Source organism: Chitinophaga silvatica (assembly GCF_003419895.1).
Lineage (GTDB): Bacteria > Bacteroidota > Bacteroidia > Chitinophagales > Chitinophagaceae > Chitinophaga > Chitinophaga silvatica.
In genome coordinates, this window is sequence record NZ_QPMM01000002.1 from 749730 (window position 1) to 865072 (window position 115343).

A 115343-nucleotide genomic window follows, 5' to 3' on the forward strand; every position below is an offset into this window, starting at 1 on the left:
ATTAATCAATATCTCTTAAATATCCGCTTCGATCCTTAAAATATTTTATGTCTTAATACTAATCTTTGCCACTCTGCGAGAAACACCTACATTCTCTCTGGAACGCCTATACCAAGCAGCTTTAAGCTTTGTTTAAGCGTATTTGCTGTATGAGTGATCAGCTGAATACGTAGATATTTCTTGTCTTCACTTGCAGCACGCTTTACAGAATAAGTAGGAATGCCATCTACTTTTTCTGCATAGAAGGAGTTGAAGGTTTGTGCTAACTGGAACGCATAATTAGCGATAACAGAAGGACTTAATTCCTTATATGCATCAGCTACAACTGTGGAGAATTGTTCATTTAAAATTATCAACTCTTTTTCTAACGGTAATAGTGCTTCCTTAGCATCAAAAGCCGACAAATCAGGAACTTCTCCAAGTTCAGGATCTCTTAATATCGATTTTATACGTGCATAGGCGTATTGAACAAATGGTCCTGTAAACCCGTGCAGGTCAATTGATTCAGAAGGATCAAAAATCATCTTCTTCTTAGAATCTACTCTCAACAGGAAGAATTTCATAGAACCAATTCCCACTGTTTTATATAGCTCCCTCAATTCTTCTTCACTAAAGGAATCAAGATTTTTAGCTGATTCCTGCGTTTTTTGTTCTGCTGTGGAGATCATTTCATCGATCAGGTCATCTGCATCAACAACAGTACCTTCACGGCTCTTCATTCTACCTTCTGGTAATTCCACCATCCCGTAGCTCAGGTGTACAATACCATCGGCAGAAGGTTCTCCAAGCTTTTGAAGGATCAGTTGAAGTACCTTGAAGTGGTAATTCTGTTCGTCTGCCACTACATACATGCTCTTTTCCATCTGGTACTGATCGTATTTCAGACGGGCAGTTCCCAAGTCCTGGGTCATGTATACAGAAGTTCCGTCTCCTCTCAACAGCAGCTTCTGATCCAGACCATCTGCCGTTAAATCAATCCATACAGAATTATCTTCTTTTTTAAATAATACGCCCTTTCTAAGTCCTTCGGCAACCAGGTCTTTACCTAACAGGTAAGTTTCGCTTTCGAAGTACATTTGATCGAAATCAATTCCCAGGCGTTTGTAGGTTTCATCAAATCCTTCATACACCCAGCTATTCATGGTACCCCATAACTCTCTGACTTCAGGATTACCGGCTTCCCATTGTTGCAGCATGATTTTAGCCTGCTGCATGATTTCTGTTTTATTGCGCGACATTTCTTTAATGTCGCCCATAATTTTAGCGGTTTTTTCTTTGTCGGCCTTTACTTCAGGTTTATGAAGGGCAGTGACCAGCTTTTCGAGTTTTTGAGTTTCGGCTTCATCAAAATCCTGGAAATCGCTTTCCAATGCGCGGTCTATGATTATTTCTGCCTGTTCTTTTACCACTGTTTCAAACTTCACGTAATAATCTCCCACCAGGTGATCGCCTTTGATACCGGTTGATTTAGGAGTATCGCCATGGGCAAACATTTGCCAGGCCAGCATGGATTTACAGATGTGGATACCACGATCGTTTACCAGGTTAGCTTTGATCACTTCATATCCATTGGCTTTAATAATTTCTGCAATTGAAAAGCCCAGGAAATTATTTCTTAAATGCCCAAGATGCAGTGGTTTATTGGTATTGGGGGAAGAATATTCCACCATAATTTTTTTACCATTAGACGGCTGCATGCCGGGATTGGTGTTTTGAAATTGTTGCTGAAGGTAATTAAGCCAATAAGCATCATTGATGCTTAAATTCAGAAATCCCTTAACCACATTGAATTTGGAGATTAATTCAGGGTTATGGGCAACTAAGTATTCTCCTATGCGTTGAGCAGTTTCTTCTGGTTTTTGTCGGCTAAACTTGGTAAATGTGAAAACAACAATGGTGTATTCACCTTCGAACTCAGGTTTGGTGGTATTGATAGCAATGTCTGCTTCTGTCACCTGCTGATTATACAGTGAATTTACGGCTACGACTGCAGCTTGTCTGATTGATTGTACAACACTCATGCGGAAATTAATTAATGCGAGGAACAAAGATAGTCAATTACAACATGAGTATAAATGAAAACGGGCTGTCTTAAAAAAAAGACAACCCGTTAGAAGAAGTTTTCGTTGGCTACTAGAAAATATAGAATAAGTCGATCTGTGCTACAGAGTTTTTACCATTATTACCATTATCGTAAATATTGGTTAAGCCAAAGTTATATCTGGCACCAATTCCCAGACCCATATCCAGTTTATATCCTAAACCGAAGTTCAGTCCGAAATCTACAGTTTTCATCTGATCTTTTACATCCTGATTGATAGGACCAGCTTTTAATTTAGCACTTGTCATAAACCCAACCTGAGGACCTGCTTCCAGGAAGAATGATTCGATATGATATTGAGCCAGAACCGGAATATTGATATAATCTAATTTAAATGTTCCTTTTCCAAGAATAGTGTTTGCTTTAGAACCCTGTGTAGAATACTGTATCTCTGGTTGAACTGCCCAACTATCATTGAATTTATAATTCATAAGTCCTCCGGCATTGAATCCTGTTAATACTTTTGCATCATCAACATTAGTAAGTTTAGAGAGATTCAATCCACCTTTTACGCCAAATTTTACGTTTTGTGCCTGTACTGCCAGCAAACTTCCTATAGCTAAAAATCCTGTCAGAATAAATCTTTTCATGATATGTAAATTTTTGTATTTAGCTATTTTGCAAGAAGTATGCCGGATTAAATAACTGTTAAGTTTAAAGTGTTTTCAGCATCCAGTTATCACAACCGAAATGCCCTGTGTTTCCTAAGGGAGCGCTTAAGTATTCGAATCCAAATTGCTCATATACTTTTCTTGCTCTTGCCAGTTCAGGACTGGTTTCAAGATAACAATGCGTATATCCCTGTTCTTTAGCATATGCAAGGCACATATTAATCAGTTTTCCTGCCAGGCCTTTTCCTCTGGCCTGCGGTAACAAATACATTTTCTGTAATTCACAGATTTCTGCTGCACCACCATCCAATGGATGTATACCTGCACCACCAATTACCTGTCCGTCTATTTCCGCTACATAATAGATGGCTCTCGGCTTATCAAATAATTTAGACAGATGATCGGTAGTTGGGTCAGAATAGGCCGTTCCTGGCTTGTTCATACCAAATTCAGTAAGGGTAGTTCTAACTATGTTGGCAATAATTAAATCGTCGGCCTCTGTTATCTCTCTTATTATAGGTTCCATAGCTCGCAAGCTCGCTTTTTTCTCGCAGAGAAGCAAAGATTAATATTAAGAGGGAAAAGGATCGTAGCGAATCTTTGTAAGAACTTCTTACGGGTTACTTTTTTAAAATTCAATACGATCTTATTTTTCTTAATATTAATCTTTGCTTCTTTGCGAGAAACAGCGAGCCAGCGAGCTTTTAGAAGATATAGAATTCTACTCTTCTGTTTCTTTGTCGACCTGCCGCTGTATTGTTACTGGCAATAGGTTGACTCATGCCATAACCTACTGCTTCAATTTTAGTTGGATTGGCACCCTGACTAACAAGATAGGCTTTAACAGCTTCCGCACGTTCCCTGGAGAGTGCGAGATTTCTTTCTTTGTTACCTACATTGTCTGTATGCCCACTTAATTTCAGATTAAGGTGTTTGCGCTTGAGTAGGTCGGCCACTCTGTCTAAAGCCGGGTAGGAAGACGGTTTGATAGTAGCTTTTGCAAAATCGAATTCCAAATTTTGGATGGCTTCTTTTACAATTCGGTTGTCTTCTTCTGTGATTACGACTTTCTCTTCTATTTTCTCAGGAACTGGTAATGGGCAACCGGCTCCATCAACTTTTGTATTGGGAGGAGTGCCAGGGCATTTATCGAAATAGTCGGAAACTCCGTCACCGTCGCTATCTTTTGTCAGTTTATCTACTTCGGCCGTCAACCTGGCATTTATTTGTTGAGCAGAATCGAGGCTGGATGCCAATATCGCTTTTTGATACTGTACCTCTCTGTATAGCTGTTTGGCCGGATTATGCCATTGAAGTTGTCTTTTGCCCTTTTTGCCAATGGCAAACTCCAATCCTGCATATCCATATGAAAATTTGTCTTTATTTACTCCATGCGGATAACCGTCTAGGTTATCACCATCTGTATAGTACATGGTGTATCCCAGATCCAGGTTGATGTATTCTGAGAGTCTGAATTTCAGGCCTGCACCTACCGGGATTATTAGTTCCTGGATGCTTTTGTCATATTCCTTATAAGGAAACGTAGTTCCATCTTTCCGTGTGAGTTTAGGTTTATAACCGGCAATCCCACCGCCAACTGATGCATAGAGCTGTACGAAGTTCTGACGGAATAGCCAGTTGACAGTTGTGATGTTAAATACGGCGTTCAGGCTGGCTGTCCAGTTAAGATTGGTTTCAAAAGACTTGTACGGACTAACCGGTGGCATGCCATTGCCGAGGTTCTTGCTATTGTCTGCTCTGAGTTTTCCGCCAACATAATCGGCTCTTAAGGCGAAGCAGTGTAGAAGCTGGTACTTAACATAGGCGCCATATCCGCCGCTGGCTTTCCATTTGGTAAAATCATTGCTTCCTCCGGTAGCGGCAACGGGGGCCAATAAACCGCCATTTACGCCAACAGACCAGGTTTTATAGTCTTTAAGGCCATTGAACATTGGAGGAGGGGAATAAGTGGTACTCATTGTAGATGATGGCTGATTCTGGGCATGACTTAAAGCTGGGGCTGTTGTTAGCAGAGCACAGGCAGCTTTCCATAGAATGGTTCTGTTCATTGAATAAAGGTTAAAAGTGATCAACGGATAGGTCAGGAATGAAATAGCAGGTGAGAAGGCGTGGCTATGAACAATTTTGGCATTTATTTATTTAGTTATAGATAAGGAGTACCTGGCACGGTTAATCGGTGTAAAACAGGCTTATAAATAACTAATAATGAAACCGCTAACCCAAATATAATCTACCCGACTGACATAATTTCATATTTTTTTGCTTGGCATAATCATTGACAAACCAACGACAAACACATATATACTTACAACTAAAGGATAATCTTTTATACTATGGGAAAAATAATAGGCATTGACTTAGGAACTACCAATTCATGCGTTGCCGTTATGGAAGGTAACGAACCGGTAGTGATTGCCAATGATGAGGGAAGGAGAACAACCCCATCTGTAGTGGCTTTTTTAAAGAATGGAGAAAGAAAAGTAGGTGATCCAGCAAAACGGCAGGCTATTACGAACCCTGTTAATACGATCATGTCAGTGAAGCGTTTCATGGGCCGCCATTTTGACGAAGTAGCTAATGAGATCAGTCATATTACTTATAAAGTAGTTAGAGGAGATAATAATACTACCCGTATAGATATCGATGGTAGACTGTATACACCGCAGGAAATTTCAGCAATGATCCTGCAAAAAATGAAGAAAACAGCAGAAGATTATTTGGGCCAGGAAGTGAGCGAAGCAGTAATCACTGTTCCTGCTTACTTTAATGATGCTCAACGCCAGGCTACCAAAGAAGCCGGTGAAATCGCTGGTTTGACAGTTCGTCGTATCATCAATGAGCCTACCGCTGCTGCATTAGCTTACGGTATGGATAAAAAACACCAGGATAGCAAAATCGCTGTATTCGACCTTGGTGGCGGTACCTTCGATATCTCTATCCTCGAATTAGGAGACGGCGTATTTGAAGTGAAATCTACCAACGGTGATACCCACTTAGGGGGTGACGACTTCGATAAAGTGATCATGGACTGGTTGTCAGACGAATTCAAGAAAGACGAAGCTGTTGATCTGCACAAAGATCCAATGGCTTGGCAACGTCTGAAAGAAGCTGCCGAAAAAGCTAAGATCGAGTTATCTTCTTCTCAGGAAACAGAAATTAACTTACCATATATCACTGCGGTGGACGGAGCTCCTAAACACCTGGTGAAAAAACTGACCCGTGCTAAATTCGAACAACTGAGCGATAGCCTGGTTGAAAGAACATTGGAACCTTGCCGTAAAGCATTGAAAGATGCCGGTATGAATACTTCTGAAATTGATGAAGTAATCCTGGTAGGTGGTTCTACACGTATCCCTAAAATTCAGGAAGTAGTAGAGAAATTCTTCGGTAAAAAACCTAACAGAGGTGTAAACCCTGACGAAGTTGTTGCCGTAGGTGCCGCTATTCAGGGTGGTGTATTAACCGGTGAAGTTAAAGACGTATTGCTGCTCGACGTTACCCCGCTTTCTCTGGGTATCGAAACTATGGGTGGTGTAATGACCAAACTGATCGAAGCAAATACCACTATTCCTTCCAAAAAGTCTGAAACCTTCTCTACTGCGGCCGATAACCAACCTAGCGTGGAAATCAACGTATTACAAGGTGAAAGACCAATGGCTAATCAAAACAGATCATTAGGCCGATTCATCCTCAATGATATTCCTCCTGCTCCTCGTGGCGTTCCTAAGATTGAAGTTATCTTCGATATCGATGCTAACGGTATCTTACACGTTACCGCTAAAGATCAGGGTACCGGTAAATCTCAAAATATCCGTATCGAAGCTGGTAGCGGCTTAAGCAAAGAAGAAATCGAAAAGATGAAAGCTGAAGCTAAAGCCAACGAATCTGCCGATAAGGAACAACGCGAAAAAATCGAAATCCTTAACAAAGCAGATAGCCTTATCTTCCAAACTGAAAAGCAAATTAAAGAATACGGAGATAAATTACCTGCCGATAAGAAAGGTGCTATCGAAACAGCTTTAAACAAACTGAAAGAAGCTCAGAAATCTCAGGATGTTGCACAGGTTAACACTGCAATGCCTGAACTGGAAGCTGCATGGACTGCTGCATCTGAAGAAATGTACAAAGCTACTCAAGGTCAGGCAGATGGTGGTGCACAAGCTAATGCTGGTGCAGGCGCCGGTGCCGGTCAGACTTCTGCTGGTGGCGATGGCGTAACTGACGCTGAATTTGAAGAAGTGAAATAGTAAGTTTTCTCATCATCAATATAGTGAAAGCTGCAAGGGGTTTAAAACCCTTGCAGCTTTCGTTTTATAGTTTAAGCATATTTTATTACTTTGGCGTGGCTTTGAGCCGGAGACCAAATGAATTATAGAATACGTTTCTACTTACGTTATCATACCTTTTATGGGCAAAACCTTTATCTCACAGGTACGCTGCCCGAAAAGACATACCCTATGAAATGGCTAAACGATGATTGGTGGTATGCCGAGATCAACGTGCCTCCAAACACGATCCAATCTTTTAGTTATCAATATTTTCTACAGGAACGAGCAGAAACTACCTACGACGGTATAGTTCATCACTATAATCATCTCGATGCACAACAAGAATTAGTATTCATCGATTCCTGGATGGATGCCTCCGATCCCCGCCGTACCTGGATCTCAGCACCCTTTACCAGAGTGTTTTTTCAACGGCCACAAAATTCTCTTCAATTAAATAATACCACCCATATCTTCAAAGTTCAGGCTCCCCTGTTGCCCGTTCATCAGACCGTTTGTATCATGGGTAGCGATTTACCAACCGGTTACTGGAACACAGAGCAACCTCTTTTAATGCACTATGACAGCAATGGATGGTTTGCTGCAGCTATTAATCTGAATGGCAGAATGTCGCCCCTGGCTTATAAATACGGAATTTATGACACGGCAACACAGCAATTTATCAGATATGAGGAAGGAGCGAACAGAATTTTAAATACCATCGCTACAACTAACCGGCAGACAATTATGCACGATGGGTATTTAAGAGTACCTATTACTGAATGGAAAGGCGCCGGTGTTTCTGTTCCGGTATTTAGTCTGAGAAGTGATGAAGGATTTGGAACAGGAGAATTTGCCGATTTACCACTGTTTGCCAGATGGGTAAGCCAGCGTAACCTTCAACTGATTCAGCTCTTGCCAGTGAACGATACCATTCAGACTCATTCATGGCTCGATTCATATCCATATGCCGCTATATCTTCCTTTGCCTTACACCCAATGTATATCAGGTTGCAGGATGTAGGAAAACTTCCCGATAATCATCTGCTTGAAAAGCAATTCAACAGATTACGCAAATGGCTAAACGAGAAAGAAGAAGTGGATTATGAAACAGTGGTTTCCTATAAATTGGCCTATCTCAGAGCATTGCATGAACTTGAAAACGAGAAGTTACAAACACCTGCCTATTGGGATTGGTTTGATGTAAATGAACACTGGCTATTACCTTATGCAGTTTTTTGTGCATTGAGAAACAGATATCAGACAGCTAAATGGAAGGAATGGCCCGAATATCAACGATACGATGCAACTATTATTTATAACTTATTAACTGCCGATAAAGAACTGGGAGCAGAAGTGAATTTCTATTTTTATGTTCAGTTCCATCTGCACCTGCAATTAAAAAAAGCAGTTGAAGAAGTACATAAACAGGGTATTGCCTTAAAAGGAGATATTCCTATTGGTGTAGCCCGTTGGAGTGCTGATACCTGGAAGAATCCCGAGGCTTTTAATCTGGATATGCAGGCAGGCGCTCCTCCCGACCTGTTTGCAAAAGATGGCCAGAATTGGGGTTTTCCGACCTACAATTGGGAAGTAATGTTGCAGGATGATCTTACATGGTGGAAACAACGATTGCAGCATATGTCGGTTTATTTTGATGCTTTCAGATTAGATCATGTGCTGGGATTCTTTCGCATATGGCAGATTCCGGAAACTGCTATACATGGTATCCTTGGTTACTTTCATCCTGCTATCCCGATTAGCAAAGAAGAAATTTTGCAGCGAAATATAGCTTTTGAGGAAGATAGATTTTGCATGCCTTATATTACTGATAGGATTCTTGAAGAAGCATTTGGAAACTACGCCGGAATAATCAGGGATGAATTGATGGAACCTTTGACAGATGGACGTTACAGACTGGTAAAATATTCAACACAAAAAGACGTAGTAGCTTCAACGTTACCAGATGCCATTAAATCTGTGCTGCTGAACTTATTAACAGATGTACTATTTATCAAAGTTAAACATCAACATAAAAATCAATATCATCCCCGATATCAACTTTCTTCAACAAATTCATTCACAGCTTTAGATCTGCAAACACAACAACAATTAAAAAATTTATACAACGATTATTTTTATAACAGACAGGAAAGTATCTGGCAGAAATCAGCCAGTACTAAATTACCATTGATAAGAAGCGCTACGAATATGTTGATAAGCGGAGAAGATCTGGGAGTAGTACCCAACTGCCTGCCTGGTGTAATGAAGTCGCAAGGCTTATTGAGCATGATGGTAGAGCGTATGCCTAAAACAAGCAACACTGTGTTTTCAGATATTTCGCAGGCTTCCTATCTTACTGTACTTACTCCTTCTACTCACGATATGTCTACACTTCGTGGTTGGTGGGAAGAAGAAAAATATATCACCAGCAAATACTATAATGAAGTGCTGGAAAAAACTGATGAGGCGCCAGAAATATTAACTGCAGCCTTAATGCAGGAAATTATAGACAGGCATACAGAAGCACCGGCTATTTTAAGAATCTTTCAGCTGCAGGACTTGCTGGCTGCATCAGGAAGTTATACCTTGCAGGAACCTGAAAAGGAAAGAATTAATATACCTGCAAACCCAAATCATTATTGGCGTTACAGAATGCCGGTTGATATTACACGCTTATGAAACTTACGTTATATCCATTTGAACTAAAGTTTAAACATACCTTTACGATCTCCCGTAAATCAAAAGATGTGCAACCCTTGCTGGTAGTCAGATTAGCGCAGGATGGTAAGCATGGCCTGGGTGAAACAGCAGATAATGCATATTATAACATGACCGTTCCGTTATTAATGGCAGATATCGAAAAACACCGCTCCTTCATTGAAAACTACACTTTATCGACTCCCGAACAATACTGGGCAGACCTCTATCCTTTGCTGGGGCATAATCTATTTGCCTTATGTGCATTGGATATTGCAGCCTGGGATCTTTATGCCAAGCTGCAACAGAAGAAATTGTATGAGGTATGGGGGCTGGATATAACGCATAATCCGATGACGGATTATACCATTGGAATAGATACAATTCCAAATATGGTACAGAAATTAAAAGAATTCCCATGGCCAATTTATAAAATCAAACTAGGTACAAAAGAAGATATTGAAATAATTAAAGCCTTGAGAGCGCATACAGATGCCACTTTCAGAGTAGATGCAAATTGTGCCTGGGGAGTGGAAGAAACACTGAGAAATGCGCTTGAATTAAAGAAGCTGGGAGTGGAATTTATTGAACAGCCTATGCCTGCAAATGATAAGGAAGGAATGAAAATAATTTTTGAGCAATCTGCTCTTCCGGTAATTGCGGATGAAAGCTGTATTCTTGAAGCAGACGTAGCAGCATGCAAAGGCTTATTTCATGGTATCAATATAAAGCTCACTAAATGTGGTGGAATTACTCCGGCACTGAGAATGATCAGGGAAGCCAAAAGCTACGGTATGAAGGTAATGACGGGTAGTATGAATGAAAGTACAGTAGGAACATCGGCTGTTGCCCATTTATTACCGTTGCTCGACTATGTGGATATGGATGGACCATTATTGCTGGCATCGGATACCTCAACGGGTATCACGATGCAGGAAGGCCGTATTTTTTATGCAGATAGAACAGGAACGGGAGCTGAGTTATTAGCTTAGTCCATTTCTTTCCAGGTTTGTGCAAGAAAAACATAGTCTTCAATAATACCTGTGGCTATGATCATTTTACCGGCCATTGGCATTAAGTCGTTAGACATAAACGGATTGCCATTGGCTTGCCTGATCAGGAAATCGCCTTTATCAGTAACCAGAAAAACACCCAGGTGTTCACTTTTGCTGAATTGGCCAAAAGTACGTAAGACCAGGCGGCCTGTTAGTGTGATAGTTTTATCTGCTGACATACTCCCGATAACCTAAGATTTGATTGTTTTTTTCTTTTACCACTAATACTTTTCTGTGAGGTGTATCTCCCTGATCTGCTGATTCCGAAAATACGTGAAATTTAACAGAATGGGCTTGATGATGCGATCTCTTTTTTTTGTTGATGAAAACTTTTGGAACAGTTTTATCAATGAATTTCTTTTCTTCCAATAACTGGGTAAGAGCCGAATTCAGGTTAGAATCTACCTCCTGGGAATGATCTACAGGCTCTGGCACATGAATAAAGTCATCCAGCATTTTACCCCTGGCTTCCAGATTATCCCTTCTGTTTTGCAAAGTATTGATGAATAATTCGCTCTGTGTGGCGCTTGGATCTTTTTCATTGACCACAGGTTGCCAGGAAGGATCACCTAATAAATAGAACTGAGCCGCAGTTTTAAGTTCAAAAGGATCCAGGGTTGGCCCCATTTCATTTAAGAACTTCTGTCTGGCTTCCAGGAGAGCGCGGCCAGTGGAGGCCCCATTCAACACATTAATAACAAAATACTGAGTAAGCAAATCTGCCAAACCCTGACCAGTAGACGGCCCATAGGCAATATTTGAACTGCCAAGGAATGCCAGCGCATTATTTAACAGGTAACTGTTGGCAATACTCATCCTTTTAGCCCCATTTTTCTTAGGATCAAATAACTGACCACCATAACAACATTCGGCGGCTACAATGGTACCTTTACTAATCTTATCCTTCAAAATATCAGAGCGTAGTGCTAAAGGAAAATCGGTTAGCTTCTGGCCATAATAACCGGGATTATTAATAGCCCCATGGCAGTTAATAAAATGAGTTTTGGGTAATAATTCGGATGTCCAGTTAGTACCTGTCAGGTCTTCGTTTCCCGGGAAAACCACCATTTTATCATGGTTTCCGAAAATACTCAGCAGGCTATTTTGAGTAGAAGCCTGCCAATCGAAGGTACTGATAGAGAAATAAGGCAAATATTCGTTTAAAGCCCCGGGCACAGCATTGATGATGTTGGCTATCAGGGTACGCAGATAACTAACATCCGGAACCGCCGGAATATCCGGGAGCCGGCCAACCACCCTGGTAGGCGAAACAAAGACGCCAGGATCGGTATTGTAAGGAGTATCGCATGCATAAGGCAAGTCGCTGGGAATAAAGGCATCCGGATCATGATCACCTGGCAACAGGTTTTTCAGGCGCTGTAAAGGAACAATGTCCTGAGACCCTACAATCATGATATATCCGGGAGTGAAATACCTGTATAGTTCGTCTATGGCCTGCTTACATTGTGCCTCATTATTGGCGGTAGTAACAGCGGTAGCCTGATAAGACTGCATTTGATCTGCATCGTCGATCAGTACTATCTGAGTATCCAGATGTCTTTCATTGTCATCGGCCTTCAGGGCATTAAGGTCATCCAGGATAAGTTGAAAATCCGGGCCATACTTTTCCTTCAGGGCAGATTTATTGGTTATAATTAGTTTGGTAGTCAGCATATGTGTTATTGGGGTTGCCATTACGCTGGATTTGTCTGTCAAAAATATTAAATATTATTTAAGTTGCTTAGTGGAAAAGTAAACCGTATTTTTCAGGAAATCGTTCCACCGTTATGAAAAGATTTAGCCTGTTGCCAATTCTGTTACTTACGAGTATTTCTTCTTATGCACAATCGTTGGCCTACTTTACTGTTAAGGCAGGAAAAGTAAAACGTGATAACAGTATAGTATATACGACTATAGGTAACCTGCAAAAGGATTCATTACTGCTGGAGGAAGAAATCGATGGGAAGCGTCGGGAGGTTCCGTTTAGCATCCAGGGTACACAGCTTAGTTGGGTGCTGTCAGGAGAAACATTGGCGGGGAAGGAGAGAAAATATATATTAAGTAAAGGTCATGGGAATAAGGGAACACGGATGAACAGTGTAGTTTCCGGTGGTCATTTACTACTGGAAGAGGGAAAACAGCCTATTTTACAATATAACTTTCAAACAACACCGGCACCTGCGGGAGTAGATACGCTTTATAACAGAAATGCGTATATCCATCCACTTTGGGCACCTAATGGGGTAGTATTGACCAATATTTTTCCTAATGTGCCACATATGCATCACATGGGAATCTGGAATCCGTGGACTCACACCCTGTTTGAAGGGAGGGAAACAGATTTCTGGAATATTCAAAAAAAGGAAGGAAAAGTTAAATGGGCAGGAGAGTTAGAGGCTTTTTCCGGAAACGTATGGTGCGGATTTAGAGCCACACAGGATCATATTGCGTTTTTATCTGATGGCCGTGAAAAAACGGCTATACATGAAACCTGGATGGTAAAGGCATATCCGGTTACCCATAATGGAGAAAGAAGATTATGGGATTTCTCTACCACATTTACCCCTGCAACTCCAAGTGGCATTACTTTATTACAATATCGATATGGCGGCGGATTTGGTTTAAGGACTACTGCAGCATTTACAGCAAAAACAAGTCAGGTACTCACATCAGAGGGGAAAACACGAAAAGATGCAGATAGTACCAGGGCCAGATGGGTGAATATTTATGGCACTACACCGGATGGAAAGGCAGGAATGCTAATTATGAATTATCCTGATAACTTCGATTCTCCTGAACCGGTGCGTGTATGGCCGGAGGATATGGAAGGAGGAGAACTGATGTTTAACTTTTCTCCGACCAAAATGAAGAATTGGCAATTGTCGCCAGGTTCCCGCTACCAGCTTAAGTATCGTGTTCTGGTATACGGAGGGGAAATAACAGTAGAGGAGGCTGAAGCTGCCTGGCAGGATTACGTATACCCGGTAGAAGTAACAGTTGAATTTGCAAAACAAGGATAAGTGATATTTGTGAATTAATCCTTTTTGCTTTATTTTAGTAAAGTGAATGTTCGGGTTCGATCGGTTAACCTCGGCGTACCTAAAGTAATAACCATTTCCATTTTTATGAACGATAACCTCAATTTGCGTGGGCAGGATAATGATGATCCACCTTCCTGGGGAGGTGTGGTAGTAGGTTTGCTTCTGGGAATAGGTGGTGCATTTCTTTTATATTACAGATATAACCAATTTCAGCATATAAATAACGCGGCCGCAGAAATTACCAAAGTAGAAATGCTAATTTATAAGGTTGCCGGTAAAAGAGATATTGTTCTGTTAGTAATATATGCAATTGTTGCCCTGTCAGGGTTTTATCTGGCTATTAGCAATTTTATCAGATTAATAAAATTAAGATCTAAAAGAGATACTTGATGGATAATCTATTCGACCTGAAAACCAAACTATTTGAAGCTCACAGACAAGACAGTAAACAAACGGTTTATGCATTATTGTTAGTGGAGTTTTTTTCTCTGAGTATTTTCCTATTGGTAAGTTATGGGGTATTTGAAGGTAGGCACAGGAATATGCCTTTATCGATATTCTGGATGCTATTGATATTGCCAGCCGGCACTACAATTCCATTTCTTTTCAGATTCATTCAAATTTTACATAGAACAAATAAGATTTTGGATTTGGTAGAGGCTATTGAAAGTGGAGAAATCGTAACCAGAATCAGCACATTTACAGATTATAAAATATTCTTACAGCTAAGAATATTCGATATTCGTTTTTACTCAATTGAGTATGTAGAAATTTTATTGGAGAGTAATCATTCCTTGTTTAGATTACCCATATCAATTGAAAATGTTAAACCTTTAAGATCTTTATTGAGCCGCCCAATCACGCGTCGCTACGGCATTGGGGGAACGACTTCTCACTGGTCGGCAAACTAGTGATGATTAATTACTGAAAACATGAAAACCCTGGAAGAATTAAACACCTTCATAGATCATCAATTATTGGATGAACTGAAGAAGATGGAAGACAGACAGATTCTGATCCGCAATAGTATGAGATGGATGTGGATTACCTGTTTGTTTCCTTTTTGTATTTGGGGATTCTTTGTAATATCCCATTTTGCAATAGCAGAAGAGGAGTTGAATACTTATGAGCATCCTGAATACTGGAAATTATTCGGGATTGCCGGGATGATCCTTGTTGTTACAATAACCTGTTACTTGGTCAGATATTATATGCGCAACCGATTAGAAGAAGAGGATCTGGTAGAAACACCAGTTAATGTGAAGGAGGTTTTTGTTAAACCAATCGTAAGTTTTTTGAATTCTCATTATACTTATCAGCCCTGGAACCATATTTCAAGCGAAATGTTTCTTGAAAACCACTTGTTTGCAGATAAATCATATCGAATAACGGGTAGTAATCTGATCTATGGCATATCAGGAGAAGCTCAGTTTCAATATTGCAATCTAAAAGTGGGGTTAGACTCAATGCCAGACAATATTTTTGCAGGAAGCTATTTTATAGCTCAGTTCCCGGCAGTATTTCAATCTTCAGTTTATATTCTGTCAAAAGATGTAAAAATAACAGATCAGTTATTTGAGAATGAATATATAGATACCTGGAGTCTTGGTCGGAAAGTATTGCCTAATAATAAGCATTTCAACAGGTTATTTGTTGTATATACCAAAGATAGCATGGTAGCTTTAAATTTACTTTCTGATGATTTAATAGAATTGCTTTGCGTAATGCAACAACGAACGAAATATAGATTTTTACTGGCTTTTCATGAGAATAAGCTAAGTTTTGGAATAGATAATAATTGTAATCATTTTGAAATGTTGGAAGAAGAAAAAGTAAACGTAAGAGCGTTGCTGGAACAATTTTATGTTGAGTTTAATGAATTGTTACAATTCACAGCTGTGTTAAGTAAGAATGTAGATATCTGGTCTCGTGTTGAATTAGAAATTTAGTTAGGATTCGAAAATATTTTTTTTAGATATTGATCAGTTGTTGAAAAAATGATTTTATCTTTAGATTATTAAGTTTGTTAATCGATTTTTTTTGTTAACTCATTGCCTGTCTTTTGAGCAATCATAAATCCTTCATTTAATGAATGAAAATTTAGATATTGGTGGTATGGAATTAAGTCCATCTGCCAATGAAGCAATCATTGATATTTCACATAACCGTACTTTATTTGTAGAGAAACTAACTAATCAACTTCCACAGAAACCTGAAATTGTTAAAGGCTTATCTAACCTTGTACAGGTGTTTGATCATTTTAAACCATCTGTGAATATTGAGTTTACAGATGGCTGTGGCAGAAATATCCATGAGAAACTTGATTTTCATCAATTGGGAGATTTCGATATTAAAGGGATAGTAGCACAAAGTTCCTTCCTGAACGACCTATCCAGTGAAAAGACCCAGTTTTTAAGAATGATGATGCAGTTAAAAACTAATAAATTATTAGTAGCAGCATTGGAAGATAATGAGTCGAGGCAGGCTATATTGGAAAGCCTTGCGGCCATGCTGCGTGATTTAGAAAGATAATATTTGTTTGTTAACCAAATTGATAATAATGACTAAGTTAAGAACTACTACTGTATCCGAAACTGCTAAACTAAATACTCCGGCATTGGGGAAATCGTTGGAGATACTAAGCCGGTTTGGTGGGTTCGAACTATTGGAAAATACCATTGAAGGAATACAAAATCTAAATCCTGAAAGAAAGGCAAGACGAGATCTTTTTTTGTCTGAAAAGAGCAGAACAATAGAACGTGGAAACTTAAAGCAGCTGATCAGGCTATGGTACCAATTGATAACAGATACCAGCGATGTTACTGAAATGATCAGTTATTGTGAAGAAAAATCAACACTGGCAGAAATTTCTTTGGAAAAGAATTTACAGTTAGCCGTTTCTGGTAGTAGGGATCTTGAAAGATCATATCGGAATGTTGCACATTTTTTTAATAATACCAATCAGGATAAAGTAAAAAATGTAACATTTTTAAATGCCGGATTGGAACAAGTGAAAGATCTTGATAATCCTCAGTTTATTGATACTGTAAGTAACGAATTGGTGAAGCATTATGATCGATTGGATTTAAAGGAAAACTATAGTTTATTAATTGTTTCAGGTTATCTGGGTGCCAATAAAGTAGTTGAGCGATGGGCGCAAATTGCAAATAATAATAAAGTAATGTTGATTACAGATTATGCGCATTTAGATGCCCCCGACGATGTGATGGAACTGTTTGATGAATCCAATTTGACAGGAGGGGAAAAGTACAAATCCAGCGTCATTATGACTTGTAACTGGATTATGGGGAGAAGCAGGCATATGAATATTGAAGAAGAGGATGATCTCTATGTTCCGCCATCAGGAGCTTTAGCAGGTAGGATTTATCATACTTTGATGTCGCAGGTTTCGGCGGGTAAAAAATTTGGGGCATTAGTAGGAGTGGATTGTGTAAGATTTGAGTTGAAAAAAAGTGAGGTGGCAGTGTTAGACAGGTTGGGCCTGGTGCCATTAGTGAAGGAATATGGTAAAGTAATGGCCTTTAGTGCAAAAACCTTATTTAATGGTGATAATCTTGGATTGCAAACGTATTCGGTAGTCAGGGTATTTGATTTTGTAGCTAAAGTATTGATGGATTTTTTGAATCGCAGGGCTTTTGAAAATTTCAATGCCAATACAAGAAAGGAGTTAATGGGGCAGATTGTACGTTTTTTAGATGGAATTTCTGGCCCCGATAAGCTGATTGAAGACTTCAATATACAACGATTTGAGCAAGATCCACGACAGAAAGACAGAGTGTATCTTGATATCTTTCTAAAGCCATATTTTCCTGCCAAAAATTTTCTAATAAAAATGGACGGACAGAAAGGGGATAATGGCAATGAATGGGAAACCCATTATGAACAAGAGAATAAGAAATAAGCATTGAGTTATGAAGAAGTGTAAATACAGTTGCTTGATCTTATGCTTGTTGTTTCAAATTGAGTTGTTGGCTCAGAAAAACATTGATAGCATTTTCACAGCAAAAGGGGCTGTTACAGTACTTAATTGTAATAACCCTATATCAACAGTTCAATTGGGAGATGGTAAAAATCAGGATTATGATTACAGGATACTTGAAAATAATATAATCCTGATCAGATCACAAGGCACAAATCCTAAACCCACTAATTTAGTTATCAAAGCGGGTGACCTGGTACATTACCTGATATTATCACAAAAAGAAAGTTCCGGCTTAAATAATCTGAAATATACTTTACCTGCTAAAATTGAGCAGAACAGAAATGTAGCTAAGTCTTCATTCCTGTATTCTTCAGTAAGGAAAGAGGATATACTAAGATTGGATTCTATACTTTCGCTACTTCCAGCACAAGAAAATGTAACTGATACTAATACCATCTCAAAAATAGCCACGAATTTTGGGCTAAATTTACGACACAGAGCAAGACATAGAACTAATTATAGAAAGCTTAAAATAGGGTATGTAAAAGCTATGACATTGAATGGATATGATTATTTGTGTTTGAGAGTCAAATCAAAAGATGCTGCGATCGATGTTCAGAATATCAATCTGGTTAGAAAAGAGACTGGTTATCAGCATGGCTTATATAATGTTCCCATATTTTATCACAGAACAATAAAGGGGAAACGTACAGCAATTGAGCTGGTGGTAGTAACCTCTTCACATAAGTATCATAAGAAAGATAAATTAATAGTATTGTTGAGAGATATTAGAAGAACTCTAATATTGGGATTTTATTTATCTACGAAGGTGTTGCCGGGATCAATGAAGTAGTAAAATACTATTTATGTTTATAAGAACATTACTTCTTTTATTTAACACAGGTTTTCATATAATCATATTCAATCCCTCTATAAAAGCACAAACTATTGACTTTTGTGGAGAACCTATGCCTATAGAAGCTGAGTATATGAATAAATTTATGGATATATCTGAGCGGTATCTGCACACCAGAGAAATAGAACTCCTGAAAAGCAGGGCTATATTATATTTCCCTGTTATAGAAGCAATATTGAAAAAGTATAATATCCCTAATGATTTTAAATACTTACCCCTTGTAGAAAGCGGACTTAGAAATGTTACCTCTCCAAAACAAGCCAGAGGAGTTTGGCAAATTATGCCGAATACAGCTTTGGAGCTAGGGCTTACCATTAATAAGCAAAAAGATGAGAGAACTCAATTGTTAAGCTCAACTCGCGCAGCGGCTGAATTGATTAAAAGAATGCAACAAAAGTTGGGCTCGTGGTCTTTAACAGCAGCAGCATATAATGCAGGAATTGGTACAATAAAACAGGCACTGGCTGAGCAGGGGAAATCGAGATATTATGAATTGAAGCTAAATTCTGAGACTTCTACGTATTTATATAAAATAATCACCGTCAAATTATTATTTGAATCGGGCATTTTGAATGGCTCAGGTATTGATAATCCCTTAAATAACAGAGATAGGAATTTAGTTGATCCCATAAATAGGTGGAACAGGGATGAAGGTTCTCTCAATTGCTTCTAATGTTATATTTCCGGAATTTGGGATTGGTATTATTGACTTCTTAATAGCTATTAGTTTCTATAATTCTTATTACATAAGGAAACTGGTTACTTGATTTCTCTTTTAACTCAAAATGTAAATCGGCTTTCATATAATTAATTTGTTCTATGCTCAGATAGCCGGATTTGACGTAAATATCCAGGTTAATTGATCTGCAATAGCCATTATTACCGGGAAGTATGGTAGTTCCTTTGGAAACATTTACTTGATCAATACAACTACTAAATTTATATCTGCATAACGCCTCAATATCGGCTGTAGTAATTATGCGATCATGGGTAAGAAATTGGTAGCGGAAGGTTTCCATTTGTTCTTTTTCATTTTGTTTATTTCTGCCATTAGTTACATTTCTTACAAACCGGATGCTGGAGGTTAACAAGTTTGCATTGTTTAATTCCATTGCAAGAGTACCGGTTTTTATGGGATCTAATAACCCTTGAGTTGAATAAAAGCTAATATTCAGTGGGTAAGCCTTATAGTCAGGCTTAAAAATTAAATAAGTGGTGGAGTTATTATTAATATTCCTTGGCACGAGTTCTTCCAAATGTGTTATAGCTTGTTGCAAGGATGCTAATTGATTATTTATATGATCATTTTTAGCAGTTTGAAAAACTATGCACTCAGTTTGGATAATTCTAATTATCCACATTATCAAATCGCTTATACTTCTTTGGTCAAATCTGGAAACTCCATTGGTTCTGAGTAGGAACTCATAAGTATCCAGGAGTTTAGGATCTGTTTGTATAGCGGGTTTAAAGACCTGTCCTTCATCATTTGTAACAGATTTGATAGCATAGAAATTATCATTTGTTTCAATTGGAATAATATTTAGATATGGAATAGTTTTGATTGTATGGGTTTCCAATTTCTTATTAATGACCGGGAAACAGTTTATATTAAAGAATAAGTTTTCAATTAAGCTATATTCAATACCTGTTGGGAATATTATATCGAGCCAGAAGATATTTTCATCTTCATTCCTGCGAGGATTTAAGTCGCCGATCGACCGGTTATCGATTATAGTAATGAAATGCTTTTCCAATTGTTTATAAGTCCTATATTCATAAGAATGTTTTGTGAATACTAAATTGGTATTGGAACTATATGCTAATTTTTCGGGGGGTGAGGTAGGATTTAAACCATGCTTAGAAACAAGTTGTGAATTACCTATTAATACTTTTGTGAATGGTAATAATTGAAAGAAGTTACTGCTGTCTGAAGAATTTCTGATTTCGAAGTAGCAGGATAGCCCATATAGGGAAAGGTTAAAATTATCTGTTTTAATGCCAATTGAAATATGATTATAGTTTGAGAGATCATTGAGATTTGATTCTTGTAGTAACTCGTTGTAACAGCCGTCTCTTTGTTGGTAGATTTTATTGTGAGTTTGAATATATTTTACTTGTAAAGGAAAAAGAGAATGTTGGGTAAAGGTAGTCCAAATACTTTTTTTAGGTACTGATTGTATTGAGTTGTTACAACTAAATTGGTATTCAGAGGGCATTATAAATACTTCATTATTGGGTTGGGCGTGAAGAACACTACTGGCGGGCAAGGGGCCTACCATTGAATGAGGTAGGAGAAGTGTAGCAAGGTTTTCCAGCATTCGGGATTTTGACTCATCAGCAACCATAGAAATATTTTCTAATTCAAATGCACAGGCTTCCAATAGTAGAGTTACAATGGGATCTAGTTCGGTTGGTATGGTACTATCGGCATATCCCCAAATTTTAGCAGCTTTTTTTAAAATACTTTCTTTTATTTTTTCTTTCATCTGCAACTGATTTTTTATTTGTTTTATTATTTAATATTGGCAGAATGGGCTTATTAAGAAAACATACCTACACTTAAGAAATTGATTGTTGGAAGTAATTATTCCGGAAATATTCAATTCTACTTTTATTTTCCCGGGCTGATTTACTTCTGGTTGTAATATCGTTGCTGTAATTACGGCGTTATTAAGCCGTTTTTCATATATCTCTAAACTATGGCGTACAGATTCTTCCAGTTGTTCTTTTATTTCAAGTATGGTTTGTTTTAAGTTAAAATCATTTTCCCACCATTTACAACCATACAGTTTATCAAATTTGCATTCTCCATTTACTGTAGTTATTAATAATTGTATATTTTGCTCTATGCTATTTCGAATATTAATAGTTGATATTCCCTTGTTATTAAGTATATCAGAAAAGCTGACTGGTATCTTATATAATTTGGTCTGCATTTTTGTATTATTAGAATAATCCTAAAATTTTCTTTTTATTATAACTAATGTAAATTTCTTTGATGCAGCCATTTTCCTCCTTCAGGAAGGTTAATTGGTCTATCTGTAATTTCTTTTTTCCAATAATTCGTTCACAAAAATGATTGAAGCTATCTACTTCATTTCCGTTTATATTAACTTTGATCTGTGCATTACAGAGGTAGTACAACAGGTCTTTTATATTACATTGCTTGTTTGAAAATGTAGTTAACAGAAATTTAAATTCTTCTTCAGAAATTGGCTCGATGGCAGGCTTTATATTTTTGTCTGGAGCTTTCCTGTTGGTGGCAGGCTGTGTATCTGGTAGCTTGGAGTGTTTGGATTGTGGGATTATTAATGGAGGAGCAATAACAGTAATTCTTTTACTTACAAGATGATTGCTATCATTATTGATAATTAGTGATAAAAGCTTGTCGCCTTCGGTTGTAAAACGTAATTCGATATTAGCAGTTGAATAATAGGTGGTTGTATCCTGGTCTACCAGGCACCAGAACCAGGATTTGGCCTGGGGTGTATTATTGAAATATTTAGTAGGTTTACCTGCTAAGGTACTTGCAGGGCCTTCTATTGTTGGGAATATTGTTGCAGAATCTTTTGGTGGTTGGAGGAATGAGATGATTTTTATTTCTTTACTCCATCTACATTTGCCGGAAAGTAAACTAATTCTGAAGATACCCGCTTTATTATAGGAATGATAAACCTGTTGGCCTTTGGCTGCATAGTTATCTCCAAATTCCCATTGATATTCCGCCCCAGTTATATTTTTCCCATTAGCAATCAGGGTAATGACTTCTCCTACTAAATGAATATTATTTATTGCTGGGATTTTGATATCGGTATCGTAACAATTTTTCCTGTTGTAGTAGTAAATGCAAAAGATGGTTAGGACAATACTTATACATACAGCAAAGGTTCTGAGCACCATTTTGTCTAATGGTTGCTTATAGGTTAAACTAAAGGAAGATGTGAAAATTGGGGATTCCATGCTCACTTAATTTATTTGGCAATCTTACGCTAAAAATTGGATGAATTAATCAATCCTAACATTTAAAGATTTTAATGATTTTTCTCATCGATATTTCAACAATCGATTTGATTCTTCATTAAATTTGCTGCATTGTTTGTTAACACGCTGTATGTATGATTAGAGGTAATACGACCTTAAACCATTCCGGAAAATATGTTAAGCATTTATATCAATTTTCGGAAGAAATAAGACCAGAAGTAATTGTTGGGTTATTACTTGATGCAGGGATCTCCGAATCGGCTATTATAGTCAATAGAGTAGGAGGTTTTTGTAAACCTAATTTTCGGGATCTTTTGCAAATCTCTCTTCAGACTGATAATATTCATCAGTATAGAATAGCTTTGGTTTTATCCAGAGATAGTTTTTATGATTTACTTCCTCAGGTGCTTTTTCATAAGTATAATTCATATTCGGAGGCAGAAGGTATGACAATCAGAAATGCTATTAAACATTATAAAATACGTTTGTCTGAGGAGCAAGCGGCAAGAAAATTTTTCATGCCCTGGGAGAACGAATTCTTCTTTCAGCAAGTATTAATTGAGCAAAATGAGAAAAACTGGGTAAGAGAAGCCCAGATACTAGAAGGTTTGATAGGGATAGATATCAATATGAAATTACCGGCTCATCTTATGAAGAAGTTTACGGTTATGCTGCCATATGTTCATTTATTTTCTTTAAACAGTGTAAATGTTGAACAGATACTACAATGGATTTTTGATTTATCTATTACAATCAATCAAAAGATCACAGGTAAAACCATAGTTGTTGATACAGGGCCATTGATTGGAAACACCTGTTTAGGAATTGATATGGTTGCCGGGATATATTATCATAGCGATATGCCAATATGGGAAATTGTTATTAATGTATCCGACAGTATGGAATTTAGGCCATTTGGCGAAAACAGAAGAATGTTGGATCTCTGCTATAAATATCTAGTGCCGGCAGATATTCAGGAGGAAACTACATTCAGGTTTGAAAAACCCGAACCTGATTTCTTTTTGCAGCAAAAACACAGCAACTCCTTTATAGGATATAATATAAGGTTATAAGTATTTTAATTGTGGATGTAGATGAATAATTATTTGAAGCAGAACTTGGTATTGATTTTACTGTTCTCGGCAGCACTGTTGATATACTTTTTCTTTACGAAATCAGTCGTTCCTTTTAATCCAATCAAAAGAAAGATTTATATCTATTTATCACTAAATAGCATATTTTATCTGGTATTGTTTTGCTGTTCTTTTCTCGCGTATTCATCTGAGAATATGATATTACTGTATTGCTGGCATTTGTTTATATTTTTTACGGAAGGTTGTATCTATTGCTACTTCAGATTTTCTCAAACAATTAAGCTCGAAATTAATATGGTTTCTGAAATATTGTTTTTAGTATTACTGCTGTTGGTAGGACTTGTTTTTCTATTACTGACCTGCAAATTCTGGAATAATGAAATATTCTTTTATCCTTTGTTAACCAGTGGGTTTATTCTCCTGCTCCCAATATCATTTTATCATACCTTTCTAAAGGCTATTCTTATTCCGTTAGTTACTTATCAATACTGGAATTTTCCCTCGAGCGGGGATATACCTGCTGTAAGCGATCAGGAGTTGAAAGACCCGGTTATCATTGGATTTAAAATCCAGAAGTCGAATAGGGGAGGTGCATATACTTTATTTCGTGCTAAGGCTCCTATTAAAATGGACTTAGGAGATCTGTTTTATCATTTTGTTTCCGACTATAACGACAGGCATCCGGGTACGCCAATTGATTCGGTTACAATTGAAGGTACGCCCACACAATGGTTGTTTTATAGCAATGGGTATTACTTTAGTAAGCGGGTATTGGATCCCTGGAAAGCTGTATTTATGAATCAACTTAAAGAAAATAGCATAGTTATTTGTAAACGCATTCTGTAGTAAACCATGGTATTACTGTCTTTTGAATTATGATACAGTATCTATGTTTCTGAATAAGGAGTTAATTATTGAAAAATTAATTGAGCATGATAGAGCCATTACAATTTTTTCCAACCAACTGGATAGATGGAATGAAAATCATGAAGCAACATTTTGTTGACTCTGAAAATGCGTTTAGGGATGAGCTTAGAGACTGCCAGTCTATTCCCCTCACCAGTTATAACTATGGACTGATTGCGCCCTTAAGGGAAGAAGAGTCCTTGAAGTGTTGGTTTAGTACAGATAACCAATGTGAATGGAACCTAAAAGTTACCAATTGCAGAGCCGTTACTGCTGCAGGTGCAAGAATTGAAATAACTCAACATACCGCCAATAAGATAACAAATGCATCTGCTTTTGTGGAGGCAAAAATAAATGTGGAAACGTTTAAGGATGATGTACTATACCTGGTATTGATTTCTACTAATCCATTTGACCGTCAGGTAGCTGGTATTCCATTACTGGAAGAAATACCTCCCAGATATCCATTTACGCAATCTACAAATACATTGTCGGTATTACCGTCGGAGCAACTTCCTAAACTAAGAACAAGTGGATATGATTTAATTATTGGACAGATTTATCTGGTAGATGGGTTTCCAAGGTGGAACGACAATTATATTCCCCCATGCGCAACGGTTAACGCACATCCCAAATTACTCTCATTGTATGAGAGAGTAAATGTTTTTTTATCTCAGACAGAGCTATACCTGATTGCGATTATGCAGAAAATTCATTTAAAACAAGGCAATGAATTGGCTGAAGGGATCTGGGAAATTGCTAATCAGTTAATTCAATACCTAAATACAAAAATGGGCCTTTTCAAATTTTTGATTTCTGAAAGCCCGCCAGTTTTTATGCTGGATATTGTTGCTGGTCTTGCTAGAACATTCAAGAACGCAATGGATCAGAGAGCGAATGATGGAAAAACGGAAATACTTCAACATTTTTGGGAATGGTGTGGTCATACTCCTGCTGAAATAGAGAGCATTACAATTCAATGCGCTAATCTGAACTATCAACATAATAATATGAACAGTAGTATTGTTTCAACTGTCAGTTTTCTTGAATTATTTTCGAAGTTATTAGAAAGGTTATGGAAGCTGGATGTGATTGGAAAGAAATATGATGGGAATATTTTTGTGAAAGAAGAATCGCAGGCAGATGAAGAATACCTGAATAAACATAAAGTTAAGAACAGGTTCTTCACTGATTAAAATTGAGACTAGTAGAGTATGATTGTTATTATTATCAGTCTATAATCTAAAGAATATGGAAGCATTGAACAAAGAAGCAAGGATGGCGGCTTTTTGGACCTTTTTGCTATTTTTTGTAGTTACAGCTACATTATTAATCATTACAATATTTTTTAGCGTACAAGCACCAATTCAGGAAAATCTAATTCTTAGGAAGGAAATAGATGGTTATAAGAATGACTTCCTTTTTCAGGAATATTTTCATAAAAGGATAAATGAGGTCAAACGGAACCTGGATATTGTGAATGCTCCGGAACAGAACGCGTCATACATAGATCAGATAGTTGCCTCTGCTTTGGCAGATTTAAGAGGTAAAATTCCTCAACCTTCTTCCTATTTCCCTTTTTATGATAATATCATCCAGATATTTCTGGCGCTGCAACAAAATAAACAACAACTAAGAACCTTACTACATGCACAGGAGGAAATAATTTCGCTAAGAGAGAAAGCCGCAAGGTTAAATGAACAACTGGAAATGAAAAGTAGAGATCTTGATAATTGCAGACAAATGTTATTGCTGAATAGTAAAGTGAATTAGGAATATAACATTTTAAATGTCTGGTGGTCAACATTTGAATAGGAATGGATTGTAAAATATCTGGCGATTATATTACAAATTTGACGGATTGTTTTTATGTAGGAGAATCTATGAAGTATATAGTGGGCTTCTTCATTGTTAATGACCAATACTGAATATACTCAGCTTTGTTTTAAAAATAGAGATACTAATAATAAACTGCATAATTCAATTCTGTATAATCTTAATTGTTAACCTATAAATTATTTACAATGTCATTTAAAGCTAAATTAGAGGTAAATGGGCTGCAATATAATATCCAGCATGTAACATATGAGCTCTCACAGGAAATTGATGCTACCGGCAGGCCATCAGCTATCACAAGAGGAGGAAGAATTCGAATGACAGTTGAATCGACCGGTCAGACTGAATTATTTGAATGGATGGTTAATAATTTTGAAAGAAAGGACGGAACCATAACTTTTTTCAAGAGAGATAATGATTCCAAATTAAAAATGTTGGAATTTAAAGAAGGGTATTTGGTTAGGTTTCAGGAATCATTTGATTATGAAAATGAATACCCAATGCTAATATCATTTACGATTTCAGCACGCGAGATTATTATGGGAAATGCAAAACACGTTAATGAGTGGGTATAAGTCACCTTTTAACCTATATTCAGTATTAATAAAAGGCCTGGAGTATGTCAGTTGTTTCTTACTTATTCTATTACTTTATGCCTATAGAATTCGCGGTTAACCTAAAATAAGTTAACCGCGAATTCTATAAAAATGATATTGCATTTGATTTTTCCGGAGAAAATAGCTGGGAGTAATAATATCCTTGATTTCAGCTATTATATTTTTCTGAGCTGAATTGATTGAACGAAATGATGATGGCCTTTTTCTAAGATCAGGCTTGCCCTAAACCTGGTTGGTGCAATATTTTGCTCCAGGTTAGGTTTATTTATGTCATCCCAGATCTGAGTGGCTAATTCAACAGTTGCAGTATCTGATAAATGTGCATAACGGTGAAAGAACGATTCTGGATTCTGGAATGCAGTTTTTCTAAGCGATTCAAATCTTGATATATACCATTTACGAATATCTTTTTCAGCAGCATCTACATAAATACTGAAATCAAAAAAATCAGATACATAAACGGCAGGATCCTTTTGTTGTTGACGAGGGCGCACCTGCAATACATTTACCCCTTCAACAATTACAATATCGGGTCGTTCAATCCATTGAAGCTGACCTGGTAATACATCATACTCGAGATGTGAGTAAAGGGGAGCCGCCACTTTTTCCTTTCCTGATTTTACATCAGCTAGGAAATGAATCAGTCGCTTAATGTCATAGCTTTCCGGAAAACCTTTACGATTCATCAGGTTATTTGATTCTAGTACCTTATTTGGATATAGAAACCCATCTGTGGTAACTAAATCAACTTTCGGATGATTGGGCCATCCTTGTAATAAGCGTTGTAGAACCCTGGCGGTTGTACTTTTTCCAACAGCTACACTACCTGCAATGCCTATAATGTATGGAACTTTACCTTCATGGCTGCTTAAAAACTTGCTTGTTTTGTCATGCAATTCCTGCGACGACGAAACATATAAATTAAGCAATTGTGCCAGAGGAAGATATACTTGCTGAATTTCGTCTTGTGTGAGTGGCTCATTCATACCGTGCAATGCCTCCAGATCGTAATCATGAAGTTGTAGCATAGCATCACCGCTTCTTTCTGCCCATTCCTTCCGGGTAAAAGAGATATAGGGAGTATAGCGGTCGCGTTTCAAAGAAGTGGTCATTCTGCGTGTTTAGTTATTTACGGATGTTTAATGTTGTAACCAGGCGACTTTTAAAAAAAACGCCTCAATTTCCGTATATGTTGCCAAAATTCCAACATTAAACATCCGAAAATATTATTGTTGTATATAAACGGTCTTAATATTTAGGAATTCATGGGTGCCTTCAAGTGATAATTCTCTACCATAGCCCGACTCTTTTACACCTCCAAAAGGTAAGCGGGCATCAGATCTGACCATTGCATTGATAAAAACGTTTCCACTTTCTATCTGTGTGGCCAATCTGGCAGCTTTATCCAAATCACTGGTCCAAAGTGCGGAACCAAGCCCGAAATTAGTCTCATTTGCCAGAGAAATGGCATCTTCTTCATTGGCGGCTTCGATAATTACAGCCAATGGCCCAAATGTTTCTTCTTTGAAAGCAGTAGTGGAGACATTTACTCCCTTAAGTAAGGTTGGTGCAAAATTACAGCCATCATGATAACCTCCAGTCAGCAATTCAGCACCTTCTGCAATACTTGCCTGTAATTGTTTATTTAACTCTTCAGCCAGATCCAGTCGGGCCATCGGACCCATATTTGTAGCCTCTTTAGTAGGATCGCCTTGCTGAAGGCTTTCTATTATTCTTTTTACTTCTGCAGTAAATGCATGAACTACTTCCTTTTCTACAATCCAGCGTTTGGCTGCTATACAAGATTGACCAGCGTTTTGCATTCTTCCTTGCACAGCCGTTTTAGCCGCGGCTTCCAGGTCTGCATCCTTGAGAACGATGAATGGATCGCTACCTCCCAGTTCCAATACAGTTTTTTTAATATATTTCCCTGCCAGCGCAGCAACACTTCTGCCGGCAGGAGTGCTGCCAGTTAGCGTAACACCCTGAACTCTCGGATCTGCAACGATTGGTTCCAGATCTTTGGAGGAAACTAAGACCGATTGAAAGGCTCCTTCTGGGAAATTGCTTTCTGCAAAGAGTTTTTCAATAGCCAGGGCGCATCCGCTTACATTACTGGCATGTTTCAGAAGGCCGGTATTGCCTGCCAGGATATTTGGGATAGCAAAGCGGAAAACCTGCCAATAAGGAAAATTCCACGGCATTATAGCCAGGATAATACCTTTGGGCTCGTAAGATACATAGCTTTTATAGGCATCCGACTTAATTGGCCGGGGAGCCAGCATATCCTGGATATTTTCAGCATAATATTCTGCAGTGGCGGCACATTTAAGTACTTCGGCGCGGGCTTCCTTTAAAGTTTTACCCATTTCGCTGGTAATTAATGCTGCATGTTTATCAACATCTTTTTTTAGGGATTGAGCTACCTGCTTCATCCACTCTCTCCTTTGTTCAAGTGGAATTTGCAACATTTGTCGGTAAGCCCTGTAGCCTAATTCCAGTTTCTGATCAATTTCCTGCGGGGTATGTGCTGTGTAAACAGCAATGGTTTCCTGTGTAAATGGATTAATGCTTGTAAACATGACTGTGGGCTTTTAAGCTGTTCGCTGTTATTAAAAAGTCATTATTCGGTTACAAATTTACCGTTTTCTGATTAAAGGCTACTACTGATACCTAATTGCTATCTTTGCATCCCAAAATAAATAGACTATATGGCGTTAAGTAGATGGAATATTGTTATCATGGCGCTTTGTACCGGTTTAATAGTTGCAAATATTTATTATAGCCAGCCATTAACCGTAATGATCAGCCAGGAGTTTGGTGTTTCTGAAAGTAATGCAGGTCAGATTACTTTTTTTACGCAGGTGGGTTATGCATTAGGCCTATTATTTTGTGTACCATTGGGCGACAAGCTCGAGCGGAAAAAGCAGATTATTGGAATGACGTTAGCCGCAGCTATTACCTTAATAGCCGCCGCTGAATCCACGAATGTTACCATGCTTAAAATCACGGGTTTACTAATAGGCTTTACCTCTGTAGTGCCTCAGTTAATACTGCCAATGGCGGCTCATTTATCAGATCCGGCCAGCAGGGGAAAAGTTATTGGTACAATCATGAGCGGGTTACTGGTCGGAATTTTATTATCCCGGACGCTTAGTGGAATTGTGGGCCATCACTTTGGCTGGAGAGCAATGTTTTGGATTGCGGCAGGAATAAGTGCTGTATTGGCTGTTATTATGATGCTGTCGTTTCCTTCCAGCAAACCCAACTTTAAAGGTACTTATGGCAATTTGATGGGGTCGTTGATCACACTCATCAAGGAGCAACCGATACTGAGAGAAGCATCAGCCATTAACGCCTGTTGCTTTGCAATGTTTGGTATGTTTTGGACTACTGTAGTGTTTTTATTATCAGATGCCCCATTTCATTATACCAGCGAACAAATCGGGTTAATGGGATTGGCAGCAGCAGCAGGCGCATTGGGAGCTCCATTGATCGGAAGAATAGCAGATAAGAAGAACCCAAGAATCGCAATTGGTTATGGGATTATCTGCCTGTTTATTGGTTATATTCTGTTTTATTTCTTCAGAGCAGATATTATAGGAATAATCATCGGAATAATTGCTATAGATCTGGGTCTTCAGGGCATACACGTTTCTAATCAGACAAGAATTTATACATTACTTCCTGAAGCAAGAAACAGGCTCAATACTGTATTTATGACTACCAGCTTTATAGGAACTTCATTAGGTTCTGGTATTGGGTTATGGGTATGGTCTATAAATCAATGGACCGGAGTATGTATTGCCGGACTGGTATTGATAACTATTGCTTTAATCATCTACCTGAGTACCTATAAAAGAAAAGATATAGTTTCAGCGGTGTAGTGCTTCCTGTTAGGTGTTAATAACAACAAAAAGGGCTGACTTTGTGAGTCAGCCCTGGTATGATAAAATGGTAAGGAACAGATTAATCTACCTTTGTAATTTTCAGTGTATTGGTAGGTAGATGATCTATAACCGGAGTACTACCGGTATTTACGCAAACATCACCTGGTTTGATAAATCCTCTTTCTTTCAGGATACTGATTTGGTCGAAGATGATATCATCGAGGCTTTCTTCTTCTTCGTAATAGAAGGCACGTACGCCCCAGCTTAAGCTTAGCTGATTTACCAGCGTTCTTTCTTTGGTGAATACATAGAGCGGGCTGCGTGGGCGGTAGCTACTGAGCATAAAGCCGGTGTAACCGCTTTGAGTCATACCGATCAATGCATCAGCATCGAGGTCTTCTGCTATTTTACAAGCATTATAACATAATGCATCGCTCAGGAAGGTAGGAGAGTGGCGATGAGGAATCAGGTTACGATTGTAGATGATTGCTTCTTTTTCAACTTCCTGAATGATTTTATTCATAGTTTGAATAACCAGTTCAGGGAATTGACCGGTTGCTGTTTCACCGCTCAACATTACAGCGTCTGCACCTTCCAGAACCGCGTTAGCTACGTCAGTGATTTCGCTACGGTTAGGACGGGTACGGTCGATCATGCTTTCCATCATTTGTGTGGCCACAATAACGGGTTTTGCACGGTGAATACATTTACGGATAATATCTTTCTGAATCATTGGGATCTGCTCAACAGGTAATTCTACGCCGAGGTCACCACGGGCAATCATCACGCCATCGCTTTCCCAGATAATTTCTTTCAGGTTTTGAATCGCTTCAGGTTTCTCGATTTTAGAGATCACCTTCATTTTTGAGTTACGAGCCTGCAGACGTTTACGTAAATCGATTAAGTCCTTCACGCTACGAACAAAAGATAAGGCTACCCAATCACATTCCTGGTCGATAATGAATTCGAGGTCAATAATATCTTTTTCGGTAAGGGCAGGGAGGGATATTTTAGTATCAGGAAGGTTGAATCCTTTTTTGGAAGAAAGAACACCAGGTAAAGATACTTCTGCTTTAATTTCTCCGGCAGGAGTGATTTCTTTTACAACTGTTTCAATTTTACCGTCATCCAGCAAAATTTTCTGTCCAGGTTTCAGATCTTTGTAGAGGTCTGGATATGAAACATAGATTTTCTCCATGTTTCCTACTACTTTTTCATTGATAAAGGTAAGGATATCACCTTTTTTCAACGGGAGGGCGTTATTTTCAATTTCGCCTACACGCAGTTTAGGACCTTGAAGGTCGGCCAGGATGGCAACATTGTAAGGCTCAGTTTTATTTATCTGACGGATATATTCAATAATCCGGAGTTTATCTTCATGCGATCCGTGTGAAAAGTTGAGACGGAATACATTTACACCGGCTTTAACCAGTGCCAGTAAACCTTCATAGGTATCACAGGCTGGTCCAACGGTCGCTACAATCTTAGTTTTGTGCGACGAATGCTCTCTACCAGCAGCGTTGTCCATCTGCTTGTGGTAATATTTCGATAGATCCTTTGTACTCATAAGTCTAATTTTTAACTCGCAAGAATTTTAACAATCTTAAACCATTCGGGGTCGATTTCTTGTTTAGCTTTTACAGCTTTGTCAAGAGGCGTGTAATGTATTTTGTCGTTAACAACACCAATCATTACGTTGTGAACACCTTCCAAGAGCGCGTCTACAGCGGCATAACCAAGACGGCTGGCTAGAATTCGATCGGTGCAGGTAGGAGCTCCTCCGCGTTGGATATGGCCCAGGATACAAACTCGTGTATCGAGCTGCGGACATCTCTCTTTAATGATTTTACCTACTCCATTGGCGCCTCCATTTTCGTCGCCTTCGGCTACAACAATCAGGTTAACCAATTTCTTACGACGTTCGTTGGCTTGTAGTTCCTCTACAATTTCATCTAATTCAGTTTTACGCTCAGGCATCAAAATGTGCTCTGCTCCGGTGGCAATGCCGCTGTGTAATGCAATGTAGCCAGCATCGCGGCCCATTACTTCAATTACAAATAAGCGGTCATGTGCATCTGCAGTATCACGGATCTTGTCAATGGCCTCTACTGCTGTATTTACAGCCGTATCAAATCCAATTGTGTAATCCGTTCCCGCAATGTCCTTGTCAATAGTTCCAGGCAAGCCTATACAAGGAATATCAAATTCCTGGCTGAATTTCTGTGCTCCATTGAACGAACCATCTCCTCCAATCACTACCACACCGTCAATGTTGTGTTTCTTCAGGTTCTCATAAGCTAATTTTCGCCCTTCATATTCATAGAACTCTTTGCACCGGGCGGTCTTCAATATGGTGCCTCCGCGCTGAATAATGTTGGCTACAGATTTCGATTCCATCGGAAAGATATCATTACTTAACATCCCCCGATAGCCGTACATAATGCCAAACACATTGAGCTGATGATAAATGCCCGTTCTTACAACTGCACGAACTGCGGCGTTCATGCCGGGAGCATCTCCCCCCGATGTAAGGACTGCAATGTTCTTCATTTTTTTCATATAAATTGCTAAAAAAATATCTTAAAGGCGCACAAAAATAACATTTTGCAATTGTTTTCTAACTATTATCTGATGAAATAACCTAAACTTTCAATTTCTATCAAACAAAGTAGGGATTTTTTTTAAAAAATATTACGCATGCTAAAATTAATTAATAGGAGGTGGATTATTATGAGTATGAGTCTGATAGGCGGGCAAGCCTTCGCACAACAACAACCTATCGCTTATCCAGAGAGCAAAAAAGTAGATTCAGTCGATAATTATCACGGCACCAAAATCGCCGATCCTTACCGCTGGCTCGAAGACGATAATAGCGAGGCTACCAAAGATTGGGTTATCGCCCAAAATAAAGTAACCGAAGATTATCTCTCAAAAATCCCTTTCCGTAACCAAATTAAAAAAAGACTGGAGGAACTCTGGAATTATCCCAAAAACGGAGCTCCAACAAAACACGGAGATTATTATTACTGGTTCAGAAATGATGGCCTGCAAAATCAATCCATCCTTTACCGCTCTTCAACTCCTAACGGTACCCCCGAAGTATTTCTTGATCCCAATAAGCTTTCTACCGATGGTACCGTAGCCCTCGGAAGTATGAATTTCTCCAAAGACGGGAAATATTTTGCCTATATGATCGCTAAAGCCGGTTCCGACTGGCAGGAGGGCTATGTCATGGAAGTGGCCACCAAAAAACTTCTCGACGATAAATTAGACTACATTAAATTCAGCGGCCTTTCCTGGAGAGGTCATGGATTTTACTACTCCCGTTACGATAAACCTGATGAGAAAAGTAAACTTTCCCGTAAAAACGAATTCCAGAAAGTATACTTCCACCAGGTAGGCGATCCTCAGGAAAAGGATGTTCTTGTGTTTAAAGATGATGCCCATCCTTTAAGAATGGGTGGTGTAAGTGTAACTGAAGATGAACGATTCCTTATCCTATCCACTTCTGAAGGAACTTCCGGCCGTGAAGTCTGGTACCGCGATATGAACGATGCTTCACAAAAGGACTTTGCCCTATTAATTAAAGGTTTTGAATATGAACCGGATGTTATAGATAATGATGGTGATAAGTTATTGGTTCGTACCAACCATAGCGCCCCTAATTATAAAGTGGTACTGATAGATCCGAAACATCCTGAAGAGGCCAGCTGGAAAACTATTGTTTCAGAGAAAAAAGATGCCCTGGAAGGTGCAGGCACTGGTGGTGGTAAACTCTTTTTGTCCTATCTGGCGGATGCTTCCTCAAAAGTTTATCAATATGATTACAAAGGAAAGTTGGAACATGAACTAAGTCTACCCGGAATAGGTTCGGCTGCCGGATTTGGTTGCCTGAAGGATGAAAATGAATTCTATTACACATTTACCTCCTTTGTTATTCCAACTTCTGTATATAAATATGATATAAAAACCGGGAAGTCCACCTTATTTGATAAAGCGGCTGTTAAGTTTGATCCAACTAAATACGAGACCAAACAGGTATTCTTTACCAGTAAAGACGGTACCAGTGTACCAATTTTTCTTTCCTATAAGAAAGGGATTCGCTTAAATGGTAATAACCCGGTATTATTATATGGATATGGAGGTTTTAACATTGCTATTACCCCTTCATTCAGTGTTGCTAATTTATACTTCATGGAACAAGGCGGTATTTATGCTGTTGTTTCTTTAAGAGGGGGAAGCGAGTACGGAGAAGCATGGCATAAAGCCGGTATGATGGAGAAAAAGCAGAATGTATTCGACGATTTTATTGGAGCTGCTGAATATCTGATTCAAACTAAATACACCAATCCGGCCAGAATAGCAATTATGGGTGGTTCCAACGGTGGTCTGCTTGTTGGTGCCTGCATGACTCAAAGACCTGAACTCTTTAAAGTAGCATTACCTGCTGTAGGCGTGATGGATATGCTTCGCTTCCAGAGATTCACTATTGGTTGGGCATGGGCAACTGAATATGGTAGCAGCGATAATCCTGAGCAGTTTAAGTACTTGTTGAAATATTCTCCTTTACATAATCTTCGTCCGGGTACCGCATATCCTGCGACTCTGGTTACGACTGCAGATCATGACGACAGAGTAGTGCCGGCTCACTCCTTCAAGTTTGCCGCCACTTTACAGGCAGATAATGCAGGTCCGAATCCGGTATTAATCAGAATTGATTCGAAAGCCGGACATGGGGCAGGTAAACCCACCAGTAAGAAAATTGAGGAGGTAACCGATGTATGGTCCTTTACCATGTATAACCTTGGAATGCAGGTGAAATAATTATAATCCGCCACCAGAGGGGATTCATGTATAAAAGTGGAACAAAAAAAATCCACCTTTTCATGAATCCCCTTTTTTCTTATCTTTAGAGATAGCGTTTTATATGAAGAAGGTACTTATAACTGGAAGTAACGGATTGTTGGGACAGCACCTGATCCCACTTTTTCTGCAGGATGGGCAGTACGAAGTGATAGCCACCGGCAGAGGAGCTAATCGTTTCCCTAAGAAAGATAACTACGTCTACGAAACAGCTAATCTCAGGGATGCTGGTAGCGTCAAGCGGTTGGTTGATAAATATCAGCCGGATATTATTATCCATAGTGGCGCTATGTCGCAGGTGGATGATTGTGAGAAAAATAAAGATGCCTGCTGGGATACTAATGTAGGGGCTACACGATATTTGGTGCATGCCGCTGAAAGCTGTAATGCTTTCTTTATTTTCTTATCTACCGACTTTGTATTCGATGGCTTACAGGGGCCTTATTCCGAGGATGACCCTGTAAACCCTATTAATTATTATGGAACCAGTAAAGTAGCCGCAGAACGGTTGGTAATGAACAGTAAGCTCAACTGGGCTATTGTTCGTACCGTATTGGTTTATGGGGTAGTGGCTGATCCTCAGCGCAGTAATATGATTACCTGGGTAAAAAATAACCTCCAGCAAGGTAAGAAAGTGAAAGTTGTGGATGACCAATGGCGAACCCCAACGCTTTGCCACGATCTTGCCAAAGGATGTTTGCTAATCGCCAACAAACAGGCAACCGGGTTATTTAATATCTCTGGTGATGAAACACTCACTCCCTACGATATGGCCGTTAAAACCGCAGCCTATTTTAATCTCGATGCTTCTTTAATAGAGAAGATTAGCTCCAAAACACTGGCTCAACCAGCTGCAAGACCTGCTAAAACCGGATTGGTTATTAACAAGGCCGCACAGGAATTAGGTTATAAGCCCCATAATTTTGCTGAAGGCCTGGATATCGTGGCCGCAGAAATTAAATAGACCATGAGCTAAAGCTTATGCCAACTGGTGAAGCATATTTATCAAAGTATGCAAATCGATTCTATTTAGTATAAAAAATACTAATCTTAACCCCACACCCTAAAGTTGCTAATAAATTGATATAATTTATACTTCCTCTTTTTGACTGCAGTTTCAGACCTCATACACCATATAAATACTACCGAAATGGGATGTCAGAAGCCAATGAAATGCCCTAATTTTCCACAAATTCTGGATCACTTGAAAAAGTTTATCAAATTACTTCTGGTACTGTTTTTATTCATTGCAGTGGTATCATTGTATGCCAATTACTTGCATCCCCATTTCTTTTTTAAGAAAGTACTCTCATCTAAAACTGATACGGCCTTCCTGAACAAAGGAAAAGATATTTCCTTTCGTAGTGGTGATGCAGTATTAAAGGGTAAAATTTTTACCAATGCATCCGGTGATAGAAAAATACCATTGATCGTTTTTTGCGTAGGCTCCGGGGATGGCTCTACTATCAGCAATTATGCAAAAATGATTGATACATTGTTCCTGCAAAATTTGCCGATGGATAGTATTGCTGTATTATGCTTTGAAAAGAGAGGTTTGCAAGCATCCGAAGGAGATTGGTATACGGCCGATTTTGAACAAAGAGCGGCAGATGCCAAATCCGCCGCCGATTTTGCTGCCACGTTACCATACATCGATCCTCATCACATCGCAATTGCCGGACATAGCCAGGGTGGGTGGATTACTCAGGTTGGATTAGCACAATACCCGGAAATATTTTCTGCCGGTATTTCGCTGGCTGGACCCGTTTTTCCGGTACGCCAGCAACTGGTCAATGATTATGTGAGTCAATATCACTGTGCGGAAGGACTAAACGAGGCCGACGCCATGAAAAAAGCAGAAAGACAAGTAAGCATGAACATTTTTATCACCCGTCTGTTCCCCTTTCAGCCAAACTGGAAACAGTTGCAGGTGATAAAAGACTTTGACCCAGGTATTTATCTTAAAAAAATCAATTCACCTATTTTGTTTTTATGGGGGTCTAATGATCCGCTGGTAAGTCCTGAATGGTGTAAAGCATCCCTGAAAAAGTATTTCCCCGGAAATATTCCCGGTAACTTTGATACGCTTACCATCACTGGTGCCAGCCACAGTTTTAAATTGGCTGACTTATGTTACCATGGCCCTTCTTCCCAAGTGCCATACGCACCAGAATGTAAGGAGGTACTGTTGAATTGGGTACGTAAAAAACTGTTATAGCTATGTTTCTATCCTGGCCGTAGAAATAAAATAGATCGCGAACTAACGCTTATGCCAACTGAAAAATCTATTTATCATGTATGCAGTTCATTATTTTTTAAATATAAATAATACTAACTAGCCATACTCGATATAGTTGCTATGAAATTAATATAATCCATACTGCCTTTTTTTGATTTGAGTTTCAGACCTCACACAAAAAATATTGAATAATGACTGATTTTAAAAAAATAAGTAAGGATGTATTCAAAATAATGTGGCTTCCGGGAGAGGATGAAATAATTTTTCATGCAAATAATGAAAGTCCGCTTCCATTGAACACTGAGTTATATAAACAACTCAATAAATATTTTGATATCGAAAATTGGAAAAATAAATATGCCGAAGCGTACAAAGAATGGCTAAATGATATTAGTAATGTAATATATGACATCAGGAACGACATAAATATGTCAATAATTGATGCACTGACTGCACTTAATAAAGAGCTGGAATTCCAAGTAATTTATTATTGGTTTGATATTGACAGAACCTTTACGGATGGATATCTTTGGGAGTACTGCCCAATTTCAGGAGAGAAATTGATTTATCTGGGTGAAGAATACACTAGAAAAAATTCTTTGATATCACCTTCATATCCAATAATATTTCCTTATGAACCACAGTAGAACGGCATAATAAAAGAATCCGCAGGTAATAACCTGCGGATTCCTAAAAGTTATATACTGAAGTCGTTATTGTTTATCCATATAAATACGTCTGCCGTAGAATCTGCTGATGGTATCGAGCACTCTTGAGGTATCAACTTCCGGAGCAATTTCAATCCCGGCATAGAATAAACTATCACGTTTATAAATTACCAGTTTGCGACCTGTCATTGAGTGACTTACTGGATATTTGGCTGCATCCAGGCTATCTTTAAATATCTTGATTACAGCCATATGGTTACTCTTTACAGCAAGAGTATCTGTAGTTACTTCCTGGGTTGCAGTTGTATCAACCGGGGGAGCAGACATATGTTGTGAGGTACTATCTGCAGGTGCTGGTGTGTAAGCAGGATTAGATTGATAAGTTACATACCACCATGCTCCCAGGCCACCTAAGATAATAACCGCTAAAACCACAGCCCACCACCATTTGAAACCGCCCTCATCTTCTACTAATTCCAGGTCGTTTTCAACTTCCGGAGTCATAATAGGTTCTAGCGCTTCTTTCTCAACAGCTGGCGGAGGAGGTGTTGCTGCCGTATTTTCTTTGGCTCGTTCTATTGGTGAAATATCGATAGTATCGAATTCCGCAGGTAATTCTTCAGGATAAAAATGCACATTACCCGCAAAATCACCCAATAACTGTCCGACCCCGGGAATTGACAATGGCTTGGCTAATTTCAGGTCCTCCTTTAGTTCTTCCAGGTATTTCTCAAACTTCCTTTGAGCTACGGCTGGTACCAGGTTTTCTTTTAGCGCAATCCATTCTACGCACGATCCATCATCTTGCCACTGCTGAGTAAACATGATCTGGTCACGGGGAGGGGTCAAGGTTTGGGTATTCGTATTATAAAATGCAGGAAAATGCTGAATAGAAAAAGTACCTAAATAAGGTACTACACAAACACGCTGTTTAAACAGCACTTCCTGAACGTATTGCAGTAGTATCAAAGCAAGACTTTTTTGGTGACAAATGAGCTTTTCCGGATATTCTCAGGCTAAAAAAGATTAGCGAAGATATATGAGGCATTTACCACTTACATTTTCGCTAATCTGCTCTATAAAAAATTATAGCTTAACCTGTTATGTTACAAAGTTAAAACTTAATCAGCACTCCACCCACAATATTAAATCCATAAGTCGGATAAAGGTAATAACGTTGATAATGAGAGTTAAAGATATTATTTGCATTCACCCACAGACCAAAATTCTTTCCAATATCATAGGCAGCTCCGGCATTCATATCCCATGCACCACTTGTTTTATTGAAATCTTTATTAGGTAGCAGATAATAGGTGCCGCTTAAAGCAAAAAGATCCGCTCTGAGGTGAAATTTCCTGCCGATAGTATACTGAGCAAATAAATCTCCCTGAAATGGTGGTAAATGCCAGGGTTTCAGTTGTGTTTCCTGCTTATTGTAGTTATACCAGTCGAAGGTCAGGCGGGCCTGGAACTTTTCTTCTTCAATATACCCAATTTCTGCGTGTAATTGAAATGCTCTCAGCATTGTTTCATTAACAGTAATAAAACGTTTAGTATCGAGCGTATCATTAATAAATAAAGGCTGATCGTACCAGGTTACTGAAGCAAATTTTGTATTATAATTGAAATGACTACCTAAAGTACCTTTAATACCCGTATACTTTTCCTCTACCCTTGTATTCATCATGTTTTCAGACAAACCGGCAAGGAATGGATTTTTAGTAGCAAGATTACGGTAAGAATTCTTTTCAAAATAAGAGATCCAACCACTGCTCAGGATCAATTTCTTTTTGATCAGGTGCGACTCATTTACGATATCTGGTAATAGTTTGAATTTATTATCGCTCCAGGTTGGATTTACGCCGGCATGCAGCACAAATCCGGGCTTGATAATGTCAACAGCCGGATGGATGGCAACTATATTATTATTGATTGCTTTTCCATTATCTACTTTATAGGTAGAAAGATCGAATACGCCTTCTACTCCGATATAGATATCCTCAAAGATTTGCTTGCGGATAGGAGCTTTGAAAATGAAAGTATTCTCAGTACGCTTGTAAGAATCATTGAACAGAATGAATTTTACATCTGGTTTGAATGTAAATGCCCAATCGTTTTGTGGACGGTTCTCTACTCCAACAATTGCGGTAATCTGATTGAAGGTTTGTGCCAGATCTTTGTTTTTAAAGTTGGCGGTATCATGATCATACCCGTAATAGTGTACTGTATTTCTGTCGTATGCGAGGCTGGCGTCAAATTTCAGTTTTGAAGTCAGATAAGCACCTGAAGCAAGGACATTCAGATTTGAATACTGCATGTCTTCAATTTTGCTATCCTTGGAACCAGTATAGTTTACGTATAATCCGTAGTTGTATTGTTCATGTCTGCCACTTCCAAATCCTGCCTGAACATAAGGAGTTTGCAGATTACCATATCCAAGTTTAAGGAAGTTGTTTTGCAGATTACCCAGTGAATCTTTTCCCAATGCCAGTGGTTTTAAAGGAGTGGCCTGGTACATAAAATTCAGATTCAATGCCGGGATCTGATACTTTAACGCCGGTTTACTGGTATCTACGTTCGGTAAAGAAGCAGTCAGGTTAAGTTTATAGGCATCGCGCAGTTTAGGCTGATTGGTAGAAATGATATCTATCGTTTCCTGTTTAAGGCCCTCCTGTGCGTAAGTTTTACTAACTGGTAGTAAGCTGGCTACTGCCAGTGCTGCCAGAAATAAAGCTTGTTTGTTAAATATATTGAGAGTGTTCATGCTCTGTTGCGCTTAATTTTCAAAAATCAAAATTCCGTTCCTTTTATTTCTTAGGTTTTTTACCGGCTGCTTTTTCTTCTGCTTCAGCTTTTGCTAGTTTATCCTTTGCTTCCTGCTTTAATTCAGGAATGGTAGAATTAGTAACTATACTTTCATAAGTTGCTTTTGCATTGAAGTAATCTTGCTGGCGGGTATAAACATCTCCCAATAAGATATAGGATTTAGCTACCCAATACTCGTAGGAAGGCGTGTTTTTGATAACATCAAAGCCTGCTTTTTCTGCTGCATCCAGCTCATTTTGTTGTAAATAGCTTGCAGCGATATTGTAGCGGGCTTCTGCACCTGTTTCGGATTTTGTCATGCCGGCAACAGTTTTAAACTCACTGATAGCAGATGCATAATTTTTTGCTTCCTGTAAGGATTTTCCTCTGTAGAAATGCGCAATAATCTGATCATCAGTACTGATATTATTGGCGGCCAGCAACATTTCTGCGTAGTTGGCTACTTCATCCCAACGTTTCAGCTGATAGGTACTTCTCAGTAATCCTCTGGTAGCGCTTAAGCTATTTTCTTTACTGGTAGCCAGGTCCTGCAGTTGTAAATAATAAGTTCTGGCCTTATCATAATTTTTTACCTGATAGAAATTGATGCTTGCTGCCTGTAAAGCAGATCTCTCTGCGTAGATGCTGTTATTTTTTGACAAAACAAATTCATAGGCCGGTAAAGCATTCGTGTAATCTTTGTTGTTATACAAACACTCGGCTTTATAGAAATTAGCCGGCAGAATAAACTGGCCGTTAGGATATCTTTGAATATATCCGTTGAATGCTGTTATAGCTCCGTTATAGTCATTGCTACTGAAACGTGCTTCTGCAGCTGCATAAGTAATAGAATCTTCTGCGGAAGCGGAAACACTTCTACCACTAGCTTTAAGGAATGCCAGATAGTCGTCTGTTTTTCCCTGGCTTACATACACTGTTTTCATGCTTTGCAGCGCCTCATTAGCTTCCGGAGAATCCGGGAATTTTTCAACAACCTGACGATAGTACGATAATGCTTTATTGTCGTTGTCTTTGTTATAATAGCACAATCCTAATTTCAGCAAAGCTCTTGGGGCATTGGCGCCATTAGGTTGTTTCTGTAATACTTTTTCAAGGAATGGAATTGCCTCTGTATACTTTTCCTGTGAAAGATAAGTATTTGCAATTTCCATATCTGTTTCATTAGAGAAGTTGGAAGATGGAAACTGATTACCTAATTGTTTCAGCAATGCGAGTTTTTCTCCTTGTTTACCTTGTAACCCGAGTATTACAGCTTTCTGATAAGTAGCATAATCGGCTCCCGGTTCATTATTATTGATAATTCTGTCGTAAAGCGCAAGTGCTTTAGGGAACTGCCTCAACATATAATAACAATCGGCCGATCTTAATACGGCATCAGTTGCAATTCTGGTAGCATTTGGTCCACTGGTGCGCTGAGCATTTTCGAAATGTGGAAGTGCTTCATTGAATTTATCCTGTTTCAACAGGCTATATCCAAGATTGTAGGAGGCAGTTTGTGGATTTGCTTCCCCGGAAACCGGTGAATTACTATTTAAATATGCATTAAGGTTAGTGATTGCCTGATCTGTTTTATTCTGACGCAGGGCAATTTCTGCTTTCCAGAAATGTGCCAGCTGCTTGATTTGCGGATCATAAGGATTTTTGATAGCAATATCCAGTAGTCTGTCTGCTTCTGCCAGTTGCTGATCATTGATTAGCTGAGTGGCGCGGCCATAAGCCACTTTCTGATATGCTTTCAGAACAGCCGGGCTTTTATCATCAATGGCTTCGATAGTAGTAATACCGTCTTTATAGTTGTTACTGTTTAAAAACAGATTTACTAAAATTTCCCGGGCCTCTGTATGGTATTGAGAGCGCGGATATGTTTTTACAAATTGTGTTAATTCAGTTAATGCGGCATCAGGATAACCTAATTCATAAGAGAGCTTACCGTAATTGAAACGGGATATTTCTTGCTGCTGGGCATTTGAACTGTTATTGGCGCAGAAAGCAAAAGCATTACGTGCATTGGCTTTTTGTCCGGTGCGTAGGTAACAGTCACCTAACAGGTACATAGAGTTTTGGCCTAAAGAATCTTTAGAGCTGCTCAGTTGTTTAAACCCTGTGATTGCTTTATTAAAATTATTAGTTTGATAATAAGCGTAGGAGAGTTGATATATATCTTCTTTCTTAACTTCTTCCGAGTTGTCCTGGAAATCTTGCAGGAGAGGTAATGCTTTCTGATAATCCTTCTTTTCGAAGTATGCTTTACCCAGCAATTGCTTTAATTCGGCCTCGTAGTATTGTCCACCAGCTTTAATTAAAGGTTCGGTGTAGGAGATCAGTTGATCTGTTTTTCCCTGGAAGTAGTAAATTTCTGCGATGTAGTAAGGTACAACATTGCTGTATTTAGGTTCCTGAACAACTTTCTGGAAGCTGTTTAAGGCATCTGCGTATTTGTGGTTGTAGTACGCGATGAAGCCGTAGTAATAGTTTGCAGGAATATTATACTTGCCGGGAATATCTTTTATGGAAGAAAACAAAGGCAAAGCCTTTTGAAAATCTTTCATGTTGAAGTAGCAGTAAGCCAATTCGAATTTGGCTTCGGCTATTTCAGCATTGGAGAGGTTTTCGATATTAGCCTTTTCATACAGAGGGATGGCCTCTTTAAATTTATTCTGGCGGAAGTAATATTTTGCCAGCTGGTAGCTTACGAGTTCTTCTCTGGCACTGTTATTAGCCGTTTTGAGGAAGTCGAGGGCTTGTTGTTCTGCATTGTCCTGCTGTAATTTCAGGGTACAGATGGTATAATAATAGAAGGCATCGGTTTTGACAAGGTCGCGATTTGTTTCATGCCAGTAGTCGATGTTCTGGATTGTTTGTTTGAAAAGCTGCATAGCAACAGCATATTTCTCTTGCTGGAAATGTTGCTGGGCGTCTTTAAATACTTTTTCAGGATCTGTATACACGCGTGTCTGTTGTGCATGGGCTGTAGAGATCCCGGTCAGACCGGCACCTGTAAATACCAGCACGGAAAAATACAGTTGACCTGGAATAATAACTTTTCTTATAAATTGCATGCTATAGCTGTTATTTCTTGAATATTATTATTGTTTCTCGCAAAGAAGCAAAGTTGCAAAGAAGCAAAGAATGTTAAGTAACATAAGAATTTTTATTTTAAACGATTGTTGTGAAAAAATCTTATGTCTTTTACTCTTTATTTTAACTTCTTATGCCTCTTTGCTTCTTTGCCGCTTTGCGAGCAAAAAAAATTCTTTGCCTCCTTTGCCACTCTGCGTGCAATACTCCGCGTCAAATATAGACGTTATATCCTTTCTTTTCCAGACGCGTTTCTAACAATGTGGATAACTACAGAGGCAAGGCATAGCCTATTCTTTTATCTTGCAAAAAAATGCGAAACAGCACTAAACCTTATCTACTATGAGAAAACTCTTTTCTTCCGGCTATTCCAATGGAGCCGTTAGTTTTGCCATGTTAGTTGTTCGTATAGTCTTTGGCGGACTAATATTTTTACATGGATGGCCAAAGCTGATCAATTTTTCTGCCAAAATGAATACTTTTTCAGATCCTTTAGGGGTTGGACACAAAATTTCTTTGGGTTTGATCGTTTTTGCCGAAGTTTTTTGTGCAGTTTTTGTGATTTTGGGATTGTTGACAAGATTAGCCAGCATACCCCTGATTATTTCTATGAGTGTAATTACCTTTGTAATTCATAGCGCTAAACCATTGGATGAGAGAGAATTGCCACTTATGTTTCTGGCAGCCTTTGTAGCGATCCTTTTCGTAGGTCCGGGCAAGTTTTCTCTGGATGGCGCTATCGGAAAGTAAAATTTTCTAAAAAAAAGGTTTGGAGATTAAACAATAGCACAATTATGTTCATTAGTACAACAACCATTCGGGTGAGATATGGTGAAACAGATCAGATGGGATACCTTTATTATGGTAACTATGGCTTATATTATGAAGTAGGAAGGGCAGAAGCGATCCGTGAACTGGGTTTTTCCTACAAGGAACTGGAAGATCAGGGAGTGATTATGCCAGTAGCCGAATTACAGGTTAAATATCTGAGGCCTGCCTATTACGATGATCTGATCACTGTGAAAACCATGCTGAAAGAGCTCCCCAAAAGCTCTAAGATCCAGTTTCATAGTGAGTTATATAATGAAAAGAACGAATTGCTGAATGTGGGAGTGACCACCCTGGTATTCATAGATGCTAAAACAAAGCTGAAAGCAGGGCTGCCTGAAGAGTTGAAAAAGAGACTGCAACCATTTTTTGCAGAATAAAGGATTGTCTGTTAATAACAAAAACTATAAAACCCGTGGAAAAGATATTAACCAGTATTATCACAATAGGAGATGAGTTATTAATTGGTCAGACAATTGATACTAATTCGGCCTGGATGGCCCAGCGCCTCAATGATATGGGGATTTGGGTGCATAGAAGGGTCGCAATTGGTGATAAGCGGGAAGATATTCTTTCAGCTCTCCGGCAGGAATCATCGGTTTCCCAGATTGTATTGATTACAGGTGGTCTTGGACCCACAGCCGACGATATTACCAAACCTATCTTATGTGAATATTTCAATACTCAGCTGGTTCAAAACGAAGAAGCACTAAAAAATGTGCTTCATATTTTTGAAAGCAGGGGATTGCCAATACTTGAAAGGAATATAGAACAGAGTATGGTTCCCGAGTCGGCCATTATTATACAGAACGACTGGGGTACCGCACCGGGAATGTGGTTCGAGAAAGAGGGGGTTATTTATGTGTCGATGCCCGGTGTACCTTATGAAATGCAAGGAGTAATGACCAGTTATGTGTTACCCCAATTGGAAAAGCATTTCAAAACGCCGGCAGTAATGCATCAGACAGTAGTGACGTCGGGGATGGGTGAGTCTTTTGTGGCAGAACGACTTGTTGCATTTGAAGCCAGCTTGCCTCCTCATTTTAGCCTGGCTTACCTGCCCAGTTACAGCCTGTTAAAACTCAGATTATCTGCTTTTGGAAGTGAAAAACTGGAAATAGCAGCTGAAATGAGCACCCTTTTTCATGAACTGAAGGCATTGGTAGAAGATATTACAGTTAGTGATCAGGATATCCCTATTGCGCAGGTAATAGGGCAGTTGCTCCATGAAAAAGGGAAAACTGTAGGTACAGCTGAAAGTTGTACTGGTGGACTAATCAGCAGTCAGATCACCTCAATTTCCGGAAGTTCCGCTTATTATAAGGGTAGTGTAGTGACCTACGCTAATGAAATGAAAGTCAGACTGCTCGGTGTAAATCCGGCTACTCTGAAGGCTTATGGTGCAGTGAGTGAGGAAACAGTAGTAGAAATGGTGACCGGAGCGCTTAAAATATTAGAAACTGATTATGCTATTGCAGTAACCGGAATAATGGGGCCCGATGGAGGAACCCCTGAAAAGCCGGTTGGTACCGTATGGATTGCAGTGGCAGATGCCAACACAATTATTACAAAAAAACATCATCTTCGCTACGACCGGGAGCGGAACACTAATATGGCAGCGGTTTACGCAATGAACGAACTGCGAAAGCTCATCCTTCAATAGGATTTGAGACAATTACCTTATTTTTGTTCCGCACTAAAGCATAAATGCTAAATTCAATCTTATGGCTATTGTAGAATTGGTAATGCCTAAAATGGGGGAGAGCATCATGGAAGCTACCATTTTGCGTTGGCACAAAAAGGCAGGAGATCACGTAAAAGTAGATGAAACTGTTCTTGAAATTGCCACCGATAAAGTGGATAGTGAAGTTCCTTCCATTGCAGAAGGAGAAATCACAGAAGTGCTTTTCAATGAAAATGACGTTGTACCTGTAGGTACCGTTATTGCCCGTATCCGTACCAATGCAGAAGAGGGAGTTTCCACGGCTCCAACAGAACCAGCAGCACCTGCTGCAGCAACTTCAGGTCAGGTAGCCAATCCGACCCCTGCACACACACCAGAACAATCTGCCGCTGCTACCACGAACAGCGGACCAAAATTCTATTCCCCATTAGTGCTAACAATCGCACAACAGGAAGGAGTTAGCTTTGCCGATCTTGATAAAATACCCGGTTCCGGTAACGACGGTAGGGTAACTAAAAAAGATATTCTGCAATATGTTGCGGATCGCAAGGAAGGAAAGATTATCCCGGATGTTACTCCTGCAAGAGAAACAGCTCCGGCACCAGCAAAACCAATAGTAACAACCACCGTTGCCAGCCCTACCTATAGCGGGAATGTTGAAATTGTGGAAATGGACAGAATGCGCAAACTGATCGCCAATCACATGGTGATGAGCAAACAGGTTAGTCCGCATGTTACCAGCTTTGCTGAAGCAGATGTTACAAACATGGTGAAATGGAGAGATCGTGTAAAAGGTGATTTCGAAAAAAGAGAAGGCGAAAAACTTACTTTTACCCCACTCTTTATCGAGGCTATCGTGAAATGTATTAAACGTTTCCCGCTGATCAACTGCTCTCTGGATGGTGATAAAATCATCATCAAAAAAGATATTAACATTGGTATGGCCACCGCTTTGCCAAGTGGTAACCTGATTGTTCCCGTAATTAAAAGCGCGGATGTCCTCAATCTGGTTGGTATCACCAAACAGGTGAACCACCTGGCCAACGCTGCCCGTCAGAATAAACTGAAACCTGAAGATACCCAAAGCGGAACCTTCACCCTTACAAACGTTGGTACCTTCGGCAGCCTGATGGGAACTCCTATCATTAATCAGCCACAGGTAGCAATACTCGCAGTAGGCGCAATCAAAAAACGCGCAGTAGTTATCGAAACTCCGGAAGGAGATACCATCGGCATCCGCCACATGATGTATCTCTCCATGTCGTATGATCACCGTATCGTTGATGGTTCCCTCGGTGCTACCTTCCTGACAGCAGTAGCTCAGGAACTGGAAAATTTCGATCCGAAAAAATCATTCTAACTGATTTTCAATAAAATAGAAAAGCTGTTTCAATCCGAAACAGCTTTTTTTTGTAAAAATCAATTCAAATAAACAGAGAGTTTAGATTAAACATAAATCAACATCCCCAATAAAAAATTTAATAATGCATGATACTCCGGAACACGTAAAAAAAATACAATTACAAATCTGCCTCTAAACCCTCAATGGAAAGGCTTAACCCAATGTTATAAGTTAAAAGAAATAAGTCCTGATTTTATTGTCTTTAAGTGATAGATAAATTTCCTTTACTGAAGGTTGGGCAGGGGCAAGCCCAATGCTATTAAGTTAAGAGGAATGGGCGTTGATTTTATTGACTTTAAGTGATAGATAAATTTCCTTTAACGTAGGTTGGGCAGGGGTAAACCCTGCCCCTACAGGGCTTCAGCTCATTACAGTTTCTATATTGTAGATTTATATCTTTAAAGAATTGAAATTAGTAGATTGACATTTAACATGAAATATTACTACCAGATGAAAATATAGTTTCGATGAAATCCTGTAGGGGCGGGGCTTGCCCCCGCCCAGCCTACGGTAAAGGAAATTTATCTAACCCTTAAAGACAATAAAATCGGGCCCATTCCTCTTAACTTAATAGCATTGGGTCAGCCTACGGTAAAGTAAGCAAGTCCTTTGAATTGAAATCAATATATAATAAAAGCAAAAAAGGCAAAGGAAATTCCTTCGTCGAAATATCGTACTGAAGAGCGATCTACAGGCTCAAATTCTTAGGAATAAACTTCTTTCGATTTTTCTCTGAATACAGTTGCCATAAGTGCAGAATTAGATTGTTGTTGGCTGATATCATAAATATCGGCATTTTCCACTGCAATTAAGCCACCCCGGCTACTTTATAAAAGTAAAAAGGGATACCTCAAAAACTGAGGTACCCCTATATTCCTACATTTGACTAAATCATTTATCCCACCATACGGGCTTCAACCAATCATTTTGTCCACCCATTCTTTTGAGGGCATCCTGATAGTTGTTGGTATTATTATATGCTTCGGTAGAAGGATAGAATAAACGTTTGAATGGTTTACCATTTGTTTCATTTTCACCAGCCGGATCAGAAATTGGAGCTAATACCGGGAATCCGCTACGCCTTTGATTGGCAAAAGCTTCCAAACCATTAGGGAATAAGGCAACCCATTTCTGCATATTGATTTGTTCAACTGCTTTGACCGGATCAAGGACATGCTGACTCACAAAATCATCGACCAGGTTTGATTTTATCGGATTAATGTCTGAATACATTTCCAGTTGCTTCATTGCCATTCTTATCCCTAACTGATAATGCTTGTTGGCATCTTCACTAATCCAGTTCTTTGCAGCTGCTTCTGCAAGCAGAAACTCAACTTCTGCATAACCAAGATGTAGAAAATTGGCTTTCAGATCCGCAAAAGCAGTATTGATCCTGCAAAATTTATTCAAATGAGGAATGTTGGTACCGTCACCAGTGGTATAATCAGACCAGTCATCCCACCAGTAATGACCCGGAATAATAGGGATGAAGTTTGTTAATGCAGTGATATCCTTATCATTCCCATCTCTGTTTAAAAAGTAAACAGGGAGTCTTGGATCTTTTTCAGTTTTCAGATAGTTTACAAAAGTGGAACACCCCATAGTATACCTGAAGGTTTCTACTTCTGCCAATGCCTGACTCAATCCATTTCCTCTGAGATCCGGATAGTTATAGTTTTCATGAATCATCTTAAAATTATCATCGGCCGATTGCATAACTCCACCTGCTACTGCTGCTTTGGCTTCTTTTTCCCCGATTTCCGGAGCTACTTTGCTTAAGCGTAAAGCGAGCCTCAAACGCAGGGAATTGGCCAGTTTCTTCCAATTAGCAATAACACCTTTATATACGATATCATTGGCGATTGCCTCTTTAGACGGATCGAACTGTTTGACAGCTTCATCTAATTCCTTAAAAAAATCATTATAGATATCCTGTTGTTTATCGTAAACAGGGGTGTATACTTTCTGGTAATAGGCAGCACCCGCCTGTGAATATGGAATATCACCATAGCAATCAGTAAGGATTGAGAAGATATAAACTTTCAGTATTCTTCCTGCTGCCACGTAGTTGACCAGTGCCGGATCATCCTTGCATCTGTTGAGCATATCCACTAATTGCTTGATGCTTTTATTGTAGAATATTTCCCAGACACGGTCGTTATAAAAATCCTGGCGTGCATACAAAGTACCGGCTCGCATTCCATATGCTCCGTTTACATATTGTACCCTTGGCAGGAACAGATAAAGATTTGGGTATCCAGCCTCCCTGCCGCCTGAAAGGAAGTAAGCAGCAGATGCTAGCTGTTGTCCGGGTGCTATGGTAGCACCTCTGGTTGGATCTGTATTTAATTCTTCAAAATCTTTTGTGCAACTACCTGCAATCAGGATAATGAATAATAGAATCAGCTTTTTGTATCGTTTCATTTTTCCTGTTTTAGAATTTTGCGTAAATATTGATACCATAAGATTTCCGTGTTGGTAATGAACCATATTCAAACCCTTGTCCGTTACTGTTATTGTAGCTCGATTCAGGGTCTACATTTGGTATATGCTTACTGATGGTTATCAGGTTCCTCGCCACAAATGATACAGTAAGTTCGCGTACTATGCCGGTTCCAATAATTGATTTAGGAAAGCGATAATCAAGTGTTAACTGGCGAACTTTCACAAAGGAAGCATCGTAGATGAATGGTTCCGGAATGTTATCTGAGATCTTCTGCCAGTAGGTTTGAGGATTTACATACCCTGAAACCTCTTTGTATATTGGCTTGCCTGATGCATCTACCCCTGATTGCTGTACCCCATGTACCTGCACTCCTCCTGTGGCTGTCCACTCTTCGGGTGTTTTATTTGCTTTCTTTCTTGCTGCTTCAGAAATCGCCCACTCATCACGTCCTTCAACGGTACCTTTCTGGCGACCATTCATATAGGCCAGCAGATTGGTCATTGAGTAAATATTGCCACCCTGTTTAATATCAAGCAATACACCTAATGCGAAGTTTTTGTAACTGAATCTGTTGTTGATTCCCCCGATCCAGTCGTATTGTCCGCTACCTAATACGGCATCTGTTGGGTCGTACTGCGGCATTAATTTATTATCAAGGATTAACTGACCCTGATCATTTCTCAGGAATTTGCGGCCTACTATTATTCCGTATTGTTCTCCTTCCTGCGCTACGATAGATGCATTAGCCCAGCGTGCGGAGGCAAGCGTGTAATAACCGGAAACAAGTGGACTTAACTCCAGTATTTTATTCCTGTTACGTGCAAAATTCAGGTTCAGATCCCAGTTGAAATGTTTACTTACAATAGGTTTGACTCCCAAGGTAACTTCTATACCACGGTTACGGATGTTTCCGGAGTTGATTACAGCAGAAGTATAACCACTGGTAGAAGAAATCGGGGCACTCAGGATTTGATTGCGGGTATTTGACTGGTACCAGGTGAAATCCAGATTCACTCTGTTATCAAAGAATACGAGGTTAGCACCTGTTTCATAAGTTTTGCTGATACTAGGTTTGAGGCTATGCAGCGGTACTTTATCTACAGATACTCCACCTATCGCATATCCGCCAATGGTTGGGATATCTGTATTGCTACCGTAGGTGAGAGTTAACTGATATGGATCAACGGCATCGGTACCTGTTTGAGCGATAGAGAATCGTACTTTACCAAAGGATAGGAAATTACTTTTTGCCATCAGTTCTGAAAACACAAAGCTTGCAGAAGCAGAAGGGTAGAAGTAAGAGTTATTTCCCATTGCGAGGGTAGATGACCAGTCATTTCTTCCGGTAAGATCAAGGTACAGTAAGTTGTTATACCCCAGGTTTACAGAGCCGTACACCGAATTGATCCGTTTGCGATTAATAATCTCGTTAGATGTTTTTGTAAGGAAGTTATTAATGCTTTTAACGCCTCTGGTACTGATATCTCTACCATTGGTAATCAGTTGATTTTCGGAGTAATCCATTCTGTTTGTACCAGCATTGGCATTAATCTGAAAACGACGGATTTGTTTATTGTAGTTAAACATCAACTCGGAGTTGGTTTCTCTCAATGTTCTGCTTCTCAGTACAATAGCCCCTGATTCGTTATACGGAGTTGTTGCCTCCATAAATTCCCGGAAGCCAAACTGCGAGTAATCTGTTCCTACCCGGCCCTGAACACTTAAGGACGGAGATATTTTATATCGAAGCTGAACAAATCCATTGAGTCGATCCTGTTTACTATTATTGGGTTGTTCGTTGATTGCCCAATATGGATTTACCTGATAGGAATTATTATTCCAGTTGATATAATTTCCGGTAACAGAATCTTTGTACTGCTTTAACCAGTTTATATCGATGTTAGGGGAAATACCACTTAATACATATCCAATGTTATTGGGGTTATCGGATAAGGCCGGCCGGTTATCTACGTTTTCATTTACGTAAGAAACCTTAGCATCGATATTTAAGTTTTTGGTTAGCTGAGAAGTACCACGAACAGATAAGTTATGACGCATCAATCCACTTTTTGGAACGATGTCATTGTTTTTCAGATTTGTGTAGGTAAGTCTGAACTGTGTTTTTTCGTTACCGGATGAAAGCGCAACGGAGTTGGTAAGTGTTAATCCGTTACGGAAGAATTTTTTAATGGAGTTGTTGGCATTTACGTAAGGTACACGTTGTCCGTTCCAAAGCCATACAAGGCTATCGGCACTCAGTTTTGGGCCCCAGCTGGCCTGAGAGCTACCAATGGCTGCTGTTACATCTTTAGGTAAAAGCCCATCTCTTCCGGTACCGTAGGAATCCTGAAAATCGTAATTATTGTTCAGGCGTTCTACTACGGTATTTGAAGTAAGTTCTACTTCAAAACCCTGACCTGCTCCTTTTTTAGTGGTAATGAGAATTACACCATTGGCGGCACGGCTCCCATATAAAGCGGTAGCGGCGCCACCTTTCAGAACTGAAATTGTGGCAATTTCGTCTGGGTTAATAATAGAGGTACCATCTCCCAAATCATAACCACCCCATTTGTCGGCCTGGCCGGGAGATGAATTATTAGCGGGTACACCATCAATTACATAGAGTGGTTGGTTATCGCCGCCAATAACTTTCACGCCCCGTAAAGTAACTTTTACAGAACCACCAACACCACTGTTCGTAGTGTAAACATCCAGTCCGGCTACTTTACCGGTTAAAGCCTGCAGTGGATTATTAGAGCGGGCAGAGGTCATTTCATTACCTTTTACATCTGTAAAGGCATAGCCTAATGACCGTTGTTGGCGACTAATACCAAGAGCGGTTACAACAACAGTGTTCATTTCCACAATCTTGGGAGCAGGAATTGTGTCGGCCACTTTTTTAGGAGCGGGAGCTGTAGATTTAATAATAATCTGGTTACCAACAGCTTTAACAGTAAATTTAGAAGCGGGAAAAAGCTTTTCTAAAACTGTAGTGACAGGAACACTTTTTTCGTGGATGGTATATTTGTTAGAGTTGATTACGTCATGAGAATAGGCAAAGGAAACACCAGTTTGTTTTTCGATTAACGGGAGAATCTCCAGTGCTGGTTTATCGTTTACCTCAATGGAAATCTTCTTATTCAGAACACTGTTAACGTCCTGTGCTGCCAGCGGAAGCCAGCAAAAACAGCATAGTACGATCAGTGGAATCCAGGAATTGATCTTCATTTAGATTTTTTTTGAAAGTTGATTAAACAGCGTTCAGTAACAGATATAGCTTCTCCAGTAAGAATAGGGTAGCCTACAGCTGATAACAGCTATCCCATTCTGGCAAATCAGCAATAAAACGTTAATTCATGAACTGATTCTGTGTAAGTAAAAGCAGTTGTAGGTTACTGAACTTTCTAAATTTTGGTTGTTATATTTTCGTTTGTGCTTATTGATTAGTAAATAGATACGTTGAGTCGGCCGTCTTTTTCATTTTCAGATCCATCATTTCCGAAAGAACTAATAATGCATCCTGTAGTGGTATATTATTAAATCTGACAGTTATCTTTTTCTTAAGAACAGTTTGATCCTCTACCTTCAATTTTGCTCCGTAATAGGTAGCCATTGCATCTACTACCTGGCTGATCTCCTGGTCTTTAAATACCAGGTCGTGATTACTCCAGGCGCATCTGTAGGCATAGTTTCCGGCAGGCTGACTAAGCGATCCATCATTATGCAGGATGCCCAGATTGCCGGGTAACAATATTTTGCTTTGCAGGGTATTATTATCTGATATTTTCACACTACCATCCCAGACTGCAACATCGGTATAGTTGCTATTAATTTTTACATTGAAAGAAGTACCTAGAACGGTAATCATTCCTTGTGGGAGCTCAATGGTAAAGGTATGGGCGGCATCTTTAGTAACATTAAAGAATGCTTCTCCTTTTTCGAGTTTCACTTTACGTATGCCCTTGTTGGTGGTATAGGCAATGATGGTACCAGGGCGAGCTATTACAGAAGAGCCATCGGGGAGGGCTACACTATCAATAACCGGGTTGTTGACAGCAAAGGTAGTCCAGTGTTCGGTTGGTTGATGACTGAACCAGAGGTAACTGCCAATGACGACCAACAGAATTGCTGCAGCTGCAATTTGTTTCCAGTAGCTACCCAGTCTGAATATTTTTGTCTTTTCAGTAGCCGGGAGTTGAAGTTGGGTTGCCAGTTGTTGCCAACCGTTATTCTGATCATGAAGGCTGGATGGCAAATCAGCACTACTTTCCCATAGGAATTTAATATCCTGATAGGTTTGTTTGTTTTTGGCATCTTCTGCCATCCATTGATTGATAGATTGAGTGAGAGCTTCATTTTCAGGATGAAGCAAATGCTCAATAATCATATCGTGAAGCTCATTTTTCATATGCGTATACTAATATGACAATTCAGAAAACTGAAACTTTGATAGTCTGTCAACTTTTTTTTTCGAGTAGCACCTGGCGGAGTGATTTTAATGCGATTGAGAGTTGATAGTAAACGGTATTTAAGGTGATTGAGAGTTTTTGTGCTATTTCAGGCGGTTCTAGGCCATGTACCCTGCTTAGGATGAAAATCTCCTGGCAGCGGGGAGGTAATGTTTTAAGGTGTTGTAGTAGTTCCTGTTGAAATAGGAGAAAATCGGCTGTTGAGTCGAGGGCTTGTTCGTCTGGTATCCATTGAAGAATTTCTTCGCTGGTATGTTTTTTTCTTTTTTTTATTTCATTGAGAGCCAGATTAGTGATAGCTCTGAAGAGATAGTGTTGTACATTTCCGGTGATGGTGAGTTGGGAGGATTTTTCCCATAGATTAACGAAGAGGTTGTGAACCAGGTCTTTAGCCAGGCTTTCATCTTTAGTGAGTCGAAAAGCCAGTAAATAGAGGGGTTGGCTGTATGCCAGGTAGAGTTGCCGAAATACAGGTACATTCCGATGGAGGAGGGCTTCATTAACTTCCGTGGTGGAGAAAGAAAAGATTACCTGTGTCATTCAACTAATAGTTGGTATTGGGATGTTTTGTAAGTATACGAATAATTTGTTTGAGTTTATAAGAAAATAAAAAAAGCTGCCTTTACAGAGTAGAGACAGCTTTTCTTTTAGTTCCTTGGTGCCGAATAATGGGGTCAAAATTAATAACGACGGTCGCGGGAACCATATCCTCCGCCGCCACGGTTATTACCACCGCCCCCTTTGAAATTATTATTCGGTTGTTTAGGTCTAGCTTCGTTTACCGTTAATTGCTTACCTTCTATTTCGCTGCCATTCAGACTATCCATAGCCTTAGCTCCTTCTTCTTGATTAGGCATTTCCACGAATCCAAAACCGCGTGAACGGCCAGTTTCGTGGTCTTTGATAACCTTTGCGGAGGTAACCACTCCATAATCGCTGAAAATCTGATGCAGATCCTCATCGTTCAACCTATAGTGCAGGTTGGCTACGTAAATGTTCATGATAACTGAAATTAAAAAAATGAAAAATAATATACTGAAGTTATGAAATTCTATTAATAAAAATGAAGGCCTTCAAATATTTTTACTTTTATTCCTCTTTTTAAACGATTTATGAGCTAAAGTACTCGATTTGAGCGCATTTTATGTTATAAACGTTAACAAAAAATAACATTCTATTTTATGTTTATTGCAGGTTATCCGTTATTTTTTTCGTAATTTAAGAGTGTAATCCATTAAAATATTTTAACATGGGAGGCTTAACTGAGACCTGGTTTGCGGATGGATACATCGATTTTGAACTAAAAAAATACACCTTACTGGCCTATCTGCAAGACGTCAACCGCTACTTTAATGAAAGCAAGCTGTACCCGCAGCTTACCGATATCATCTTTCACTATAACAACCTCATTGCATTCAGAGATAATAAACAATATTTACAACAACAGTTTCCAAAACGACTCACAGCAGTAAATCTCCAAAAGCTGGAGCTATTGTATGAACAAATGATTGCTGATGATGAACTGATGGAAGAACTGGAAGATATTATTCAATATTCCATCACCCAAATGAATAACACCATTAAAGAGGGTACAGATATTTATGAATGGGTGGCAGGACAACTAACTATCTTTCCTGTTGGGCTGGTACCATTGGAAAGCCAGGAAGGTTATCTATTGCTTTGTGATGGAAGTCACAGGCAAACACTGGTGTATAATTACCGGCTGACTATTTTTGAAAGACATGATGAAAAGTACAGAGGAATACATACCTCCTACGTTTCATCCTATCAGCAGGATTTTGTGCATACAATTAACCATATTAAGTTCCTGCTGATCAGAGAGCAGAAACAATTGCCTAACCCGGCTGTGTATTGTATTGAAACGCCTTTGGTAATGCCAATAGATGAAACGCTATTACCTATTGCAAAAAGAAGCCTGGTGAAATATATAGCTCAGCAAGCAGCCTAGTTCAGGGCCGGAGCTTTGGTATCATCTGTATACTCAATTTCAAGTGTATGATCTTTCATGAATGGGGCATAATATTGCTCCATCAGTTTCTGAATTTTCTCTTTAGATTGTTGAATATAGGTTGAGTTACTCTCTAACTGAGCCCTGCTGCTTTTATACAAAGACTTCTGTACTTCCGTGTAGGTTTCATCATCCTGAAATAAAAACAAACCTTTTTTATTGGAAGTTTCCATCTTATCAACCTTTAGTTCGTAGCTCAATAATTTTGGAGCAGGTAATTGAATAATTATTTTTTTATTGTTCTGCTGTACTTTAAAATTTTTCTCGTCTACATTTACTCCATATTTCGCCTGATAGGGAATGCTTACCCATACTGTATTTTCAAAGAAAGCTTTCTTCCAGTTGTCTGTCCATCCTCCACTATCTTCAATATTACTTCTCTTGATACTGGCACTGCCCTGTACATCCAGTGTTGCTAATTCAGCGATTTCTCTTACTATAGTGCTGTTGGAAATTACCTGCTGGCTAACATTGGTGGAGCCAAAACGTTTACCAAGCCAAAATATTAATCCGGCGACCAATAGCAACAGTACTAAGTAAATAATCTTTTTCATGTGCTAAATGTACTAAAAAAGAATATTATAATTATCGTATATACTTAAGCGTTATCTTGTCAGGCTATCAATTAATGCAGTATGTTCCGGATATGCCGCTTGTAAGGGCGCTTTTTCGGCCAGCTCAAAATCGGCGAAATCAAATCCTGGCGCCACTGTACAACCTGTAAGAGCAAAGCCGCCTAGTACTTCCACTCTGGAGGCAAACCAGTTGCCTGCTGTGATCACTATCTGTAGTTGATCCCCATTTACTACATCTCTTCCTAATTTATGCGTTTTAAGTTCGCCACCTGGTGCGATTTCGTAGATAGTCAGCGTTTGTCCGTCATAGAAATGCCAGATCTCATCTGCGGCAATTCTGTGAAAGGCCGAAAATTGACCATATTCCAGCAAAAAGTAAATGCATGTCGAGGCATTTCTATTACCAGCCATACCAGCTGGAAGGGTCGACATATCCAACATCCAGTCAGATCGGTAAGTTTCGCGGAAAGCACCTCCTTCTACATGGGGTGTTAAATTCAATTGTTCACGCCAGAAGGCTGCATTAGGTTGCATATGGGGAATTTAGAACTATAAGATAATCAAAAAAGTTTATTTTTTCGTGTACACATCAGGGTTATGAAGGTTCATGAACTTTTCAGGGTTTTGAATAGGTTCAAAACCATATTTAGCGTAAAGTCCATGTGCATCTGAGGTAACCAGAAGAATACGGCGCAATCCCTGTAAATCGGGATGTTGTAGCATTGTTTCCATTAACCACTTTGACAATCCTTGACCCCGGGCTTCCGGTAAAATAAACACATCAGCCAAATAAGCAAAAACGGCTTTATCGGTAATCATCCTGGCAAACCCTATTTGTTTATCCTGATGAAATACTCCAAAGCATAAAGAACCTTCAATCATCCTTACAACAGTATCCATGGGTATATTTTGTGCCCAATAAGAATCGTTTGCCAGATAGTTGTGAATAACCGTCAGATCGAAACGAGTCTTGTCTGTTGTAATACTATATTCTCCTTTTGTAACTGTATTCATGGCATTACTCTATTTATTTAATAAAAGTAATGCAAAATACTTTTTTAGCTGGCAACGGCTACCTGATCGAGGTTAAAACCTGGCATTTGGGCAATAGTAGCTGTTGCTGATGCGAAATATGATGGAGTTTGATGATTGAACTGGAGGTAATCATGAATAAACATAGCATGGTTATAGAATGGAGTAGCTTCCATAGGAAGTTGCCATTCAGAAAGATTTAATTGCTGTAATGCTCTCATGGCAGTCCTGTATTTTATCATACGGGCATATAATAAAGGAGGCAAGCCAACAATTGTATTGAATAATCGCTCTAACGTAGGTTTAGATATTGTATAACGTTCAGAAAGCTCTTCCAAACTAACGTTTCCTAATTTAATCAGCATATAGTCGGCAATATCATCTACTGATTTCAGGTTACAGCTATTGGATTCCATAGCTGTCAGACAAGCTTTATCCAGCAACTCTTCCACTTCCTGCATGTTTGTAATTTGTTTCAATGAACTGGCAGTATTGCTCCATAAGTTATCCTGTATATCCAGATCTCTGTAGTAATTGGTAAAGCATTCACTATGTAACCCCAGCAACCTGTAAGATCCGTAGGCATTTAATTGTATTACAGCAACTTTTACCGGTCCTTCCACCTGAAAATGGGAGGCACAAGTAATATGACCTAAGATCGAATTACCTGTTAAAGAAAAAGATTTGTGCGCAGCTGGTTTTACTTCTCCCTTACCTTCAAGCATCAGAATAAGATACTGATCGCCCAGGGCAAAAAGGTTTTGTGGAAGCTGTATGGTACCGCGGGTATTATCTTCCCAATAATAATATTGCTTAACAAATGGTCTTAAAGCGTCCGCAGGGTGATAGATATGGAAATTCATAGGTGCTATAAATTGGCGTTAGGGATTCTCTTTCAGCATATCCAACGATCACATATTGTAAATATATGTTAAAAAAATCATATTACCAACTCGTTTGTTTCTCGCAGAGTGGTAAAGATTAATATTAAGGAACAAAGGTTTTTTTTAAGGTTAATATTAATCTTTACCACTCTGCGAGAAACAGCGAGTTTACGAGCTATGGAACTAATTCCCAGCCCCAATTTATTCCTTTTTCAGTAGCCGGAACACCATTTACCATCCACTGAGGAGCAGGGGCTCCTTTAAGCAGGTGGTCGAAAAACTGTTGTTCACGACGTTGTATGTCCTTACGGTTCTGACGTTGAATCAGATTATGTGCTTCGTTGTTGTAGTTCAGCATCCAAACCGGTTTGCCTAAGCGGCGTAAACCTGTAAACAGCTCAATGCCCTGATACCAAGGTACTGCCCCATCTGCGTCATTCGCCATAATTGCCAGAGGCGTTGATACTTTAGGCAAATTGAAAAGCGGAGAATTTTCTATATAAAGTTCAGGTTTCTCCCAAAGGGTAGCACCAATACGGCTTTGAGAATGTTCGTACTGGAACTGGCGATTCATACCACTTTCCCATCTGATTCCTCCATAGGCACTGGTCATATTGGCAACTGGTGCACCTGCCCATGCAGCAGCAAACAAATTGGTTTGAGTTATCAGGTATGCAACCTGGTAACCTCCCCAGCTCTGACCCTGAATACCCATATGTTTTCCATCTACCCAGGATTTTTTAGCCATATCTTCTGCTGCACTTACAATATAATCATAAGCACTCTTACCCGGATAACCATTTTCGTAAGTAATATCCGGTGCAAATACCAGATATCCTCTGCTTACGAAGAAAGAAATATTCAAACGTGACGGAGTAGGAGCTGGTGCCTGATAGTTGTAAAGTCCATCTGTTAATTTCTCATAGAAATAGAATATAACAGGATATTTCTTGGTGCTGTCAAAATTTTCAGGTTTATACAAAATACCTTCTGCGTGTTTTCCGCTGAAAGTTGTCCATTTGTATAGTTCTGCTGTTCCCCAGTTATATTCCTTTTGCTGAGGATTGGTATGACTCAGCTGAGTAGCTTTGTTGAAATCATCAGTTGCAGTAAAAACATCTGGAGATACATCATATCTGCCTTTATTGAAAACATACACCTGATTAGTTGAAGAGCGTTGCAGATCAGTAAAGGACCACGGACCTAATACCAATTGTTTAAGTGCCGGTTTTTTACCGTCTTTACGCACACCCGGCTGCAGATAGAAACCATTGTATTTGCTGGTTTCCTGATATGCGCTTAATACCATTGGAGAACCATAAAGAACGTATTTGTATTCTTTATCTAACTGTATATAGCGGAAAGTAATCTTTTCTTTACGTCCGATTCCATCTGTGTAATTAACGGGTGCCTGTTTACCAGCTGGATCAACAGACCAGATATCATAACGATCATAGATAAATACTTTATCGTCGTTATGTAACCAGGTGGCAATGCCATAGGCTTCAGGAACATCAGGATGATCATCTTCCTCATCAAACATTTTGGTAGGAATTTTATCACTGATATTGGCAGTTAAACCTGTTGCATTTTGGTAAGAAAACCAATTTCTTTTATCCAGATCATACCAGATGATATATTTACCGAAAGGAGATAAGTAATAATTTCCATTCAGTTTCTCCTGAATTTTTTTACGGGTACCGTCGTTTACATTAATGAGGTAAGCTGTTTTAAGAGTGCGACCAGTCCATTGCAGGGCAACTCTTTCTCCTTTATCTGAATATCCCAGGGCATAAGGACTATCTTCCTTTGTAAAGACCACAGTTTCTACATCATCATTCCCCAGCTGAATTACCCTGTTGCTTCCAGGATGATAAACAGCAGCGAAGCTCTTTTTAAGTTCCTTATCTGCATTCTTTAATTGCATTGGTTGCAGATAATCATCTTTGTAATTCCAGATATCTACTTTGGCAACTTCGAAATCAACGATATTGGTGTCTTTCACTGGTAATATCGGAGCAGTACCAAAGAAAAGGCGTTTACCATCGTTACTGAAGGTAAGAGTAGCATTTGGACTGATAGTCCAGTTTGCAGGAATTCCGTTACTGTTTTTATCAGCTACTATTTTAGCACTATCAGATTTTGAATCGAAGTAATAGAGTTTGTAGAATTGTTGTTGTGCTTTTGAAGAATCGCTGGTTGCAAGGAATGCTGCCAGTTCTCCTTTTGTAGATATAGCCAGTTGTTTATAATCAGTTTGTCCTTTGCTTAAGGTATCTGCCTTGCTTTTGGCTATGTTCCAACGTATCAGACTGGAGGTCGATAATGAATCTTTTTTGTTGATAGTTGTTTCAACGAGGAGATATTGTCCATCCTTATTGAAAACATATTCGCTGGCATTTTTGATGGTATCCTGTTTGCCAGACACAAGTTGACGGACGATCAGCATTCCGTTTTCACTTCCACTGCCAGCAGCTTTATCATCGTCCTCTCTATCGTTATCTTTTTTAGTGTTTTTGGCAATTTTATTATCTTTTTTAGAAGAATCTGCCGGCATTTCCTGTAACCAGGCTACTAAAGAAACGGTAGTAAGAGTACTTTCAGGTATTTTAAAGGATTTGACAGCAGGTATTTTAATAGGTTCTGCAGATTGCCCCATAGCTATAATTGCCAGAGAATCCTTTGGCATTTCTGCCGGTTTCTTCTTTTTAATCCTTGCATCACGGGTATCCTTAAATAGTGGCTTAATCGTACAAATCAAAAAGCGGGAATCTTTGCTCATTACCGGGTTAGTACCTCTTGGTATGGTAACAGATTGCCCGGATTTGAGATCATGAATGATCAGATTTGCATCTCCTTCCTGTGGGAGAACAGCATAAGCTACAAATTGTCCGTTGGCACTGATGACTTTTGTTCCGATACTTTGCCAATTGTCATACACACTGTGATCTAATGGCTTTTTAGCAGGTTGTTGTTGCGCATAGGTAAACAGGCTGGTTCCAAAAAGAACGGCCCCTAACAATACTTTTCTCATTGCTGCAAAATAAGAAAATTGAGACTTTTAGTCCACCAATTTTACAGCAACGGAAAAGAATTAATGGCTGCTTTCCAGCTTCAGGTCTTTCCCCTTTGCAACTCTGAACATCTGGAGAAAAACTGATAGGATAATGCAGGCTAATCCTGCATAGAAAGCTCCATTCAGGAGTTTGTTCTCATGAAAAATGATAAAAGCCAGAATAATGCTGTAAACCGGTTCCAGGTTATAGCAGAGGTTTACGGTAAATGGAGAGATCTTTTTTAATGCGCTCATACTCAGCAGGTACATAAGAATAGTACAGAACCAGGAGAGTATAAGCAGGTAAATAACATCCGGAACAGAAGGAATAAGATTTGCTCCCGGGAAGGCCAGCAGATAAAGCGGCATTAGTGCGGTAAGCACTACAAAGCCTGTAGTAAGTTCGTAAAACGTAATAGTGTAAGTATCGAAACGCTTGATTAACCGTTTGTTGAAAACAGTGAACAGGGCGGCAAACATGGCAGATATGATACCAAGTATAATACCGGTACGGAACTGGCTATCGAAATGGAAGATCAGGAGTATTCCGAATAAGGTAAGCAGACTTAATAACATTTCTGCCAGATCAAATCTTCTTCTATTAATCAGCGGATCAAAAATAGCGGTAAAGAGGCTGGTCAGGGAAAAGCATATAACCCCGATCGAAACATTCGCATATTTTATACTACCATAAAAAAATAACCAGTGAAGGGCTACAATTACTCCGGTGCTACCAATTGGCAGGATATCTTTCCAGGGAAGTTTTTTAAACCGGCCTTGGACACGAAACAAAATGAACAAACTAATAGAGGTGATCAGAAGTCGATACCATACCAGTAAGCCTTCGTTTAAAGTGATGAGCTTGCCTAAAATACCAGTAAATCCAGCTAAAAATACAGAGAGGTGGAGCTGGAGGAATGCTTTTTTCATGAACCTTCGTTAGCGTTTCTCGCAAGGCGGCAAAGATTAGTAGTAAGCGGCAAAGTTTTTTATTACGATTAAAGCGAATGTTTTAAGAAACTTCTCAGTAATTCTTAAAAGCATTCGCTTTAATCTTATTTAACCTTAAAAAAATCCTTTGCCGCTTACTACTAATCTTTGCCACTTTGGGAGCAAAATTAATTCGTAACTCGTCTTTTATAATTTCTAAAAAGGCTTTGCCATTGTATTTTGAGCACTCCAAGAATGCCTTCTTTCACAATGCCTTTGCTCATTTTTGAATATCCTTCTTTCCTGTCTTTGAAGGTAATAGGAACTTCCTTAATGCGGAATCCCAGCTTCCAGGCAGTAAATTTCATTTCAATTTGGAATGCGTAACCAACAAACTGAATCTGATCGAGATTGATGGCCTGCAATACGCTGTTGCGATAGCAAACGAATCCGGCTGTCGGGTCTTTTACTGGCATCCAGGTGATCATTCCAACGTAAATAGATGCACCATACGATAATACTGCTCTATCCCAGGGCCAGTTTTCAGTTTTTCCACCTTTAACGTATCGGGAACCGACTGCAACATCGGCACCATCAACGGCGCAAGCCTGGTAAAGACGCGGTAGATCTTTGGGGTTATGGGAGAAATCAGCATCCATTTCAAAAATGAATTGGTAACCTCTGGCCAATGCCCATTTAAAACCATGAATATAAGCAGTTCCTAATCCTTGCTTACCCGATCTTTCTTCAAGAAAGACTTCACCGGGGTGTTGCTGCTGTAATTCTTTTACAATATTTCCCGTACCATCAGGAGATCCATCATCCACAATCAGGATGTGGAAGTTTTCTTTCAGTGAAAGTACTGCGTCAATGATGTTACGGATATTATCCTTCTCATTGTACGTGGGAATGATGACAAGCTTTTCCAATGCTGGAGATGATATTTTTGGACTGCGAAAATAATTCAATTCCGCTGCAAGATAGGATGTTCCGCGAAAACATTACATTTTTTTTAACATCATATTATGGAAAATCTCTGTCAGCTTCTGCTTAGTATTAAGTGGGAAGTCGGCTTTCATCATCCAGTCGTAATATTGAGGTTCTGCTTTCAGTACCTCTCTAACCGGGCGGCCTTTATATTTCCCGAAATTAAAGACTTCTTGTCCACCCTGCATCACTAACCGGCGTGCAAAATCGATGTAATCTTCCTCTTTGGTAAAAGTGGCCAGAGAGTCGATATCTTCCTGCAGGTGTTCATAGCGGGATAACTGTGCTTCCAGGATTTCATATGTAGCCATTGCATCGGCTTCGGCGCTATGGGCATTTTCCAGTTGTTTGTCGCAATAGAATTTATAGGCAGCAGCAAGTGTACGTTTTTCCATCAGGTGGAAAATGCGTTGTACATCTACAAATTTTCGCTTACTAACATCAAAATTGACTTCCACCCTCAAAAATTCTTCCACTAACAGTGGAATATCAAACCTGTTTGAGTTATAACCGGCAAGGTCACAATTATCCAGAAATTGTTTCAATTCGCCAGCTACCTGTTTAAATGTAGGAGCATCTTTTACGTCCTCATCCTTAATGCCATGAATAGCTGAAGAACCAGCAGGAATTGGTATTCCCGGATTAATACGTTTTACCTTAGACTGGGTTGTTTTGTCTGGGAATACTTTAATGATTGCAATTTCAATAATACGGTCTGTGGCTACATTTGTGCCGGTAGTTTCCAGATCGATTACGGCCAGCGGCCTTTTGAGGAGCAAAGAAGGCATTATATAATATTTATTATTTGTCTGTTTATATTAATGAATTAGTGTTTTGATGGTAATAATGCTGCCAATTTAGGAAAATCCAGACCATCATAAGTACCTGAGCTCATGAGCAGCAGATTGGTGTCTGTATACGACTGGGAATTAAGGAAATTTTCCAGTTTTCCCCGGTTGTTGAAAATATGCAGATCATTACGACCAAATCGTTGGGCAATTAAATCGGCCGACAGGTCGGGCATTCGTTTAATTTCCAAAGCATGTTTGCTATAGTAAACTCCTGCAATTGTTGCAGGGTCCAGTGCCCCATAATACTGATCCAAAAAATCAGCATTTAGGCTGCTATAGGTATGCAGTTCCAGGATAGCAATCAGTTTTCTATTCGGAAATTGATGTTGGGTTGCTTCCATGGTGGCTTTCACCTTGGACGGAGCATGAGCGAAATCGCGGTAAATAGCGCAGGTATCATCAGCGGCAATCAGTTCCAGTCGTTTGGCTGCGCCTTTGAAACTCTGAATGGCTTTTAGAAAATCTGCGTCTTTAATACCCAATTGGTTGCAGACCAATTTAGCTGCATGCATGTTTAGCAGGTTGTGATCTCCGAATACCAGCAAGTTAGCAGAATTCTCCCCGAATGTTACTTTCGTAATACCATTTTCAATGGTATGCTCTGGTAAAGCATAAGGGATTAGCTGCAGATTCTCTCCATTAGCTTTTACCACTTCTACCAGCTCTTCATCACTACTGTTATAAATCAGTACCATTCCAGGCTGTATATCCCTGATGAAAATGGCAAATTGTTCTTTATATATTTCGTAAGTGGGAAATACATTGATATGATCCCAGGCGATTCCGGTTAATACAGCTATTTGTGGATGCAGAAAATGGAATTTTGGCCTTTTTTCAATGACAGAAGCCGGGTATTCATCTGCTTCGCAAACGATTATAGGAGCGTCTGTAATATTTACGGATTGAGAAAACCCTTCCAGTTTAGCGCCCACCAGGTAGTCGAAATTTACTTTGGTTTGCTGCAATACATGCATGATCATAGCGGTGGTAGTGGTTTTACCATGGCTACCGCCTACGGCCACACGTGTTTTTTGCTGGCTTTCCTGGTAAATATATTCAGGGAAAGAGTAAATCTTCAAACCCAGTTCCCGGGCTTTGATCAGTTCGGGATTATCTTCTCTGGCGTGCATGCCTAATATCACCGCATCCAGATCAGCAGAAATTCTTTGGGCATCCCATCCCATTGTAGCAGGTAAAATACCTGCATGTCGGAGATTCGACAGGGCGGGTTCAAAAATTTCATCGTCGCTGCCGGTTACCTGATAACCTTTATTTTTTAATGCAATGGCTAATTGGTGCATTACGCTGCCGCCAATAGCAATAAAATGTACTTTAGTCATAACGCCCTGACGCATTTCATGAATTGAAAGACTTATAGATTTAAAAAAATCGTAAATTCATAAATCTATTAATCTGAAATTACATTGTTGTTTTCTTTAATGTATTTTCTATATTTGCAAAATAACATCACAAAAGACGATTAAAAAAGTTGTCGCATCATAATTTCTATTGAAAATTCGTTTTAGTAATAAAATATTTAAAACATCGAATATGCAATCTTATGTTAGAATCTTGGGCTACATGGGTATGATCTGTATCTTTGCAGCTTTAATGTCGTCTTGCGCCAGTCATCAGAAATTGGGTTGCCCTATGAGAGGAATGGCAAAATCGACAGTACAACATAACAAAACATGTTAAATGAATTGGAAAACGTTAACCAGTGAGGAACAATTGTCGGAAATTAATGCTGCATCTGCAATAGCTCCAGTAGTGATTTTTAAACATAGCACGCGATGCTCTATCAGTTCTATGGCTAAAGCCAGGCTGGAAAGAGCTGTAGTTCCGGAAGGGTTAACGTTTTATTACCTCGATCTGATTGCCTACAGAGCTGTATCCGACAGCATTGCTGAAACCTATCATGTACCACACGAATCTCCCCAGATTCTGGTTATAAAAAACGGTGAATGTATTTTTAATGAAAGTCATTCCGGTATTATAATGGATGAAATTATAGCTGAGGCGGGCTTTTAAGCCAAATTCCCATATCTACTGCAGGTTGGACGAAACAACATATAACTCCTCTTTCTCATTGCTTTACTCTTAAGTTTTCTGGACTAAAACGGTCAGAATAGGCTAGTTTTGCGCTAACAAGAGCATAGCCAATGAAGCATCGTATAATAGTGGCAGTTACAGGAGCAAGCGGGGCGATCTATGCCCGGCAATTGTTGCAGAAATTACATGCAGCCTCTTCTCAATTGGAAGAAGTCGCTGTTGTAATGACAGAGAACGCCAAAACTGTATGGGAAACTGAATTACAGGATCAGGGTTATAAGGAATTGCCTTTCCGGTTTTATTCACAACAGGATTTTATGGCACCTTTTGCCTCCGGATCCGGCAGGTTTAATACCATGATAATTTGCCCCTGTTCTATGGGCACTTTAGGCCGTATTGCCACAGGTATATCCAATGATCTGATTACCCGGGCGGCCGATGTTGTTTTAAAAGAGCGCCGAAAGCTCATTTGTGTAGTAAGAGAAACTCCCTATCATCTTATTCATATCAAAAATATGGAAGCCTTAACAGCTGCAGGTGGAATTGTATGTCCAGCTACTCCATCTTTCTATAGTTTACCAAAAAATCTGGAAGAAATGGCTGCAACAGTAGTAGATCGGGTAATTGATCTGGCAGGAATAGAACAACAAACCTATCGTTGGGGTAGTGAAAACAAGCTAACGGATTAGTAACTTAGCCCATTCATTTAATAAGAGACATCATGCAAATAGCTATAATCAACGGTCCAAATCTCAATTTATTAGGCAAACGTGAAACCGGTATTTACGGCAGCGAATCTTTTGAACATTACTTCGAACGTTTGCAACAGCAATACCCAACTATAAAGTTTACATATTATCAAAGCAATGTAGAAGGTGAACTGGTGAATTATTTACATGAAGTAGGATTTTCCTATGATGGAATCTTATTAAATGCGGGTGCTTATACACATACCTCCGTTGCAATTCGTGATGCAATTGCAGGTATTAAAACCCCGGTAATTGAGATTCATATCAGTAATGTTTATGCCCGCGAAGAATTCAGACATACTTCATTAATAGCCCCTAAATGCGTAGGTACAATCTGCGGATTAGGACTTAAAGGCTATAACCTGGGTGTCGAGTATTTTGTCATGAACGATATTTAACTAAAAACAGGGCGTGACCAAAGTCACGCCCTGTTTTTTTAAGGAAATACCTTAAAAGTTTGAAGCATTCCCACCTTTATCTTCTCATTGAGTATTAAAGATTTATATACCTGATTTCCAGAGTGCCGGCTGTGGCAGTTAATGGTACATACAATGTAATTAACGGATAGCTGGTACCATAATCATATTCCTGTAAAATGGTTTTATAGGCCAGCGTTCCGTCAACATACGCACACACATAATAATAACCATGCCTGTCGGCAGTAATGGCATTCGAAACATTTATAGTTTTTGTTCCTGAAAATGTATTCATAAGGTATGGACTTGTATATGATCCTCCACAAGCCATAATGCTGGTTGCATCACTATAATCGGAACTGTATACAGTCTGGATTTGAAAAGTGGTGCTACCCGGACAGGTAAGTTGTCCGTTTTTAATTACTGTTATTGTACCTGCTCTTTTCAATTTTGCTGAAGCTACATCTTTATGTTTAATTACTGTAAAACTTGCAAACAGGAGGCAGCTAACCAATATTGAGCTCAGTGTCAGAATTTTTTTTGTGAGTTGCATAACGATGAAATTTTGAAGGGTTTAAAGGAATGGATCAGATAAAGGCATAGTAAACTATGAAAAGATCTTTGATCATCAGATTATTTTAGAGGATATTTTTTAATCTCGAAAATCTGATTTTAGTTTGATGTTCATCTTTAATTAGTTAGCATTGCTGAGATAGTAAAATAGAGGGAGTGTTCCTGTAAGTTCTTATCCAGAAAGGATTTTATGGGATATGTTTTTAATTTTTTAATGTTAGTGATCCTCTTCAATAATAATATCAGCATATAATATTCAGAAGGTGAGATTTAAATGGGTTCAGATTATTTAACGCTCTGGTAAATATAGATTTTCACGATAAGTTAATATTGAAGTAACCAACTAATCATTTTTATTCTTATCTTTAAGAGAAGTTATTCAGATCCCGAATAATTTTCTACACTGCATTTAAAGCAGTTTCCCGCCTTTATTCTTTCCATGCTTTAAGCTATTACATTCTTATTAACCAACATCAAAAGCTATGAAGAAAAAGGGATTTCTTATTGACATGGATGGCGTGATTTACAAAGGAAGTGAACCCATTCCGGGCGCCGTCGAATTTATTAATGGGCTTAAAGAGAAAGGACTGCCTTTTTTATTTCTTACAAACAATAGCCAGAGAACAGGTAGGGATGTTTGCTATAAGCTAAATAAAATGGGCTTCAAAGTAAACGAAACTGATATTTTTACCTGTGCCATGGCTACAGCCAGGTACCTGGCATCCAAGAAAGAAAACGGAACTGCTTATGTTATCGGAGAAGGAGGACTATTAACAGAACTTTACAATGCAGGTTATTCTATTGTTGATGATCAGCCAGATTATGTAATAATCGGAGAAGGCCGAACAATTATGCTGGAATCTGTTGATAAAGCAATCAACATGATCATGAAAGGATCTAAGTTAATAGCTACAAATCTGGACCCTAATTGCCCTATGGGCGAAGGCAAGTACAGGGTAGGCTGCGGCGCACTTGTAGCTATGCTGGAATTTGCAACAGGTATTAAAGCATTCAGTGTTGGCAAACCTAGCCCAATTATGATGAGAATGGCCCGGAAAGCGCTGCAGTTAACTACCGACGAAACAGTGATGATTGGAGATACTATGGGAACAGATATTTTGGGTGCGGGCTCAATGGGATTCACAACAGTACTAACTCTCACTGGTGTTACAAAGAAAGAAGATTTAGGTCATTTCGGATATTCTCCTGATTTTATTATTCAATCAATTAAGGATTTATTGAATGAAGATTTGTTTAATCAGGTTATTGGAGGGAGAGTAATGGCAGATATTTGGTAGATTATAAAAGATGAGGATGTATCAAAAGTAATTTGTTAATGAAAATTCTCTTTTCAATAACCCGAAAAATCAGGTAATAATTACTTTTGATACATCCTCTATTCTTATTAAATATAGTTAGCAAACTGCTTCTTTGAAAGCTTCACGGGCTTTAAGACCTAAGATCTCAAACATCATGTGATCTTCTTCAAAAGAAGGGTTGCCGGTTGTCAATAATTTTTCACCAGTAAAGATGGAGTTAGCTCCTGCCATGAAGCAGAGTGCCTGATCAGACATGCTCATTTCCGCTCTGCCGGCGCTTAAACGTACCATTGCTTTTGGCATAATGATGCGGGTAGTTGCAATCATTTTCACCATATCCCAAAATTCAACTTTAGGTAAATGCTCCAATGGAGTACCTTTTACTCTGGTGAGTGCATTAATAGGCACTGAATCAGGATGTTGAGGCAGATTACTTAAAGTATAAAGCATTGCAATACGATCAGCGTGCGATTCACCCAATCCGATAATACCACCACAGCATACACTTACTCCGGCTTTCCTGACATTGTCGAGGGTTTGAAGGCGATCGTCGTAAGTTCTGGTGGTAATGATTTCTCCATAATGTTCTCTGGAGGTATCAAGATTATGGTTGTAGGCAAAAAGGCCGGCATCCGCCAGTTTTTGCGCTTGTTCTTCATTTAGCATCCCTAACGTACAACAAACTTCCATTCCGAGTTCGTTAACGCCTTTAACCATGTCTAAAACGCGGTCAAAGTCACGGTTGTCGCGTACTTCGCGCCATGCAGCACCCATACAGAAACGGGTAGAACCTGCTTCTTTGGCTTTTTGTGCATACTCAAGTACTTCATCTTTTTTGAGTAGTCCGTGTACGTTAATATCTGTATTATATCTGGCTGCTTGCGGGCAATAGGCACAATCTTCCGGGCATCCTCCTGTTTTAATAGATAAAAGGGTACATACCTGTACTTCAGCAGTATCCTGATATTGGCGATGAATTGAAGCTGCACGATATACCAGCTCCATTAAAGGAGTGTTGTAGATTTCTTTAATTTCATCTAACGTCCAATCATGACGGATCATAGATCTGATTTTATTGAGAAGCAAACCTAGGAAATTTTGTTCGCAAAGCAACAAGTTTTTTTTGGACAGGAAATCGCCGGAATACAGGGAGGGGAGGCGGGAAATGATGGACCTATCTAAAATGAAAAGAGGACGCATATGGGATGCGTCCTCCTTTCATTTTATTGAAAACTATAAGTATTGAAAATTAGTTTTAGGCGTGATATTTAACAGCGTATGATAAATAAGTTGAATGGTGTGTTCAATGTCATCTTTCTTTACCATTTCAACGGTAGTATGCATATAACGTAAAGGCAGGCTAATTAAAGCTGAAGGAGTACCATCGTTGCTATATGCAAATGCATCGGTGTCGGTACCGGTGCTGCGGCTTACCGCGTGAAGCTGATGTGGAATATCATTCTTCTTCGCTGTTTTGATAATCAAATCACGAAGAATATTGTGAACAGCCGGGCCATAGGTAATACTTGGACCGCCACCACATTTAATTTCACCTTCGATGTTTTTATTAATCATCGGAGTGGTAGTATCGTGAGTTACATCAGTAATAATAGCAACATTCGGTTTAATACGTTTGGCTATCATTTCAGCACCTCTCAATCCTACTTCTTCCTGTACGGCATTGACAATATACAGACCAAATGGTAGTTCCTGTTTGTTTTCTTTCAGGAGCCTTGCTACTTCAGCGATCATAAAACCACCAATTCGGTTGTCGATAGCCCTGCAGATGTAGTAGTCGTAATTTAATTCCTCGAAACCATCTTCAAACGTACATACACATCCTACATGAATGCCGAGGTCTTCCACTTCTTTTCTGGAGCGGGCACCACAATCCAGGAAGATATTCTCTACCTTAGGTTGAGGCTCTTTACCATCGCCACTCCGCAGACGGGTATGTATTGCCGGCCAGCCGAAAACCGCTTTAACGGTACCTTTTTCAGTATGGATATTTACACGTTTGGAAGGAGCAATCTGTTGATCCGAGCCTCCATTGCGTATTACATAGATCAGGCCTTCCGGAGAAATATAGTTTACAAACCATGAAATTTCATCAGCGTGGGCTTCAATTACTACCTTAAAAGGAGCTTTAGGATTAATAACTCCAACAGCCGAGCCATAGGCATCTACAAAGTGCTCATCGATATATGGAGTCAGATACTTTAACCAAAGTTTTTGTCCTTCTTTCTCAAATCCGGTAGGAGATGGGTTATTCAGGTATTTCGAGAGGAATGCAAGAGATTCCTTATTGAGTATTGATTTCTGTTTTTTAGACATAATTACATACTATATGGTGATCGAACAAATGTAAGGAAAAATAGGAAACGCTTTATAGTTGCAGTAACAGGAAGTATACAACTGCTGAAACGGCCATAAATCCATCCAGCACAAAATAGTAGAGAACATCTGCCGAACTGCTTTGGGCTTTTCGTGTAATCAGTGCAGTTGCTATAACTGGTATTTGTAAGGAAATGATTGCACTGAAAGAGATGAAAGGCCCCATTATTCCTGCAAAAACAGCGGCAAGCAATAATGAGATGTAATATAATCTCATCAGTTGTTTATTGTCCAGGTACGTGATCAGGGAACGGATACCTTCCCGTTTATCTGACTCCAGATCACGGTAATCAAATAAAATACAAATGGCGTAGATCAAACAGAAGCGATAGATCACTAAACTAATCAGGGGTATACTTAATGGGGCATTTGCTACCAGCGCTGGCAGGAGGGTGGTTACATAAGTCCATACCCCGGTAAGGAACAGCGTTTTGCCTATTGCTATTTTACTCAGCCACCTGAAAGCGGGATGGGGGATTTTAGGGGCGGAATAAAGGAAGGTTAGGACGGCACTGCCACTTATGGCTAACCAATGGTATCTCAGTTGCCAGAAGAAATATAAGGAGGCAAGAAGGCCAATAACGGAAAATACCATCATCATGTTTCGGTGCCTGTCGGCCCAGTGAAGCCTTTCAGAGCCTGAGTAGGTATTGGGGGTAAGGTACCAGTGGAAATTATAACTACAGATGGTGGAGAAAAATACGAAAAGGTAAAAGGTGGTTTTATCGTACTGAAGATACAACAACTCATTGGTTTGCCAAATCATCAGTAGGGCGCACAATGAGATAAAGATCGATGAATAAAGCAAAAAATTGAATAACCCCCTTAACATTCAACAAAAGTAAATTGTTTCTCGCAGAGAAGCAGAGATTAATATTAAGGCACATAAGACTTTTTAAAAATAAAAGCGAATATCATTAAGAATTGCAGAGAAGTTTCCATTAATATAGGAACGAATCTGAAGCGCTTAATAGTATTCGCTTTTATCCTTAAATACCTTTAAAAAATCTTATGTGCCTTAATATTAATCTCTGCTTCTTTGCGAGAAATGAACTTACAGTGGGATGTTACCGTGTTTTTTTCTTGGCATTGAAACCACTTTGTTTTCCAGCATTTTATAGGCTTTAATCAGTTTAATACGGGTTTGATCAGGTTTAATAACCTCATCTATATAGCCTTTTTCTGCAGCCAGGTAAGGATTGGCAAATTTTTCTGTATAGTCAGCCACCAGTTCGTTCATTCTGGCTTCAGGGTCAGGCGCATTGTCGATTTCCTTTTTATAGATGATTTCTACAGCTCCTTTGGCCCCCATAACGGCAATTTCGGCTTGTGGGAAGGCGTAATTTAAATCTGCACCAATATGTTTGGAGTTCATTACACAGTAAGCGCCGCCATATGCTTTACGGGTAGTAACGGTAAGTTTAGGAACAGTTGCTTCACTAAGTGCAAAGAGCAATTTAGCGCCATTGGTAATAATACCATTCCATTCCTGGTCGGTGCCAGGTAAAAATCCAGGTACATCTACCAGTACTAGTAATGGAATATTAAAGGCATCGCAGAAGCGGGTGAATCTTGCACCTTTTACGGAGGCGTGAATATCCAATACTCCGGCCAGGTGGGCAGGTTGATTGGCAACAATTCCGATACTTCTGCCGGCGATACGGGCGAAGCCCACTATCATGTTTTCTGCAAAGTTTTTATGTACTTCAAAGAAGCTGTCTTTATCTACAAGGGCTTCTATGACTTCTTTCATGTCGTACGGCTGATTGGGATTAGCCGGAATGAGGGTATTCAGTACTTCTCTTACTTCATCTCCGGGAGTATACGGATATACAGGTGCTGTATCTTCGCAGTTCTGAGGGATGTAGCTTAATAATTGTTTGATATATTGAATACATTCAATTTCGTTGCTGCAGGCAAAGTGGGTTACCCCGCTTTTACTGGCATGGGTTTGAGCACCGCCTAATTCTTCAGAGGTAACTTCTTCGTGTGTAACGGTTTTTACCACATTCGGGCCTGTTACAAACATATAGGAAGTTTGTTCCACCATCATAATAAAGTCGGTAATCGCAGGGGAATATACAGCACCTCCTGCGCAGGGGCCCATAATAGCTGAGATTTGTGGAATTACTCCGGAAGCTCTGGTATTGCGATAGAAGATATCGGCATATCCACCCAGGCTAACAACTCCTTCCTGGATGCGGGCACCTCCACTATCGTTTAATCCGATAACCGGAGCGCCATTTTCCATAGCCAGGTCCATTATTTTGCAGATTTTACGGGCATGGGGTTCAGACAAACTACCGCCATAAACTGTAAAATCCTGAGAGAATACATAGGTGAGCCGGCCGTTGATAGTGCCGTAGCCTGTAACTACGCCATCTCCAAGAAATTGTTCCTGATCGGTGGTTAAGCCCCTGTTCCGGTTAGTAACCAGCATGTCTAACTCCTCGAAAGAACCTTCATCCATTAAAAGCTGTAATCTTTCCCGGGCGGTAAGTTTACCTTTTTTATGCTGGGAAGCAATACGTACTTCGCCTCCACCTAGCATAGCCTCGGAGATCTTCGACTGTAACTCTTCTATTTTATCCATATGCAAAAAATAAACGGTAGAAGTAAAGGTAAGGATAAAACAAAAAGCAAAGGGCGATTACCCTTTGCTTTTTTATATAATGGACTGATTTATAATTATTGGTTTCTTTTTTTGTAGATAACGATTTTGGGAGTATTAATCGTATCACTGGAGTTTCCTGCATTATCCAGTACAAAAACGGTGAGCCAGAGACTATCCGGGCGGGCACCTCTATCTTCGACCCATCCCTTGAAGTCGATGGATTGCATCCGCATGGTCACTTCTGCATTAACACTGTTCCCCTTATTTGCACCTATGCCTGGCATCTGCCATACTTCAAACTTGTCGACAGGGTCGGGAAGTGGCTGCTCATAGTTAATTTTCCAGTTGATACTGTTTTCTATATCTCCATCTCCATCCTTTACCCGGAAAACTACATCAAGCTGGGAAGTAGTACTATCAACTGAAGGTAGTCCAAATCGAAGGAAGGAAATGACAGGTTTAGTACCGACTTTATCCTTCTTACAGGCAAACAATGATCCAAGCAACAGGAACGAAAGGAGTAGTTTCTTCATAAAACAAACCTACATTAATTTAGGAAATATACAAATATTCAGATATCACTATTCATCTTTATCAAAACGTTTTTTTCAAACATTTGTTACTGAAAACGGGGAGATTTATTCTTCTCCCTACCTTTGCGTCGTTTAAGTAAGTTTTTTCACATGAGCATGGCGTTATCAGATCGTATATTTTCATTGGGGGCAAATGACCTGGAATCAGTGGCATTGGAGTTATTTCAGTACCAATACCAGGAAAATGCTATTTATCAGGCATATGTCAATGCCTTAAATATAAGGCCTGAGAATGTTCGCAGCCTCCTGGAGATACCTTTTCTTCCAATCCAGTTTTTTAAGTCTCATACAGTGGTATGCGGGCAATTTGAACCGGAACTGATTTTTGAGAGCAGTGGAACCACCCAGACGGTGAACAGCCGGCACCTGGTTAAGGAAGCAGATATATATACCAGGAGTTTCATGACCACATTCGAGCAAATGTATGGCTCAGTGACAGATTATGTGATTGTAGGGTTATTACCCTCCTACCTCGAAAGGCAACATTCTTCCCTGGTGAAAATGGTTCAGGAAATGGTGGTTTTAAGCAACCAGCCGGAAAGTGGATTTTATTTATATGAGCATGAAGCCCTTTTTCAGCAACTGAAAGAGCTGGAAAAGAGGAAGCAAAAGACCTTATTAATAGGGGTAACCTTTGGATTATTGGATTTTGCTGAAAAGTATGAGCTAAAGCTGGAGCATACTATAGTGATGGAAACAGGGGGTATGAAAGGGCGGAGAGAAGAATGGACCCGGCAGGAAGTGCATGAATATCTGACAGAAAGATTAGGCGTTCAGGTGATCCATTCAGAATATGGGATGACAGAATTATTGTCACAGGCCTATTCGATGGGGAATGGTTTGTTTGAAACGCCATCCTGGATGAAAGTATTACTGCGGGATGAAAACGACCCTTTTCAGTTGTCTGATCGGGCAGGTGCAGGGGTTATTAATGTCATAGATCTGGCCAATATTTATTCCTGTGCGTTTATTGCCACGGACGATATTGGCAAAATGCATGCTGATGGCCGTTTTGAAGTACTTGGCCGTTTAGATAATTCAGCTTTAAGAGGATGTAGTTTGATGGTTAGCTGATCATGGCAGCCAGTTTAAGCAGCGACGGGAGCTTACCCGGATTATGTGTGATTGCCGAGAGGTCGGCCATATAGGGAAAGGATTGATGATCCATCCCAAATTTATGCAGCAGGTAAACATCTAATTGTTCGGCTGATGAATGCCCCTGGATATAATCTCCCAGATAGAACAGGAAGCGTTGTTTTTCGTTTTCAGGTAGTAGTACCAATGCTACCTTATCCCGCATCGAGTTAGGTGGATTGGCTTGAAATATTTTAAGAACCTGCTGATATTGAGCTAATGTTAGCAGGCCCTTAGTGGCAGGCATGAGTTGGGTACAGAAGTAATCGACAGCAATATCATTAAAGAAAACGCTTTCGTCGTCCGATTCGGGGGTATTATGCCAGGTAGCCCACTGGTAAAACTCACTTATTGTTATTTGTTCATTTATTAAAGCCTGCAATTGGTGGATGATCCCTTCCCGGGTAGGGGTAGTATCGGCCGATTGAGAAAGTGTTGTTACAATTTCCTGGTAAAAATGTTCGTTCAGTTTATTTGCAGTAGCATACAACAGGCGGCTGACTTCCATTTCCGCCACTTGCTCCATAGATAGAGGTGTTATTTGCTGAAGCTCATCTACAACTTCCTTTTTTGTTTTAGTTCCACGTAAATATGCTTTTAACAATGTTACAAAGTATACGGACGTGACTGGCGACATTTCATTTTTCATGAGCCAATTTTATATCTTATTTCATTGGGTACGGCCCAAAAATAGGATAAAATAAGGAATCCCACTTTGGAGCCTTAAATCTTCTGTTGTTTCATCAATATAAAATTAAATAGAATCCTGAAAATAGTAGACAAATTAGTTGACGCAATTAGTTGGTTGTAATAGATATTAGAAGAAGAAAAATGCTGTTAACTTAATTTTGTAAAAGGTAATTGAGCAAAAAAATTTCTACACTAAATATATGATTGAAATCGTGAAAATAGGATCATGATAATTAAAGATTGAAGTGGTGTAAAAGTTGAATTAATGATAAAAAGAAAATTTAAAAAGTAACCATTTACGTTGGAGAGAAGGATAGGATCAGAAATTAACTACAAGACAAGATATGTGCAGTGTAGTTGGTGTTGTTTGTTTAAATCAAATGTAGTTAAACGTTTCAGCTAAAATTAACGGTATGGTATATACGTAATTTTGACGCTTAAATTTGTGGATTTAAATAGCGGGTCTAAAATCAATTTTTAATAAATAATAATCCAAAAATCTCTATTTCTAATAAAAATTTAAAACGACAAGATTTACGCGGGAAAATTTTTTTAAAATATTTAACAAAAAACTATGAAAAATCCTTTTAGCTAACTACATTTGAATTGTAGCGTTAACAAACAACCAGAATTTAAATAGCATTGATAGTAATTATTGATAGTATTGACGGACAGTGAGCGCCCCGATGTATGTGTAATTCTTGTGCCTTCATACTAGCAAATATTGAAAACCAGCATTTGCGTTCGGAAAAAAAATTTCACGTTTAATTAATTATTTGTACATGGTTCTACATTCACCACTACCATTAAGGGACACACGCTGCCCTTAAGCATTTCCCGGTGCGTTATGTTTCTAGTTAGAAGGTATTATCTGCATTAATAGCGGTTACCTATGCTGCTTGGTATTCCATGACGTATTGCTGTGTCCCGACATTGAATGTCGGATGCAGATGGGAGCTTTTTGCCTACTATTTATCGTAAAATTTATTACTGCTGTAAAGATAGCTTTTACAGCCCGGGATTCTCTTTCCTAAATATTGCAAGTATGAAATACATTTACTTTTTCCTCCCAAGGAGAGTTTATTTATTTTCTGCATTTTTGTTGGTATGTACGCAAGCGGTAGCGCAGCGCAGTACATTCTATAAGAGCAAAAGTGATGATAAAACTAATAACTCGACAAGGGACTCCATTCTTCTTGCCAGAGTGAAATCCGATAAGCGGGATTCTCTTGGCTACATTCCCAACAACGAAATATTTCTCCGTACAAATGCCAACGGTGCAGTTTCTGGAGTGAATATGAATGAAGTAACTAAACTACCTTATATTTCTATTGATCAAATGTTGATTGGCAGAACTACCGGGGTAGATGTACGTACTCCTTCTGCAGAACCAGGAAAGCGTAACAGCGTTGTTATCAGAGGTGCTTCTTCCTTGCTGTTAGGGAATAAAGACATATTTTATATTCAGCCTACTTATATAATTGATGGTGTTCCATTAACTAACGAACATGCTTTTGCATACGATATTCAGCGTTTTGATTTTAACAGGAACGGTACCGAAACCAATTTATTAGGATACCTTAATATGAATGACATAGAAAGTATTGAAGTATTAAAAGACTTTGGTGCAAGTGCCATTTATGGACCTAATGCAGCAAATGGTGTTATTAAAATAACCACCAAAGGTTCGCATCCAGGTAAAATGAATGTATCCGTAAATGCTTATGCTGGTTTTTCCCAAAAGCCAACAGTAGACGTAATTAATGCCAGATATGAAAGCGATTTCCGTCTGCCATTTTATCGTATGTACGCCGATGATAACCAATGGCGTGCCTTCCCTAAGTATCTGGCGGATTCTTCCCAGGATCGTTATTACGGCCCATCCAACTGGGATGAACTTTACTTCAGAAATGGTTTTACCAATGGTATCCAGGCGGCTGTTACAGGAGGTACTCCTATGGCCAACTTCCGCTTCACTATTGGACAGGCTTCTGAACAAGGTGTTTATGATAAAACAGGGTTTTCTCGCTACAATGTAAGCTTCGGTATTAATATCCAGCCATTGAAGGGACTTGTTTTTTCAACTCAGGTATACGGTGCCAGTATGAACAGAAAGCGTAATGAATTCATACGCGACAGAGCAGGAGATGAAGATTACCTGTTCAACTATGAGGCGCCTATTTCTCCGAACAGAAAATATCTGCAGCAGTATTATACCGACCTTGAAAATACAGTTAACAAGAACAGAAATAATACAGCACGTATCATTTCCAATCTTAAATATGTATTGAATGATCACTGGCAGTGGAATACCCGCTTTGCTATTGACTACAATCAGAATTTCCGCGATTTCTTCGTACCAACTTCCCTGGGTGAAGGAAATGCCTTTGTTTCGAATTTTGATGGACTGAACCGCGGAATGATTTTGGATAACTCTATACGTTATACGAATTCATTTTTAAACAGACATAACCTCGAAATAACAGCCGGACAATATAACCAATGGGATAAATGGCGTTACGATTATGGTAAAGCCTACAGAGGTAGTAGTGATTATGTGAAAATATATGTGCCTGGTGATGATAACGCGCATACCGGACGTTTCGCGAATTTCCGCCTGTCCTTTAACACCAAAGACTTTACAGAATCGAGATTGGCTTCTATGTATGCTAACATCGGCTATAATTACAATCAGAAATATTTCGTCTCTCTGTATGTTAGAAGAGATGGTACTTCCTACCTCGATGCAGATCATCGCTGGTTAATGTCTCCAACCATTTCTGGTGCATGGAAAATTTCTAAAGAAAATTTCCTGATAGACAATGCAACAGTTTCCAACCTGAACTTAAGAGCAAGTTATGGTAAGGTAGGCAGACTAATGATGGATGAATACTACAAAGGTGGTCCTATCTATAATGTGGATGCCGGTTGGAATGGTACTCCAAATATGGCAACCTATAATGGTTTCCCTATACTTAACGTTGCCTATGGAACAGGTTATGTTGTTCCTGGTACTTCCTGGCAATATGTAAACCAGGCAAATCTGGGAATAGATCTCGCTCTGTTTAAGGACAGGTTGAGAGCATCAGTGGATGTTTATTCAAAAGTTGATAAAAACCTGGTTGTAAAAATTCCTACTATGGAAGAAGAAGGATATACCGGTATTCTGAAGAATGGTATGTCTATCAAAAACTATGGTTATGAATTCAGCATTGAAGGTGACATCATTCGTAAAAATGATGTTCAGTGGACTGCTGGTCTGAACGTTTATACTAATCAGAATAAACTAATGGCCTTACCTGACGGGCTTACTGAGTTAAAGATGAATGATCATCGTTTTGTTGTAGGCTTGCCTACAGACAGGTATTGGTTACTGGTCAACGAAGGTATTTATAACTCAGACAGTGAAGTGCCTGTGAACCCTAAAACCGGTAAGCGTATGTCTTACCAGGGAGTAGAGTTGAAGAAAGGTGATCCAAAATGGAAAGATTTGAATGGCGATTATAATATTGATGACCAGGACCGTGAGCTGAAAGGTCGTTTATCTCCTGCTGCAACTGGAGGGTTCAGTAACACTGTAAGATATAAAAACTGGGAAGCTTCTGCGTTGTTTACTTACGCTTTTGGCCGTAAGATCATAAACGAAGCATTGGCCAATCGTTTTGATTTTGTAAACAGAGAAGCATCCAATGATATCAAAGGTATTAAAGAGATTGCCTGGTGGTCTAAAGTAGAAGGAGATTACAGCAAAATCCCTATGTATAATCCGTGGAGCCCGATTGCCGCTTATCAACCTAACCAGACACTATTCCTTGAGAATGGATCTTATGTGAAATTACGCTCACTAACGCTGGCGTATACACTCCATAGCCAATGGATGAAAGAGCGTCATATCCAGAATATTCGTATCTACGCTACAGGCAACAATCTTTTAACTATCACTCCATATAAAGGCGGTGATCCTGAAGCAGTAAGCTATTTCGGATATGATCAAGGATATTATAACTGGGCTGCTCCACGCAGTTATACGCTTGGATTTAATTTTCAATTCTGATGTTAAAAAACATGATTATGAAAAATATTGTTGTTGCTACACTCTTTGCTTTGCTGGCAATTAGCACTCCTTCCTGTAAGAAGATGCTGGATGCTACTTCGCACAGAGCAGTGACTGAAGTAAATATGTGGCAAAACAAGAATGATGCCCGTTCGGGATTATCTGCCTGTTATGGCTTGATGAGAGCTGCACTTGCTAATGAAAATGCTTACTGGGTGCATGGAGAATTAAGAGGAAATGATTTTACCGTAACAAAAAGAGAAGATCTCAAAGCTGTTACCGCAAGTAATCTGAATGCGAGCTTTACTACAATGGATCAGTGGCGCGACTGGCGCAGATTCTATGCTGCTATTGCCCAGTGTAACACTACTATTGAAAAGCTTCCTCTAATACCGGGTCGTGACTATCGTTATTCACAAAATGAAATGAATTGCGATCGTTCCCAAGCTATTTATATCCGTTCATTTCTTTACTATTATATGGTAAGAATCTGGGGTGATGTTCCTTTGGTAACTAAAGCTGGAGATGGTACCACTACTTCAATTGCCAGAGAAGATTGGCGTAAGGTATTGGATTTTGCTGCTCAACAGGCATTGTCAGCTTTTGATGGTTTACCATGGAGATATGATGGCTCGTTCCCGGAAGCTCCTGGCCAATATCGCGGACAAGGTGTTGATCACCATCGTTCTATTACTATTACCAAAGGAATGGTGTATACCCTTGCCGCACATATCTATGCTTGGAAAGGAGATTATCCGAATACCTTAAAATATGCTAATCTGGTAGTAGACGCAAAGTCTAACACCCAGTACGACTTCACCAATACCACAGATGTATCGCGAATCGATGGAACTTTCAGAGGAAGAAATAATGGTAACATTTTCCAGGTGGATATGAACCTGGACCATGCTGAAATTTCAACAACCGGGCAATTGGAAGACTGGACTTTAAGAGAACCCTATATTCCTAAAAGGGAATCTGAGATTTACGTATCAAAAGACAGTATCCTGAAAATTTACGGAGAAGCACATGAGCAAAGACTTGCTAACTGGTTTACAAAGATGGAGGATGTTTATCCGATGTTCTATAAATTAAGACAGTTGAATAGTGACCTTGCTACTAATCCGCTTGACTTTTATTCTTCTGCTATTGTGATTTTCCGATATGAAGAATTGTTTTTGCTGAGAGCAGAAGCCAGAGCAAGACAGGGAATGAAAGATCTTGCCCAGGCTGATTTGAATGCTGTTAGAAATAAACGTGGGCTCAGAGATGTTAAAGTAGAAACCGATGGGAAGGATTTGATTAATGCAATCTTCCTGGAACGTCGTCGTGAACTGATAGGTGAAGGCTGGTATTGGTATGATTTGGTACACTTTAACAAAATCGCCGAACAAACACCACTCACACAGGAAGAGGTAGATAAAGGAGCCGCTTTATGGCCTATTTCACAAAGTGCGCTTAATAATAACCGTGCTCTGATTCAAAACAGCTTCTGGAAGTAATTAAATCATTTGCCATGAAAAGAGTTTTAATAATATTTCTCGTTATAACCGGTCTTTTTGCCTGTAAGAAGGGAATGCAAGACTATCGTCATAGCAGCCCGCTTTCAGCAACAGATGTAAGTACATATGATTTCCTGAAACAACAGGGAGGGTTATACGATACATTATTGTTGTTGATCGATAGGGTGCATCTTACGGATACTTTAAAATCACAAAACATTACATTTTTCGTACCTCAGGATAACAGTATACAGGCTGCTATCAGGAATCTGAACTATACAAGAGAAAAAATGGACAGTGCAGGTAACTGGACTATAGACAGTATTCCGTTGATAGTATGGGATAGTTTGTTGCGCAGATATATGCTCAGAGGTAATGTAACAGCTGATTCATTAAACTATGCAGACGGAAGTAATCTTGTATCATTGTATGGTAGAGAAATGAACGGTAAAACCGTTAAAACCAATGCTTCCGGAGCAGTTGGAGGTGGAACTGTTTTGTTACAGTATAGTGATAAGAATAATTCAAGATTTGTTCGTAACTGGAGTTTTGCCTATACTCAAAATGCGGATATCAAAACAAAGAACGGAATTATACACATTCTTGAAGAACGCCATGTATTTGGATTTAACTCCTTCACTGGTATGGCATTTCCGAAATCTCTTGAACCATTCCAGGGGCCGTACTTAGGATTCCCTATTCCTATTCCGGGAATTGTAAATGCAGCAGATTTTGATGAAGGACCTGTGAATATTGCCTACAGAGTAGCCAATGCATCTGGGGGCCATGCCTACAGACCTGATGATCCGGGTACCGAAACCTGTTCTACCGGAGATGCACAAGTGAGTAAGGGCGGCTTATATAATGTTGGTTGGACCACCGGAGGCGATTGGCTGAGATATACTGTTGATATTGCTGAAGCAGGAGATTATGAGGTTAATTTAAGAACTGCTGGAGGTGGTGATGGTATTATTTATCTGGAAATTGATGGTAACAGAGTATCACCAGATATTCCTACCCCGTCTACTGGCGGATGGCAGACCTGGAGATCTAATATTAGTACCTGCACTTTACCACAAGGAAAACACTTCTTGTTTGTTAGGATTAAACAAGCAAACCTGAATCTTCACAGGATGATCTTCAAAAAACTTTAAAAGACCAGTAATGAATAAGCATGTATACCGCATATTAATAGCAGGATTTATTTCTCTTGTTATCAGCGGTTGTTACAAACAACTGCTACCGGGAGAGAAACCGTATTTTAATAAAGACTGTAATTTCTCTAAAAGTGATTTTATAGTGTATCCTGACCGTATCAATTCTTTTATAAGCATTTTCAATCCGGCTAATTCTACCCAACCGATGAAGGTGGAGATTACCAATGCTACACATGAAGACGGTAGTCCTGCTCCTGAATTATTTACTCAGGTAGATGCAGCTCAATGGAAAGATTATTATTCAGGTTTGGAAAAAAGTGTAGCTGAAATTGAGGCAAAACGTACAACAGCCAAACGTCCGGCTTTTGATGTAAGGGCTACTTCCGGAGATATTGTTTACTGGCCTGTAGATACAGCTGTTGTAAAACCAGGTAACTACGTTTTTGATGTAGTGGTGAGCAATGACGGTGGCAAAAAAACATTCCAGAAGTTTAAGCTGCATGTACGTCGTCCGCGCCCTTATGAGCCTTGGTACTTTGATGATGTAACAGGAGAGCGTACAAAAAATGGTAGTAATTACAATTATCCACGCCCAAGTTTAAATAACGTACAGGATGATCAGAATAATAATTTAAAAGACGAAGATGCAGTAATCTGGTACAGATGGAAAAGTAGTGCAACTAACACTTTTTCAATAAAAATGTTCAATAAAGATTCTTTGCCTATTTCTTTGTCTAAAATGAATAAAACTACATGGGATAGTCTAAAATATTTCAGTGTTATAGCGAATCTGAATGTACCGATTTCATTTAATCGTCGATTTAGTGAAGATAGCACTGTTGTGACTTATGACAGAACTAATCCTTACCCGATTATGGCCGACTTATTCGGAGAAAGATCCGGAATAACACTTGCGTTCGAGCGCCGTTTTCAAGGTCAGAGAAGTATTAGTAATATATATGTTCCCTTAGCATTTTTTAGAGCGGGAGCCTGGGATGTTATTGTCAAGTTCAACAAGAATATCCGATTTGAAAACGATTAATCTGTCATTGATTTCACAAACATTAAAAACTTCGTGCCATGAGTAAACGGTACATACATATACTGTTATTCCTGTTGGTAGTATTGGCAGGATTGGGTCAGGTGGCTGTAGCACAAACAGCTGTGACCTATAAAGGAAGGGTAGTAGATGCCTCTAATAAAGAAGGTATCCCGGGTGTAACAATAGTAGATTTAAAAAATAATAAAGGACTTGGGGTGACCGATGGAACAGGTCATTTCACTTTCACTACAGTTCCTGATAAATCTGTTCAGTTCAGATATTTAGGATATAAGTTTGAAACTGTGAAGTTGAGCGCTGGTACAGCTACGTTAAATATCTCTCTGAATGCAGAGAATAAATCTCTGAAGGAAGCGATTGTAGTAGGTTATCAGAAGCGTATTAAAGAAACAGTATCTGGTTCGGTTGCGGTAATTGATGGTAAAGCCTTGCAAGATGCTCCGGTAGGTAATATTCAGGAATTGTTACAAGGTAAGGTTGCAGGTTTGAATATCCAGAATAACTCAGGAGCTCCAGGATTCCGCGGAACATTATCTATCAGAGGTATTTCACAGCTCGAATTAAGTGGAAGTGGTGATCAGGCATATCTGGCTACCAATAACCCGCTGTTGGTAATTGATAACGTACCGGTAGACTTTGACGGAGGTATTTCCCAAAGCATGTTGCAGCCAGGTGCTGCTACTGGTCCGCTTGCCCTGATTCCGCCGGAAGACGTACAGTCGATAGAAATCATGAAAGATGCGCAGGCTACTGCACTTTATGGTTCCAGAGGAGCAAACGGGGTAATCGTAGTAACAACCAAAAAAGGAAATTCACCTACTCCCAGAATCGATCTGAATAGTAGCATTTTTATGAACAAAGCGCCTCAGTTACGTGCTACTATTGGTGGTAATACGGAGCGTGCCTTCAGGATTGCTACAATTATGGCAGCATCCAAAGATCTGCAGGAAGCTCGTAAAATGCTTAGTAATGATGACTCCCAGTTTTTGACAGATAGTTTGAATGCTTTCTATAATAACTCAACAGACTGGCAGGCTTTATTCTATCAAACCACCCTCAACTCCAACAACAACCTTCAGGTAAGTGGTGGAGATCCAAAATTGAACTATAAAGCCAACTTTGCCTATCAGCTGAACCAGGGTATTATTAAAAATACAGGTTTTAATAAGTATAGTCTGAATACTCAGTTGAATATGCAACCTAGTCAGAAACTGCGTATTGGTGCTCAGTTATTCAGTGCATTGGGTCAGAAACAACGCGGTAATGGTGGTGGTTTAACTGGTAACGGAGCTGGTAATGCCTTTACTTCTTCTTTATTGCCTGGTCCTTCTAAATTTATCGGAAATCCACAGCTGGATGGTTACCAAAGCAATATAGATGATAACAATACCCTTAACATTCGCGCTTTCTTAGATATGGATTATGAGTTTATGCCAAACTTCAGATTAAACTCAACTACTTCCTACGATTTTTATACAGATACCCGTGACCGATTCAATATGGCCTTTACAAACAATAACCAGACCTTACTCTATGGTTTTGTTGGTCGTCATGATGAATTAAACACTCGTAACGGTATTAACTATACGTATAATTCAGACAGAAAGAGCAATGAAAAAGGTCATAATATTTATGCCAGTGTATTTAGTGAGATAAATATCAAAACCGATAACCAGCATATAAGAGATGTACGTAATGGACCTAGTGATTACTATTGGGGCCCACGCGGATATTCTCCACGTTTCTATCCAGGAAACGTTTGGAATGATGCAGGTGGAATTAATGATAATGGTACTCCTGTATCTTATGTTTATCACTCAGCTTCATGGGCCGGTTTCTTTTCCTATAACTATAAAACAAAGTATAACCTGGATCTGGCTTACCGTTTGGATGGTAACTCTTCTGCAGGTATTAATAATCCATATACCCAAAACCCTTCAGTAGGTTTTCGTTGGAACTTCGGTAAAGAAAACCTGATGCGCAGATGGTCTTGGCTGGATTATGGATCTGTGCGTACAACATATGGTTACAACTCACGTCCTACAGCTACTATTTTGAATACCCTGGGTATTTATAAGATTAATGACTATGCTTATAATAACGGTGTGTCTATTACACCTGATTTCTCAGTGGTAGCAAACCCAAATATGCAACCTGAAAAATCTTCGCAGGTAAACTTCGGTGTGGATCTGGGATTGTTTAAAAGCAAGCTAGAGATTATTTACGATACCTACTATAAAAACAACTATAACCTGGTTAGAGAACAATTGCTATCCAGCACTACCGGTTTTGCTAAAATGCAGGTAAATGGTGCTGCTGTAGTGAATTACGGACACGAATTGTCTATTACTACCCGACCAATAACCAGCCTTAAACCTAGAGGTTTTAACTGGACATTAAGCATCAATGGAGCAATAAACAAAGGAGTGTTGACTAAGTTGCCAGGAGATGCGCCATTCTACCTTTGGTATGATAATAATACCAAACAGTCTATGGTGTTGAAAGTGGGTCGCAATCCTCTGAGCAATTATCTCTATGATACAAAAGGTATTTATACAAGCAATTCACAAGTGCCGGTTGATCCTATCACAGGTACTCGCCTAAGAACTAGTGGAAACACAGGGGTTTATTTACAGGCCGGAGATCCGATGTGGGTAGATAAGAATGGAGATTATATTATTAATGATGCTGATTATGTAGTTACAGGTAATCCTGATCCGTTAGTTACTGGTGGTATTAATACAACTCTGTCCTATCAGATGTTCTCTTTGAATATTAATGCCAGCTATCTGATGAAACGTAGTATCCTGAATAATGCAATGTCTTACAGGATTAACAGACTCAGATATGCAAATCTCACCTCTTACGATAATAAACCGGTTAACGTTTACGATTATACGACGATCGACTACTGGAAAAGCCTGGGTGTGAATGCTTCAAACCCTGCGTTGGTTGGATCATTCGATCATGATAATGTTGTTCAGCCTAATCGTCAGGATCAGACACTCTTCCAGGAAGATGGTTCTTATCTGAAAATTAACCAGATAACATTAGCGTACCAGTTTAGAGATTTTGATTTCATGAGAAGATTGAAATTACGTGCTCTGAGAGCTTTCGGAACTGTATATAATGTTGCCATGTTCTCTAAATATTCTGGTCCTAACCCTGAAACCGTTTCGTCGCTGGGTAGAGATGATATCAATGGTTATCCTAACGCTACCAGCTTTACAATTGGTTTTGGTGCTCAATTTTAATGATGTTTAAAATTATTTACCCATGAAAAAATGGTATATAATAGGTTTATTGGTATGCAGTGCTATTGGATTTAACAGTTGTAAAAAATTTTTACAGGTAAAACCACTGAATGTGCTTTCCGGTAATGACTACTGGAAAACCAAGAAAGATGTAGAAAGTGCAATGATTGGTGCATACGGCATAGTACTTGAACGTTTCAAATCAGGTATTATGTATAATAACGGAGATTTCAGAGCCGGTAACTGGAACTGGTTTGGTAAAGATAATCTGCGTGCAGTAGGTACCAACAGGTTGCTGAATACCGGTAATGGAGATAATGCAGATATTCCTCAGGACTGGACTCAGTTTTATAGAGCAATATCTTCCACTAACCTGGCTATTGATCGTATTCCGGGAATTAAGGATGCTACATTTTCAGAAGTTGATAGAAAACGGTATATCGCTGAAGCGAAGTTCTTACGTGGATTTATCTACTACTATATGTGCAAAATGTATGGTGATGTTCCTTTGCAAACAGATGCTTATGATATTACTATGCACTCCAGAGAAAAGATGCTCACGGTGCTCGATTTTGTAGTGAAAGATGTGGCGGCTAGCTATAAAGACCTCCCTCTCAACTATGAAGATCCTTCCAATAGGGCAGTAAGAGGAACACAAGGCGGTGCTTTAGCACTTATGGCGCATTGCCATATGTGGGCTGCCGGCTTTGATAAAGGCAAAGAGAATGGCCATTACGAAGCAACAGATAAACTGATCAAAGAACTTCAGGACTTGAATCAGTATGTGTTATTACCATATGAAAAAGAATCTTATCCGCTCATCTTCAAGGGCCGTTCAGAAGAAGGTATCTTTGAGCTCTCCATGGATAATAACTATAATGCCCAGCAAACTCACTCACTGATTATTCAATGGACATTACATGAACCTTATATCAGAGCGGGTGTTGACGGTGGATATGGTTCTGAAATTACTCCTATGAGAAAACATATGGAAAGAATGTATCCAAGAGGAGAAAGTGATAAGAGATTAACACTTTGGTTTGAAGATCCATATTCAGAATCTGGCAGACCACAGTTTCCTATGTTTATGAAATTTAATACCGTTACAAACCATGATTCCCGTGACTTCGACGCCAACTATATCTTCTTCAGATATGCCGATGTATTACTCCTAAGAGCAGAAGCATTGTCTTATTTGGGTACCAATGATGCAGAAGCTGTTAAATTACTGAATATGGTTCGTACCAGAGCAGGTGCAAGACAATATACAGGTGGTGGTGGTCAGGTACTCCAGGATGCAGTATTCTTTGAAAGAGAAAAAGAGATGATGGGAGAAGGGCACCTATGGTACGATCTTGTAAGAACACACAGAATATTGGATAAGAATATCACTGAAAATTACCTGACTCAGGATCAGTTTGACAGAGGAGGATGGACGTGGCCTATTTCTGCCGGAGCTGTATCATCTAACCCATTATTAACCAGAAATCAATATTGGATACAATAACTGTTAAAAGTATTTCTATGAGAAAGTTATTGCCTGTTATTGGCATATTATTGATTGCCGCTTGCTTTACTTCTTCCTGTAAAAAGGATTATTATAAAGATGGAGGACTGGCCAATCCAAAATATAATGGATCAATGTACCAGTATCTCGAGAAAAGTAATACCGGATTACTCGATACGATAGCTTATATAGTACAAAGAGCCGGACTGAAAGAAGTACTTGAGAAAGAGGATGTGACATTCTTTTGTCCTACAGATCAGAGTATTTATACAGCTATGAATGCTTTGAACGGATATCGAAATAGATATTACAAGGATAGTTTGACATTAGACCAGGTGCCTCCGATTATCTGGAAAAAGTTTCTGGAAAGATATATTATTGAAGGAAAGCACGTGGCCAAACAATTTGCCCGAGTAGATCCTAATAACATATACGCCTATCCGGGTATTAATTATATCAGCAGAAACGGCTTCATTTTAAATATTGGGTTGATCTATCAGGACTATGGTGGAGTAGAGGCTGTAGGTGCCCGTATTTTAAGGGTTACTGATATTAACATCGATCCTTCCAATTTCCTTTCAAATCCATGGGTATTGGTGGCTTCTTCAGATATTCAGCCAACAAATGGGGTCTTGCATGTACTGAAGATTATACACACGTTTGGATTTAGAGGTGACTTTACTGATGCCGTAGAGCAGGCATTGATAAATCAATAATTTCAATTAACGACACAGTATGAAAAAATATATATACTTCTATGCGTTTTTGATAGGTTGTTTTACTGCCTGTACAAAAGATGCAGTTAAATCCTCCGGTGAGAATCCATATGGAGATCAGGTACAACCAGCCATTACACTGAAGAAGGACGGACTTAATCCGACCTCCGGAAAGGTGGGTGATGTAGTTACACTGGGAGGAAAAAATTTCCTTAAGAATAAAGACCAAATAAGTTTTCTGTTTAATAATGTAAAAGCAGAAGTTGTAGAATTGACTGATACCACTGCAAAGCTTAAGGTGCCGGGATTTGCTGCAACAGGAAATATTACTGTATTGGTAAATCAGGAATATTATTATGGCCCTTTCTTTAGAGTGAATGGTGTCTTCGAAATGGTTACAGATTACCCGGGTACTTCACAGGGGGCAAATGGTTACGTTGCAGACATCATTCCAATTTCGGGTAATAAATATCTGATGGTAGGGAATTTTAACAGGTATGGTTCTACGGATAACAGTGGAAAAGGAATGAAAAGTGTTGTCAGAGTTAAAGCTGACGGTACCTGGGACCAAACATTTGCCAATGGAATGGTAAATGGTTGTGATGGTACTGTTACATCCGGCTATGAGTTGAAAAACACACCTTATTATCTGGTGGCAGGTTCATTCAGCTCTTTTGCTACTGTAGCAAATTGTAACTCAATTGCTGCTATTTATGCCTCCACCGGTGGACTGGTTACTGATAAAGTAATCAATAACGTTACACATACTGAGTATACAACCTCTGCACTCAAAGGTGGACTATCAGGATCGATTTATAAAATGGATGTTATAGAAGGGGCTGATCTGAAGTCGACCAAAGTATTGGCAGTAGGTAAATTCAGGTTTTTTGTTCAGCCTAATTACCAGTTGCTCAACTATCAGGGGCTGGATTCAGTGCATCTGGATTCCGTACAGGTTTCCTGGAATATTGCCCGGCTAAATGGAGATGGAACATTGGATAGTACTTTCAATTATGATTTGGTAAATCATCGTGGAAATCCAGGTCCGAATGATTTTATCGCTACCTCATTGCTGTTACCTGATGGTAAAATTCTTATTGCAGGTGGTTTCACAACTTATAATGGTCAGCCGGCCAATAGAATTGCACGTCTGAATCCTGATGGTTCTCTGGATAATACTTTCAGTTCAGCTGCCGGACCTGATTTAGAAGTTACTGGTCTTACCAGGCAGCCAGATGGCAAAATCATTCTTGTTGGCAACTTTAATACCTATGGCGGCGCCAAAGCTCCGCGGGTAACAAGAATTAATGCAGACGGGGCTGTAGATCCTTCATTCAATGTAGGTCTGGGAACTGAAGATGCAGTAGTACATGCAGATTTGATGCCAGGTGGAGAAATTATTCTGAATGGTACCTTTATTAAATTCGGACAATATTACCGCAATGGTTTTATAGTTCTGAATCCTGATGGTAGTCCTCATCCTACTTACAATACAACTGGTGGTTTAACATTCCTGAACGGTAGTTTTGGTCTTATCTCGAAAATAATACCGGTTGAAGGTGAGAAATCATTGTTGATGGTGGGTAGTTTGACAAACTTTGATTACCGTACGGTACAAAGATTAGTAAAGATTAAATACCAATAACACGCGAGCAAAGCAGTATTCACAAAAGGTGTTTCAGGGAAACCTGGAACACCTTTTCTTATTGTTGTAATGTTGAATTTCGGATAAAGAGCTGGCTGGGAATTTCCATACTCTGCTGGGTTAAAGTTACATGGCTGTTTTTCAGTGCTTTGAAAAGTAAAGTAGCTGCTGCTTTTCCCATTTCAAAAGCGGGTTGATAAACAGTGGTTAATGACGGATATAGAAAACGGGCAGTAGAGAGATTTGAGAAGCCAATTACTTTTAAATCCTTTGGCAGTTGAAGTTTTAAAGTTTCTGCTGCTTCATATACATTCGTGGCTAGTTTTTCAGTTGTAGCAATTACTCCGTCAAATTTCCCGAGCCTGAGCGTATCACTTAACAGCTGATTTGCTTCCCTCGTAAAATAAGTTACTGAATTATTGGTAACAGGAAGCTGGTATTCTGTTAAAGCCCGATAAAACCCCTTAATCCGCTCCCTCATAATGGTTAATTGCTCTGATGCGGCCAGCAAACCTATATTTCGGCATCCAACCTCAATTAAGTGTTTGGTTGCAATATAAGCTGCTTCACTGTCGTTGGTGGTGATTTTGGCCGTTGCTACCTCTTCACAAACTCTGTCAAAAAACACAAGCGGCAGCTCTTTAGAAAGTTGTGAAAGAGAATGTTCTGAGTTGGCTGTTTCCATCGTAACCGAAATTAGTACTCCGTCTACTCGGCCACTTTGGAAATCTTTCAGAATGGCCTGCTCCTTTTCACTGCTTTCATGCGTCAGATAAATAAGTACATGATATCCTTTTTCCTGTGCAACAGCTTCAATTCCGTTAATAGCCTCTGCAAAAAAGCTATCAGCGATTTCAGGAATAACTACAGCTATTGTTTTGCTTGATTTTTTTCTAAGGCTACTGGCATACGGATTAGGAACATAATTCAACTCCTTAGCCAGGTCTTGTACCCGCTTGCGTGTTTCTTCACTGATTTCATGACTGTTGTTTAATGCCTTGGAAATAGTAGCCGTTGATAATTGCAGTTTTTCCGCCAACATTCTGATCGTAACATTTTCCATAGTTACTTAATCGGTTAAGTAAATAAAGTTATTCTTTTATGCGGAAGTTTTTTGAAAAGATCGCATATTGGAAGTAAATCTCCGTTTTCCACGAATTCCTTAAATTATTTAGTTATGGATAAACCAAATGCAACTCCACTTACGTCGTTAGATCAATGGGAAGATGACTTGCTTCAGCGTTATCCAGATCCTGCGAATATCAATCAGGAAAAGAAACAAACAGAGTTCCGCAATTATGATGCTCCGCCAAGAGACACCGTACGCGAGTTCTACCGTTTAAATCATACCTACCAATCATATGCTTTTGTAAGAGAAAAAGAAAAAGAGTTTCTTGCTTTTGATAAAAAGGAAATGTCGGTTTGGGATGCATTTAATTTTCTGAACCAACTGGTAGATGATTCCGATCCCGATACGGATCTGGACCAGTTTCAACATTTATTGCAAACTTCAGAGGCAATACGTGCCGATGGGCATCCCGACTGGATGGTGCTTACTGGCCTTTTCCATGACATGGGCAAGGTATTATGCCTGTTTGGTGAGCCACAATGGGCTGTAGTAGGAGATACTTATCCCGTAGGTTGCGCATTCTCCGATAAAATCGTATATTCAGAATATTTCAAAAATAACCCTGATATCAATAACCCGGATTATAACACGAAATACGGAGTGTATGAACCTAATTGCGGTTTGCGTAATGTGCATTTGAGTTGGGGCCACGATGAATACATTTATCAGATGATGAAGCCTTATTTGCCGGAACCGGCCTTATATATGCTTCGTTATCACTCATTTTATCCTCAGCATAAAGAACATGCGTATGAACACCTGATGGATAAACATGACGTTGAAATGTTTAAATATGTAAATCTTTTCAATCCATACGATCTTTATTCTAAAAGTCCAACACCTCCGGATTGGAAAGTACTTAAACCTTATTATGAAGATCTGGTAGCGAAGTATCTGCCATCCACCTTAAAATTCTGACGGGGAACAATGTAATCCAAAGACCTTCCTGATAAGTACCATTTAGGGGCTTGTCGAGAAGGTCTTTTATTCTCTGTTTGCCCACCTAATTCCACTTATGAAGCATCAACTTGTTTACAAAGATTTCCTCGTTTTTGCATTATACTTCATTATCGTTGCCGTTTATGGCTATTGGATCTATAGAAAAAAGCAGAAGAATGCGACCAGTGAGTCGAAAAATTTCTTCCTGGCAGAAGGCTCACTTACCTGGTGGGCAATAGGAGCTTCTATAATCGCTTCTAATATTTCGGCTGAGCAATTCATCGGAATGAGCGGTGATGGTTTCTTTGTGGGTATAGCCGTGAGTGTATATGAATGGTTAGGCGCTGCTGCCCTGATTATTGTAGCAGTATTTCTCATGCCGGTTTATATCCGTAATAAGATATATACCATGCCCCAGTTCCTGAAGATGCGTTACAATGAAACAGTAGCGCTCATAATGTCTGTATTCTGGTTGTTTTTATATGTGTTTGTTAACCTAACTTCTATCCTTTATTTAGGAGCATTGGCAATCAACGGATTACTTGGTGGTGCTTATTTTCATGAAGTGATGATTGCCCTGGCAATTTTTGCAGTTGTAATTACTTTGGGGGGAATGAAGGTAATCGGATATACTGATGTAATTCAGGTAGGGGTACTGATTATCGGCGGGCTTGCAACCACCTGCATGGCACTTACCGTAGTAAGTGAAAAATTTGGAATGGGAAAAGATATTGTTGCCGGCTTTAATATTTTAATGCAGGAAGCACCAGATCATTTCCATATGATGCTCAACAAACCTGAAGTAGGAGCTTCCCAGGAGTATATCAATAAATATCTGATCCTTCCTGGTTTCGGTATGTACATAGCCGGACAGTGGATCAGTAACCTAAATTATTGGGGATGTAATCAGTATATCACTCAACGTGCTTTAGGGGCCGATTTACCGACTGCAAGAACAGGGATTTTATTTGCAGGATTACTGAAAATTTTGATGCCAGTAATTGTAATGTTGCCAGGTATTGTTGCATATGTATTATATCAGCGCGGGTTTCTTCCTCAATTGGAAGGAGGGCAAAAAGATGGGGCCTATGCTGCTATCCTTACATTATTACCCGCCGGACTTAAAGGCTTAGCCATTGCAGCTCTCACAGCGGCAATTGTAGCATCGCTGGCAGGAAAATCCAATAGTATCTCCACCATTTTTACACTGGATATTTATAAAAAATATATCCATACCAAAGCAGATGAAAAGCAATTGGTTTGGGTAGGCCGGGTAACTATAGTTGTTGCCATTATTGTTGGGGTATTATTTACCTGGAATGATTTACTTGATATAGGTGGGGCTGGAGGATATACTTTTGTACAGAAATATTCAAGTTTTATTAGCCCGGGTGTTTTTGCCACTTTTATACTGGGGATGTTCTGGAAACGTACAAGTGGTACTGCTGCGATAGCGGGAATTATTGTGGGTTTTGCAGCTTCTGTATTTTTCAACCAGATTGCCGTGAAGGTAATGGGGCCTGAAACTATTTTATATAGTGCATTTCCAAATGCACATGGTGAGTATGAAATACCATTTTTTATTAGTCTTGGTTGGTCTTTCCTGACTACAGTACTGGTAATGGTGGCTATAAGTCTTGCTGGTCCGCGTATCAGTCCTAAAGCCTTTACACTCGATAAGGGGATGTTTAAATTATCTCCTTCCAGTATAATATTAATCGCAACGATAGTATTGCTGTTATCAGCATTGTATGTGAAGTTCTGGTAGTGTTTCTCGCAAAGGCGGAAAGACTAATATTAAGAGGCAGAGATTTTTATTAAGAGTTTGAATGTGAAATTTTGATAATTATTATTCAAATCAGAAAGATATTTACATCCCATTCTTTTAACTCTTAATAAAAATCTCTGCTGCTTAATATTAATCTTCGGTTCTTTGCGAGAAACTAATAAACAGCTTTCAGGCCATTGTTTTTATAGAAGTCTATGATAGGCTGATAAGGTCCGTATTTGTGCTGAGCTACCGAAAATGAGTCTTTAAATGGTCCGTGATCGTAATCTATAGCTTTCTCTTCGATGTGAGGATAATCAAAGCTTTTAGGATTTGGTCGAGGGTGAATTTCATCATTATTCACAAAAGCGGCAATATCCATCGCTTCCTGATCTGTAAGAAAAGCAACGCCAGGTTTAACTTTATCATAAGGCATATTGTTTTTCAACCATTCTGCCTGTTTAATTACTCTGTGCATACTAGAGCCCGGCTGATAAGCGGAGTTGCCCCACAGTGGTGGATATATGTAAGTGCTTTTGTCTTCATTCCATTGTCCTTCTCCCTGAACACCATGACAACGGGCACAATTTTCCTGATAAAGATGTTGTCCTTTTTCCGGATTAGCTGCAATAGCCGGGAAGGTGACATGCAGGTTTTTCGCACCTTTAAAAGGTTTGTCTTTAGGCACAAAACTGCTTATCCAGCGGAAGTAGGATAAGAAAGCTACCATTTCTTTACTATCCAACGGCAATGGTTTACCATTATGCGGGCGGGTAACACAATTATTGACCCTTTCGGCCAATGTAAGTACTTTTCCTTCCCGGCCTCTGTACTGAGGGTAATTATCGTGGGAAGTCATCAGATTGAAAGAGAATGCTTTGGTTCCTGCATCCTGGTGGCAGTTGGTACAATTCATTTTGTTGCCAAGGTATTTTCCGGCACTCCCATCCGGCCCGATGTACCTGGCCGTATTGAGCATAAGTTCCCTGCCATAGCGTACGAGTTCACCGTACTTATCATTAGGGATTAATGTAGTGTCAGGAATAATGAAGTCTGTAACGACTTTAGTACCTGAGCTATCGATGGCTTTCTTTTGCTGGCTTCCCGAAGAGCCACAGGACATAATAATGGAGACTGCTCCACCGCAAATTAGACTGGTGATAACTAAGCGACGCATACGTTGGCTTTTTTTCATTGTTACATAAACGTGGATGGATTTCAGGCATAGATTCCTAAACATTGTTCACTGAAATTGTCCATATAGTTGGCTAAAATAAGAAAGTCCCGGGAGGATCCCAGGACTTTTTCAAATCAGAATAATAATCTGGTTATTTGATATTAAAGTCTCTTACTCCGGCAACTTCGGTAGACACTTCGCCCAGCCATCCGGCTTCTTTACGGATAGAAGTATACACTCTGATAAAGTTGATGCCACTTAACTTAACTGGCTTGCCATTTTTGTCAATGGCCCAGTCCAGCTTAATTTTAGCGGCATCGCTATTATTAGGCTGATTATCGGCATATCCATAATCGAAGGCCGGTAATATCCAGTATTGTCCACCTGGCGTGGTTGAAGTATTAACGATATGATCGTCACGTAACCGTGTACCCGTGAAGGTAATACTGTCGCCTTTCCATTGTGGGTAATAAGACTGGTTATGGTAAATATTTTTTAACAAATACCCTTCTTTGCCCTGGTTATCCTTGTATCTGATATACGCGCTATCGGAAATTGTTCTATCGCTACTAGGTACCCGGGTTTTGTTTTCATCGGGTTTATAATAGGTAATCTGGTAGTTTTTAATAGTCTTTGGATTATTGTGTTCAGAACCTGCGATTTCATACCATTCATCATCAGGCAGGCCATTTCCGTTGACATCCTGAGCTACCTGGATAATTCCCGGTTCTCCGTTATTAGCAAAGGCATTACCTAAAACAATAAAGGAGTATTCACCGGGTTTATTAAGAATGGTATGATCAAATCCCATTGTTACAAAACCTCCGAAGCCGCCTAACGATACCATTCTTTCATTAGTAAGTTCATTTAATGCTTTTTTTGCCATATCCTCAGCGGTTTCACCTTTATTCCAGGTTGGCAAAGTATTGGTGAATTGACCGGGGGCCGGAAAAAACTCAAATACCTGAGTAACTGCATTTTTGTAAGGAACAGTTACAGCAGAGATAGTAACCGGTATTTCCCTGGAAGTATTACCTGCAGCTGTTTTAACTGTGAAGTTGAGTGTTAATACTCCGATGGAGTCAAAAGCATAGGAAAGCGATTTGGTTGTAGCTAAGGTATCTTTACCAAGCATCCAGGTAAATGTTGCATTCTCGGCATTTGTAACTGTAGGGTCGATATGTACAAGTTGCATATTATCGGCCTTAAAACCGCCTGCAGGAGTTGTGATATCGATAGCCGGTAAAATAACCGGTGCTGCATGTTCATCATTTTTCGAACAACTGACAGCTAATAGCGTTACTGCCATGGCAAGGAGTAGCCATTTTTTTCTCATTATGTTTGGTTTTTATATCCATATCAGTTGCGGTTGAGTGAATTCTGTACATAACATACCTGATAGGCAAAAAAATGCCTTTGGCCATGTGGATACATGATCCCTTAAACGCAATATTCACATAACTACCTTCGTCACACGAAAAAGTAAGGAAATATCAAGGTGTGGAAACTATTGTTCCACAGGTTGAAATTATTCCAAGCTTCATTCCACGAAAGCTTAAAAATTATAATTGTCTGGCAGGTATTCTGACTTATCTCTGTTTTGGGCAGCCTTCCCATCTCTGGTTTATAGAGAAAGTGGCTAATAGAAATGCCTTAACATTATTGAGACTTACAGCAGCGGGACTGTCTGGGAGTTGCACCCAAGTTCCCTTTTAATCATCTGGCAAAAGATAGCTGACAGATGAACCATAACGGCGCAAAATTAGGATAATAATTCATTTGTGCAAAATTGCCCTTCAGTGTAAGAGAGTACAGGTATGAAAAAGAGCTGCAAAGCAGCTCTGATCTTTGGGGCTTGATTATAAATGAGTTCTATTTTCTTCTGAGTGTAAAAGAAAGGTTTATTGTGAGTTAAAGCAATGACCATTTATAGCTATTTTCTGTTTACCGGATTATTGATAATAGAAACCCGCTTCCTATTCCGGAAATGAATAGCAGAAGCAACTGGATGAAATTATGATGATAAGGATTAGGAAGGTAATAACTGGTACTGCGATGAGTCAAATAGAGGCTTAGTCCGATGAGGGCATGCAGACAAGCATAGCATAATGGGATCATGAATATTAATTGCGCTGGCATATTACAAGAGATTCGAGGGTGATGAATATAACTGTAACAGGCCTCTGGGTCTGTATCTAAAAATACGATTAGTGGCTGCAAAATGGCAGCAAAGGTTTTAAGTATTAAAAAGGTATTAATAAAATAAATATATTTATACCCAAATTTTGTATTTAGATAACCTGACTTATGAGATACCGCTATTGGTTGTTACTTATGTCTGTATTGCCATTGAGCATACACGCGCAAACCCGGACCATTTATAATAAATTGGGAATGAAAGAAGGGGGTGAGCTGACCCGTAATTCTCCATTAGAGCCCGATTATTCAAGTATCATGGGAATTCCGGCTTCGACAAGCGTCAGGTCAAGAAATGAGCTTACTAATCTGATGTTGCAAACTAAAGAATTATTTAAAACCCCTTCACGTTTTGCAGCTAATTATAGTATACCTATTCTGGATACCTTGCAATTGGCCGATGGAAATTTTCTTTATAGTGAAAATGGAAAGTATGGTTTAAAGTCGGCAGGTGGCGCAATTCTAACTGCTCCTAAGTATGATTTTGTTGAGAAAAAAGAGAAAGGATTTGTAGGTTATCAATCGGATACCTGTAATTATTTTGATAATACAGGGAAAGCGCTACTTTCCAGATATTATTATTCAATTACTCCTACAAGTAAAAGCACGTTTATTATACAAAATAATAAAGGATTTGGAGTTTTAGATGCGGCTAATAAGACAATTATTGAGCCGGTATTCTATAATATTGAACCTCTGGAACAACAAGGACAGCTCTTCTATAAAATTAGTCCTGAAGCTAAGAAATACTATTATGTTAGCCAGAATGTTAAAGATACTATTTGGATAAACGATGAAGGAAGTTTTCTTAAAATTATAGACTCAGAGTACTGGACACTTGGTGGTAGAATCATCAATATTAAAACTAAAAGAGAATTGACCAGTGAAAAAGAAGTATATATTGAGATCATTGATGAGAAGAAGCAATTGGCAAACTTAAGCTGGAAAGATGGTAGGTATCTGATAAATTTTAAAGGACAGATTATTGTTGATCAGGTATTTGGAACGATTGGCCAATTTAATGAATCCGGGTATGCAGTAGCATCGGTGAAAGATCAGGGAGGAACTGAGAAATGGGGAGTAATAAATCGAAATGGTAGCTGGGTTGTTCCTGCGAAATATTATCGGACTTCATTCATAAATAATCAGGTTGTACAGGTTATAAATGAAGAACGGTTAGGGGGAACAATCAGGCTAAAAGACGGAAAAACTTTGCTATCAAATAAGTATACAGATATCAGGACTCTTGATGATAAGTTGGGCTATGCTGTTCTAAAAGATGCAAATAGATATAAAATTGATGTATTTACATTGAAAGATAGTAAGATAATCAGGAATGTGCCATTCAGGAGTTTGAGTAAATTAAGAATTTGTGGTGGAAAGGGATTTATAGCTTCTAATGAAGCAGGGGAAACCTTATTGAATGAAAATTTTGAGCCGCTTACGAAACGTGCATATTCGAGAATATTTTATGGACCTGCAGATAATAGTATTCTGGCAACAGATTTTAGAGGGGATACAGTAATGACACAATGGATGAGTTGTAGCGGAAAAATTCAGACACTGAAAGTAAATGGAAAGGAGTCTGATGTCTTCAATAGTCTTATTAAAATAGATGAAGGGTTTTATTATGTAAAAACTTTGGAAAATAGAGGATATTTTATTTTGAGAGACGGAACTACAGTACCAGCTGATAATTCGTTAGAATCCATTGAGCGGGCTGATTTTCAGGATTATTATATAATGGTAGCGGACAATGGTAAATATGGATTGATTAATAGCGAAGGGAAAACTATTATGCCATTAGAGTTTGTGCATATTGGTAAATTTAACAGAATGACAGGGTTGGCTAGTTATAGTTTTGACGGAGAGCATTATGGTTATTTTACTACTACGGGAGAATTACTTTTCGGTGGAAAATATGATAAAACCGGAAGTCTGGGATTGGGTGTTTTTAAAGTCGAGAATAATGGATACAAGACTGTATTAAACAGAAGTAATACAAGGGTAACAGGATATACTTATTCTATAATTGAATTAGTAGGGGGATTGATAAAAGTTGAATCCGATAAATTTTCTATTATTGGTAAGCGAATACGTTAGTGTTTTTTGAAGTGCTGCTATGGTTATCATTAATCCTGGTTATCTGTGATGATTTTCTTTTTTACCATTGATACAATGATAATCATGGTAATAATTACGCTGATAGTCAGGAATATCAGAGGAATGAATACAGAAGGTGTTAGTGCTGTAAGACCTAGTATAAATAAGATAAATGTATTGAGGGTGATTAATAGTATCAGCACAACCTTTCCATAGGAAAGCTTTATTTCATTTTTTTTTGAGAAGTTAAGTTTTGTTTGATGCGTTACCTGGATGTTAAGTCGCTCGTTGAATCCGGCAGATGGTTCCTGGATAGCATGTTGTTGTAATATCTTTTTTATTGTTACTTCATTTTTTGTATTCATAGTAGTTCCCTGATTTCCTGATTAAGCAATGTGTTGAAATATCCTTCAAGTTGTTTACGGCTCCGTAATAGCCTCATTTTAATGGCTGATTTTTTATATCCTGTTATTTCACATATTTCACTGATGCTTTTTTCTGCTATGTAATGGAGTGTGATAATTGATCTGTCTGTATGCTCCAATTGACTAAGGGCTGAATCAACATATTTTTTTCTCTCATTATTAAGAATGTTGTCCCAGCTTTGCAGATTTGTGGGTATGTAATGTAAGTTGTCTGAGATTGTTGCATTAACTGAAATTGTTTTATTGGATTGATATTTATTCAGGGCTGTATGATATACAATTTTATATAGCCATGTAGAGAATTTGGAGGTTTGTTTAAACTTATCAAGAGATGTAAATGCTTTCAGAAAGGCATCCTGTACGATTTCTTCCGCGTCTTCCCTGTTTGCGAGTACCCCAAAAGCTATAGTAAATGCATATTTACTATAGGAATCTACGATTTCCCTGATAGCTATATCGCTGCCTAGTTTAGCCCTGGCCAGTAATTCGTCTTCCTTGTTATGTGGCTTTAAAAATTTCATTCAGAAGGTTAGACAGTATTTCATGTCAGGTGGTCACATGTGACCACCTGACATGAAATACTGTCTAACCAATATAAATAATTAAATAAGACAACAATGCAAATTACTTCCGCCGCTGTAGTCATCGCACTCGCCCTTACGATTTATAGTTTTTGTTACTATTACTTTACTACCAGGCACAAGGAACGATTGATGGTTTTAGAGAAAGGATTGCCTGCTGATTTTTTTAGTAAGCATATCAGTTATTTACCTGCCTTACTGGTATTGGGGATTGTATTTATTGGGATTGCTCTGGGTGCAATAACCGGACTTGTGTTAGAGAATCTATTGCCTGGTTTGAATCCCGTAGTATTACTTGTGGCAACTGTATTTGTATTTACGGGGGTCAGCCTGATCATTGCTTTTTTTATTCTTAAACGATTAATTGGTAAAAATTATGTTTAGTATTTCAAATAAAGTAATGCTTTGCTTTCTGCTATTAATTGGTACAACTGCAAATGCTCAGTTATACGATTCAGCATTTGATGCAACATTAAAGCTTGCTTTTTCAACCTCAGATCCCGGATATGTGGTACTTGTTGCCAAAGAAGGAAAGGTAATCTACAAAGCTGCTTTTGGTATGGCAAATTTTGAATTGAATGTTCCAATGAAAATTGATTCTAAATTTCGAATAGGATCCATAACCAAACAATTCACAGCCAGTATAATATTAAAATTGGCGGAACAGGGGAAGCTTTCACTGAAAGACTGTATCAGTAAATATATAAAAGATTTTCCCAACGGCTCAATTACCATAGAACAGCTACTTACTCATACCTCCGGGCTTAGCCTGAGCCGGGGATACTGGAATCCTGAGCTGAGAAAACGAGACTTTACCCCCGAGGAGTTAATAAACCTATTTAAGAAAGAACCTGCGGAATTTGAGGCCGGAACTCAAATGCAGTATAATAACAACGGTTATGTATTGTTGGGTTACATCATTGAGAAGGTCACCGGGAAACCATATGCAGCTTATCTGGAAGAGGAAATATTCGCACCTCTGAAAATGATGAATTCCTGTTATGATCAGCCATATAAGCTTATTAGTAACAGAGTGCAAGGTTATCGTAAGATAAATCAGACTTCTTATGAAAATGCCTATTTCCTTAGCATGACACAACCTTATTCTGCAGGAGCAATTTTATCTACTGTTGATGATCTTTATACCTGGATATTGGCCCTTGAGACTAATCGATTTATTTCTGCAAAGAGTTTTAAAGCTGCAACAACTCCTTTTCACCTGGCTAATGGAAAATCTACAGGTTACGGATACGGATGGTATATAAATAATATACAAGGTGTGCCTAGTATCAAACATGACGGATTAATTAATGGATTTACGTCTTTTATTACTTATTTACCCACCGAAAAGGTTTGTGTGATTTTGCTTGGCAATTGTGAAAATTTTAATCCTGAGAATCTGTGTTCTAAACTAGCCGCTATTGTAATTAATAAACCTTATCCAAGTAAGGAAATATCTATCCCGGTTGCAAAATTACAGCAATATCAGGCGGTATATAGATCAAAAGATGGATCTGAAAGGAAAATTGAACTAATAGACGGAGCACTTTATTCTTACTTTTCCGGAGGAAGTAAAGAAAAACTATATGCAGCCGAAGAAACTACTTTCTTTTCAAAAAATAGTCTGGAAATTTTTCATTTTATCAAAAGTAATAAGAATGGAATTGCATACTTAGAAACATCAGGAACAGGAGAAACTCAACACTGGATGCCCACAGAAATAGCATTTAAATTTATGGTTGAGCAACCTGTAAATCCCGCCATTTTAGATAAGTATACAGGAGATTATATCTTTAACTCTAAATTTATACTTCATATTATCAGAGATGGAACTCAATTATATGGGTTAGGAGAAGGTAATCAACAAATCAGGCAACTTATCCTTCCATTTGAAAAAGATAAATTCTACGCAAAATATTTAGATGCGCAACTATGGTTTGATACCGATAGTACCGGAACCGTAAAGGGATTAACAAAAGTTCAAAATGGAAATGAATATGCAGTTAAGAGATAACCTTCTTAATATTATGATAACTTATATTCAAATCACTCAGCCATCCCACTATATATTAAGTCATTATTAATCTCTGGGAAGTTCCGGCCTCGACATTTTATATTGGGTTGCAGAAATAGCATCCATAAAAGCTACAACCGCCGCAATTTCATCTTTAGTTAAATTCAATTTCCTTAAAATAGGGTCAGTAAAAGGAAATAAACTATCTTTTGCTGCTTGTTCAGGAGTTGGGTCAATCATATGCATACCACTATTATAGATATTCACAATACCAGTAATGTCATTAAATAATCCATTATGCATCCATGGGGCATTATGCATTACATCTCTTAAGGAAGGTGTTTTGAACCTACCAACATCGTTTGGATTATGTGTAATTTCATACCTACCCAAATCCTGATATTTACGCTTATAATAGGTCAGGCCGATGTTATGAAAACTTTCATCTGTCAGGTATTGGCCATTATGGCAATTCATACACCTGGCTTTGGTTCTGAATAAATGCATACCAAAGATTTCCTGATCTGTTAATGCTTTAAAATCTCCATCCAGAAATTTATCAAAGCGACTTTTCCTACTGGTAATTGTGCGCTGGAATTCTGCGATGGCATGTACAATCTTCTGGGTTGTTATCTCCTCAGTGCCATAAGCTTCTTTAAATAGTTTTTTATATGCTTTGATGGCACTGAGTTTTGGCCCCAATTGAGAAGACTTCATATCCATTTCGTGATGGGCCTGAATAGGGAAAGTTGCCTGCTCTTCCAATGTAAGAGCTTTACCATCCCAGAAGAATGATTTTCTATAACCAATATTCAATAAACTAGGTGTATTTCTGGTACCTTCCAGATGATCTGTACCAAGGGATACTCTTCTGCCATCACCCCAGGAATTATGAGGATCATGACAGCTACTGCAAGAGATCTGATTACTGTTTGATAAAATTGGGTCGAAAAATAAAAACTTACCCAATTTTACTTTTGGTTGTGCAATCAAACTAAAATAGGAGGTATCTGTTCCGGGAAGTGATTTGAATTCTGCCCAAATTATTCCGGAATCGATATCTGGTTTAGGCCATTCCGATATTGGCTTTTGGTATAATACCCGTAGATATGAAGGATCTGTTTCAGATAAGAAACTACTTCCTGTGAAGAAAGCAATTAGTATTGTAAATATGCTAAGTGTTCTTTTCATGTTTGGAATACTGTCAATTAAAATTGAAAGGCTGCAAGGATATTGAACGATTGCTTTTCTATTGATGTTTTTACATCATATGCAGCTTTAAGATAACAGGCTAGTTTTTTTGTTACCGGAAAATCAATTCTGATGCTACCACCATAACCAGTAGTTGATGTAGTAAGGTATGTAAAATTGCTATTTAGCATGCTATAGATAGCGGTCTTAGAGTCGATATTCCCCCAAAAAAAATTATTGCTAAGATTTTCTTTACGCTGAATATTTCCCGTTAGCGTTAAAAGGGTAGAGCCTAGTTGTTTACGTAAGGTAAGATCTGCATTTACATTAGCATGTTGATAAGCCATTTCCCTATCAGGCAGCGCATATTTTTGCTGATGATCTTCCCAAGATCCTTCTAAGCCGGCATACCAATCTATTACTCCACCAGTTCTTCCGTAAACGCCTCTAAGATTATAGATTTCGTATTGATGTAAATAGCGGGGAGCTGATGATATTTTATAAATACCCACTTCTGAATCCCTAACATCAAAAATGGCTTCAATACCTTTTCTTTTAACTGATTGTGCTGTTGCTTTTATTATAAATTGATGCTTATCTTTTTCTAAAAGATATCCTGTGTTGGCACTTACAATTTGTTCCTGTATTTCCCCTGCATCATATACTTCCACACCTTGTAGTTTACTTGTTTTTTTCCTGATGGTTGAATTTTGCAAAATGGCGCCCCCAAAAAATCCCTGGTACGAAACCGGACTAATTGTTAGTCCTATTTTGTAGCCCGTTCCATTATACCACGCACTGGTAAGAGAACCAGAGAGAAGTTGATTGTAAACACCTAAGCCGGCATCATGATATACCAATGGCTGCCCTAACTCACTTACAAAGGTAAGTTTGTTGGTTTGATTATATTTCGTGCCTGTAATATCCAGCGCCAGGGCATATTTGTCGGATATTTTTCTCGAAGCGGAGAGAGCTAAATTAATTTCAGATGAAATGTTTTTTGGTCGGGGATCTCTGTCGCGGTACGATTGCAGACCTCTGTAATCAATATTAAAGCCGAGTTGATACCTTCCTATTTCTTTGGCCATTCCACCACTGAATGCATATGTTTCAGCTTTCAGATTTCCACCAACCGAATCGGCCATTACATAAGGGTATACTAAGTGATAGTCGGCAGTTTCGTTAAACTTTACATTATAAAGTTGTTGACTGTTATAGTAAGCATTTCCCCATATTGTCAGGCTATTTGGGTATTTCTGATAAGTTTCTGAATAAACCGTAAATGTTTGGTTTCCGCTTCCTTCCTGCTGAAGGTATTGATTTTGAGTATACTTTCGGAATGAGGTAGCTAATTGTGAATAGGTATTTTGGCGTTGGTATACTCTAAGTGAGGGGCTGGTATAGATATCATCCCGGAGTTCTACGACTGCAGAAGTTTGTTCTTTCACCAGGGGAACAATGGTAGAATCCTGGGCCTTAGCTGTAAGGCTGAAGCCCAGGATAATGATTGCTAATATGTTTGATTGCCAGTACATAATTATGGCATTAATGATGGTTTAACTTCGGGATCGAAATCATTCGTTGAGTTGTTGGTATCTTTCAGAATCACCCGGCCATCTGGATTTGTAGATAATTCTTTTCTTCTTACACTTTTGCCATACCGCTCATTATCCTGATCTTTCTTACCACAGTAAGTCCATCCCATATCCAGTGCCGGAGAGGTAAGTATCCATTCAAATACAGCGGGTACCGAGAGGTTTACAGCATCAATAATCCATGTATTAGGGATTTTGTAGCCTTGTGAAGTAGTAGTGCTTCCTGTTGTGTTAATGTAGGAATAGGAATAAAGATTATTTCCTTTGAAGCTTTCGGCATTAGTACCTTCAGGAAATCTTGCCAGTACATAACTTTTAAAGCCGCGATTATGCATAGTCATCGCAGAGGTAACATTAATAAGATTTGTAACTTCCGGGTTGTCTACATCAATGGAAGAGATAAGAGATAATTCAAAATCGGATTTTCTCAAATCCATGGAATTGGCATTATACTCTAAATGATTAATGGCATTGTTGGCAATAACTATTTGTTTGCCTGGGTATACAGGATATTGCTTACCTGTTCCTGGTATCATTACTACAGATCCTGCAGTAAATGCTTCTGCCATAATATCGGGTGTGTATACTCTTTTGGTAGTACTGAGAAATGAAGCTTCAGCTATTACCAGGCCATCGGCATAGAGGGTATCTGCAGAATTATTATAAAGAATGAAGTATTTATCCCCATTGTATTGTTTCCCTTCAGGCGTAACTGTTCCTGTAAAGAATATTTCCTTGAAGATAAAGCTTGAATTAATATTATAGAGGAATAAAGGAATATTAAGAGAAACCTTACCTCCTTTAACTACAACACCAGATTGAAATCCCCGAATCTTACTTTTTTGAGTTGTTCCATCCAAATTATACTCTACATCTCCATCCAGACTTACATCATAAGATCCATCTGGTAAGGTGATATTAGCCAAATCGTTTGCAGTTGAAATATTGATTTTGGTAACTGCTCCGCTATTAATTTCTTTGAAATCAATTGTAATGTTTGATGTCTTAACATCCTTTAATCCTTCCGGATTTTTGAGAGATACGTCAACTGTTGATTTGTTTATTGAAACATTATCCTTTTTACAGGAAGCGAAGCTTATTAATCCTGCTATTGCCAATAAACCCAGGAATTGTTTAGTTACATGCATATGCTTATATCTTTAAAAATTGAAGTTTAATTCCATTCCGAAATAAGGGGAGTTGAAGCCGCTTCTTTTCCTGAGTATTCCATAAGCAGTATAGTCAGGAGTATAGGTTACCAAGCGATTGACAAACATGGAAATAGTTGCTTTTTTCTTAAAATCTTTAGATGCCTTTATATTTACCTGTAAATCGATTGGCACTCTATTTCTACGAAAAAGGCTCTCGTTATATATTTCATTAAAATAATTGACATTAGGATCATTTTTACTTTCTTCAGTAAAAGGATGTGTTTTCCCATCTATATCAGTGTATTGAACTGGAGTACCGGATTTCCATGCATTTTGGCTTGCGGTAAACCACATACTTTGAATAGATGCAGAGAGTGTAAGCCCTAATTTTGGCAAATAGCTGTCGGTAGTAATGTTGGTATTAAATTGCTCTTTAAAGCTACCATCGGTATCGTTATAAAGCGCAACATATTGGGCCACGTTTTTATTAACAGTGATTTCCTGATTGATTTTATAGAAAGGGAATGTATTTATGTAAGTATTTCTCAGGTATGCTCCATTTAAAGTAAACCGTGTATTTACTACAGGAACACGTCTGGAGGAAAATTGAAATTCTATTCCATTTTTTATTAAAGTACTGCCATTAGTGAAAGTGGAGGTATTATAATATCTGCTGAGAAGTTCATAGGTAAAATCACTGGTTAAAGGAGGTGTTTCAAGGTTGGCGGCATCAACGGAAGCTGGATTGTACTTTTTATATGAATATGCGTTATACTGATTGGTAGTACGGAACCCGGAAGTTAATTTTTCTCTGAACCAGGTAATTGTTAATCTGTTCTGATTTAATGCAAAATCGGCATTTAACTCAAACTTTTTATTGATCGCGGCCTGAAGGTCGTAATTGGTTCTGTCGTTGATATATGTAACGGCATTAGCTTTTCTGAAGGCTGGATTGTTGTGGAAAAAGTTTAATTGTACAATATCTATGTATTGTGCATTAGGATGTAACTGATCTGTAGTTGGCATCTTGGTATGTAATCCATATCCTCCTCCTAGTGTAATGCTTAAAGGTTTGTTATTTACAAATACTTTTGGTAAAGTCCATTTAGTATTGATGCGGGGATCGAAATAAACTTTATTTGCGATACTATATTTGTTACTCATTCCGGCAAGCATCATTGCTCGTATACCCACAGAGGTTGCAAAGCTATGACGACCAATACTGAAGGTAACCATGTCTTCTGCAAAAGCAGATTGATTTAGCATTCCCGGAATGGTGTCAAAAGCTCTGGGTCTTGCTGATGATACAGCATTGATGTTGGAAGGGTAGTTGATATCGTAAATCTGGCCTTTACCAAGGTTCTTGCTATAGTTTGTTTCCGTACCTAGTTTAAGCTGGTGCTGCAGCTCGGATGTATAAAACATCAGTTGTGTCATTGCCTTAAGGAAAGCTGTTATAGGCTTACCATCTGCTGTAAATTCGGCAGCATAGCTGGGAGTGAGATATTGTATGTCATGTTCTCCGGCCTGCAGTGAATTAAGTAATACAGTGGCAGTTCTGGCTTGGGTCCATTGAATAACATCAATTTTGTCGTGCTGATAATTCAATTTTCCTGAAACTTCCCAGGATTTCAATAAACTATTAGGTTTGGTTATTTCGGATTTGATCCCCGTTGCGAGGCCATAGCTCTGATAAGTTGATTTATATTTATCAGTCAATGCATAACTGTTGTCCGGGTCTGTGCGTTTGTTATCTATATTGCTTGAATAGTCTATTGCTGTATTCCATTTTAATAAATAGCGACTATTTACCCAATGTTTTTCAAGACGCAGACTACCATTAATTCTTTTATAATTTTCGAAACTGCTGGTAGGATCGGCTTTGGATGTCAGGTAACCTAAATCTGCATTAATTGTTAGCTGTTGGGTAGGAAGATCGAAACCTTTTCCTACGGCAAAAAGTTTGCTGAAACCATCAGTTTTCATACGTGCATTGATAGGTGTAGCACCTTTTATACGTTCTATTTTGATAAGACCACTTGTCAGATCTCCGTATTCTACGGAAGGAATACCACGAATGATTTCAACCTTTTCAATCTGGTCGGTAGACAGGGTGCGCATATCTACGCCTTTGTTAACTGAGTTTCTTGATGAATTTGGGTCTGAAGCAAAATAGGCTGCAGCACTTTGCAGATTTGCACTTGTATTGATTGGGCTACCATCTATAAGGAATGCAGTACCCAAAGATGAAATATCATAATTAGAGGCAGGTGCGTCGCTTACTTCTCTCAATCTGATCTGATTCATTGAAGTAAGCTTTGGATCTTTAGCTCTGCCTCCAGGCAGTAATTCCAGTAAGTCTGTGAAGCTGGAGGGTTGAAGATGTTGCATTGCCTTACGATCTATGATGGAAGAACTGGTCATCCCTTTTGATTCGTTGGCGGTAACATATACTTCAGCTAAAGTTCTCTGGATCTTTTCTACTATTAACTCCAGATTTTGATCTTTATGTAGATGAATGTTGACTTCCTGAGTTTTAAAGAGAATACTTTGTATGTTGATTTTATATGTACCAAATGGAAGTTCGCCAAAGGAGAAATTTCCTTTAGTATCACTGACGGTGCGATAAGTAGCCTGATCTTTCTTAGCAAGAATAATGACAGAATCGGTGACCCGGGAACTATCCTTATCCCATAAATGGCCGGATAATATTCCAGTAGCATGTTGTGCTAATATACTTGTTGGCAATAAGATAAAAAGCGCTACAAGATTCAGAAACTTTCTACAGTTGGTACAATTCACTTCTCTTTTTAACAAAATTTGATTTGCGCAAAAGTAGAAAATCGAGTTGACCAATTCCATGAATTGGCGCTTATCAGCAATAAGAAATTCCGGATTGGATCATTGGGTTTCCCGATTCGATCAATGGAGAATTTGGGTACCGGGGAAGTGTGGGAAGTACTTTGTAAAGGTTGATTCAGGTCTCAGTAAAGTTTTATGTTTTAAAAAGGGCTGACTTTTAGTAGCCAGCCCTGCGAAAGCAATTTCTAATGTTGATTTTCAATCTTCTTCTTAAGATCTTTAATTTCTTCCTGTTGTCCTGCTATCAGTTTTTCTTGTCGAATCAGGTGAAGTGTGAGTTCTTCAACTTTTTGCAACAGCAGGCGATTCATTTCTCCAACATCCACTCCATTTTCCTTTACTTCTTCGGCTGTTGGAATATCGGGCAAATGACCATTTTTATTGATAAATGCTTCAACATCTCCAAGTGAAGGGAGTTTATAGTCTGGATGGAAGACAAAGTCGGCCCATCCCGATTGTTGTGTTACTCTAATTCTTCTGGCTCCCAGCATTCCTTCTACCGCCATTTTATAACCTTCCCTTGGATATGTTCCTATCCCGATGTTACCATTGTAATGCATTATAAAGTTATAGTTGGCTGGTTTTACAATTGTATCTGTTTCGGAAGAAAAGATATACAGTAAAGTATCGCTACTGGCACCCATACCGAATTTGCGTAAGCCGGCATCCATTTCAATTGACCCCCCTTTGTATAGTTTCATAGACCTGCCCCAGCTGGAGGAAGTCCAGTTTGTGTTAGAAACTATATCTAGTTTGGAAACCGGAACATTAGTTCCCAGACCAACTTTCCCTGTGTAATAATTAAGACTCCCCATTTGATAAACATCCCCGGTATAATAAGACCCATTTGAATTAAGCCATTGATCTATTCCGGTTTTATAATTATGGAGAATCTGATCAGAGTTATACATTTCAACATAAGGAAGTGGGTTTGTTTCGCCATCGTAAACTGTAAGCTGCTCTTTATATTTAGAGGTGAAATAGTAGGATGTATTACCTCTAAGCCAGATAATAATTGATCTGGTTCCATTTCCGAAGGAAGCATCTCTGAAGCTTGCAACAAATGGAATATAAAGAGGATTCTGAAACTGCCGTATATCTGCAGTAATAAAGTTGGAACCATGCCCCCAGTTGGTAGTATGATACCTAAAGGTTGCAATGATAGAACCATAAAAAGAAGGTTTATCAGTGTGAGCATCGGATCTGCCAATAGTAATTTCTGATGCTGTATTAACTCGCCAGCCTGAATCGGTGACCACAACAGGGTAATATCGGCTACTATCTCCCTTTACTTTAAAATACTGGTTACTAGTTTGTGCATGAGAACGGGAAAATAATAGGCAGGCAATTGCTACAAAGAATAATTTGCTAAATAGTTTCATATGATATAGAAATGAAAGGTTAACTATAATAGTAAACGAAAATAGCAAAAATAAATATTTGGAAATCGATTTTTGGGGATGAGAATCTAAAATGGAACTCTGACTAATTTGCCGGCGATGAGCATAAATTCTGTCCGCTAACTTCTCCTGATTGGTATAAAGAAAACAATTTTTTCTGCTAATTGGAAATCCGATTAATGGTAAGATAATTCATAAATACCTGATTTCCCTAAAACAACAATTCCTCCCGTTATAAGCGGGAGGAATTGTATTCTATTTAAGAGAATCAAAATTAATATCCAGGATTCGGTGAAACATTTGGATTATTAGCAGTCTCCAATTCAGGAATAGGTAATTGAAGATGTGTATCTGTTTTTTTCACATTCTCGAAAGATGTATATGCTTTAGCGCCCATATTCTGGCGGGTGAAGTCTACATTCAATCTTTTCAGATCAAAGAATCGTAATCCTTCAAAAGCTAATTCCTTACGACGTTCGGTAATGATGGCATTAAACAATTCGTCTCCGGTAAAAGTATAGGCAACCAAAGATGGATCTCTTTTTTGAGCCACCATATTTAAGTAGAGGCGTGCATTTCCTTCATCTTTAAGACGGTAATAAGACTCAGAAAGTGTAAGTAATACTTCAGCATAGCGAAGCAGTTTAACTTCGTCACGATCTGCATTAGCTGTATTCTGGTATTTGTTGATGTAATTCACGGTATTGGTACCACGGGGAGCCTGTACGATGAGGTTGCGACGGATATCTGTGGCGGCATACAATGCGTAGGTATCATCGGTTACAAGAACATCCCCAAAGTTGGTGCGTGAATACATCCAGTCGATTCCTTCCTGGCCGTTATTGGCAGTAGTGGAATTATTGATCTCGAATATTGTTTCCAACTTATCTGCACGGGCTACATTGGAACCCCAGTACGAATTGAAAGCTGCCTGGGTTGCTGCCAGTGTATAGCCACCTTTTTCTACTACTGCAAGTGCTGCACTTTTAGCATTTTCATAATCTCCTCTATAGAGATATGCTCTTGCCTGCAATGCTTTAATAGCATATTTGGTAATGAAATTGGTATTGTTGGCATGTAGGGTGCTTGAAGTTTCCGGCATGATGGTAAAAGCGGTATTCAGATCGGAAATGATCTGATCATATACTTCAGACACTTTAGCTCTTGCTGGTTTGATAAGGGCACCACCAATATTGGTTGGTACGGTAACAACAGGTACACCATCAGCATCCGGGAAAACAGTTGCTGGTTTAGCGTAGTAGTTTACCAGGTTCAAATACAGTAATGCACGAAGTGTATAGGCTTCGGCCTTAAACTGATTCACATTGTTCGATTCCGGCAGTTTGGTAGCTATTACACGATTCGCCTGCAGAATTGCAAAATAGCTCTGTGACCATTGTTGCAGGTTTTCGGCATTATTAGATACATACGTGTAATTGTTATAAGGCAGCAGACGGCCAGAGTTTGAAGCACTGATGTAAGTATTGTCGCCAAGCAGGTCGCCCCATACCAGGGTATTACGACCAAAAAGGTAATAGTTGTCGAGGATGCGGTAAGTGC

At 39.0% G+C, this 115343-nt stretch carries 92 protein-coding genes and 1 riboswitch (1 of these 93 only partly in view); of the genes, 44 read left to right on the forward strand and 48 right to left on the reverse strand.

Features of this window, described 5'->3' with window-relative positions:
* Window positions 1–86: 86 nt before the first annotated feature.
* The 4 genes from argS to DVR12_RS07440 form a co-directional block, all read right to left on the reverse strand.
* On the reverse strand, window positions 87–2021 hold the full coding sequence (argS, locus tag DVR12_RS07425) for an arginine--tRNA ligase (protein WP_116975002.1): 1935 nt from the start codon (window positions 2019–2021) through the stop codon (window positions 87–89).
* Window positions 2022–2133: 112 nt separating this feature from the next.
* Window positions 2134–2691, reverse strand: a complete 558-nt coding sequence (locus DVR12_RS07430; protein WP_116975003.1) for a porin family protein — start codon at window positions 2689–2691, stop codon at window positions 2134–2136.
* 64 nt (window positions 2692–2755) lie between these two features.
* Complete coding sequence (locus DVR12_RS07435) at window positions 2756–3238, reverse strand: GNAT family N-acetyltransferase (protein ID WP_116975004.1); 483 nt, start codon at window positions 3236–3238, stop codon at window positions 2756–2758.
* Between the two features lie 178 nt (window positions 3239–3416).
* Window positions 3417–4781: an OmpA family protein gene (locus DVR12_RS07440; RefSeq protein WP_116975005.1), complete on the reverse strand. Its 1365-nt coding sequence runs from the start codon at window positions 4779–4781 to the stop codon at window positions 3417–3419.
* 285 nt (window positions 4782–5066) lie between these two features.
* Between DVR12_RS07440 and dnaK the strand changes: the two genes are divergently transcribed.
* From dnaK to DVR12_RS07455, 3 genes are all read left to right on the forward strand, one after another.
* Complete coding sequence (gene dnaK, locus DVR12_RS07445; protein ID WP_116975006.1) at window positions 5067–6980, forward strand: molecular chaperone DnaK; 1914 nt, start codon at window positions 5067–5069, stop codon at window positions 6978–6980.
* 210 nt (window positions 6981–7190) lie between these two features.
* Complete coding sequence (locus tag DVR12_RS07450) at window positions 7191–9680, forward strand: 4-alpha-glucanotransferase (protein WP_158563223.1); 2490 nt, start codon at window positions 7191–7193, stop codon at window positions 9678–9680.
* Window positions 9677–10690 carry a dipeptide epimerase gene (locus tag DVR12_RS07455; RefSeq protein WP_116975008.1) on the forward strand — a complete coding sequence of 338 codons (1014 nt, stop codon included), beginning with the start codon at window positions 9677–9679 and terminating at the stop codon, window positions 10688–10690. Before DVR12_RS07450 ends, DVR12_RS07455 begins: the two co-directional genes overlap by 4 nt.
* On the opposite strand, the gene DVR12_RS07460 is transcribed toward DVR12_RS07455, so the two are convergent.
* Both DVR12_RS07460 and DVR12_RS07465 read right to left on the reverse strand, forming a co-directional pair.
* Window positions 10687–10932, reverse strand: a complete 246-nt coding sequence (locus tag DVR12_RS07460) for a hypothetical protein (RefSeq protein WP_116975009.1) — start codon at window positions 10930–10932, stop codon at window positions 10687–10689. The genes DVR12_RS07455 and DVR12_RS07460 overlap by 4 nt on opposite strands.
* On the reverse strand, window positions 10919–12448 hold the full coding sequence (locus tag DVR12_RS07465; protein ID WP_116975010.1) for a hypothetical protein: 1530 nt from the start codon (window positions 12446–12448) through the stop codon (window positions 10919–10921). The genes DVR12_RS07460 and DVR12_RS07465 overlap by 14 nt, the downstream gene beginning before the upstream one ends.
* 92 nt (window positions 12449–12540) lie before the next feature.
* Here DVR12_RS07465 and DVR12_RS07470 point away from each other — a divergent pair, with 92 nt between their 5' ends.
* From DVR12_RS07470 to DVR12_RS07505, 8 genes are all read left to right on the forward strand, one after another.
* Window positions 12541–13773 carry a DUF6807 domain-containing protein gene (locus DVR12_RS07470; RefSeq protein WP_116975011.1) on the forward strand — a complete coding sequence of 411 codons (1233 nt, stop codon included), beginning with the start codon at window positions 12541–12543 and terminating at the stop codon, window positions 13771–13773.
* 105 nt (window positions 13774–13878) lie between these two features.
* The gene (locus DVR12_RS07475; protein ID WP_116975012.1) at window positions 13879–14184 is read left to right on the forward strand and encodes a hypothetical protein; all 306 of its coding nucleotides are present in this window, start codon (window positions 13879–13881) and stop codon (window positions 14182–14184) included.
* The gene (locus DVR12_RS07480; RefSeq protein ID WP_116975013.1) at window positions 14184–14705 is read left to right on the forward strand and encodes a hypothetical protein; all 522 of its coding nucleotides are present in this window, start codon (window positions 14184–14186) and stop codon (window positions 14703–14705) included. The genes DVR12_RS07475 and DVR12_RS07480 overlap by 1 nt, the downstream gene beginning before the upstream one ends.
* Window positions 14706–14726: 21 nt before the next feature.
* On the forward strand, window positions 14727–15743 hold the full coding sequence (locus DVR12_RS07485) for a DUF3137 domain-containing protein (protein WP_116975014.1): 1017 nt from the start codon (window positions 14727–14729) through the stop codon (window positions 15741–15743).
* Window positions 15744–15882: 139 nt separating this feature from the next.
* On the forward strand, window positions 15883–16326 hold the full coding sequence (locus tag DVR12_RS07490; protein WP_116975015.1) for a hypothetical protein: 444 nt from the start codon (window positions 15883–15885) through the stop codon (window positions 16324–16326).
* Between the two features lie 28 nt (window positions 16327–16354).
* Window positions 16355–17716, forward strand: a complete 1362-nt coding sequence (locus DVR12_RS07495) for a DUF5458 family protein (protein ID WP_116975016.1) — start codon at window positions 16355–16357, stop codon at window positions 17714–17716.
* Between the two features lie 10 nt (window positions 17717–17726).
* Window positions 17727–18590: a hypothetical protein gene (locus DVR12_RS07500; RefSeq protein ID WP_147323426.1), complete on the forward strand. Its 864-nt coding sequence runs from the start codon at window positions 17727–17729 to the stop codon at window positions 18588–18590.
* Between the two features lie 13 nt (window positions 18591–18603).
* Window positions 18604–19326, forward strand: a complete 723-nt coding sequence (locus DVR12_RS07505) for a lytic transglycosylase domain-containing protein (protein ID WP_116975018.1) — start codon at window positions 18604–18606, stop codon at window positions 19324–19326.
* A gap of 40 nt (window positions 19327–19366) precedes the next feature.
* On the opposite strand, the gene DVR12_RS07510 is transcribed toward DVR12_RS07505, so the two are convergent.
* Genes DVR12_RS07510 through DVR12_RS07520 form a run of 3 tightly spaced genes read right to left on the reverse strand, consistent with a single transcriptional unit; the run spans window position 19367 to window position 22613 of the window.
* Window positions 19367–21139: a type VI secretion system baseplate subunit TssF gene (locus DVR12_RS07510; protein WP_116975019.1), complete on the reverse strand. Its 1773-nt coding sequence runs from the start codon at window positions 21137–21139 to the stop codon at window positions 19367–19369.
* Window positions 21140–21169: 30 nt separating this feature from the next.
* Window positions 21170–21589 carry a GPW/gp25 family protein gene (locus DVR12_RS07515; RefSeq protein WP_116975020.1) on the reverse strand — a complete coding sequence of 140 codons (420 nt, stop codon included), beginning with the start codon at window positions 21587–21589 and terminating at the stop codon, window positions 21170–21172.
* 10 nt (window positions 21590–21599) lie between these two features.
* Window positions 21600–22613: a PKD domain-containing protein gene (locus DVR12_RS07520; RefSeq protein WP_116975021.1), complete on the reverse strand. Its 1014-nt coding sequence runs from the start codon at window positions 22611–22613 to the stop codon at window positions 21600–21602.
* Between the two features lie 155 nt (window positions 22614–22768).
* Between DVR12_RS07520 and DVR12_RS27555 the strand changes: the two genes are divergently transcribed.
* From DVR12_RS27555 to tssD, 5 genes are all read left to right on the forward strand, one after another.
* Window positions 22769–23707 (forward strand): hypothetical protein, encoded by a 939-nt coding sequence (locus tag DVR12_RS27555; protein ID WP_158563224.1) that lies wholly within the window; start codon window positions 22769–22771, stop codon window positions 23705–23707.
* Window positions 23708–23728: 21 nt separating this feature from the next.
* Complete coding sequence (locus DVR12_RS07530; RefSeq protein WP_158563225.1) at window positions 23729–24574, forward strand: TssN family type VI secretion system protein; 846 nt, start codon at window positions 23729–23731, stop codon at window positions 24572–24574.
* A gap of 86 nt (window positions 24575–24660) precedes the next feature.
* A complete protein-coding gene (locus DVR12_RS07535; protein ID WP_116975023.1) occupies window positions 24661–25830 on the forward strand; it encodes a hypothetical protein in 1170 nt (389 codons plus the stop codon).
* Window positions 25831–25885: 55 nt separating this feature from the next.
* Complete coding sequence (tssO, locus tag DVR12_RS07540) at window positions 25886–26407, forward strand: type VI secretion system TssO (protein WP_116975024.1); 522 nt, start codon at window positions 25886–25888, stop codon at window positions 26405–26407.
* A gap of 251 nt (window positions 26408–26658) precedes the next feature.
* Window positions 26659–27045 carry a type VI secretion system tube protein TssD gene (gene tssD / locus DVR12_RS07545; protein ID WP_116975025.1) on the forward strand — a complete coding sequence of 129 codons (387 nt, stop codon included), beginning with the start codon at window positions 26659–26661 and terminating at the stop codon, window positions 27043–27045.
* Window positions 27046–27242: 197 nt separating this feature from the next.
* Here the strand turns inward: tssD and coaA are convergent, their stop codons facing one another.
* Together coaA and DVR12_RS07555 are read right to left on the reverse strand one after the other, a co-directional pair.
* Window positions 27243–28199 (reverse strand): type I pantothenate kinase, encoded by a 957-nt coding sequence (gene coaA, locus DVR12_RS07550; RefSeq protein ID WP_116975026.1) that lies wholly within the window; start codon window positions 28197–28199, stop codon window positions 27243–27245.
* A gap of 114 nt (window positions 28200–28313) precedes the next feature.
* Window positions 28314–29669: an NAD-dependent succinate-semialdehyde dehydrogenase gene (locus tag DVR12_RS07555; RefSeq protein WP_116975027.1), complete on the reverse strand. Its 1356-nt coding sequence runs from the start codon at window positions 29667–29669 to the stop codon at window positions 28314–28316.
* Window positions 29670–29798: 129 nt separating this feature from the next.
* Here DVR12_RS07555 and DVR12_RS07560 point away from each other — a divergent pair, with 129 nt between their 5' ends.
* On the forward strand, window positions 29799–30974 hold the full coding sequence (locus tag DVR12_RS07560; protein ID WP_116975028.1) for an MFS transporter: 1176 nt from the start codon (window positions 29799–29801) through the stop codon (window positions 30972–30974).
* 82 nt (window positions 30975–31056) lie between these two features.
* Here the strand turns inward: DVR12_RS07560 and pyk are convergent, their stop codons facing one another.
* Together pyk and pfkA are read right to left on the reverse strand one after the other, a co-directional pair.
* Window positions 31057–32544, reverse strand: a complete 1488-nt coding sequence (pyk, locus tag DVR12_RS07565) for a pyruvate kinase (RefSeq protein ID WP_116975029.1) — start codon at window positions 32542–32544, stop codon at window positions 31057–31059.
* Between the two features lie 11 nt (window positions 32545–32555).
* Window positions 32556–33536 carry a 6-phosphofructokinase gene (gene pfkA / locus DVR12_RS07570; RefSeq protein ID WP_116975030.1) on the reverse strand — a complete coding sequence of 327 codons (981 nt, stop codon included), beginning with the start codon at window positions 33534–33536 and terminating at the stop codon, window positions 32556–32558.
* A 138-nt stretch (window positions 33537–33674) separates the two neighbouring features.
* On the opposite strand from pfkA, the gene DVR12_RS07575 reads away from it, so the two are divergent.
* The 4 genes from DVR12_RS07575 (at window position 33675) to DVR12_RS07590 (ending at window position 38726) form a co-directional block, all read left to right on the forward strand.
* The gene (locus DVR12_RS07575) at window positions 33675–35801 is read left to right on the forward strand and encodes a prolyl oligopeptidase family serine peptidase (RefSeq protein WP_116975031.1); all 2127 of its coding nucleotides are present in this window, start codon (window positions 33675–33677) and stop codon (window positions 35799–35801) included.
* 103 nt (window positions 35802–35904) lie between these two features.
* Window positions 35905–36804 carry an SDR family oxidoreductase gene (locus DVR12_RS07580; protein ID WP_116975032.1) on the forward strand — a complete coding sequence of 300 codons (900 nt, stop codon included), beginning with the start codon at window positions 35905–35907 and terminating at the stop codon, window positions 36802–36804.
* Window positions 36805–37044: 240 nt separating this feature from the next.
* Window positions 37045–38058 carry an alpha/beta hydrolase family protein gene (locus DVR12_RS07585; protein ID WP_158563226.1) on the forward strand — a complete coding sequence of 338 codons (1014 nt, stop codon included), beginning with the start codon at window positions 37045–37047 and terminating at the stop codon, window positions 38056–38058.
* Between the two features lie 212 nt (window positions 38059–38270).
* Window positions 38271–38726, forward strand: a complete 456-nt coding sequence (locus DVR12_RS07590) for a hypothetical protein (RefSeq protein ID WP_116975034.1) — start codon at window positions 38271–38273, stop codon at window positions 38724–38726.
* A 66-nt stretch (window positions 38727–38792) separates the two neighbouring features.
* On the opposite strand, the gene DVR12_RS07595 is transcribed toward DVR12_RS07590, so the two are convergent.
* The 3 genes from DVR12_RS07595 to DVR12_RS07605 all read right to left on the reverse strand — a co-directional run bounded on the left by DVR12_RS07595 (window position 38793) and on the right by DVR12_RS07605 (window position 44632).
* Entirely contained in the window at window positions 38793–39716 is a 924-nt protein-coding gene (locus tag DVR12_RS07595; protein ID WP_116975035.1) for an HU domain-containing protein, read from the reverse strand.
* Between the two features lie 145 nt (window positions 39717–39861).
* Window positions 39862–41511 (reverse strand): TonB-dependent receptor, encoded by a 1650-nt coding sequence (locus tag DVR12_RS07600; RefSeq protein WP_116975036.1) that lies wholly within the window; start codon window positions 41509–41511, stop codon window positions 39862–39864.
* A 43-nt stretch (window positions 41512–41554) separates the two neighbouring features.
* Window positions 41555–44632, reverse strand: coding sequence for a tetratricopeptide repeat protein (locus DVR12_RS07605; protein ID WP_116975037.1), 3078 nt, complete (start codon window positions 44630–44632; stop codon window positions 41555–41557).
* Between the two features lie 361 nt (window positions 44633–44993).
* On the opposite strand from DVR12_RS07605, the gene DVR12_RS07610 reads away from it, so the two are divergent.
* The 4 genes from DVR12_RS07610 to DVR12_RS07625 all read left to right on the forward strand — a co-directional run bounded on the left by DVR12_RS07610 (window position 44994) and on the right by DVR12_RS07625 (window position 48523).
* On the forward strand, window positions 44994–45401 hold the full coding sequence (locus DVR12_RS07610; protein ID WP_116975038.1) for a DoxX family protein: 408 nt from the start codon (window positions 44994–44996) through the stop codon (window positions 45399–45401).
* A gap of 44 nt (window positions 45402–45445) precedes the next feature.
* Window positions 45446–45859: an acyl-CoA thioesterase gene (locus DVR12_RS07615; RefSeq protein ID WP_116975039.1), complete on the forward strand. Its 414-nt coding sequence runs from the start codon at window positions 45446–45448 to the stop codon at window positions 45857–45859.
* Between the two features lie 35 nt (window positions 45860–45894).
* Window positions 45895–47142 (forward strand): CinA family nicotinamide mononucleotide deamidase-related protein, encoded by a 1248-nt coding sequence (locus tag DVR12_RS07620; protein WP_233522189.1) that lies wholly within the window; start codon window positions 45895–45897, stop codon window positions 47140–47142.
* A gap of 61 nt (window positions 47143–47203) precedes the next feature.
* A complete protein-coding gene (locus DVR12_RS07625; protein WP_116975040.1) occupies window positions 47204–48523 on the forward strand; it encodes a dihydrolipoamide acetyltransferase family protein in 1320 nt (439 codons plus the stop codon).
* Window positions 48524–49456: 933 nt separating this feature from the next.
* Here DVR12_RS07625 and DVR12_RS07630 read toward each other — a convergent pair.
* From DVR12_RS07630 to DVR12_RS07650, 5 genes are all read right to left on the reverse strand, one after another.
* Entirely contained in the window at window positions 49457–50989 is a 1533-nt protein-coding gene (locus tag DVR12_RS07630; protein ID WP_158563227.1) for a SusD/RagB family nutrient-binding outer membrane lipoprotein, read from the reverse strand.
* Between the two features lie 10 nt (window positions 50990–50999).
* On the reverse strand, window positions 51000–54239 hold the full coding sequence (locus tag DVR12_RS07635) for a SusC/RagA family TonB-linked outer membrane protein (protein ID WP_116975042.1): 3240 nt from the start codon (window positions 54237–54239) through the stop codon (window positions 51000–51002).
* A 208-nt stretch (window positions 54240–54447) separates the two neighbouring features.
* Window positions 54448–55419, reverse strand: coding sequence for a FecR family protein (locus DVR12_RS07640; protein WP_116975043.1), 972 nt, complete (start codon window positions 55417–55419; stop codon window positions 54448–54450).
* A gap of 49 nt (window positions 55420–55468) precedes the next feature.
* The gene (locus DVR12_RS07645) at window positions 55469–56020 is read right to left on the reverse strand and encodes an RNA polymerase sigma factor (RefSeq protein WP_116975044.1); all 552 of its coding nucleotides are present in this window, start codon (window positions 56018–56020) and stop codon (window positions 55469–55471) included.
* A gap of 140 nt (window positions 56021–56160) precedes the next feature.
* On the reverse strand, window positions 56161–56481 hold the full coding sequence (locus DVR12_RS07650) for an RNA recognition motif domain-containing protein (protein ID WP_116975045.1): 321 nt from the start codon (window positions 56479–56481) through the stop codon (window positions 56161–56163).
* A gap of 248 nt (window positions 56482–56729) precedes the next feature.
* On the opposite strand from DVR12_RS07650, the gene DVR12_RS07655 reads away from it, so the two are divergent.
* The gene (locus tag DVR12_RS07655) at window positions 56730–57449 is read left to right on the forward strand and encodes a hypothetical protein (RefSeq protein ID WP_116975046.1); all 720 of its coding nucleotides are present in this window, start codon (window positions 56730–56732) and stop codon (window positions 57447–57449) included.
* Here DVR12_RS07655 and DVR12_RS07660 read toward each other — a convergent pair.
* The 9 genes from DVR12_RS07660 to DVR12_RS07700 form a co-directional block, all read right to left on the reverse strand.
* Window positions 57446–58063: a DUF4230 domain-containing protein gene (locus tag DVR12_RS07660; protein ID WP_116975047.1), complete on the reverse strand. Its 618-nt coding sequence runs from the start codon at window positions 58061–58063 to the stop codon at window positions 57446–57448. The genes DVR12_RS07655 and DVR12_RS07660 overlap by 4 nt on opposite strands.
* A 51-nt stretch (window positions 58064–58114) precedes the next feature.
* Window positions 58115–58618, reverse strand: a complete 504-nt coding sequence (locus DVR12_RS07665; protein ID WP_116975048.1) for a cupin domain-containing protein — start codon at window positions 58616–58618, stop codon at window positions 58115–58117.
* Window positions 58619–58654: 36 nt separating this feature from the next.
* The gene (locus tag DVR12_RS07670; protein WP_116975049.1) at window positions 58655–59098 is read right to left on the reverse strand and encodes a GNAT family N-acetyltransferase; all 444 of its coding nucleotides are present in this window, start codon (window positions 59096–59098) and stop codon (window positions 58655–58657) included.
* 44 nt (window positions 59099–59142) lie between these two features.
* Window positions 59143–59979: a DUF6597 domain-containing transcriptional factor gene (locus tag DVR12_RS07675; protein ID WP_116975050.1), complete on the reverse strand. Its 837-nt coding sequence runs from the start codon at window positions 59977–59979 to the stop codon at window positions 59143–59145.
* A gap of 196 nt (window positions 59980–60175) precedes the next feature.
* Entirely contained in the window at window positions 60176–63034 is a 2859-nt protein-coding gene (locus DVR12_RS07680; protein ID WP_116975051.1) for an alpha/beta hydrolase family protein, read from the reverse strand.
* Window positions 63035–63094: 60 nt separating this feature from the next.
* A complete protein-coding gene (locus tag DVR12_RS07685) occupies window positions 63095–63985 on the reverse strand; it encodes a DMT family transporter (protein WP_116975052.1) in 891 nt (296 codons plus the stop codon).
* A gap of 188 nt (window positions 63986–64173) precedes the next feature.
* On the reverse strand, window positions 64174–64914 hold the full coding sequence (locus DVR12_RS07690) for a polyprenol monophosphomannose synthase (protein WP_116975053.1): 741 nt from the start codon (window positions 64912–64914) through the stop codon (window positions 64174–64176).
* A gap of 72 nt (window positions 64915–64986) precedes the next feature.
* On the reverse strand, window positions 64987–65760 hold the full coding sequence (locus tag DVR12_RS07695; protein ID WP_116975054.1) for a 3'-5' exonuclease: 774 nt from the start codon (window positions 65758–65760) through the stop codon (window positions 64987–64989).
* A 38-nt stretch (window positions 65761–65798) separates the two neighbouring features.
* Entirely contained in the window at window positions 65799–67163 is a 1365-nt protein-coding gene (locus tag DVR12_RS07700; protein WP_116975055.1) for a UDP-N-acetylmuramate--L-alanine ligase, read from the reverse strand.
* Window positions 67164–67521: 358 nt separating this feature from the next.
* Here DVR12_RS07700 and ytxJ point away from each other — a divergent pair, with 358 nt between their 5' ends.
* The 3 genes from ytxJ to aroQ all read left to right on the forward strand — a co-directional run bounded on the left by ytxJ (window position 67522) and on the right by aroQ (window position 69022).
* A complete protein-coding gene (ytxJ, locus tag DVR12_RS07705) occupies window positions 67522–67854 on the forward strand; it encodes a bacillithiol system redox-active protein YtxJ (RefSeq protein ID WP_116975056.1) in 333 nt (110 codons plus the stop codon).
* Window positions 67855–67985: 131 nt separating this feature from the next.
* On the forward strand, window positions 67986–68564 hold the full coding sequence (locus DVR12_RS07710) for a UbiX family flavin prenyltransferase (protein WP_116975057.1): 579 nt from the start codon (window positions 67986–67988) through the stop codon (window positions 68562–68564).
* Between the two features lie 32 nt (window positions 68565–68596).
* On the forward strand, window positions 68597–69022 hold the full coding sequence (aroQ, locus tag DVR12_RS07715; RefSeq protein WP_116975058.1) for a type II 3-dehydroquinate dehydratase: 426 nt from the start codon (window positions 68597–68599) through the stop codon (window positions 69020–69022).
* 94 nt (window positions 69023–69116) lie between these two features.
* Here the strand turns inward: aroQ and DVR12_RS07720 are convergent, their stop codons facing one another.
* Window positions 69117–69593 (reverse strand): hypothetical protein, encoded by a 477-nt coding sequence (locus DVR12_RS07720; protein WP_116975059.1) that lies wholly within the window; start codon window positions 69591–69593, stop codon window positions 69117–69119.
* A 502-nt stretch (window positions 69594–70095) separates the two neighbouring features.
* Here DVR12_RS07720 and DVR12_RS07725 point away from each other — a divergent pair.
* Window positions 70096–70911, forward strand: a complete 816-nt coding sequence (locus DVR12_RS07725) for an HAD-IIA family hydrolase (protein WP_116975060.1) — start codon at window positions 70096–70098, stop codon at window positions 70909–70911.
* A 117-nt stretch (window positions 70912–71028) separates the two neighbouring features.
* On the opposite strand, the gene bioB is transcribed toward DVR12_RS07725, so the two are convergent.
* From bioB to DVR12_RS07750, 5 genes are all read right to left on the reverse strand, one after another.
* Window positions 71029–71994, reverse strand: a complete 966-nt coding sequence (gene bioB / locus DVR12_RS07730; RefSeq protein ID WP_116975142.1) for a biotin synthase BioB — start codon at window positions 71992–71994, stop codon at window positions 71029–71031.
* Window positions 71995–72165: 171 nt separating this feature from the next.
* Entirely contained in the window at window positions 72166–73266 is a 1101-nt protein-coding gene (locus DVR12_RS07735; RefSeq protein ID WP_116975061.1) for a M42 family metallopeptidase, read from the reverse strand.
* A 52-nt stretch (window positions 73267–73318) separates the two neighbouring features.
* Window positions 73319–74092, reverse strand: a complete 774-nt coding sequence (locus DVR12_RS07740; RefSeq protein WP_158563228.1) for a UbiA family prenyltransferase — start codon at window positions 74090–74092, stop codon at window positions 73319–73321.
* A gap of 288 nt (window positions 74093–74380) precedes the next feature.
* The gene (locus DVR12_RS07745) at window positions 74381–75919 is read right to left on the reverse strand and encodes an acyl-CoA carboxylase subunit beta (RefSeq protein WP_116975063.1); all 1539 of its coding nucleotides are present in this window, start codon (window positions 75917–75919) and stop codon (window positions 74381–74383) included.
* A 95-nt stretch (window positions 75920–76014) separates the two neighbouring features.
* Window positions 76015–76473, reverse strand: a complete 459-nt coding sequence (locus tag DVR12_RS07750) for a hypothetical protein (protein ID WP_116975064.1) — start codon at window positions 76471–76473, stop codon at window positions 76015–76017.
* A 150-nt stretch (window positions 76474–76623) separates the two neighbouring features.
* Between DVR12_RS07750 and DVR12_RS07755 the strand changes: the two genes are divergently transcribed.
* Window positions 76624–77607: a LuxE/PaaK family acyltransferase gene (locus DVR12_RS07755; RefSeq protein WP_116975065.1), complete on the forward strand. Its 984-nt coding sequence runs from the start codon at window positions 76624–76626 to the stop codon at window positions 77605–77607.
* Here DVR12_RS07755 and DVR12_RS07760 read toward each other — a convergent pair.
* Window positions 77600–78316 carry a hypothetical protein gene (locus DVR12_RS07760; RefSeq protein WP_116975066.1) on the reverse strand — a complete coding sequence of 239 codons (717 nt, stop codon included), beginning with the start codon at window positions 78314–78316 and terminating at the stop codon, window positions 77600–77602. The two genes, DVR12_RS07755 and DVR12_RS07760, sit on opposite strands and share 8 nt — an antisense overlap.
* A gap of 1086 nt (window positions 78317–79402) precedes the next feature.
* Between DVR12_RS07760 and DVR12_RS07765 the strand changes: the two genes are divergently transcribed.
* Genes DVR12_RS07765 through DVR12_RS07800 form a run of 8 tightly spaced genes read left to right on the forward strand, consistent with a single transcriptional unit; the run spans window position 79403 to window position 93252 of the window.
* Window positions 79403–82411 (forward strand): SusC/RagA family TonB-linked outer membrane protein, encoded by a 3009-nt coding sequence (locus DVR12_RS07765; protein WP_158563229.1) that lies wholly within the window; start codon window positions 79403–79405, stop codon window positions 82409–82411.
* A gap of 17 nt (window positions 82412–82428) precedes the next feature.
* Window positions 82429–83913 (forward strand): RagB/SusD family nutrient uptake outer membrane protein, encoded by a 1485-nt coding sequence (locus tag DVR12_RS07770; protein WP_158563230.1) that lies wholly within the window; start codon window positions 82429–82431, stop codon window positions 83911–83913.
* A 14-nt stretch (window positions 83914–83927) separates the two neighbouring features.
* Window positions 83928–85067 (forward strand): carbohydrate-binding protein, encoded by a 1140-nt coding sequence (locus DVR12_RS07775; protein WP_116975069.1) that lies wholly within the window; start codon window positions 83928–83930, stop codon window positions 85065–85067.
* A gap of 10 nt (window positions 85068–85077) precedes the next feature.
* Window positions 85078–86112, forward strand: coding sequence for a DUF5007 domain-containing protein (locus DVR12_RS07780; protein WP_116975070.1), 1035 nt, complete (start codon window positions 85078–85080; stop codon window positions 86110–86112).
* Between the two features lie 38 nt (window positions 86113–86150).
* The gene (locus DVR12_RS07785; RefSeq protein WP_116975071.1) at window positions 86151–89384 is read left to right on the forward strand and encodes a SusC/RagA family TonB-linked outer membrane protein; all 3234 of its coding nucleotides are present in this window, start codon (window positions 86151–86153) and stop codon (window positions 89382–89384) included.
* A gap of 22 nt (window positions 89385–89406) precedes the next feature.
* The gene (locus DVR12_RS07790; RefSeq protein WP_116975072.1) at window positions 89407–90891 is read left to right on the forward strand and encodes a RagB/SusD family nutrient uptake outer membrane protein; all 1485 of its coding nucleotides are present in this window, start codon (window positions 89407–89409) and stop codon (window positions 90889–90891) included.
* 17 nt (window positions 90892–90908) lie between these two features.
* Complete coding sequence (locus DVR12_RS07795; RefSeq protein WP_116975073.1) at window positions 90909–91607, forward strand: fasciclin domain-containing protein; 699 nt, start codon at window positions 90909–90911, stop codon at window positions 91605–91607.
* A gap of 19 nt (window positions 91608–91626) precedes the next feature.
* A complete protein-coding gene (locus tag DVR12_RS07800) occupies window positions 91627–93252 on the forward strand; it encodes an IPT/TIG domain-containing protein (protein WP_116975074.1) in 1626 nt (541 codons plus the stop codon).
* Window positions 93253–93310: 58 nt separating this feature from the next.
* Here the strand turns inward: DVR12_RS07800 and DVR12_RS07805 are convergent, their stop codons facing one another.
* Window positions 93311–94315, reverse strand: coding sequence for a LacI family DNA-binding transcriptional regulator (locus DVR12_RS07805; protein WP_116975075.1), 1005 nt, complete (start codon window positions 94313–94315; stop codon window positions 93311–93313).
* Window positions 94316–94429: 114 nt separating this feature from the next.
* Between DVR12_RS07805 and DVR12_RS07810 the strand changes: the two genes are divergently transcribed.
* On the forward strand, window positions 94430–95299 hold the full coding sequence (locus DVR12_RS07810) for an inositol oxygenase family protein (RefSeq protein WP_116975076.1): 870 nt from the start codon (window positions 94430–94432) through the stop codon (window positions 95297–95299).
* A gap of 97 nt (window positions 95300–95396) precedes the next feature.
* Complete coding sequence (locus DVR12_RS07815; protein ID WP_116975077.1) at window positions 95397–97088, forward strand: sodium:solute symporter family transporter; 1692 nt, start codon at window positions 95397–95399, stop codon at window positions 97086–97088.
* A 175-nt stretch (window positions 97089–97263) separates the two neighbouring features.
* Here the strand turns inward: DVR12_RS07815 and DVR12_RS07820 are convergent, their stop codons facing one another.
* Both DVR12_RS07820 and DVR12_RS07825 read right to left on the reverse strand, forming a co-directional pair.
* Window positions 97264–98265, reverse strand: coding sequence for a c-type cytochrome (locus DVR12_RS07820; protein WP_199417062.1), 1002 nt, complete (start codon window positions 98263–98265; stop codon window positions 97264–97266).
* 151 nt (window positions 98266–98416) lie between these two features.
* On the reverse strand, window positions 98417–99601 hold the full coding sequence (locus DVR12_RS07825) for a PKD-like domain-containing protein (protein WP_199417063.1): 1185 nt from the start codon (window positions 99599–99601) through the stop codon (window positions 98417–98419).
* Between the two features lie 221 nt (window positions 99602–99822).
* Window positions 99823–100031, reverse strand: a riboswitch (cobalamin riboswitch).
* A 541-nt stretch (window positions 100032–100572) separates the two neighbouring features.
* Between DVR12_RS07825 and DVR12_RS07830 the strand changes: the two genes are divergently transcribed.
* A complete protein-coding gene (locus tag DVR12_RS07830) occupies window positions 100573–102564 on the forward strand; it encodes a WG repeat-containing protein (protein ID WP_116975079.1) in 1992 nt (663 codons plus the stop codon).
* A 29-nt stretch (window positions 102565–102593) separates the two neighbouring features.
* Here the strand turns inward: DVR12_RS07830 and DVR12_RS07835 are convergent, their stop codons facing one another.
* Window positions 102594–102929 (reverse strand): hypothetical protein, encoded by a 336-nt coding sequence (locus tag DVR12_RS07835; RefSeq protein ID WP_116975080.1) that lies wholly within the window; start codon window positions 102927–102929, stop codon window positions 102594–102596.
* Entirely contained in the window at window positions 102926–103510 is a 585-nt protein-coding gene (locus tag DVR12_RS07840) for an RNA polymerase sigma factor (RefSeq protein WP_116975081.1), read from the reverse strand. Before DVR12_RS07840 ends, DVR12_RS07835 begins: the two co-directional genes overlap by 4 nt.
* Window positions 103511–103606: 96 nt before the next feature.
* On the opposite strand from DVR12_RS07840, the gene DVR12_RS07845 reads away from it, so the two are divergent.
* Together DVR12_RS07845 and DVR12_RS07850 are read left to right on the forward strand one after the other, a co-directional pair.
* On the forward strand, window positions 103607–103954 hold the full coding sequence (locus DVR12_RS07845) for a DUF6249 domain-containing protein (protein WP_116975082.1): 348 nt from the start codon (window positions 103607–103609) through the stop codon (window positions 103952–103954).
* Window positions 103947–105584 (forward strand): serine hydrolase, encoded by a 1638-nt coding sequence (locus DVR12_RS07850; protein WP_116975083.1) that lies wholly within the window; start codon window positions 103947–103949, stop codon window positions 105582–105584. The genes DVR12_RS07845 and DVR12_RS07850 overlap by 8 nt, the downstream gene beginning before the upstream one ends.
* 66 nt (window positions 105585–105650) lie before the next feature.
* On the opposite strand, the gene DVR12_RS07855 is transcribed toward DVR12_RS07850, so the two are convergent.
* From DVR12_RS07855 to DVR12_RS07880, 6 genes are all read right to left on the reverse strand, one after another.
* Entirely contained in the window at window positions 105651–106775 is a 1125-nt protein-coding gene (locus tag DVR12_RS07855) for a cytochrome-c peroxidase (protein ID WP_116975084.1), read from the reverse strand.
* Between the two features lie 17 nt (window positions 106776–106792).
* Entirely contained in the window at window positions 106793–108310 is a 1518-nt protein-coding gene (locus DVR12_RS07860; protein ID WP_116975085.1) for a DUF6850 family outer membrane beta-barrel protein, read from the reverse strand.
* A 2-nt stretch (window positions 108311–108312) separates the two neighbouring features.
* Window positions 108313–109518, reverse strand: coding sequence for a DUF4876 domain-containing protein (locus tag DVR12_RS07865; protein WP_116975086.1), 1206 nt, complete (start codon window positions 109516–109518; stop codon window positions 108313–108315).
* A 12-nt stretch (window positions 109519–109530) separates the two neighbouring features.
* Complete coding sequence (locus tag DVR12_RS07870; protein ID WP_158563231.1) at window positions 109531–112338, reverse strand: TonB-dependent receptor; 2808 nt, start codon at window positions 112336–112338, stop codon at window positions 109531–109533.
* 230 nt (window positions 112339–112568) lie between these two features.
* Complete coding sequence (locus DVR12_RS07875; protein WP_116975088.1) at window positions 112569–113765, reverse strand: hypothetical protein; 1197 nt, start codon at window positions 113763–113765, stop codon at window positions 112569–112571.
* A gap of 292 nt (window positions 113766–114057) precedes the next feature.
* Window positions 114058–115343, reverse strand: partial view of a RagB/SusD family nutrient uptake outer membrane protein gene (locus tag DVR12_RS07880; protein WP_116975089.1) — the 3' portion only. The gene runs 154 nt beyond the window's last position; 1286 of the gene's 1440 nt are visible here — the last part of the coding sequence; its start codon lies beyond the right edge, outside the window; its stop codon occupies window positions 114058–114060.

Excerpts from the sequence above, each read along its gene's own strand:
- DVR12_RS07805 (WP_116975075.1), bottom strand. The coding sequence starts at position 94,315 with ATGGAAAATGTTACGATCAGAATGTTGGCGGAAAAACTGCAATTATCA.
- DVR12_RS07865 (WP_116975086.1), bottom strand. The coding sequence starts at position 109,518 with ATGCATGTAACTAAACAATTCCTGGGTTTATTGGCAATAGCAGGATTA.
- DVR12_RS07815 (WP_116975077.1), top strand. The coding sequence starts at position 95,397 with ATGAAGCATCAACTTGTTTACAAAGATTTCCTCGTTTTTGCATTATAC.
- DVR12_RS07590 (WP_116975034.1), top strand. The coding sequence starts at position 38,271 with ATGACTGATTTTAAAAAAATAAGTAAGGATGTATTCAAAATAATGTGG.
- DVR12_RS07725 (WP_116975060.1), top strand. The coding sequence starts at position 70,096 with ATGAAGAAAAAGGGATTTCTTATTGACATGGATGGCGTGATTTACAAA.
- DVR12_RS07515 (WP_116975020.1), bottom strand. The coding sequence starts at position 21,589 with ATGCAGACCAAATTATATAAGATACCAGTCAGCTTTTCTGATATACTT.
- DVR12_RS07810 (WP_116975076.1), top strand. The coding sequence starts at position 94,430 with ATGGATAAACCAAATGCAACTCCACTTACGTCGTTAGATCAATGGGAA.
- DVR12_RS07495 (WP_116975016.1), top strand. The coding sequence starts at position 16,355 with ATGACTAAGTTAAGAACTACTACTGTATCCGAAACTGCTAAACTAAAT.
- DVR12_RS07660 (WP_116975047.1), bottom strand. The coding sequence starts at position 58,063 with ATGAAAAAGATTATTTACTTAGTACTGTTGCTATTGGTCGCCGGATTA.
- coaA (WP_116975026.1), bottom strand. The coding sequence starts at position 28,199 with ATGACCACTTCTTTGAAACGCGACCGCTATACTCCCTATATCTCTTTT.
- bioB (WP_116975142.1), bottom strand. The coding sequence starts at position 71,994 with ATGATCCGTCATGATTGGACGTTAGATGAAATTAAAGAAATCTACAAC.
- aroQ (WP_116975058.1), top strand. The coding sequence starts at position 68,597 with ATGCAAATAGCTATAATCAACGGTCCAAATCTCAATTTATTAGGCAAA.
- DVR12_RS07580 (WP_116975032.1), top strand. The coding sequence starts at position 35,905 with ATGAAGAAGGTACTTATAACTGGAAGTAACGGATTGTTGGGACAGCAC.
- DVR12_RS07480 (WP_116975013.1), top strand. The coding sequence starts at position 14,184 with ATGGATAATCTATTCGACCTGAAAACCAAACTATTTGAAGCTCACAGA.
- DVR12_RS07485 (WP_116975014.1), top strand. The coding sequence starts at position 14,727 with ATGAAAACCCTGGAAGAATTAAACACCTTCATAGATCATCAATTATTG.
- DVR12_RS07665 (WP_116975048.1), bottom strand. The coding sequence starts at position 58,618 with ATGCAACCTAATGCAGCCTTCTGGCGTGAACAATTGAATTTAACACCC.
- DVR12_RS07765 (WP_158563229.1), top strand. The coding sequence starts at position 79,403 with ATGAAATACATTTACTTTTTCCTCCCAAGGAGAGTTTATTTATTTTCT.
- DVR12_RS07680 (WP_116975051.1), bottom strand. The coding sequence starts at position 63,034 with ATGAGAAAAGTATTGTTAGGGGCCGTTCTTTTTGGAACCAGCCTGTTT.
- DVR12_RS07835 (WP_116975080.1), bottom strand. The coding sequence starts at position 102,929 with ATGAATACAAAAAATGAAGTAACAATAAAAAAGATATTACAACAACAT.
- DVR12_RS07520 (WP_116975021.1), bottom strand. The coding sequence starts at position 22,613 with ATGGAATCCCCAATTTTCACATCTTCCTTTAGTTTAACCTATAAGCAA.
- DVR12_RS07740 (WP_158563228.1), bottom strand. The coding sequence starts at position 74,092 with ATGATTTGGCAAACCAATGAGTTGTTGTATCTTCAGTACGATAAAACC.
- DVR12_RS07430 (WP_116975003.1), bottom strand. The coding sequence starts at position 2,691 with ATGAAAAGATTTATTCTGACAGGATTTTTAGCTATAGGAAGTTTGCTG.
- DVR12_RS07670 (WP_116975049.1), bottom strand. The coding sequence starts at position 59,098 with ATGAATACAGTTACAAAAGGAGAATATAGTATTACAACAGACAAGACT.
- DVR12_RS07875 (WP_116975088.1), bottom strand. The coding sequence starts at position 113,765 with ATGAAACTATTTAGCAAATTATTCTTTGTAGCAATTGCCTGCCTATTA.
- argS (WP_116975002.1), bottom strand. The coding sequence starts at position 2,021 with ATGAGTGTTGTACAATCAATCAGACAAGCTGCAGTCGTAGCCGTAAAT.
- DVR12_RS07820 (WP_199417062.1), bottom strand. The coding sequence starts at position 98,265 with ATGCGTCGCTTAGTTATCACCAGTCTAATTTGCGGTGGAGCAGTCTCC.
- DVR12_RS07465 (WP_116975010.1), bottom strand. The coding sequence starts at position 12,448 with ATGGCAACCCCAATAACACATATGCTGACTACCAAACTAATTATAACC.
- DVR12_RS07575 (WP_116975031.1), top strand. The coding sequence starts at position 33,675 with ATGCTAAAATTAATTAATAGGAGGTGGATTATTATGAGTATGAGTCTG.
- DVR12_RS27555 (WP_158563224.1), top strand. The coding sequence starts at position 22,769 with ATGATTAGAGGTAATACGACCTTAAACCATTCCGGAAAATATGTTAAG.
- DVR12_RS07845 (WP_116975082.1), top strand. The coding sequence starts at position 103,607 with ATGCAAATTACTTCCGCCGCTGTAGTCATCGCACTCGCCCTTACGATT.
- DVR12_RS07475 (WP_116975012.1), top strand. The coding sequence starts at position 13,879 with ATGAACGATAACCTCAATTTGCGTGGGCAGGATAATGATGATCCACCT.
- DVR12_RS07615 (WP_116975039.1), top strand. The coding sequence starts at position 45,446 with ATGTTCATTAGTACAACAACCATTCGGGTGAGATATGGTGAAACAGAT.
- DVR12_RS07630 (WP_158563227.1), bottom strand. The coding sequence starts at position 50,989 with ATGAAACGATACAAAAAGCTGATTCTATTATTCATTATCCTGATTGCA.
- DVR12_RS07555 (WP_116975027.1), bottom strand. The coding sequence starts at position 29,669 with ATGTTTACAAGCATTAATCCATTTACACAGGAAACCATTGCTGTTTAC.
- DVR12_RS07605 (WP_116975037.1), bottom strand. The coding sequence starts at position 44,632 with ATGCAATTTATAAGAAAAGTTATTATTCCAGGTCAACTGTATTTTTCC.
- DVR12_RS07850 (WP_116975083.1), top strand. The coding sequence starts at position 103,947 with ATGTTTAGTATTTCAAATAAAGTAATGCTTTGCTTTCTGCTATTAATT.
- DVR12_RS07675 (WP_116975050.1), bottom strand. The coding sequence starts at position 59,979 with ATGAATTTCCATATCTATCACCCTGCGGACGCTTTAAGACCATTTGTT.
- DVR12_RS07830 (WP_116975079.1), top strand. The coding sequence starts at position 100,573 with ATGAGATACCGCTATTGGTTGTTACTTATGTCTGTATTGCCATTGAGC.
- DVR12_RS07490 (WP_116975015.1), top strand. The coding sequence starts at position 15,883 with ATGAATGAAAATTTAGATATTGGTGGTATGGAATTAAGTCCATCTGCC.
- DVR12_RS07435 (WP_116975004.1), bottom strand. The coding sequence starts at position 3,238 with ATGGAACCTATAATAAGAGAGATAACAGAGGCCGACGATTTAATTATT.
- DVR12_RS07645 (WP_116975044.1), bottom strand. The coding sequence starts at position 56,020 with ATGACACAGGTAATCTTTTCTTTCTCCACCACGGAAGTTAATGAAGCC.
- pyk (WP_116975029.1), bottom strand. The coding sequence starts at position 32,544 with ATGAGTACAAAGGATCTATCGAAATATTACCACAAGCAGATGGACAAC.
- DVR12_RS07840 (WP_116975081.1), bottom strand. The coding sequence starts at position 103,510 with ATGAAATTTTTAAAGCCACATAACAAGGAAGACGAATTACTGGCCAGG.
- DVR12_RS07560 (WP_116975028.1), top strand. The coding sequence starts at position 29,799 with ATGGCGTTAAGTAGATGGAATATTGTTATCATGGCGCTTTGTACCGGT.
- DVR12_RS07505 (WP_116975018.1), top strand. The coding sequence starts at position 18,604 with ATGTTTATAAGAACATTACTTCTTTTATTTAACACAGGTTTTCATATA.
- DVR12_RS07855 (WP_116975084.1), bottom strand. The coding sequence starts at position 106,775 with ATGAAAAGAACACTTAGCATATTTACAATACTAATTGCTTTCTTCACA.
- DVR12_RS07455 (WP_116975008.1), top strand. The coding sequence starts at position 9,677 with ATGAAACTTACGTTATATCCATTTGAACTAAAGTTTAAACATACCTTT.
- DVR12_RS07500 (WP_147323426.1), top strand. The coding sequence starts at position 17,727 with ATGAAGAAGTGTAAATACAGTTGCTTGATCTTATGCTTGTTGTTTCAA.
- dnaK (WP_116975006.1), top strand. The coding sequence starts at position 5,067 with ATGGGAAAAATAATAGGCATTGACTTAGGAACTACCAATTCATGCGTT.
- DVR12_RS07770 (WP_158563230.1), top strand. The coding sequence starts at position 82,429 with ATGAAAAATATTGTTGTTGCTACACTCTTTGCTTTGCTGGCAATTAGC.
- DVR12_RS07860 (WP_116975085.1), bottom strand. The coding sequence starts at position 108,310 with ATGTACTGGCAATCAAACATATTAGCAATCATTATCCTGGGCTTCAGC.
- tssD (WP_116975025.1), top strand. The coding sequence starts at position 26,659 with ATGTCATTTAAAGCTAAATTAGAGGTAAATGGGCTGCAATATAATATC.
- DVR12_RS07450 (WP_158563223.1), top strand. The coding sequence starts at position 7,191 with ATGAAATGGCTAAACGATGATTGGTGGTATGCCGAGATCAACGTGCCT.
- DVR12_RS07655 (WP_116975046.1), top strand. The coding sequence starts at position 56,730 with ATGGGAGGCTTAACTGAGACCTGGTTTGCGGATGGATACATCGATTTT.
- DVR12_RS07635 (WP_116975042.1), bottom strand. The coding sequence starts at position 54,239 with ATGAAGATCAATTCCTGGATTCCACTGATCGTACTATGCTGTTTTTGC.
- DVR12_RS07685 (WP_116975052.1), bottom strand. The coding sequence starts at position 63,985 with ATGAAAAAAGCATTCCTCCAGCTCCACCTCTCTGTATTTTTAGCTGGA.
- DVR12_RS07775 (WP_116975069.1), top strand. The coding sequence starts at position 83,928 with ATGAAAAGAGTTTTAATAATATTTCTCGTTATAACCGGTCTTTTTGCC.
- DVR12_RS07800 (WP_116975074.1), top strand. The coding sequence starts at position 91,627 with ATGAAAAAATATATATACTTCTATGCGTTTTTGATAGGTTGTTTTACT.
- DVR12_RS07470 (WP_116975011.1), top strand. The coding sequence starts at position 12,541 with ATGAAAAGATTTAGCCTGTTGCCAATTCTGTTACTTACGAGTATTTCT.
- DVR12_RS07745 (WP_116975063.1), bottom strand. The coding sequence starts at position 75,919 with ATGGATAAAATAGAAGAGTTACAGTCGAAGATCTCCGAGGCTATGCTA.
- DVR12_RS07755 (WP_116975065.1), top strand. The coding sequence starts at position 76,624 with ATGAGCATGGCGTTATCAGATCGTATATTTTCATTGGGGGCAAATGAC.
- DVR12_RS07785 (WP_116975071.1), top strand. The coding sequence starts at position 86,151 with ATGAGTAAACGGTACATACATATACTGTTATTCCTGTTGGTAGTATTG.
- DVR12_RS07735 (WP_116975061.1), bottom strand. The coding sequence starts at position 73,266 with ATGTCTAAAAAACAGAAATCAATACTCAATAAGGAATCTCTTGCATTC.
- ytxJ (WP_116975056.1), top strand. The coding sequence starts at position 67,522 with ATGAATTGGAAAACGTTAACCAGTGAGGAACAATTGTCGGAAATTAAT.
- DVR12_RS07750 (WP_116975064.1), bottom strand. The coding sequence starts at position 76,473 with ATGAAGAAACTACTCCTTTCGTTCCTGTTGCTTGGATCATTGTTTGCC.
- DVR12_RS07825 (WP_199417063.1), bottom strand. The coding sequence starts at position 99,601 with ATGAGAAAAAAATGGCTACTCCTTGCCATGGCAGTAACGCTATTAGCT.
- DVR12_RS07530 (WP_158563225.1), top strand. The coding sequence starts at position 23,729 with ATGAATAATTATTTGAAGCAGAACTTGGTATTGATTTTACTGTTCTCG.
- DVR12_RS07710 (WP_116975057.1), top strand. The coding sequence starts at position 67,986 with ATGAAGCATCGTATAATAGTGGCAGTTACAGGAGCAAGCGGGGCGATC.
- DVR12_RS07640 (WP_116975043.1), bottom strand. The coding sequence starts at position 55,419 with ATGAAAAATGAGCTTCACGATATGATTATTGAGCATTTGCTTCATCCT.
- DVR12_RS07510 (WP_116975019.1), bottom strand. The coding sequence starts at position 21,139 with ATGAAAGAAAAAATAAAAGAAAGTATTTTAAAAAAAGCTGCTAAAATT.
- DVR12_RS07535 (WP_116975023.1), top strand. The coding sequence starts at position 24,661 with ATGATAGAGCCATTACAATTTTTTCCAACCAACTGGATAGATGGAATG.
- DVR12_RS07795 (WP_116975073.1), top strand. The coding sequence starts at position 90,909 with ATGAGAAAGTTATTGCCTGTTATTGGCATATTATTGATTGCCGCTTGC.
- pfkA (WP_116975030.1), bottom strand. The coding sequence starts at position 33,536 with ATGAAAAAAATGAAGAACATTGCAGTCCTTACATCGGGGGGAGATGCT.
- DVR12_RS07650 (WP_116975045.1), bottom strand. The coding sequence starts at position 56,481 with ATGAACATTTACGTAGCCAACCTGCACTATAGGTTGAACGATGAGGAT.
- DVR12_RS07600 (WP_116975036.1), bottom strand. The coding sequence starts at position 41,511 with ATGAACACTCTCAATATATTTAACAAACAAGCTTTATTTCTGGCAGCA.
- DVR12_RS07460 (WP_116975009.1), bottom strand. The coding sequence starts at position 10,932 with ATGTCAGCAGATAAAACTATCACACTAACAGGCCGCCTGGTCTTACGT.
- DVR12_RS07610 (WP_116975038.1), top strand. The coding sequence starts at position 44,994 with ATGAGAAAACTCTTTTCTTCCGGCTATTCCAATGGAGCCGTTAGTTTT.
- DVR12_RS07700 (WP_116975055.1), bottom strand. The coding sequence starts at position 67,163 with ATGACTAAAGTACATTTTATTGCTATTGGCGGCAGCGTAATGCACCAA.
- DVR12_RS07760 (WP_116975066.1), bottom strand. The coding sequence starts at position 78,316 with ATGAAAAATGAAATGTCGCCAGTCACGTCCGTATACTTTGTAACATTG.
- DVR12_RS07720 (WP_116975059.1), bottom strand. The coding sequence starts at position 69,593 with ATGCAACTCACAAAAAAAATTCTGACACTGAGCTCAATATTGGTTAGC.
- tssO (WP_116975024.1), top strand. The coding sequence starts at position 25,886 with ATGGAAGCATTGAACAAAGAAGCAAGGATGGCGGCTTTTTGGACCTTT.
- DVR12_RS07695 (WP_116975054.1), bottom strand. The coding sequence starts at position 65,760 with ATGCCTTCTTTGCTCCTCAAAAGGCCGCTGGCCGTAATCGATCTGGAA.
- DVR12_RS07790 (WP_116975072.1), top strand. The coding sequence starts at position 89,407 with ATGAAAAAATGGTATATAATAGGTTTATTGGTATGCAGTGCTATTGGA.
- DVR12_RS07440 (WP_116975005.1), bottom strand. The coding sequence starts at position 4,781 with ATGAACAGAACCATTCTATGGAAAGCTGCCTGTGCTCTGCTAACAACA.
- DVR12_RS07780 (WP_116975070.1), top strand. The coding sequence starts at position 85,078 with ATGAATAAGCATGTATACCGCATATTAATAGCAGGATTTATTTCTCTT.
- DVR12_RS07625 (WP_116975040.1), top strand. The coding sequence starts at position 47,204 with ATGGCTATTGTAGAATTGGTAATGCCTAAAATGGGGGAGAGCATCATG.